The organism is Pseudomonas sp. SAR267 (assembly GCF_052077595.1).
GTDB lineage: Bacteria > Pseudomonadota > Gammaproteobacteria > Pseudomonadales > Pseudomonadaceae > Aquipseudomonas > Aquipseudomonas vlassakiae.
Genome location: NZ_JBQIHU010000001.1, coordinates 5,604,306 through 5,716,756, shown reverse-complemented (window position 1 = coordinate 5,716,756; position 112,451 = coordinate 5,604,306). Strand labels below are relative to the sequence as shown.

Below are 112,451 nucleotides of genomic sequence, written 5' to 3'. Positions count from 1 at the left end.
AAGCCTGCGAGACCGCAAAAGGCGAGATCGTCGGCTTCACCTGGCTGACCCATCAGCTGGACCCGGATGACTACCCGGCCAGCCTGCGCATTACCTGGGTATTCGAGCGTGAGGCCGATAAAGCAGCGGCGCTGGCGGGTAAGGCCAAGGCGCGCATGCTGGCGCTGACAGCCCAGGCACTCGATGCAGCCGGTGTGAAGCTGGACCACGTTGCCTGGCATGTGCGATTCGACAGTGAAGAGGCCTGTAATCGCAATCATGCCGGAGACTGGAACAGGCGCTTGCAGCAACGCTAAGGCTGGACGGGCCTTGTGTTGCCTGGGCCGGCCTCTTCGCGGGCAAGCCCGCTCCCACAGGGTTGGCGCAGCTCTCAAGACTTGCGCGATACCTGGACTGCCCCCTAAAAGTTGGACAGTTCTATGCTGCAGCCTGAGCCCTGTACTCAACAGGGCTCAGGCCATTGAGCTTCAGTTTGATGCGGTCATGGTTGTAGTAGCGGATGTACTCGTCCAGGCCCGCTTTCAACTCATCGACACTCTCAAAGCGCTTCAGGTAGAAAAATTCAGACTTGAGCGTACCGAAGAAGCTTTCCATGGCCGCGTTGTCCAGGCAATTGCCCTTGCGCGACATGCTCTGTTTCACGCCCCGCCCACGGAGTTTGTGACGATACTGAGCCTGCTGGTAATGCCATCCCTGATCTGAATGCAGCACAAGCTTCGGCTTCTCTCCCAAGCAGTCGAGGGCCTTGTCGAGCATGTTCCCAACCAGGCTGTAGCAAGGACGTTTGGCCGTTTCGTACGCCACGATTTCACCGTTGTACAAATCCATCACCGGCGAGAGATAGAGCTTCTGTTGCGCCACCTTGAATTCAGTCACGTCGGTCACCCACTTCTGATTAGGTCGTTGGGCAACAAAATTTCGCTCTAGCAAATTCGCCGCCACCTTGCCGACAACACCACGATAGGAACGGTATTTCTTAGGCCGTACCACTGACTTCAACCCTTGCTCAGCCATCAGTCGTTCAACGACCTTCTTGTTCACCAGCTTGTCCTTTCTTATCACGAGCGCAACGCGGCGATAGCCGTACAGCCCTTTGTGCTCGTGATAGACACGATGTACCAGTTCTTTGAGCGCCGCATGCCTGTCCGGCTTCTGCTGAGCCTTGAGCTGATAGTAGAAGGTGCTGCGCGCCAGCCCGACTACCCGCAGTAGGTCAGGCAAAGGAAATCTGCGCTTGAGTTTGGCGACGATTAAGACTTTTTCGTCCGTGTTCGCTCCTGTTCCTCCCGCATGGCCTTGAGCTCCTTTAGGACAGCGTTCTCCATGCGCAGGTACTCAAGCTCAGCCATCAGCTGCTCTCGAGGCTTTTGCGCATCGTCGGTATTGGTGGGCTTGGCTGGCTTGATTTTCTTCGACACGTTGATTGGCTTTCTTTGCTTGATGACAGTAGGCGAGACAGGACTGCCACTGTAGTACTGCCGCTGCCAAATGCCTATCTGAGATGATTGTCCCAGGTCAAAGTGCGCAGCAGTTTGGCGCAGGGAAAGGCGATGCTCATGCATGTAACTCAGCACCTGCCGCTTGAAGTCCTCGGTATAGCGCCGTGCATGCGAGCCTGGGCTGATGCTGCGTCTCAACTGGTAGCTGGCAACCCAGCGTCGCAGCAGGCTGAAATCGATGCCAAAGTTTCGAGCTACCGTACGGAAACCGTTGCTGCCATCCAAAGGCAGTGATTGCTGTGAGCTTGAACTGCTCAGTGTACTTAGCCATGAATCCCCCAAGGGTTGGATTGGTGTCCAACTTCTTGGGGGCAGTCCATACCTGTGGGAGCGGGCGCGCCCGCGAAGAGGCCGGTCCAGACAATCGAAACGTTCAGATAGTGGCCAATTCGTGACTGGCCGTTCCCGATCCGCAAGGTTTGTATTATCGTGGCGTGGTGCGCATATAACAGCAGCCCGAGCGATCGGGCACTTGCAAGACAATCGAGGGTGTCATGAGTAACGAAAGCATTAACTGGGACAAGCTGGGTTTCGACTACATCAAGACCGACAAGCGCTACCTGTCCGTGTGGCGCAATGGTGAGTGGGACAAAGGCACCCTGACCGAAGACAACGTGCTGCACATCAGTGAAGGCTCCACCGCCCTGCACTATGGCCAGCAGTGCTTCGAAGGCCTCAAGGCCTACCGTTGCAAGGACGGCTCGATCAACCTGTTCCGCCCAGACCAGAACGCAGCCCGCATGCAGCGTAGCTGCGCGCGCCTGCTGATGCCGCAGGTGCCGACCGATGTGTTCATCGAGGCGTGCAAGCAAGTGGTCAAGGCCAACGAGAAGTTCGTCCCGCCACACGGCAAAGGCGCCCTGTACCTGCGCCCGTTCGTGATCGGTACCGGCGACAACATCGGCGTGCGCACCGCCCCCGAGTTCATCTTCTCGGTCTTCGCCATCCCGGTTGGCTCGTACTTCAAGGGCGGCATGAAGCCGCACAACTTCCAGATTTCCAGCTTCGACCGTGCCGCCCCTCAGGGCACTGGCGCAGCCAAGGTCGGTGGCAACTACGCCGCCAGCCTGCAACCAGGCGCTGAAGCCAAGAAGGCCAACTTCGCCGACGCCATCTACCTCGATCCGCTGACCCATACCAAGATCGAGGAAGTCGGTTCGGCCAACTTCTTCGGCATCACCGCCAACAACGAATTCGTCACCCCGAAATCGGCCTCGGTACTGCCAGGCATCACCCGCCTGTCGCTGATGGAACTGGCACAAGCGCGCCTGGGCCTGACCGTGATCGAAGGCGACGTCGAGATCAACAAGCTCGACCGCTTCGTCGAAGCCGGCGCTTGCGGTACCGCTGCGGTGATCACCCCGATCGGTGGTATCGAGTACAACGGCAAGCTGCACGTGTTCCACGACCTGGAAAAAGTCGGCCCGGTCACCCAGAAGCTCTACAACGAGCTGACCGGTATCCAGAGCGGCGACGTCGAAGCGCCAGCCGGCTGGATCGTCAAGGTCGCCTGAGACGCTGCACCGCGCTGAGCGACGGGGCATGCCAGACACTGGCATGCCCCGTTTTGTTTTACCCGGCGTAGATGAATTTTTCTTAAATCGCCGTTTGGCTATTCTTTGGCACAATCAAGTCTCCAATAGACGCCCAGGAACGAGCATGCCACGCGTACTGACCATCGAAGACGACGCCGTCACCGGCCAGGAAATCGTCGCCGAACTCTCCAGCCACGGCCTGGAAGTGGATTGGGCCGACAACGGCCGCGAGGGCCTGGCCAAGGCGATCGCCGGCGGTTACGACCTGATCACCGTAGACCGGATGCTGCCCGAGGTCGATGGCCTGACGATCGTCACCACCCTGCGCAACCTGAAAATCACCACGCCGATCCTGATGATCAGCGCCCTGTCCGACGTGGATGAGCGCGTGCGCGGCCTGCGCGCCGGCGGCGACGACTACCTGACCAAGCCGTTCGCCTCCGACGAAATGGCGGCACGGGTCGAAGTACTGTTGCGCCGCAACAGTGTACCGATGACCCAGACCCGCCTGCAGGTCGCCGACCTGCAGCTGGACCTGATCAGCCACGAAGCCCGCCGCGGCGAGCAGACCCTCAACCTGCTACCCACCGAGTACAAACTGCTGGAATACCTGATGCGCCACAGCGGCCAGGTGATCACGCGGATGATGATCTTCGAGGAAGTCTGGGGTTACCACTTCGACCCGGGCACCAACTTGATCGACGTGCACATCGGGCGCCTGCGCAAGAAAATCGACTCCCCGGGCCAGTCGCCGCTGATCCGTACGGTACGGGGCTCGGGCTATGCCATTGCTGAACCCGTCTAAGGGCTGGAGCTCGTCCACCAGCCGCCTGCTGGCGCTGTACAGTTTCCTTTTCGTGGCCTGGAGCAGCATCCTCATGGGGGTGCTGTATTTCGAGGTGTCCAGCTACCTGAACAAGCTGACCCGCCACTCGATGCTGCAGCGCCAGCACCTGTTCGCACACATGAGCGGCAAGCAGCTCGACGATGCCCTGGTCGCCAGCCAGGCGTTCGAGGAACGCAGTTTCGATGCCTATGGCCTGTTCGATGCCCAGTTCAACCCGGTGGGCGGGCGGATTCGCGCGATCCCCCCGGACCTGGGCCTGGACGGCAAGGTGCACGAACTCAAGCGCTGCCTGGATGCCGATGACCCGCACATGCCACGTGACAGCTGCGATGCGGTGGCGATCAGGGTGCAAGATGGCCGTTGGCTGGTACTGTTCCGCGACAATGGCTCGTTGTTCGTGGTGACCCGCATCATCCTGCATGCCTTGCTGTGGGGCATCTCGCTGACCCTGATTCCGGGGTTCGCCGGCTGGTACCTGCTACGCCGCCGCCCGCTCAAGCGCATTCGTGCCATTCAGGCCCAGGCAGAGCTGATCGTTGCCGGCGACCTCACCCACCGCTTACCACTGTCAGCGCGCCGCGATGAGCTGGACATGCTGGCCGATATCGTCAACGCCATGCTCGACCGCATCGAGCGGCTGATGCATGAAGTCAAAGGCGTATGCGACAACATCGCCCACGACTTGCGCACTCCCCTGACCCGCTTGCGGGCCCAGCTTTACCGTATTCGTCAGCAAAGCGCGCACGATTCACCACAAGCCGAAGCGCTGGACCAGGCGATTGGTGAGACCGATACGTTGATGGCCCGCTTCCGTGGCCTGCTGCGCATCAGCGAGCTGGAAGACCGCCAGCGCCGCGCCGGCTTCGTTCAGCTTGATCCGCACGACTTGCTGGTGGAACTGCACGACTTCTACCTGCCGCTGGCCGAAGATGGCGGCATTCGCCTCAACCTGGAACAGCCGGCCCAGTTACCGGCGCTGCACGGTGATCGCGAGTTGCTGTTCGAAGCACTGGCCAACCTGGTGGGCAATGCCATCAAGTTCACGCCTGAAGACGGCCGGGTTGCCATCGAGGCGACTCAGGATGAGCTGGGCGTGCACATTGCCATCGAAGACAGCGGGCCGGGGATTCCCGAAGAGGAGCGCGCTGCGGTGCTGAAGCGGTTCTATCGCAGCGAGGAAGGCCACCGCCATTCCGGGTTCGGGCTGGGGTTGTCGATCGTTGCGGCGATCGTCGACCTGCACGGGTTCGGGCTGGAGATTGGCGAGAGCGAGCTGGGTGGGGCCAGGCTGGTATTGCACTGCCCATTGGCCGGTTTGGCCAAATAAAGCTGGGGCTGCTTTGCAGCCCTTTCGCGACACAAGGCCGCTCCTACAGGAGATCGTGTTCCCCTGTAGGAGCGGCCTTGTGTCGCGAAAGGGCCGCAAAGCGGCCCCAGTTGCGCCGATCAGTCAGCCAGGCGCCAGGTGGTGGCACCCTTGCTGTCTTCCAGCACCACACCCATGGCCGTGATCTGGTCACGGATACGGTCGGACTCAGCCCAGTTCTTGTCCGCACGCGCCTGCAGACGCGCCTGGATCAAGGCTTCCACCTCCGCCGCATCGACCTTGCCTTCGGCGCCGGCACGCAGGAAGTCATCGGCCTCCAGTTGCAGCACACCCAGCACATCGCCCAGCTCACGCAGGCGACCGGCCAGGCCCGCCGCCGCATCGACATCGCTGTCACGCAGGCGGTTGATCTCGCGCACCAGGTCAAACAGCACGGCGCAAGCTTCCGGGGTGCCGAAGTCGTCGTTCATCGCCACGCTGAAGCGCTCGACGAACGCCTCGCCACCCTTGGCGGCAACCCGCGGCAGGCCACGCAGCGCGTGGTAGAAGCGCTCCAGGGCGCCCTTGGCATCGCGCAGGCTGTCTTCGGAGTAGTTGATGGCGCTGCGGTAGTGGCTGGCCACCAGCAGGTAGCGCACCACCTCCGGGTGATACTTCTCGAGCACGTCGCGAATGGTGAAGAAGTTGTTCAACGACTTGGACATCTTCTCGCCATTGATACGGATCATGCCGCAGTGCATCCAGCTGTTGGCGTACTGCTTGCCAGTGGCTGCCTCGCTCTGCGCGATCTCGTTCTCGTGGTGCGGGAACTCCAGGTCGCTGCCACCGCCGTGGATGTCGAAGCTCTCACCCAGGCAGCAGGTGGACATCACCGAGCACTCGATGTGCCAGCCCGGACGGCCCGGGCCCCACGGCGAATCCCAGTACGGCTCGCCTGGCTTGACGCCTTTCCACAGGACAAAGTCCAGTGGGTCCTGCTTGGCCTCGTCGACCTCGATGCGGGCACCGATGCGCAGGTCTTCGATCTTCTTGCGCGACAGCTTGCCGTAGCCGGCGAACTTGCCGACCCGGTAGTACACGTCGCCGTTGCCGGGCGCGTAAGCGTAGCCCTTGTCGATCAAGGTCTGGATCATCGCGTGCATGCCGGCGATGTGGTCGGTGGCACGCGGCTCCAGGTCCGGCTTGAGGATGTTCAGGCGGCGCTCGTCTTCGTGCATCGCGTCGATCATGCGCGCGGTCAGGGCATCGAACGCCTCGCCGTTTTCGTTGGCGCGGTTGATGATCTTGTCGTCAATGTCGGTGATGTTGCGCACATAGGTCAGGTCGTAGCCGCTTTTACGCAGCCAGCGGGTCACCAGGTCGAACGCCACCATGCTGCGGCCATGGCCAAGGTGGCAGTAGTCGTACACGGTCATGCCGCACACGTACATGCGCACCTTGTTGCCATCGAGCGGCTTGAAGGCTTCCTTGGTCTTGCTCAGCGTGTTGTAGATGGTAAGCACGGCGGTTCCTTAGCTGCCCCAGGAGTCACGCAGGGTGACGGTGCGGTTGAACACCGGACGCCCCGGCTGGCTGTCCTTGAGGTCGGCGCAGAAGTAGCCTTCGCGCTCGAACTGGAAGCGGTCCTCAGGCTGCGCCTGGCCCAGCGATGGCTCGGCGCGGCAGCCCGTCAGCACTTGCAGCGAATCCGGGTTGATGTTGTCGAGGAAGCTGCCGCCGTCTTCGGTCTTTTCCGGGTTGGCGGAGCGGAACAGGCGGTCGTACAGGCGCACTTCGCACTCGACACTGCCTTCGGCCGGTACCCAATGGATCACGCCCTTGACCTTGCGGCCTTCCGGGTTCTTGCCCAGGGTGTCCGGGTCGTACGAGCAGCGCAGCTCGACGATGTTGCCGTCGGCATCCTTGATCGCCTCGTCGGCGCGGATCACGTAGCTGCCGCGCAGGCGCACTTCACCGGCGGGCTCCAGGCGCTTGTAGCCCTTCGGCGGCTCTTCCATGAAGTCGTCGCGGTCGATGTACAGCTCGCGGGCGAACGGCAGCACGCGCACGCCCATGTCTTCCTTCGGGTGGCGCGGCAGTTCAAGCTGCTCGACCTGGCCTTGCGGATAGTTGGTGATGACCACCTTCAGCGGGCGCAGCACACACATGGCGCGTGGCGCGGTGCGGTCGAGGTCGTCACGGATGCTGAATTCGAGCATCGACATGTCGACCACGCCGTCGGAACGGTTGGTACCGATCATTTCGCAGAAGTTGCGGATCGACGCCGGGGTGTAGCCGCGGCGGCGGAAGCCCGACAGGGTCGACATGCGCGGGTCGTCCCAGGCACTGACGTGCTTTTCGTCCACTAGTTGCTTGAGCTTGCGCTTGGAAGTGATGGTGTAGTTCAGGTTCAGGCGGCTGAACTCGTACTGGCGCGGGTGCGCCGGGACCGGCAGGTTGTCGAGGAACCAGTCGTACAGCGGGCGGTGGCCTTCGAACTCGAGGGTGCAGATCGAGTGGGTGATGCCTTCGATGGCGTCCGACTGCCCGTGGGTGAAGTCGTAGTTCGGGTAGATGCACCACTTGTCACCGGTCTGGTGGTGGTGGGCATGGCGGATGCGGTAGAGGATCGGGTCGCGCAGGTTCATGTTCGGCGAAGCCATGTCGATCTTGGCACGCAGCACGCGCTCGCCGTCCTTGAACTCGCCGGCCTTCATGCGTGCGAACAGGTCGAGGTTTTCCTCGACGCCGCGCTCGCGGAACGGGCTGTTCTTGCCGGGTTCGGTCAGGCTGCCACGGTATTCCTTGGCCTGATCAGGGGTCAGGTCGCAGACATAGGCCTTGCCACGCTTGATCAGTTCAACGGCCCAGTCGTGCAGCTGGTCGAAGTAGTCGGAGGCATAGCGCACCTCGCCGGCCCAGTCGAAGCCCAGCCATTTCACGTCGCGCTGGATGGCGTCGATGTATTCCTGGTCTTCCTTGGCCGGGTTGGTGTCGTCGAAGCGCAGGTGGCAGACGCCGCCGAACTCCTTGGCCAGGCCGAAGTTGACACAGATCGACTTGGCGTGGCCGATGTGCAGGTAGCCATTGGGCTCCGGCGGGAAGCGGGTGACGATGCTGCTGTGCTTGCCCGAGTCCAGGTCGGCCTGGATGATCGGCCGCAGGAAGTTCGCAGGGACAGCGGGGGCGCCTTTGGCAGCGGCGTTGGGCGCGTTGTCGGCAGTGGGCTTGCTCATAGGATCCTTGAATGCACGTGTCCGGCCTGGGTAGGCCGATTGAATCAAAGGGCCTATCATAGCCGAAGCAGTCAAGCTGCTGACAGCCGGGCACCGACAAACTGGCGCGATTTATCGCGATCCGTGCAAAATGGCCGCTGCGCGCCATGAACCATCAACATGTGTCGCGGTTGCCCGATCCTGCGTCAGGTGACTAAACGCGCCCTGCGCACCCTATTCCCGTATGCCTTGAAAGAGCGAATTTCAGCATGTCCAAAGTCAAACTGACCACCAACCACGGCGACATCGTTCTGCAACTGAACGCCGAAAAAGCGCCGCTGACCACCGAAAACTTCGTTCAGTACGTCAAGGACGGCCATTACAACGGCACCGTGTTCCACCGTGTGATCAAGGGCTTCATGATTCAGGGCGGCGGTTTCGAAGCCGGTATGAATCAGAAGAAGACCCGTGCCAGCATCCAGAACGAAGCCGACAACGGCCTGAAGAACACCAAGTACAGCATTGCCATGGCCCGCACCATGGAGCCGCACTCCGCCTCGGCGCAGTTCTTCATCAACGCCGCCGACAACGACTTCCTCAACCACAGCGGCAAGAACGTACAGGGTTGGGGCTACGCCGTGTTCGGCGAAGTGACCGAAGGCCGTGAAATCGTCGATGCGATCGAAAAAGTTGCCACCGGCTCCAAGGCTGGCCACCAGGACGTGCCGAAGGACGACGTGATCATCGAGAAAGCAGAGATCATTGAGTGATCCTGCTGATCTCCGATCTGCACCTGCAAGAAGAACGCCCGGACATCACCCGGGCGTTTCTTGATCTGCTCGACGGCCGCGCCCGTCACGCCAAGGCGTTGTACATCCTCGGTGATTTTTTTGAAGCGTGGATCGGCGACGACGCCATGACAGCGTTCCAGCAGTCGATCTGCCAGGCCTTGCGCCAGCTCAGCGACAGCGGCACGGCGATCTACCTGATGCATGGCAACCGTGACTTTCTGATTGGCCAGGACTTCTGCACGGCCGCTGGCTGCACACTGCTGGCCGACCCAAGCGTGATCGAGCTGGGCGGTGAACAGGTGCTGCTGATGCATGGCGACACCCTGTGCACCCGCGACCTGGGCTACATGAAGATGCGCCGTTACCTGCGCAACCCGGTGAGCCTGTGGATCCTTCGGCACCTGCCGCTGGCCACCCGCCAGAAACTGGCGCGCAAGCTACGCAGCGAAAGCCGTGCACAGGTGCGCATGAAGGCCACCGAGATCGTCGACGTCACGCCAGAAGAAGTGCCGAAAGTGATGGCCGCGCATGGCGTACGCACGCTGGTGCATGGCCACACCCACCGGCCGGCGATTCACAAGCTGGTGGTCGAAGGTGAACCGGCCCGGCGCATCGTGCTGGGGGATTGGGACCGTCGGGGCTGGACCTTGCAGGTCGATGGGCAAGGCTTCGCCCTGGAGCCATTCGAGTTCTCCTGAAAGTCCAATTCGCCCTTTTCGCGGGCTCGCCCGCTCCCACAGGGAAACCACTGGACTCAGGCCTGTGGAGTTTCCCGTGGAAGCGGGCGAGCCCGCGAACAGGCCGTTACAGGCCAAAGGCTCAAGGCCGGCTGGCCACCGCGGCTTTGTCCCGTTCACTGATCACATACTGACGATACTCCGGGTCCGCCTTGATCTGCGCCTCGGTAAACGGTATCGCTGCCAGCTGCTTGGCGGCAAACGCCTGGGTCTGGTCGCTGAAGTGCGCCGAGCCAGCTTCGCTGGATTGCGAAAAGGCCAGCAGCCCACGTGCCTGTGGCCCGTGCTCAGTGAAACTGACAAGCTGCAGATAGCTGGTACCGCTGACCACAAGGCGCTTGCCCGGCCCATGCGGCACGCTGAACATCGCGTTATAAACCCCAAGCTGCTGCGGGCCGCCCGGCACCGGCGTGCCATCGGCAGCCTGCTGGATCTGCCCCCATCGGCTACCCTCCTCGACTCCGGCGTCGGCCACTTGCTGCAGCGAACCCAAGGCCGCTTCACGCAACAGCTTGCGCACCAGCGCCTGCTCCACCGCCAGGCCCCGCGGGGTGTGCTGAGGGTCTGCCGGGTCGAAAGCCACGCGCCAACTTTGCGGATGCCTGGCCATGGCCTCGACCATGTTCTGGAAATGCACCAGGCCAACACCACTGTCCACACCGGCCTTGCCATCCCAGGCAGCGAGGCTGACACACACGGCCTGCACCTCGGCCTCAGCCATTTTGCACCACTGCAGCAGGTCGGGCAGTACCAGGCTGGCCAGGTAAACCTCGTCATCCAGCACCATGCGCTGCAAGTCGTCGACACCCAGCTTGGCGTTGCCTTGCAGGCGCTCAAGGGCAAAACGCCCGCGCATGCCCAGCGGCTGGTCACTGCGGCTGATCAATGGCGAGAAGCCGGTCAACGGCTGGGCCGGGTTGGCCATCCAGGCCGGGTCGTTGGAATTCTGCACAAAGTCGTTGCGCTCCAGGCTCGGCAGCATTCGCGCCGGGAAGATACCAGGCTGCGCGGCCTGGGCATCGACCTTCCACTGGCAGGCACTGCGCGACCCGTCCAGTACCACCAGAGGGCCTTGCGCCGCCGGATCGCTGCAGGCGCTGAGCAGTTGCTGATCGACAAAAGGCACTACCGACTGGTTCAGGTACAGCGCCTTGCCTGCGGCATCGACGGCGAGGGTGTTGACCCACGGGATGCCCTGCAACTGCTCGATGGAACCCTTGAGGGCCTCCAGGCTGTCGGCACGATTGATGCGGTACCACTGCTGCAGCACGCGCGTGTTGTCCAGGTTGGCATCGCGCAGGCTGTAGGCTGCCTGGGTGTCCCAGTCCAGTCGCCCCGGCCACTGCACAATCGGCCCGAAACGGGAGCTGTAGACCTGGCGCTCGATCTGGCTGAGGGTGCCATCGTCGGCCTTGACCCTGACGCTCACGGTTTGCCGTGTCATCGGGATGGACTTGCCATCCTGCAGGTAATGGGTCGGATCCTTGGGGTCCAACTGCAAGCGATACAGGGTGAAGTGCTTTGAGGTATCCACCGTGTGGGTCCAGGCCAGGTGGCGGTTGAAGCCGATGTTCACCACTGGCAGGCCAGGCAAAGCGGCCCCCATCACATCCAGCTTGCCTGGGATGGTCAGCTGCATCTGGTAAAAACGCATGCCACCCATCCACGGGAAGTGCGGGTTGGCCAGCAACAGGCCGCGGCCATTGGCCGAGCGTTGCGCCCCCACAGCCACCGCGTTGCTGCCGCGCTCGGAGGCGAAGCGCTGCTGCCGGGCCAGCGCCACGTCAAAGGCCGGGGTTGTTCGCTGGGCTGCCAGCCTGGGGGGCTGGGCACCCGCCAGCGCTTCGGCGAACTGGCCCACGCCCCCTTCAGCCAGCAGGCGACGGGTCAGTTTGACCAAGTCCTGGCTGGTGATCTGGCGTACCCACTGGCCGTCGCCGCATTGCGCAGGCAGGCCTTGCTTGCGCCGCTCGGCCAAGGCGCGGTTGAAGCCGCTGGCATAACCCTCCAGCAATTCGCGCACCTGTGCTGGCTGGGCCTGCATGAACCCAGTGACTGCCGCCGGCGTGTTGAGCCAGGTGTAGAACAGGTCACTGGCGAGGTTGTCGCGTTGTTCGAGGGTCTTGGCCTGAGCGCCGAAATAGCGCGAGCGCTCACCGTTGACCGTCAGCACTTCATTGGCCAGCAGGCACAGGTTGTCCTGGGCATAGGCATAGCCAATGCCATACCCCAGGCCGTGCTCATCCTTGGCGACGATATGCGGCACGCCAAAACTGGTGCGACGGATCTGCGCACTGGCATCAGCGCCGGTTTGCCGCGCCTGCACGGCTACGCTGGAGGCGACCAGGGCAGCCGCCAGGCTGGCAAAGGTCAAGGGACGCGAAATTGACAACACGGGCATTCCTCGGATTCAGGGATCATTCCCGATCAAACGAACGGCTGGATGAAAATTTTACGCGCAGTGGCGCCGCGAACCGTCTTCAAGAAACACCGGCAGAAAATTTTGCAGGCAGACGCTGCAGATTTGCCGTTCTCATTCGTCCTAATCAGTGAGCCAACCATATTTCGGGACAGTCCACGAAAAGGAGCATTCACATGTACGACCCGCAACCCTCATTGCAGACCGGGTGCATTCCGGGAAAGGCGGCCAACGGCGCGGCCGCCTGCGTGGATGAGCGTACCGGCAACGAGCAGATTCGCGAACTGCTGCGCAATTACGGCCTGCGCACCAGCCTCATTCGCCTGAAGGTGATCGATGCGCTGTACCACGCAGATCGCACCGGGCGCAGCATCGGCGTGCGCGGCGTGCATGCGCAACTGGAGCAACTGGACATCCCGTTGTCGTTTCTGAGCGTGCGCGAGGTGCTCAAACGGCTGTGCACAGAGGGTGTGATCAGCCTTGGCAGCGACAAGTGCTACAGCCTCAAGCCCGAAGCACGCGCCGTACTCGAACAGCCCTTGCCGCGCTGACTGCAGGCCGCCTGACGCTGCCGCCGGGCAGGCGTCAGGGCTTGACCTTGCGCCGCAGAATCCCGTTGATCACGACCACCACAACGGCAATCGCGATAGCCAGCATCTGGAAGGTCTGTTCACTGATCGTGCCTTGCTTCTGCAGATGCGACAGGCCCAGCATGAGGCCCAGCACCACCAGGATGATCAGAAGCGAATATTTGAGGCGCTGCACGTGGGTCATCGAAAAATCCTTCAACTTCGGGGGTATTTGCTCACAACGAGCGACGACAATGATACAACGTCAACGCCTTGCAGCGCTGTATTTCCTGCTTAGCATGGCAGGGCATGCCTGAAAGCATTGGGCTTCCTCAATCCACGCTGGAGGCACCATGCGCAGGTTCGCGCTGTTCATCATACTGCTCGCACCATCACTTCCCATTCAGGCCCTCGACACCGGCCAGGCACCGCCTGAGCAATTGCTCAAGCTAGGTAACCAACTGGCTGCGCATGCTGGCAGCAGCCAGTGGCAACAACTGTGGCAGAGAACCCGTGCAGCCGGGCACCTGCAAGCAAGGCCCGGCCACCCCTACTTCACCATCGCGCACCCATTGCTGCCCGGACTCGCTCGCCAGGCGCTGGCACAGGCGGATCAAGTCGAGCCCCAGGGCAAAACCGTCGCCCGCTATCGGCGGACTTTTCCCGACAGGGTCATCGGCATGCTCGATGACCAGCCATTGAACAGCCTCTGCCTGGACATCGACTGGCGCACCTTGCCCCGCGAGCAGTCAGGTAACGCCCACGCCTATCTTTCAGGTGCAAGCCTGCTGAACAGTTATCCGTGTGAATAAGGGTTCGGGCACTCACTAGCGCGATGGTAATGCAACCCAACGAATAATCGGGCCTGCAAAGCAGCGTCGACGTAACGTCCTACATCACGCGACATCGTTGCCTGCAAGCCCTGCTCACCAAAACTACAACTGCCAGCCCACTTGGCGCCTAGCGGCAACATTCGGCGCTCACCGAGAATTCCTCAATGCCAACGACGGCATCGCGCCCAATCCACCGCGAGGAAGTCTCCTATGGAACTGCCAGATCTCACATCCATCGACATCGGCCAGTTACCGCATTCGTTGCAGGCCTTGATCGAATGCATCGGCCTTGAAAACGCCTACCACTTGACCTGCGCCTACGGCGGCAGGCCCAAGTACATTCCCAAGCACCGAACGCGCACCAAACTCGCCGACGTGCTTCCGGCAGACGCACTCGAGGCCCTGATCAAGCGATTTGCCGGCGTGGCGCTGGAAATACCCAAGGCAGATCATTTCCTGCGGCAATTGCGCAATCTGCAAATCCAGAAAGAGAGCGCCGAAGGTTTGTCTCGCAGCCTGCTCGCCAACAAGTATGGGCTGAGCCTGCGACAGATTGGCAACATCCGGCGCCAGGAGCACTGCTCCCGCTGACTGTACCTATCGCGGCCTGAACGTGGCCGCCCCCTCAACCCTGATAAAAAGAGAAAACCCACATGTCTATCGATAACAGCCTCATCGGTTCTGTCATCAATGCCTTGCCCATGGACCGCATGATCGCTGCACCATTGCAAGCCATGGTGCAAGCGCAGGTCACCGCCAGCAAATCCTATGCAGACTTCCTCATGCAGGTCTGCGTACAAGATGGCAAAGCGGTTGCCATCCAGTTCGACTATGACGAAACCATCGTTGACGAGCAAGGCGAGTACAAAGGCGTCGTCAGCAAATCCATGAAGGTGCCGCTGCTGGCGGCCATCACCCACCCGAACATCACCATCGAAGAAGGTAACGTCGAGTTCGAACTGACCATCAGCCAGATGGCCGAGGACTTCAGTGAATCCAACAAAAGTGGCGAAGTGGCGGCCTCGCTGGGTTGGGGGCCTTTCAAACTGGACGTCAAAGGCAGTATCAGCAGCAAGTCGACGCAAACCCGCAAGACCGATACCCGTGCACGCTATGCATTCAATACCTCACTGCGGCGCCAGGATCCACCGGAGGCCATGATGCGGGTGATCGACTTCCTCACCGAAGCCGCCACCAAGCCGACAGTGACCCAGAATTCAACCCTGGAGAGCCAGGAGGAGATCTCGCAGGCCGATACCTTGAAAGACCCAACGCCTCCAGGCGCAGGTCCCAATAACGCGTGATGGTCACTCGCTGTTTGATCGGTTGCCCCGCGCCTGGCGGCGGGGCCTCTTCCACCCTCAGGAGCCAACCCTTTGGACACCCCCCCAGTGCCCATGACTGCAATCGACCTGCGGGATATCACCCGCGGTCTTCAAGAGGCCGCTGCGGCCACCAATAGCCTTATAGCCCAGCAGTACATCAACCTGTTCGACCAGTTCTTTGACTGTGACAGCCAGGCCTTGGGCAGCCCGATGAAAGCGAAGATGGTCGAAATCGCCATGGACGATCGACACATCATGCGCGTGCCTCTGTTCGCCCTGGTGGCACCCAAGGGCCTGAGCCTGGAGCGCATGCAGGTGGATCTGTCGGTGCGGGTCAACGCAACCGAAGGCCTGGGCGCCCTAAGCGAAGAATGCGCACAGGCCAGTGCCGCCAGTTTCAAGGTGACGATCGGCGCCCAGGGGCGCCAGGGTGAAACACGGGACCCTGACGAAGTGCAGATCCGCATGCAGTTTCATGCCAGCGAACCACCCGAGGCACTTAACCGCCTGATTGAGGAGTACACCAAGCTGATCACCCCCATACGCAAGCCCGACACGCCTGCACCCGCCGAAACCAACGAATTCATCGAGGCCGCCACCGTTCGCTGACGTTCTTCAGAAGTCTCGCTTGTAGAAGATATCCAGGGAGCTCGCCAGCCCGCTGGCAGCCTCCAGGTATACCTTCTTGCTCAACTTGTAACGCAGCGCAATGGTATTGGCCGGCTCGAACACCCCGACCCCGTAGCGCAAGCTCAGCTTCTCGGTCAGGTTGCCACTGGCCACTACGCTGGTGCTGTTACCGGAGCCTTCGGTATCCAACTGGAAGTCATCGATCCCGAGGCCCGAGGCCAGGCTGCCGGTAATCCCGGCACTGCCCGCCAGGCCCAGGCCCAATGCCGCTTCGGCAAGCATGTTGTTATCCTCGCCAGAAGTCCCAAGCGGACGCCCCAGCACCAGGTACGACAACGCCTGCTCCTGGCTCATGGCCGGTTCCGAGAACACCGTGGTGGTCGGCTGCTCGGCGCTGCCATTCAGGCGGATACCGGCAATCACATCGTCGACCTTGCGGATGGCCTCGATATCCAGATAAGGCTGGTCGATCGGCCCGGCAAAAAGCAACCGTGCGCGGCGAATGGTCAGGCGCTGGCCGTAGGCACGGTAGCGACCATCGGCCAGGCTCAGTTCGCCACGGGTGTCCATGTTGTCGCCAATATGCACGTGGCCAAGCAGGTTGGCAGTCAGGCCAAAGCCGCTGAATGACAGCGTGTCCTGCCCCACGACCACATCGATATCCATGGCCATCGCCATGGGCGGCTTGCCCTCTTCGGTCTGGTGGCCGACGATGACCGTGTCGTCCGAGACCTTGACAGTAGAAGGTGGCAACTCGCGCATAATGATCTTGCCCTTGGGCACCAGCACCTTGCCGGTCACCGCCAGCTTGTCATCGACCAGCCGCAGGTTCAGGTCCGGGGCAACTTCCAGTGTCGCGTAGGGCTCGACGGTCACGGGCAGTTGCTGGCCCTGCAGACGCAGGTCCATGCCCAGGGCCTGGCCCCAGGTCAGCTGGCCGTTGAGTTGGCCGCGCCCGGCATCGCCGCTGCGCCAGCCGCCGTTGATCTGCACCTGCTCGCCAGCGATCAGGGCCTGCAGCGACAGGTCCTGCAGGCTGACCGGCAGCTCGGCACCACTGACCTCGCCCCCGGTGAGCACCAGGTTGCCGTTGATTTGTGGTGCCAGCAAGGTGCCGGTCAAGCGGCCGCTGCCATTCAACTGCCCGGCCAGGCGTTCGACCATCGGCACGAACGGACGGGCAATCGACACATCCAGCCCGGTGAGACGGAAGTCACCAGACAGCGGCTTGTTCTTGCCCAGCGGATCGAGGCGCGTGTTCAGGCTCAGCTCACCCAGGCGCTCACCGCGAAAATCCAGGCGCGTATCGACCCGGCGTGGCGCCAGGGTGCTGTCCAGCCGCAGGGCCTGGTAAGGGAAGTCGATCCAGCGGCCGTTGTCGCGAACGCGCAACGTACCGCCACTGGCATCGACACGGATGTTGCCCTTCGGGCCGCTGGTGGGAATGTCCAGGTTCACGTCGGCATTGAGCATGCCTTGCCAGGCGAAGTCCTTCGGCAGCCATTGCGCCAGGCTATCCAGCGGGAACTGCTTGAGGTGGTAGCGTAGACGCGGCTCGGGCGCCAGCCGTTGGTCCTCGCCGCACAGGCTGGCCTGGCCTGAACGCCAGCAATGGGCGCCGAAATTCAATTGGCCACTGGCCAGCCGCTGCAGGCGCGCCGGTGACTGCAGCTGCCAGTCCTGGCCACCGGCCTGGATCCTGCCGCTGGCCAGGCGACCACGCCAGTCACCGTTGCTCAGCTGGCCATCCAGGCCCAGGTCGAGCTTGAGTTGCGGACCGTCCAGGGCCAGGGTCAGCGCCTGCTGGCGGATATCACCCTTGCCGTTGGCTTGCAAGGTGCCCAGTACGGTGTCCCCCAGGCGGATGCCGCTGGCCTTGAGGTCGATCACGCCCCGTTGGGCGCTGTCCAGACGCCCCTCCAGCTCGAGCCGCTGGAGGTGGTTTTCTTCCTGCGCCAGTTGCTGGCCCTGCAGGGTCAGGTTGCCTTGCGGTGTGTTCAGCGTGCCGCTGACGTCCAGGCGCCCTTTAACCCGCCCTTGCAACCTCGGCCATAGCTGGCCAAGCCGTGGCAGATCGAGGTCGACACGCCCGGCCATGCGCTGCTGCAGGCTACCGCTGCCGTTGATACGGTTATCGCCCAGTTGCACAGCCAGTGCGCCGAGCGTCCAGCTCTGCCCGGCCCCTTGGGCCTCGACCTTGAGCACCGCCGGCTGCCCGCGCAGGCGCCCCTTGAGGTCGAGCTGGGCATCCAGGCTGAGTTGTTCGCCCTTCATCTCACCCTTGCTGCGCAAAGGCCCGGCCAGGGTGCCCGGCAACTCGGCGAGCCAGTACGCGGGGTCCAGCGCTGACAATTGCAGGTCGACGTCCCAGGCCAGCATATCGGCAAAGCGCACGGCGACGCTGCCCGCCGCCTTGCCCTGCCCGGCGGTCAGCGCCAGCTGCGGCAGGCGCACCTGGCCCAGGTCACCTTGGAACGGGCTGGCCAGGGTAAATGCGCCTGCCGGGCCGTCGAGATCACCGTTGAAGGTGCCCTGGTAGTTGCCATCCTGGTATTGAACCTGGGCACTGAAACGCTTGAGGGTAACCTGCGGCGGCGTTTCCAGCGGGTATAGACGCAACCACGGAAAGTCCTGCCAATCCAGTTGAGCGTCGGCCTTCAGCGCCTGCTGCCAGTCAGCGCTGGCCTGCAGCTTGACGCGCTGGGTGTCGCTGGCTGTCAGGTCCAGGGCATCCAGCTTGGCACCCTTGGCGTCCACCTTGCCGGCCAGCGCCAGTGCGATCGGGGCCTGTTCGGCCGGCAAGCTGGCGCTACCAGACAGTTGATAGCCCTTGAGGAGGTCGCCCTGGGCATCCAGCACAAGCTGGTTGAATTGCAGCGTGTCGGGCAACGAGCCCATTGGTTTGAATGCGTCGGCGCGTATCTGCAGCTTCGCCGGCAAGTGTTCGGCCAGGGCCTGTAGCGTCCCGTTCAGGCGGGCATCCAGGTAGCCGCTGCTGGTGGCGTCGAGGGTAAGGGTTTTCTGCAATTCACCCTTGGCGGTCACGGCCAGTTGCCAGGCCTTGCCCTCCACCGCTGGCAACTGCACCTGGCCTTGAAGTTGTACCGGCCAATTTCCCTCAGGCTGCACATCGCCCTGCACGTGCACCCGCAAACCGTCACGTTGCAACTGCAGGCTGTCGATGCGCAGGCCACTCGCGGTCCAGTGCGCCGCCAGGTGCAGATCGCCAAGCAGATCACTGCCATCCAGGCGCAACTGCCCCACCTTCACCTCACCGACCTCGATCGCCAGCGGCAAGCGCAGGGCGGGTAACTGCAGCGGAGCACTTTCGGCCGTTTGATCGCCTGGCGCGAAGGCCATGTCGACCCGCTGAGCCTGTAGCTGGTCGATACACAGCGTGGCGCGCATGAGGCAAGCGGGAGACCAGCTCAGTAGCGGCGCTTGCAGCTGCACCGTGTTGCCGCCGTCGACCCAGCGCAACTGGCTGGCCTGCCAGGTGCCTGCCAAGCGGCCCTGGAATGCTTCGATCGTCAGCCCTGGCACTCTGCCGAGAACCCAGCGGCTGCCGCCTTCGGTACCCAGCAACAGCCCCAGGGCCAAGGCCACCAGCAGCACACTGCCGAGCACGCCCGGCAGAACGAATTTCAACACACGCATCACAGCTCGGGCCCCATGGAGAAGTGCAGGCGAATACCGCCGTCGTCATCGAGCGCCTTGGCCAGGTCCAGGCGCAGCGGCCCTACCGGCGAAACCCAGCGCACACCAAAACCTACCCCGGTCTTGAGGCTGGGCAGTTCCAGCGTATTGAACGCGTTGCCCTGATCGATGAAGGTTGCCACCCGCCATTTTTCGGCCAGCGAATACTGGTACTCGACGCTCCCCGCGACCAGGTAGCGCCCGCCAATGCGGTCACCGTCGCTGTTCTTCGGCGAGAGCGTCTGGTAGTCGTAGCCGCGCACGCTCTGGTCACCACCGGCGAAAAAGCGCAGCGACGGCGGAATGTTGTTCTTGTAGCCGTTGGTGGCACTGCCACCGAACTGCACCCGGCCGAGGAAACGGTGATTGTGGCCGAGCGTAGTCAGGCCTTTGAGCAGGACATTGCCGTGCAACAGGTTGGTGTCGGACACCAGCCCCTCCTTGGCCACCTGGGTATCGAACTGCAAGCGGTAGCCGTTGTGCGGGTCGATGCGGTTGTCACTGCGCAGGTAGGAAAAACTCACACCGGGCATCAGCAGGTTGCTAAGCCCCGAGTCATCGCCCAGACGATACTCTTCGCGCTGGTACTTGAGCGAGACCACCCGCTGCCAGCCGCTGGCCAGTTTGCTGTGCCACTCCGGGCCGACGGTCAGCAACTTGCTGAGGGTGTCGGTGCCGGCGATTTCCTCGTTCTGGTAACCACCTGCGAAGCGCAGCTTGTCGGTCAAGGGTGGATCGAGCGGCACGTCGTACCACAAGCCCACGTTCTGCCGCGGAGCCGAAAGCTCGGTTTCCCAGCCATAACTATGGCCTTGCGGATTGACCCAGTGCCGTGTCCAGTTGGCCTTGCCACGCGGCCCCACGTCAGTCGAGAAGCCCAGGCCCAGGCCCATGGTGCGCGGTTTGCGGGTATCGAGGCGCACCTCTACCGGGATGTCCTCGCCCACTGCCGCAGTGGGCGCGGCATCGACCCGCACGCCTTCGAAATAGCCACTCGATTGCAGGTCGTTGTTGAGTTGGGCAATCAGTTCGGAGTCGTAAGGCGTGCCGGGCTTGAACGAGACCATGCGCTGCAGCAGGTCTTCATCGAGCGGCGTGTCACCAGTGAATTTCACGGCGCCGAGGCGATAACGCGGACCACTCTGGTAAACCAGTTCGATATCGGCCACACCGGCCTGAGGGTCGACCGCCAGGCGCTGGCGCGTGAAGTGGCCACTGAAGAAGCCATAGCGCGAAGCCTGGTTCTGGATCAACCGCTTGGCATCTTCGTACACGCCATGGTTGAGCTGTTCACCCTCCCGCAGGGCCTTGCTGTCGGGTACGCGAAAACCTTTCATCTCGCTGGCCGGCCCTTCGATGCGCACCGTCACGTTGCGCAGGCGCACCGGCTCGCCGGGGGCGATCTCGATGATCAGTTGTGGGTGCTGGTCGGCCTTGGCTGGCGGCTTGACCTCGGTGTCGATCTGCGCCTGATAGTAGCCAAGGGCCTGCGCGGCCTTGCGCGCCTGCTCCTGGGCCCCGCGACTGAAACGCAGCAGCGCTTGCTCATCGCGGTCTCCGAGGCTACCGATATAGCCTTCGACATTGGCCTTGAGTTCCTTGTTGGCGGGCTTGACCTTCACCAGCAACTCGCTCTGGCCCCATGCAGCAACACTGGCAGCCCAGAAAACCAGGCCCCAGGTAAGTCTTCCTGAATACGTCATGCGGCGCATGCTACCAGAGCCAGGCGCTCAAGGGAGGCGCCTGGCGGCACAGTTCAAGCAATTGATGACATGGATGAGACTGGGTTGGGATGAAAGAACACCCTTTCCCGGACTGGCCCTACAGCTACCTCCCCTATCTCTTCATAGCCCTGGCGCGCGTAAAAGGCCAGGTAATGCTCGTTGCCAGAGTCCAGCACCACGCCTTGGGTGTTTGGGTCTTCCGCGCACCAATCGTGAACAGCTTGTAACAATTGCTCGCCATAGTGACAGCCTCGAAATTGCGGATGCACCCCCAGCAGCGGCAGCATGTGCACCTGCCCGCTCGGCAGGCAGCTGGCCAGCGCGGCCTGGTAATCCATGTAGCGTCGGGTACAGCGCTGGCCGGTGCCCAGCAGCATGCGCAAGCGCCAGGCCCAGCTGTCGGCCACACCCAGGCGACGTTGCGGCGGCACGATCAGGGCCATGGCGATCAGGCGGTCTTCCAGCAGCAGGCCGATGGCCGGCAGCTGCAGATAAAAATGTTGACGTACCCACTCGCGCACCATCACCCGCAACCGGCGCTCGTAGCCTGGGCGCTGGGCTTCGAAGATATAGGCAAAAGTCGGTTCGTGGCGGTAGGCGTTGTACAACAGCGAGCGTGCCTCACGGCTGTAGCCGTCATCGAGGGTGCAGATACGCGCCTGGGCGGCAGCTGTTTCGAGCATGGCGGGTCGTCCTCCTGGAAAGGGCATGTCAGTGCCTTGGAGGTGCTCCACTGCGCATCGTTCACCTCACCCAGCACGTTAGCAGTGCCAGGGCCTGGCCGCCATGCTGGTGATCATCGCCGATGTCGGCTAGCATCCGGCCTTTTACCAGGATTGTCTTTCCAATGAAGATCGTCTGTTTCAACATCAACGGCCTGCGGGCCCGCCCGCACCAGCTGGCGGCGCTGATCGAAAAGCACCAGCCGGACGTGATCGGCCTGCAGGAAACCAAGGTCAGCGACGATCAGTTCCCCCTGGCCGATGTCCAGGCGCTGGGCTACCACGTGCACTACCACGGCCAGAAGGGCCACTACGGGGTCGCCCTGCTCTCGCGCCAGGCGCCGCTGAGCCTGTCCAAGGGCTTTGCCACGGATGAAGAAGATGCGCAGCGCCGCTTCATCTGGGGCACCTTCGCCGATGCCGACGGTAACCCGATCACTGTCATGAACGGCTACTTCCCGCAAGGTGAAAGCCGTGATCACCCCACCAAGTTCCCGGCCAAGCAGCGCTTCTACAGCGATCTGCAAGCGTTGCTCGAAGCGCAGTTCAAGAACGACCAGCCGGTCTTGGTGATGGGCGACATGAACATCTCGCCCCAGGACTGCGACATCGGCATCGGCCCGGACAACGCCAAGCGCTGGCTGAAGACCGGCAAGTGCAGCTTCCTGCCGGAAGAGCGCGAGTGGATGGAACGCCTCAAGGGCTGGGGCCTGGTGGACAGCTTCCGCCACCTGCACCCGGACGTAGCCGACCGCTTCAGCTGGTTCGACTACCGCAGCCGCGGCTTCGAGGACGAACCCAAGCGCGGCCTGCGCATCGACCTGATCATGGCCTCCCAGGCCCTGGTGCCGCGGATCAAGGCGGCCGGCGTGGACTATGAGCTGCGCGGGATGGAAAAGCCTTCCGACCATGCGCCGATCTGGCTCGAATTGAGCTGACCTGATCCGACGCATTCGCGGGCACGCCCGCTCCCACAGGGAACCCACAACGCTCGAGCTTGTGGTAATCCTGTGGGAGCGGGCGTGCCCGCGAAGAGACACACACGATACCCGCTAGAGCCCCAGGCGCAACGCCTCCCCAACCCCTGCCCCACGCCCATCGTCCGCCGCGCTGACCAGGGCAAAGTTGTACGCCCCATGCGACCAGTATCGCGCCTCCAGTTGCCCATCGACCCGCTGCCCCTGCGGCATGCGTTCATAGCGGTCGCCCGGCGAGCGCAGGAACAGGCTGATGCGCTGGCCGTTACGATCCTGGAATACCAACAGCGCTGCCGGCCCCTGCTCGTTGCTGAGCAAGCGCGCGCCGACCGGCTCGAAGCCGTAACCCGCCAGGTCAGGGAGCTGGCCCACGCGGTTGAAATGCCGGCCCAGCCAGTCGCGCAATTGCGCCGGGTCACTGGCCTGGATATCCAGTGCCTCACTGCCGGCGAACAACCGATGGGCCTGCACCGCATCGGCCATCGGCAATACATGGCTGGCCAAGGTCACCTGGCGTGCCTGCCAGCCACCCAACCCGCCGACCCCCATGGCCAGCAACAGCACCGCCGCCGAAGCCAGCCGCCGCTGGCGACGCTGGCGCACCCGCTGCTGCACCTGACGCAGGTCGAGCGTGGCCGCCCCAGGCTGCTCGGCAAACCCTGCCAAGGCCGCACGCAGGCGCCGGGCATCGTTGCGCCAGGCCTCGACCCGCGCCGCTTCCTGCGGGTTGGCCGCCAGCCAGGCCTGCACCTCGGCACGGCGGGTGGGCTCCAGGCGGTCATCGATATAGGCGTGCAGTTCGTCTTCACCAGGAATCAGGCGTGTCATTTGAGTCTCCGCAAGGCCGGCGGCTGGGGGTTGCCTTCGGTCAGTTCACGCAAGGCAGCACGGGCACGCGACAGGCGCGACATCACCGTGCCAATAGGGATTTCCAGGGCTGCCGCCGCTTCCTTGTAACTGAGCCCCTCGATGCTCACCAGCAACAGCAAGGCCCGCTGTTCGGTCGAGAGCTGGGCGAAGGCCTGCAAGTCGGCCTGGGCCAGGACGATGTCCTCGGTGTTATCGCCGAGTGCTTCATGCTCCACCGCGCTGCGGCCGAACCATGACAGCCAGCGGGCATGCAAGCGCTCGCGGCGCTTGGCATCGAGAAACAGCCGATAAAGAATGGTAAACAGCCAGGCGCGCAGCGCCTCGGCTTCGCGTTGCTGGTCTCGGCGGCTCAAGGCGCGTTCGATGGTGGCCTGGACCAGATCATCGGCACTGCCGGGCTCACGGGTCAGCCACAGGGCAAAGCGGCGCAAGCGCTGCAACAGCTCACGCCATTGCTGTTCGTCCAGATCGTGCATGGTCAGGTACCGGGCGCTGGGGTTGTCAGTGTAGGGGCAGACGCCCGGCAAGAAAATTTATTCCCGCCCAGGGAATAAGTTTTTCCCCAGGCCGTCGTACCGCCACCTTCACTGAACCGGATGACCACCATGAACTCACCCTTGCAAGGCCCTGCCAAGGCGCTGCGCCTGGCCGGCATCGGCACCGTGCTGCTGGCGCTGGGCGCCGGCTTCGCCTATGCCGCAGGCTGGATAGGCGGGCCGCAGCTGACGCCACAACGCATCATCGATACCTTCGAAGCCCAGGCCGGGCACTACCCGGGGTATCGCAAGAACCACGCCAAGGGCCTGTGCGTCAGCGGCTACTTCGAGCCCAGTGGCCAGGCCGCGAGCTTGTCGACTGCACGGGCTTTCAGCCAGGCGCGAGTGCCGGTGATCGGCCGCTTCGCCATCGGCGGTGCCAACCCGTTCGCCCCGGACACCGGCATACCGGTGCGCAGCCTGGCAATCCAGTTGAGTACCGATGACGGCCAAGTCTGGCGTACCGGCATGAACAACCCGCCCGTGCTGGCGGTCAGCACACCGCAAGGCTTCTACGACCAGGTGCTGGCCGGCGCGCCAGATCCGGCCACTGGCAAGCCAGACCCGGCAAAGCTGCAGGCATTTTTCGCCGCCCACCCGGAGAGCGCGGCATTTCGCCAGTGGGCGGCAAGCTACAAACCCAGCGACAGCTTCGCCAGCACCCAGTACCACAGCATCAATGCCTTCCGCCTGATCGACGCCCACGGCACCGCGCACCCGGTACGCTGGCAGCTGGAACCGCAAACGCCATTCACCGCCCTGCCCGGCCAGGTCGACGACAAACAGTTCCTCCAGCACGACCTGCAACAGCGCCTGGCTCAAGGGCCATTGCGCTGGACCCTGCGCCTGGTGCTGGCAGACCAGGGCGATGCGGTGGACGACCCGGCTCGTCCCTGGCCGGCCGAACGCCGTCGCGTCGATGCCGGCAGCCTGGTGATCGAACAGGTCGACGCCCCCGAACAAGGCGCTTGCCGTGACCTGAACTTCGACCCATTGATCCTGCCCGGTGGCATCGAACCGTCCGCCGACCCAATCCTCGCCGCCCGTTCGGCGGCCTATTCGGAATCATTCAACCGCCGCAGCCGCGAGTCCCTCGGCGCAGGAGCAAAGCGATGAAACCTGAAGTCTTCCACCCGATGGCGCGCCTGGTGCACTGGCTGATGGCGATCCTGATCATCAGCATGCTGTTCATTGGCGTGAGCATGGTCGGCGACCTGTCACCGCGCCACCCGCTGCTGGTCGAATTGCACAAGGCCACAGGCCTGGCACTGCTGGTACTGGTGATCGTGCGCATCGGCCTGCGCCTGACCTTGCCACATCCGCCCTTGCCCACCGACCTGCCTGCCTTGCAACGTGTTGCCGCGGGCGCCTCGCACTTGCTGCTCTACGCCCTGATGCTGGCCATGCCGCTGCTGGGCTGGGCGATGCTGTCGGCGGGCGGCTACCCACGCCCCCTGCAACTGCCGGCGATCGCCCCGCACGACCTGCAGCTGTATGCCTTGCTGCGCCAGGCCCATGGCTGGGCAGGCTACCTGCTGTTCGCCACTGTACTGGTGCATCTGGGCGCGGCGCTGATGCATGCGTTGGTGCGTCGGGACGGCGTGTTGCGTAGCATGTGGCCAGGCCACGTGCGGCGCAGCGAATGACAGGCTGACGCCAGGCGGGCTCACGATGACTACTCTCACTCATCTCGACAGCTAGCTTGTCGACCTGCTCTGGACTGCCCGATGAACACCGCAAAGGACCCTGCCCTGCTTGCCCCTGCCAACGCCCTGGACATGCGCCCGCTGCTGCTGGCCAACATGGCCTGCACCATGTCGATGATGGCCTTCGTCGCGCTGATCGGGCCGATCTCGCGCTTGCTGGGCATGGCCACCTGGCAGGCCGGCGCGGCGGTGACGGTGGCCGGCGTGGTCTGGGTGCTGCTCGCGCGCCCTTGGGGGCGATTGTCCGACCGCCTGGGGCGTCGCCGCATCCTGCTGATGGGCAGCGCTGGCTTCACCCTGGCCTACTGGCTACTGTGCCTGTTCGTCGAAGGTGCGCTGCGCTGGTTGCCAGGGGCAAGCCTGGCCTTCGTCGGGCTGATGCTGGCGCGCGGTTGCATCGGCGCTTTCTACGCTGCCATACCGGTGGGCTGCAATGCACTGATCGCCGACCATGTCGAACCGCAGCGCCGGGCGCGGGCCATGGCTTCACTGGGCGCGGCGAATGCCGTCGGCCTGGTGGTGGGGCCGGCGCTGGCAGCCGTGCTGGCCCAGCACAGCCTCAGCCTGCCCTTTCACATCATGTCGTTGCTGCCGGCCAGCGCCTTCTTGGTGGTGTTGTTCAAGCTCAAACCACAGCCCCTTGCCCAAACCTATGCGCCCAGCCCGGTTCGGCTCAGCGACGCCCGCTTGCGCCGGCCACTGCTGGTGGCGTTCAGCGCCATGCTCAGCGTCACGGTTTCGCAGATCGTCGTCGGCTTCTTCGCCCTCGACCGCCTGCAACTGGCGCCGACCGATGCCGCACAGGCTGCCGGTGTCGCCCTGACCACCGTCGGGGTGGCGCTGATCCTGTCGCAGGTGCTGCTGCGCCAGCTGGAGTGGCCACCGTTGAAGATGATCCGGGTCGGTGCCAGCGTGTCGGGGCTGGGTTTCGCCGCTGGCGCGCTGGCCACCACGGCGCCCTGGCTGTGGAGCTGCTATTTTGTCGCTGCAGCCGGTATGGGCTTTGTATTCCCGGCGTTTTCCGCGCTGGCAGCCAATGCCATGCAGGCCTCGGAACAAGGTGCCACCGCCGGCTCGATTGGCGCAGCCCAAGGCATGGGGGCGGTGATCGGCCCGTTGGCCGGAACCCTGGTCTACGCCTTGGACCCACGCCTGCCGTTCCTGGCGGTGGCACTGCTGTTGCTACTGGTCGGGCTGTGGCCGCTGCCGCGTGACCAACGCGCCTGAAAGCACAGCGCGCAAGCGTGCAGAGTATGTTTTAATGCGTCGCTAATTATTTTAAACACCTCTGATTACAAGGCGGCTATGGACACGGGGACGCGACTCAAACTGGTGCGTGAACGCAACAATCTCTCCCAACGGGAACTGGCCCGCCGCAGCGGGTTGACCAATTCGACGATCTCGCAGATCGAACAGAACCGTGTCAGCCCGTCGGTCAGCTCCCTGAAAAAACTCCTCGAAGGGATCCCCATGACCCTGGCCGAGTTCTTCAGTTTCGACGAGCCGGTGCGCGAAGAGCGCTTCGTGTTCCGCGCCAGCGAGCAGCCGGACCTGGGCCGCAATGGCCTGCGCATGCTGCTGGTCGGTGCCAGCGTCGAGGCCCGCCAGATGCGCATGCTGCGTGAACTGTATGCCCCCGGCGCCGACTCCGGCGAGCCGATCGTGCATGCCGAAGGCGAAGAATGTGGCCTGGTTACCCGTGGCACCGTGGAGCTGTGGGTCGATGGCCAAGTGAGCATCCTCAACTCGGGCGATGGCTACTACATCCCTACTACCCTGCCGCACAGCTTCAAGAACATCGGCCCGGACGAGGCGGAAATCATCAGCGCCAACACCCCGGCGAATTTCTGAGCCCGCGATGGCCTCACCCATGGAGAGGCCATCCAGCCTCAACGGCTCAGCGCTTCTTCGACGAAATCCAGGCGATCCTGGCCGAAGAACATTTGCCCATCGACAAAGCAGGTCGGCGCACCAAACACACCCCGCGCAACCGCCTCCTCGGTCACCCGCTTGAGTTCGGCCTTTACCTCGCCATCGGCCGCCAGAGCATGAAACGCCTCAGGGTCGAAGCCAGACTGGTGCAGCGTTTCATTCAGTACCTGACCATCGCTCAAGTTGCGCTGATGCTGCCAAAGCCCCTTGAACAGCACGGCCAACAACGCGTCGAACTGCGCGGGCGCACGAAGCTGCATGCCGAGGGTGCCGCGCATCAGGGTCAGGGTGTTCACCGGGAACCCCGGCGGCAGCCCGAACGGCACGTCATAACGGCGGGCGTAACGGCCAAGATCGATGAACATGTAGCGGCCCTTGGCAGGGATCATCGCCGGTGATGCGTTGCCGGTGGCCTGGAACACCCCGCCCAGCAGCATGGGCCGGTAGATCAGGGTCGCGCCATGCCGGGCGCACAGCGCAGGCAGCTGGGTCCAGGCCAGATAACTGGCCGGGCTGCCCAGGTCGAAGTAGAACTCCACGGTCTTGCTCATAGGTCACGCTCCTTGCTCAGGCAGGCTTACCAGCGCTCCATCCACGGGCGCAGGTCCAGTTCGAAGGTCCAGGCATCCCGGGGCTGGGCATGCAGGAACCAGTAGCTGTCGGCGATGTGCGCCGGGTCGAGGATACCGTCCTGATCCTTCAGCGCGTAGCGTTCGGGGAACGTGTCACGAATGAACGCGGTGTCGATGGCCCCATCCACCACCACATGGGCCACGTGGATGTTGCGCGGGCCAAGCTCGCGCGCCATGCTCTGGGCCAAGGCACGCAGGCCATGCTTGGCCCCGGCGAAGGCGGCGAAACCGGCAGCGCCGCGAGTGCCTGCGGTGGCGCCGGTGAAGAGGATCGTGCCACGCTCACGGGTGACCATGCGCCGGGCCACGGCCTGGCCGGTGAGGAAGCCGGCGAAGCAGGCCATTTCCCAGATCTTGAAGTATTTGCGCGGGGTCTCCTCAAGGATGCTGCACGGCACATTGGCGCCGATATTGAAGACAAAAGCTTCAATCGGGCCAATATCACGTTCGATGGTTTCGATCAGCTCGGCAACTTCCTGCTCTTTGCGCGCATCCGAGCCGAAACCATGGGCTTGGCCCCCTTCAGCGCGGATCTCATCGATCAACGGCTGCAACTTATCGGCCTGGCGACGGGTAACACAGGCGACATAGCCCTCACGGGCAAAGCGCTTGGCGATTGCGCCACCGGTGGCGTCCCCGGCCCCGATCACCAGCACCACTTTTTGTTGTTCTAGCATGCCGGACTCCATTGGTGAATGATCGTTTAGTAAACGAACGCTATGTTATGATCGCCCCCATCGTCAAGCAGCGCGAAGAGGTCGTGCATGCGCTACTCCACCGAACACAAGCAGCAGACTCGCGACAAGCTGCTGGCCAGCAGCGGCGCGCTGGCCAAGCGTGGCGGCTTTTCCAGCACCGGCGTGGCCGGGTTGATGAAGGCCATCGGCCTGACCGGCGGTGCCTTCTACAACCATTTCCCGTCCAAGGACGACCTGTTCACCGAGGTGGTCCGCCAAGAGCTGTGCAACAGCCCGCTGGCCCGCCTGGCCAATCAGGGGGCCAGCCGCGAACGCCTGGCCCGTTGCCTGCAGCAGTACCTGAGCCTGGCCCACCTGCACAATGCCGAGGGCGGCTGCCCGCTGCCACCGCTGGGGGTGGAAATCGCCCGCGCCGAACGGCCTGTGCGCGAAGAGGCCGAGCACTGGCTGGTAGGTTTGCATGGGGCGTGGAGCGAAACCCTGGAAGACGCGGCGCTGGCCTGGGTGCTGATCAGCCAGTGTGTCGGCGCCCTGGTGGTTGGGCGCATGCTGGCCAGCGAGGAGGTGCAACAGCAGTTGCTCGATGCCAGCAAAGGCTTTGTCGACATGGCATTGAATGAAGGCCATTAACCTGCTGTTGGGGCTACTGCTGGCAGCGCCCGCCCTGGCCGAACAGGCCTGCCCGGCCGGGCAGTACCAGGTGTGCCTGATGGGCTGTTTCTGCGCGCCGATCGACCCTGGCCAGGCCGGGCAGATACTGCACGATGTCGAGGCCGTAGCGTCGAGCAGCCTGGCGTTTGCCTTGCAGCAGGCACGCGACGAGGCCACCGCCAGCGGCAGTCAACCGATCCCATTGCACATCCGCGCACAACTGGAGCCCTGGTATGATTTTGCCGTGCTCGATGCAGCGCGCTACCGGGTCGGTGATGAGCAGCAAGTCACGGCGGCCAACGCCATGCTGCAGAACCCGGACGTGAACGCGGTAACCCTGGTCGATACCATCATCTTCCGGCACGCCAGCGATGCCGAGGACAACGTGGCATTGTGGGCACACGAGCTGAAGCATGTGCAGCAGTACCAGCAGCTAGGCGTGAATGAGTTTGCCCGGCGCTACACACGCAACTATGAAGAGCTGGAAGGCCCGGCCTACAAGATCGAGGCCGAAGTCGGGAAGGCATTGCGCGAGCGCAGTGCCGGGCAAGCGAGATAGCCTGTTCCGGCCTCTTGGCGGGTGAACCCGCTCCCACAGATTCTGCACTGCTCTCAAGACTGGTACACATCCTGTGGGAGCGGGTTTACCCGCGAAGAGGCCAGTACAAGCATCATCTGGCGATCAGGACGAAGCGGTAGCCCCCTCACCCACCTGCTCCCGACTGGCATAGCGCTGTGCCAGTACCGCACACACCATCAACTGAATCTGGTGGAACAGCATCAGCGGCAGAATCATCGCGCCGATGCCGCTCCCCACGAACAGCACCTGGGCCATTGGCACCCCGGTGGCCAGGCTCTTCTTGGACCCGGCAAACAGGATGGTGATGCGGTCTTCCAGGTTGAAGCCCAGCAGCTTGCCCAGCATGCGCGTACCGAACAGCACCACCGCCAGCAGGATGCCGCAGACGGCGAACAGCCCGGCCAGGTGCTGCGGCGACACGGTGTTCCACAGGCCGGTGACCACGGCCTCGCTGAACGCGGTGTACACCACCAGCAGGATCGAACCCTGGTCGACGCTCTTCAGCCAGCGGGCATTCTTCTTGACCCACGCCCCGATCCAGCGGCGTGCAATCTGCCCGGCCACGAAAGGCACCAGCAACTGCAGCGTGATCTTCAACACGGCGTCCAGCCCCGAACCCGTATCGCCACTGGCGCCCAGCAGCATCATTACCAGCAGCGGGGTCAGGAAGATGCCGATCAGGCTGGACGCCGCCGCGCTGCAGATGGCAGCCGGCACGTTGCCGCGGGCCAGCGAGGTGAACGCGATCGCCGACTGCACGGTGGCTGGCAGCGCGCACAGGTACAGCACGCCCAGGTACAGTTCGTTGCCTACCAGCGGCACGAACAGCGGCTTGAACGCCAGGCCCAGCAGCGGGAACATCACGAAGGTACAGGAGAACACCAGCAGGTGCAGGCGCCAATGGCCAGCACCCGCGATGATTGCTTCGCGCGACAACTTCGCACCGTGCAGGAAGAACAGCAGGCCGATCGCCAGGTTGGTCAGCCAGCCGAAATACACCGCGCCTTCGCCCGAGCAAGGCAGCACGGTGGCGATCAGTACCACCCCGAGCAGGCACAGCGTGAAGTTGTCGAACAACATGCGCAAATACTTCATAACAGTTTCCATCTTGTCGTTGTGCAGGGCCTGACGATAAGGTCTTGGGTTTTTTCCCGCTAACGCCGGAACCCCCATTGGTGTCGCTCAACGGACACATCCACGAAAAGGACCCCTTTGCATGCCACGCGTACGTCTAGCTCCACTGCTGATGCTGTTCGGCCTTGCCTCGGCACACGCGGCCGAGCCGCTGCAGGCCCAGGTGGACGAGGTCATCCGGCCGCTGATGAAACAACAGGACATCGCCGGCATGGCCGTGGCGGTTTATGACAACGGCCAGGCCCACTACTTCAGCTATGGTGTGGCCAGCAAGGCCGACGGCAAGCCGGTGAGCGCCGACACCCTGTTCGAAATCGGGTCACTGAGCAAGACCTACACCGCCACCCTCGTGGCGCTGGCCAGTGCCGAAGGCAAGCTCGACCTGGACGCCCCTGCCCGGCGCTACGAGCCGGCCCTGACCGGTGCGCCGTTGGGCGAGGCCAGTGTGCTGGAGCTGGGTGCCTACAGCGCCGACTGCCTGCCACTGCAATTTCCCGATGAGGTGCAGACTGCAGAACAGGCACTGGCATTCCTGCGCAACTGGAAGGCCCGCAGCGAACCTGGCACTCAGCGCTGCTATTCCAACCCGAGCCTGGGGCTGTTCGGCGACCTCGCGGCACGCGCGCAACACACGCCATTCGCAGCCGTCATGACCCAGCACCTGCTACCGCAGATGGGCCTGCAGCACACCTACCTGCAGGTGCCAGAAGCGGCAAAGGCCTTGTATGCGCAGGGCTACGACGCGCAAAACCACCCGGTGCGCGTCAGCCCTGGTCCCTATGCCGACGAAGCCTATGGCATCAAGACCAGCGCCAGCGACCTGCTGCGCTACGTGCGCCTGCACATGCAGCCTGCGCAACTGCCGTCGGCGCTGCGCAACGCCATCGGCATCACCCAGGCGGGCTACTTCAGGGTTGGCAGCATGACCCAGGGCCTGGGCTGGGAGCGCTACCCTTACCCGGTCGCGCTGGACACGCTGGTCGATGGCAACAGCCCGCGCCTGATTCGTGAACCCCAGGCCACCCAGCGCCTGCAGCCGGCGCTTCCGGGCCTGCCTGCCGCCTGGTACAACAAGACCGGCTCCACCAACGGGTTCGGCGCCTACGCTGCCTTCATCCCGTCCCAAGGCAGGGCCATTGTCCTGCTTGCCAACCGCAACTACCCCAACGAAGCCCGAGTTCGGGCGGCCTTCCAGATCCTTTCCGGGCTCGACCGCTGAGTCACCGCCGAACTGATTGCCAGACAATATGACAAGAATGTAGTGAATAAAAATATTCACTACAAAACCATTGACGACGTTCGTCGGCCTTGTGCATGATGAGGCCGTCTCCCTGATCGGGAGCGGTGGCAAGGGTGTTCCAGACGGCTTGCGCGGTAACGCAGGCCGTCCGTGGAGAGGGAATCTGTCCAAAAGGCAGCGTGAGAAAGCCCCTGTTGCGATGCTGCTGTAGCAGCCTTGGTAGTGCGCTACAACCTGTGGCGCCAACTGTGACAATCAACAACAAATAGGTGATGGGGGCTTTATGATGAACTTGAACGACAATCCGACTATCGACCAACTGGCCCAGCTGTTCGCGGTACGCAAGGACAGCCTCGACGACCACCTGCTGTGGGTCAGCCAGACCGGCGAGGTGCGCATCGACCGCCTGCCGCCGAACACGGTCGAAGATGAATTCGAAGCGCACCTGCCCAGCATGCGCGCCCGCTTCAAGGTCTACCGCCGTGGCCAGGGCTACGTCGGCAAGAAGGCCGCCGCCGACACCGAGTTCGTCGGCCGCGTGCTACAGACCCTGCAACAAGAATGGCCCGCCGCCCGTGAGCGGCAGGCAGTCAAGGTGATCGATCCGCTGAACTGAGGGTTGGCCACCACTTAGCGAGCCCGGCCTGCATAGGCCGGGCTTTTTCATGCCCGCTGTCGGCGCTGCGGCATCGGTAACGCACCGATCGCCAGCGCCCGAGCCCGGTTAACCCCCCACACCAGCGCGCGGGTCATGGTTTCGCCGGGCCGCGCCGGGTAGTATTCCTCCAGCAGTGCCCTGCCGTCCTGCCCATAAAGCCCAAGGAACAGTTGTGTCGCGCCGAGCCGCGACAGGCGCACCTGGATATCCAGCGAAGTGCCGTCGCTGAGCACTTCGTCATGGCAGCGGCTATGCAGCTGCGCATCGGCCCACTGCCAATAGGTTTCGTCCCTGACTCGCATGGAAAATCAATCCTCCCTTTCCTGGATGCCGCGCCAGAAGACCACACCTGCGCCGCCGCCGCGAGAGCAACCCGCGGTTACCATGAGCGGGATCAAGCAACATCAACAAAAACCCCGCCGTTGGGCGGGGATCTGTGAGCAGGTTCACCTTTTGACTGGCCTATTTCCTGGCCGGCACCCGGGGTGTGAAGCGGCCCTTCTTGATGCGCTGCAGGTAGGCAGGCTTGAGGTCTTCCGACTCCTCCAGGGTCATGTGGATGAAGCCGAGGCGAAACGCCGCCTGGCCGCAACGCACCTGGCTATTGATCGGAAATGCATCGTTGCTGTCTTCGAAAAAGGACTCGCTCATGCCCCTATCTCCATTCAGTGGCGACCGCGTCAGCCAGCAATGGGCTGACCTGAAAAACGCGACCTGTGCCAGTGAGACTAGCCGGTCACAAGCGGACCGCTCGGACGAAACCTGCGGACCCGACCAGTGGCATTTAGCTACTTCAGCCGCACGGCAGTACCGGTGGCGAACACCACGACCATGCCGCCTTGCACCGACGGCATGCTGATCTCGAAGTCCACGCCTACCACCGCATCGGCTTGCAACTGCCGTGCCCGCGCCATGAGTTCTTCGGTGGCTTGCGCGCGGGCCTCACGCAGGGCGCTTTCCAGGGTCTGGGAACGGCCGCCGAAGACGTCGCGAACACGTGTGAAGAAATCGCGCACGAAGTTGATGCCCTGCACCGATTCGGAGCTGACCACGCCAAGGTACTCGGCGATCGGGCGGCCCTCGAGCTGGCTGGTGGTGGAGATGATCATGTTGCGCTCCTTGGCCTTGCAAAAAAGGCCAAGTCTAACAAAAGCGCCGGTGGCTTCCGCTATTGCGCACTGGCTGCCCGCAAACGCTGCCCCAGCCTGGGTCCGAACACATTGACCAGCAAACCAAGCATCACCAGCAATGCGCCCCAGCCCTGGGTGGCCGTCAGCCGCTCACCCAGCAACCAGGCTGACGAACTCAGGCCGATTACCGGCACCAGCAGCGAAAACGGCGCCACCTTGCCCGCAGGGTGGCGCGACAGCAGCTTGCCCCACAGGCTGTAACCGATCATGGTGGCGACGAAGGCCAGGTACGCCAGCGCCAGTACCGAGCTCCAGCCGATATTGGCCAGTGCATGACCAATCCGCTCCGGCCCTTCCAGCCACCACGACAACGCCAGGAACGGCAGCGGTGGAATCAGCCCGCCCCAGATCACCAGCGCCACCAGGTCGACCGAGCCAAAGCGGCGGGTAATGATGTTGCCCATGCCCCACATGGCCCCGCCACACAAGGTCAGCAGCAGCGCCACCAGCGGTACATGGCCGCTGTCCTCGCTACCGATCAGCGCCAGGCCGCTGGCCGCTACCAGCAACCCCAGCACACTCGCCAGGCGCAGCCGCTCCCCCAGGAACAGCGCGGCAAAACCGAGGGTGAAGAACGCCTGCGACTGCAGCACCAGCGACGCCAGGCCCGGTGGCATGCCGCTGTACATGGCCTGGAACAGGAAGGCGAACTGGCCCAGGGAGATGGTCGCGCCATAGGCGATCAGCCAGCCCCAAGGCAGCTTCGGCCGCTTGACCAGCAGCACAGCCGGAAACGCCACCAGCAGAAAACGCAATGCCCCGAGCAGCATCGGCGGCAAGCCATCGAGGCCGACCTTGATGACCACGAAATTGACTCCCCAGGCGACAATCACCACCAGGGCGATCAGTAGGTCCTTGAGCGGCATTGCAGCTTCCTTCTTCGGGCGTTCTAGACATATTTCGTAACAGCATAAGGCCATTTTCCGCCCACGGACCAGCACAGTTATGGCCAACCCTTGCGCTACAGATTGGCTGTTATGCCCAGCAGTCTTCACTTGACCCTACTTGTATAGACATGATGATATCGGGCAGACGCCATCCGCGCAGCGCGCCGACGATGGCCCTCCCCTGACACAAGAACAATGAAGTGGAGCCCTCAATGTCCCGCAAATCCGTGCTCGAACGGCGCTCTATCGACTACATCCCGGAAGCCGAGCGCCATGGCAAGCTGTACAGTCAGTTCACCCTCTGGCTCGGCGCCAACCTGCAAATCACCGCCATCGTCACCGGCGCCCTGGCCGTGGTGCTCGGCGGCGACGTGTTCTGGTCGCTGATCGGTCTGCTGCTGGGCCAGTTGATCGGCGGCGCGGTCATGGCCTTGCATGCCGCCCAGGGCCCGCGCCTTGGCCTGCCGCAGATGATCTCCAGCCGCGTGCAGTTCGGCGTGTATGGCGCGGCCATCCCGATGGTGCTGGTGTGCCTGATGTACCTGGGCTTCACCGCCACCGGCACGGTGCTGTCCGGGCAAGCCATTGGCCAGTTGCTGAGCGTCAGCGACAGCACCGGCATCCTCATCTTCGCCTCGGTGATCGTGCTCGCCACCCTGGCCGGCTACCGGGTAATCCACTGGATCGGCCGGGTCGCCAGCGTGCTGGGCGTCATTGCCTTCGTCTACCTGTTCAGCCGCATCCTGATGCTCGCCGACATCGGCCAGTTGCTGGAAAACCGTCACTTCAGCTGGGCCAGCTTCCTGCTCTCGGTGTCGCTGGCGGCCTCCTGGCAGATCGCCTTCGGCCCCTATGTGGCAGACTACTCGCGCTACCTGCCGAGCAGCACCTCGCCGGTGAAGACCTTCCTCGCCGCCGGCCTGGGTTCGGTCGTCGGCGCGCAGGCGTCGATGATTCTCGGCGTGTTTGCTGCGGCCATCGCCGGCGGGCAGTTCTCCGGGCGTGAAGTGGCCTACATCGTCGGCCTCGGCGGCGCCGGTACCACTGCGGCGTTGCTGTACTTCAGCATCGCCTTCGGCAAGGTGACCATCTCGACACTGAACTCCTATGGCAGCTTCATGTGCATCGCCACCATCATCAGCGGCTTCCGTGGCCACCTGGCGATCAGCCGCGTGCAACGCCTTGTGTTCGTGCTGGCCATTGTCGGTGCCGCCACGCTGGTCGCCCTGCTCGGCCAGCACTCGTTCCTTAGTGCGTTCAAATCGTTCATCCTGTTCCTGCTGACCTTCTTCGTGCCCTGGAGCGCGGTCAACCTGGTGGACTACTACTTCATCACCAAGGAGCGCTACGACATCCCGGCCCTGGCCGACCCGCAAGGCCGCTATGGCCGCTGGAACTGGCCTGGCATCAGTGTCTATACCCTTGGCGTGCTGGTGCAGATGCCGTTCATCGACACCAAGCTGTACACCGGCCCCATGGTCGCGCACCTGGGGGGTGTGGATGTGTCGTGGCTGATCGGGCTGGTAGTGCCGAGCGTGCTGTACTACTGCGTGGCGCGCCGACGAGCCGCCGAAGCCCCCGCCAGCATGATCGTGCCGCAGGCGCGCTGATGGCCGTGTCCTGAGTTTTCCTGCACCGGCCTCTTCGCGGCGGTTCGACGCGAAGAGGCCGGCCAGTCAGTCGCGATAGTCTGGAGCAATGCGCTCCAGCATCCGCAATAAAGCCGCCCACGCCAGCTGCAGCGCATCCGGGTCATTCAGCTCGCCCTGCCTCAACCCGCGCATCGGCTCATTGAACTGCCGCTCGGTATGCGCACACACCGCCTCCGGCGGCAACACCAGTTGCCCGGCACTCTGCGCCGCCAGCTGAATGTCGCACGCCTTCTCCAGGTAATACATGCGCAAGAACGCCTCGGCCACCGAGCGCCCGGTAGTCAGCAAGCCATGGTTGCGCAGGATCATCACCGGCTTGTCACCCAGGTCCGCCACCAGCCGTTGCTGCTCGTCCAGGTCGAGCGCGATACCTTCGTAGGTGTGGTAGGCGACCTTGCCATGGAACTCCATCGACATCTGGTTGACCGGCAGCAAGCCGCACTCCAGCGCCGCCACCGCGCAACCGGCGCGGGTATGGGTGTGCAGCACGCACTGGGCGTCTTCACGGGCGGCATGGATGGCACTGTGGATGACGAAGCCGGCCGGGTTGACCGGGTATTCGGTAGGCTCCACCGGCCGGCCTTGCAGGTCGATCTTCACCAGGCTCGAGGCGGTGATCTCGTCGAACAGCAGGCCGTAGGGGTTGATCAGGAAATGGTGTTCGGGGCCCGGCAAGCGCAGGGAGATATGGGTGAAAATCAGGTCCGACATGCGGAAATGGGCAATCAGGCGATAGCAGGCGGCCAGTTGCTGGCGCAGGGTATGTTCCGTGGCGGTCATTGTTGTTCTTCCTGTTGGAATCTGGGGCTGCAAAGCAGCCCCGATAAACTACGTCATTTGCTCGCCCAGGCATTGAAGCGTTGCTCCAGCTCCTCGCCGTGATCGACCCAGAACTCCACATTCATCGCCAAGGCGCCCTGCAGGTTCTCCGGCGAGGTCGGCACCCAACTGGCCAGCGCCGGGTCAAGCTTGGCCGCCGCCTTGGTATTGGTCGGCCCGTAGGGGATCTGCTCGACGTAACGCACCTGGGTATCCGGCTGGTTGGCATAGCTGATCAGGCGCTTGGCCTGGTCGACGTGCTTCGAGCCCTTGATGATCGCCCAGTAGTCCATGCCATACAGGCTGCCAGGCCAGACCACCGCCAGCGGGCTGCCGTGCTGGGCGGCCACGGCGATGCGGCCGCTGTAGGTCGAGGTCATCACCACATCACCCGCCGTCAGCCACTGCGCCGGTTGCGCGCCGGCCTCCCACCACTGGATGTACGGTTTGAGCTCGGTGAGCTTGGCAAAGGCACGCTCGACACCCGCCGGGGTCGACAGCACCTTGTACACGTCATCGACCTTGACCCCGTCGGCCAGCAAGGCGAACTCAAGGTTGTACACCGCGCGCTTGCGCAGGCCGCGTTTGCCCGGGTACTTCTGCACGTTCCAGAAATCGGCCCACGAGGTCGGTGCCTGGGCCAGCTTGTCGCGGTCGTAGGCGATTGCCACGCTCCACACCAGCGCCGCCGAGCCGCAGTCCTGGGCCGCCGCGGGGATCAGTTCGGCGGCATGCCCCAGGCGCTGCCAGTCGAGGTGCTCGTAGATGCCCTCGTCGCAGCCGCGCATCAGGTCTGGCCCCTCGATCTGCACCACGTCCCAGTCGACATTGCCGGTATCGGCCATCACCTGGATGCGCGCCATCTCGCCGTTGTATTCGCTCTGGATCAACTTACTGCCGTCCTGGGCGCTGAAAGGCTGGAAGATCGCCACATCCTGGGCTTTCTGACCGGCGCCGCCATAGCCGACCACGACCATCTGCGGCGCCGCTTGCGCACTGCCCAGGCCGAAGGCCAGGAGCGCTGCGCAAAGGCCGGTACTGCGAGGAAATGCCTGCATCGAGTTGCCTCCTGTCGGTGCCGTCCAGCGTTTAGCTCGAAGGCCCGTTTCTTGTTGTAGTGAGGTCACGCGCCACTGCCGTGGCTGGGAAAAAGCTAGTCGGGCACTAGTAAAAAAACAAGTTGATTTTTTACTGACGCTACACTTTCATGAGAAAAACAAGAACGACACCGCACCGGAGCCGCCCGCATGACGACCGCCTTCGCCCACCTGTTCGAACCCCTGCAGATCCGCGGCAAACGCCTGAAGAACCGCATCATGTCGACCGGCCACGACACTTGCCTGCCCACCGACAACCTGGTCAACGACAAGCTCATCGCCTACCAGCGCGCCCGTGCCGCCGGCGGGGTCGGCCTGATCGTGCTGCAGGTGGCCGGGGTGCATGACAGTGCCCGCTACACCTCGCACGTGCTGATGGCCACCGACGACGCCTGCATCGACGGCTACCGGCGCCTGGCCGAGGCCTGCCATGCCCACGGCACGGTGGTGCTGTCGCAACTGTTTCACCCGGGTCGGGAGATCATGGAGTCGGCGGATGGCCTGCTGGCAGTGGCCTATTCGGCCTCGTCGGTGCCCAACGAGCGCTTCCGGGTCATGCCGCGGGCGCTGGACCAGGCGATGATCGACGAAATCGTCCAGGGCTATGCCAGCGCCGCCCGGCGCCTGCACCAGGCCGGCCTGGACGGTGTCGAGGTAGTGGCTAGCCATGGCTACCTGCCGGCGCAGTTCCTCAACCCGCGGGTCAACCAGCGCACCGACGGCTACAACGGCGACCTGGAACAGCGCCTGCGCTTTCTGCGCGAGGTGCTGGCAGCGGTCAGGGCGGCCACCGACGAGCAGTTCATCGTCGGCCTGCGCATCAGCGCCGACGAACGCGACAGCGAAGGCCTCAGCGAGGACGAATCGCTCGCTGCCGCCCAGGCCCTGCAAGACCAGGTCGACTACCTGCACATCGTCGCCGGTACCTCGGCGTCGCTGGGCGGTGCCGTGCATATCGTGCCGCCCATGGCCATCGCCCCGGCCTACCTGGCGCGCGAGGCCGGCACCTTCAAGCAGCACCTGGACATCCCACTGTTCGTCACCGGGCGCATCAACCAGCCGCAGGAAGCCGAACTGATCCTGGCCCGTGGCCAGGCCGACGTGTGTGGCATGACCCGCGCCCTGATCTGCGACCCGCAGATGCCGGCCAAGACCGAGCGCGGCCAGGTCGAGGACGTGCGCGCCTGCATTGCCTGCAACCAGGCCTGCATCGGCCACTTCCACCGCGGCCTGCCGATCTCCTGTATCCAGCACCCGGAAACCGGGCGCGAGTTGCAGTACGAACACCCAGCCCCCGCTACTGCGCGCAAGCGCATCCTGGTAGCGGGCGGCGGCCCCGCTGGCATGAAAGCCGCAGCCGTGGCTGCGGCCCGCGGGCATGACGTCACGCTGTACGAAGCCAGTACACAACTCGGCGGCCAGATACAGCTTGCCCAGCTGCTGCCCCGGCGCAGCGAGTTCGGCGGCGCCAGCACCAACCTGCAGCGCGAGATGGAACTGGCTGAGGTTCGCGTAGTACGTAATACACGTGTTGATCGCGCATTGGTCGAACGTGAACGTCCCGACCTGGTGATTGCCGCTACCGGCGCCACGCCCTACTGGCCCTCGTTCGAACGTAGCGGCGAGCTGCAGGTGGTGGATGCCTGGCAGGTTCTGCGCAATGAAGTCGCTCTTGGCCCCTCGGTGCTGGTGATCGATTGGCGCTGCGACTGGATCGGCCCCGGCATCGCCGAGCGCCTGACTCGAGATGGCCACCAGGTGCAGCTGGCGGTGAACGGCACCCACTGCGGCGAAACCCTGCCGCTGTACGTGCGCGACCAGATGGCCGGCGAGCTGCACCGCCTGGGCATCCCGATCACACCTTATGCCCGCCTGTACGGGTGCGACGACAACACCGTCTACCTGCAGCACACCGCCAGCGGCCAACCAATGATCTTCGAAGGTATCGACACCCTGGTACTGTGCCTCGGCCACCAACCTCAGGACACCCTGGCAGCAGAACTGGCCGGCCTGGTGGAGGTGCGGCGCATCGGCGACTGCCTGGCCCCACGCACGGTCGAGGAGGCGATCCATGAAGGCCTGACAGTTGCCTGGGCGCTCTGAGCCTGTCCATACTGCGGCTTTCCCGATGGACCGAAGCGCATGAGCCAGCAACCCCAGTTTCCGCCCGCCGCCGAAGACGGCGGCAGCGCGCCGCAGTTCCTCGGTGGCCGCATCCGCGGCCTGCGCAAGCGCCGCGGCATGACCCTGGCGGAGCTGGCGGCGCACAGCGAGCTGACCGCCGGCTACATCAGCCAGCTGGAACGCAACCTGTCGTACCCGTCGATCCCGGCGCTGTTCAACATCGCCCGCAGCCTCGGGGTGACCATCCAGTGGTTCTTCGCCAGCGAAGCCACCACCGCCCCCGAAGACCAAGGTTACGTGGTGCGGCGCAACAGCCGGCTGAGCGTGCATTACGAGGACGGCATCGTCGACCAGCTGCTCACGCCGCAACCCAACCGCCAGCTGGAGATGCTGCACTCGCGTTTTCCACCAGGCACCTACAGCCAGCAGAGCTACAGCCATGAAGGTGACGAAGCGGGTTACGTGCTCTCGGGCAGTTTCGAGGTGTGGGTTGGCGAGCGTCACTTCCTGCTGGGCGAAGGCGACAGCTTCAGCTTCTCCAGTCAGGAGCCGCACCGCTATGGCAACCCTGGCGAGGTGGATGCCGTGATCATCTGGGTGATCACTCCGCCAACATTCTGAATCCGAGGACGCCATCACCACCAGGCGACGCCCGATACGATGACCGAGCCCAATCAGCAACTCGACCCACCGCTGCTCCCCGTCGACCACCCAAGGGTGCTGGTCTTCGTCGCCTATCCGCAGATGGGCCTGCTCGACCTCAGTGGCGCGCAGACCGTGTTCTGGGCCGCGACCAAGGCCATGGCCGAGCGCGGCCTGCCAGGCTACCGGCTGCACACCGCCAGCCTGGAAGGTGGCCTGCAGCAAACGGCCGAAGGCCTGGTTGTCGCCAGCGAGCGGCTGGACGATGTCATGACGCAAACCGTCGACACGCTGATCGTGCCCGGCGCCCCCGACATCATCCGCAGCCTCCCCGATCACGGCCCGCTGATCACCTGGTTGCGCCGTGCCAGCCACCACGCCAGGCGCACCGCTTCGGTCTGCAGCGGTACCTTCCTGCTGGCCAGTGCCGGCCTGCTCGATGGCCGGCGCGCCGCCACCCACTGGGCCATGTGCGAGGTATTGCGCCGCGACTTCCCGGCCGCGGAAGTGGACCCTGAATCGATCTTCGTCCAGCAGGGCAGCGTCTGGACCTCTGCCGGTGTGAGCGCGGGTATCGACATGGCCCTGGCCCTGGTCGAACTGGACTGCGGCCGCGACGTGGCGATGCAGGTGGCGCGCGAGCTGGTGGTGTTCCTCAAGCGCCCCGGCGGCCAGGCCCAGTTCAGCGAACTGCTCAAGTCCCAGGGCCAGGACGCGGGGGCGTTCGAGGCGCTGCACCTATGGCTCAACCAGCATCTGCACGACCCACGACTCAGCGTCGAGCACCTGGCCGAACAGGCGCACATGAGCCTGCGCAACTTCACCCGGGTATACAAGCAGAAAACCGGCCGCACCCCGGCCAAGGCCATCGAGGTGTTCCGCCTCGAAGCGGCGCGGCGGCTGCTGGAGAACAGTGACGGCCACATCGAGCAAGTTGCCCGCCAGTGCGGTTTCGGCAGCGAAGAGCGCATGCGCCTGGCCTTCCAGCGCCACCTGGCGGTGACCCCTCGCGACTACCGGGCGCGCTTTGCCCGCACGGTACCTTTGGCCGAAATTCAGGGTTCTCTGGCCTAGGGTGCGGCACCTGGCCGGTCGTAACATCGTTGACCGCAATGACGGTCTGTCTTGTCTACCGGTCTTTCCTCATGGACTACCCAGGAGCATAACGATGAAGAATATCCTGATCATTGGCGCCGGCTTTGCAGGCCTGTGGAGCGCCCTGAGCGCCATCCGGCAACTGGACCTGCACGGCCGCCGGGATGTCCAGGTGACACTGCTCGCCCCCCAGGCCGAACTGCATGTGCGCCCGCGCTTCTACGAACCTGAAGTGCATACCATGGCGGCACCGCTGCAGGAACTGTTCGATGCGGTGAACGTGCGCTTCGTCCACGGCACGGCCTTCGATGTCGATGAAGCCGAGCAGCGCGTACGCTACCGCACGTCATCCGGCACCGAATGCAACCTGCCCTACGACCGCCTGATCATGGCCTGCGGCAGCGTGCTCAATCGCCCGGACATGGTGGGTATCGAGCACGTCTTCGATGTCGACAGGATCGACAGCGCCGCGCGCCTCGAAACCCACCTCAAGTCCCTGGCCGACCTGCCCGAGAGCCCCGCACGCAACACCGTGGTGGTGGCCGGCGGCGGCTTTACCGGTATCGAGACCGCCACGGAACTGCCGACGCGCCTGCGCGCCATTCTCGGTGAGGACGCCAGGCTACGGGTGGTTGTGGTCGACCGCGGGGCGAAGATCGGCGCCGCGCTGGGTGACGGCATCCGCCCGGCCATCGAACAGGCCTGCGAGGCGCTGGGCATCGAGTGGATCTGCGGCACCACTGTCGCCTCGGTGGACCGTGACGGGGTGCTGCTGGACGACGGCCAGCGCATCGACGCCGCCACGGTCATCTGGACCGTGGGCTTCAAGGCCAACCCGCTGACCGAACAGATCAGCGGCGAGCGCGACCGCCAAGGCCGGCTGCATGTCGACGGCAACCTCAAGGTCATCGGCAATGACGCGGTCTACGCGGCCGGGGACGTGGCCTATGCCGCCTGCGACAACCAGGGCAACTTCGCGCTGATGTCGTGCCAGCATGCCATTCCGCTGGGGCGCTATGCCGGCAACAACGCAGCGGCCGAGCTGATCGGCGTGGCACCGATGACCTACAGCCAGCCCAAGTACGTGACCTGCCTCGACCTTGGCGCCTGGGGCGCGGTGTATACCGAGGGCTGGGAGCGCACCGTCTCGCCACCGACCGACAAGGCCGAGGCCAAGCTGCTGAAAGCGCAGATCAACTCGATCTGGATCTATCCGCCGATGGCGGACCGTACGGCGGCCCTGGCGGCGGCGGACCCGACCATTCCCGTAGCCTGACCCTGCGCATTCGCGGGTACGCCCCGCGAATGCCCCCACCCATTCCCCATGCAGCCCGTGCCCGCGCCCAATGCATTTGCGCTTTTCTCCGAACCCGTGGCATAGATGCAGGTCAACGTCTTTGGCTGACTGCATTCGCGACTTCCCAGGAGAACCCTGCATGAGCAAGCACCCTTACGTCCCGCCCAAGGTCTGGCGCAACGACGCGGCCTCCGGCGGCCAGTTCGCCAGCATCAACCGGCCGATCGCCGGGCCGACCCATGACAAGGACCTGCCTGTCGGCAAGCACCCGCTGCAGCTGTACTCCCTGGCCACCCCCAACGGTGTCAAGGTCACCATCCTGCTCGAAGAACTACTGGCCCTCGGCCACAGCGGCGCCGAATACGACGCCTGGCTGATCCGCATCGGCGACGGTGACCAGTTTTCCAGCGGCTTCGTCGAGGTCAACCCCAACTCGAAGATTCCCGCCCTGCTCGACCGCAGCGCTGAACCGCCGGTGCGGGTGTTCGAGTCCGGTTCGATCCTGCTGCACCTGGCGGAAAAGTTCGGCGCCTTCCTGCCCAAGGCACCCGCCGCACGCACCGAAACCCTCAACTGGCTGTTCTGGCAGATGGGCGCCGCGCCTTACCTGGGCGGCGGCTTCGGCCACTTCTATGTGTACGCGCCGGACAAGATCGAGTACGCGATCAACCGCTTCACCATGGAAGCCAAGCGCCAGCTCGACGTGCTGGAGCGCCGCCTGGCGGTAAGCCGCTACCTCGGCGGCGACGAATACAGCATCGCCGACATCGCCGTGTGGCCATGGTACGGCCAGCTGGTGCGCGGCAACCTGTATGGCGCGGCGGAATTCCTGGCGGTGGATGAATACCCACAGGTCAAGCGCTGGGCCGAGGAAATCGCCCAGCGCCCGGCCGTGCAGCGTGGCACCCGGGTCAACCGTACCTGGGGCGATGAAGCCAGCCAGGTGCCCGAGCGGCACTCGGCGGCCGACCTTGACTGAAGCTGTCGGGGGCCGCTGGGCGGCCCCGACAATGCCCCGTTGCAAAAAACCATTTCTGCCGCGCAAACCTCCCAGCCCTGATCCCTTCTTGTACACTCCTCGCACTAGCCCCAACCTGCACAAATTTTGGTGAAAGCATGATCGAGGTAACCGAGGTTTCCATTGCCGAGCTGCGCGACGCACTCGAAACGGGCCGCACGACGGCGGTCGAGCTGGTCAAGGCCTACCTGGCGCGCATCGACGCCTACGATGGAGCCGACACCGCCACCGCGTTGAACGCCGTGGTCGTACGCAACCCTGATGCGCTCAAGGAAGCCGAGGCCTCCGACGCCCGCCGCGCCAAGGGCCAGACCCTGAGCCCGCTGGACGGCATCCCCTACACCGCCAAGGACAGCTACCTGGTCAAGGGCCTGACCGCTGCCTCCGGCAGCCCCGCGTTCAAGGACCTGGTCGCCCAGCGCGACGCTTTCACCATCGAACGCCTGCGCGCCGCCGGTGCCGTGTGCCTGGGCAAGACCAACATGCCACCGATGGCCAATGCCGGCATGCAGCGTGGCGTCTACGGCCGCGCCGAAAGCCCGTACAACGCCAAGTACCTGACCGCACCGTTCGCCTCCGGCTCGTCGAACGGCGCCGGTACCGCCACCGCCGCCAGCTTCAGCGCCTTCGGCCTGGCCGAAGAAACCTGGTCGAGCGGCCGCGGCCCTGCCTCGAACAATGGCCTGTGCGCCTACACCCCGTCGCGTGGCGTGATCTCGGTACGTGGCAACTGGCCGCTGACTCCGACCATGGACGTGGTGGTGCCGTATGCCCGAACCATGGCCGACCTGCTGGAAATCCTCGACGTGGTGGTTGCCGACGATGCCGACAAACGCGGCGACCTGTGGCGCCTGCAGCCATGGGTACCGATCCCGGCTGCCTCTTCGGTGCGCCCGGCGTCCTACCTGGACCTGGCTGTCGATGCCAGCTCGCTCAAGGGTAAACGTTTTGGCGTACCGCGCATGTACATCAATGCCGACGCTGAAGCCGGCACCTCGGAGAAGCCGGGCATCGGTGGCCCGACCGGCCAGCGCATCGTCACCCGCGACAGCGTCATCGCCCTGTGGCAACAGGCTCGCCAGGCCCTGGAAGCGGCTGGCGCCGAAGTGCTGGAAGTGGACTTCCCGCTGGTGTCCAACTGCGAAGGCGACCGCCCGGGGGCGCCGACCGTCTACAACCGCGGCATCGTCAGCAAGGAATTCCTCCATGACGAGCTGTGGGAGCTGTCGGGCTGGGCCTTCGACGACTTCCTGCGGGCCAACGATGACCCCAAGCTCAACCGCCTGGCCGATGTCGACGGCCCGCAGATCTTCCCCCACGACCCGGGCACCCTGCCCAACCGTGAGGACGACCTGGCCGCGGGCATGGACGAATACGTCAACATGGCCAAGCGCGGCCTGAAGACCTGGGACCAGATCGAGACCCTGCCCGATGGCCTGCGCGGGCTGGAAAAGACCCGCAAGCTTGACCTCGAAGACTGGATGGACGCGCAGGGCCTGGACGCCGTGCTGTTCCCGACCGTGGCCGATGTCGGCCCGGCCGATGCCGACGTCAACCCGGCCTCGGCCGACATCGCCTGGAGCAACGGCATCTGGGTGGCCAACGGCAACCTGGCGATCCGCCACCTGGGCGTGCCGACCGTGACCGTGCCGATGGGTGTGATGGCTGATATCGGCATGCCGGTGGGCCTGACCTTTGCAGGCAAGGCCTATAGCGACAATGCGCTGCTGAGCTTTGCTGCGGCCTTTGAATCGACCGGTTCGCGCCGGATGGTACCGCCGCGTACCCCGCCGCTGGGCTGATCATCCTGGCCCCAGCGTCGCCTTGCCGATGCTGGGGCCAGCTGGTATGACAGGCTTCCTTTGTATTGCGCAGACCAGAAGGCTCACATGTCCCTGCATATCCAGACGCCCCTCCTTGAATCCCGCCCTCTGTCGCTTGCCGCCGGCCGCTCGGTCTGGCTGAAAATCGACGCCCTGCAGCCCTGTGGCTCGTTCAAGCTGCGCGGTGTCGGCCATGCCTGCGAGGTGCATCATGCCCGTGGCGCGCGCCATTTCGTCTCCTCGTCGGGCGGCAATGCCGGGCTGGCGGTGGCCTATGCCGGGCGCAAGCTGGGGGTGCCGGTGACCGTGGTGGTGCCCGAGTCCACCACCGAACGGGCCAAGGAGCTGCTGCGCCTGGAAGACGCCAAGGTGGTGGTGCATGGCAGCTCGTGGCAAGAAGCCAATGAACTGGCACTGACCCTGGTCGGTGCCGGCGATGCCTTCATCCACCCGTTCGACGACCCGCTGCTATGGGCCGGGCATGCCAGCCTGGTCGACGAAGTGGCGGCGGGCGGCTTGAAACCGGATGCGGTGGTCCTGTCGGTGGGCGGCGGCGGCCTGCTCAGTGGCGTGGTCGAAGGCTTGCAGCGTAACGGCTGGGGCGATGTGCCGGTGCTGGCGGTGGAAACCACCGGGGCCGCTTCGCTGCATGCGGCCATGCAGGCCGGGCACACAGTGGAACTGCCGGGCATCGCCTCGGTGGCCAGCTCGCTGGGCGCCAAGCGCGTGGCCGAACAGGCACTGTCCTGTACCCGGCAGCATCCGGTGCACTGTCATCTGGTCAGCGACCGGGCAGCACTGGAAGCCTGCGAGCGCTTCCTGCTGGACCATCGGGTACTGGTGGAGCCCGCGTGTGGCGCGGCATTGGCACTGGCTTACTCGGCAGAGGCGTTGGCTGGCTACCAGCATGTGCTGGTGGTGGTTTGTGGGGGAGCTACTGCAACGCTGGAGCAGATTCAGGCGTGGTTGAAGCAGGCGCAATGAACGGCGGTATGGCCGCCAGGTGCTCGCCGAGGCCTTTTCGGCGCCTGAGGGACCTAGCACCGCCCGCGATGCGCCGCTCGAGCGGCGCTCGGTCCCTCAGGCGCAAAAATGCCATGGCGAACACATGCCATCGGTCACGCTGTCATCAGGATGTTCATTTCCCCCTGTATTACTGAACCCGCCGCTGCCGAATCATTTCACCTGCAACAACCGCCACGCAGACGAAATACACCATCCGCCCTTTCGATCTGCGGCAAGTGAAGGCACAATGCGGATCTTTTTTTTGGCCGGCCTGGCCGGGGGCCTTTAAATGATCAAGACGCCGTACTACCTCATCGACAAAACCAAGCTCCTGCGCAACATGGAGAAGATCGCCTACGTGCGTGAAAACTCCGGTGCCAAGGCGCTGCTCGCCCTCAAGTGCTTCGCCACCTGGTCGGTGTTCGACCTGATGCAGCAGTACATGGATGGCACCACGTCGTCCTCGCTGTTCGAGCTCAAGCTCGGCCGCCAGAAGTTCGCCGGCGAAACCCACGCCTACAGCGTGGCCTGGGCCGATGACGAAATCGAGGAAATGCTCGAGAACTGCGACAAGATCATCTTCAACTCGATCGGCCAGCTGCAGCGTTTCGCCGAACAGTCCGAAGGCAAGGTCCGCGGCCTGCGCGTCAACCCGCAGGTGAGCAGCTCCGACTACCTGCTGGCCGACCCGGCCCGCCCGTTCAGCCGCCTCGGCGAGTGGGACCCGGTGAAGATCGAACAGGTGATCGAACAGATCTCCGGCTTCATGTTCCACAACAACTGCGAGAACGGTGACTTCGGCCTGTTCGACCAGATGCTGACACACATCGAAGAGCGCTTCGGCCACCTGCTGCACAAGGTCGAGTGGGTCAGCCTGGGTGGCGGCATCCATTTCACCGGTGAGGGGTATGCCCTGGATGCCTTCTGTGCACGCCTGAAAGCCTTCTCCGAGCGGTACGGCGTGCAGGTGTACCTGGAGCCGGGCGAAGCGGCCATCACCAACAGCGCCTCGCTGGAAGTGACCGTGCTCGACACCCTGTACAACGGCAAGAATCTGGCCGTGGTCGACAGCTCGATCGAAGCGCACCTGCTCGACCTGCTGATCTACCGCCTCAACGCCAAGATGGCCCCCAACGACGGCGAGCACACCTACATGGTCTGCGGCAAGTCGTGCCTGGCCGGTGACATCTTCGGCGAATACCAATTCGATCGTCCGCTGGCCATCGGCGACCGTCTGTCGTTCATCGACACCGCCGGCTACACCATGGTCAAGAAAAACTGGTTCAACGGCCTGAAGATGCCATCGATCGTGGTCAAGCAGCTCGACGGCAGCGTCGAGGTGGTGCGCGATTTCGGTTTCGAAGACTACGTTTCCAGCCTGTCGTAAGACCGGCTACCCAAGTAAGGAGCAACAGGTAAATTGAAGAAGAACGTTCTTATCATTGGTGCAGGAGGTGTCGCCAAGGTGGTGGCCCACAAGTGCGCGCAGCATAACGACGAACTGGGTCGTATCGCTATCGCGTCACGGAACATCTCCAAATGCCAGGCCATCATCGACAGCGTCAAGGCCAAGGGTAGCCTCAAGGTGCCCGCCGACATCCAGGCCTTCTCGCTCAACGCCCTCGATGTCGAGGCGACCAAGGCACTGATCCGCGAGACCGAATCGCAGATCGTGATCAACGTCGGTTCCGCCTTCCTCAACATGTCGGTGCTGCGTGCCTGCATCGATACCGGTGTCGCCTACCTGGACACCGCCATCCACGAAGAGCCGGGCAAGATCTGCGAGACCCCGCCGTGGTACGGCAACTACGAGTGGAAACACCTCGAAGAGTGCCAACAAAAGAACATTACCGCCATTCTCGGCGTCGGTTTCGACCCGGGTGTGGTGAACAGCTACGCAAAACTTGCGCAACAGCAATACTTCGACAGCATTGATTCGATCGACATTCTCGACGTCAACGCCGGTTCGCACGGCAAGTACTTTGCCACCAACTTCGACCCGGAAATCAACTTCCGCGAGTTTACCGGGCAAGTATGGAGCTGGCAGAACAGCCAGTGGACCAGCAACACCATGTTCGAAGTCAAGCGTACCGACGACCTGCCGGTGGTCGGTTCGCAGAACCTGTACCTGACCGGTCACGACGAAGTTCATTCGATCTCGAAGAACCTCAACGTACCGAACGTGCGTTTCTGGATGAGCTTCGGCGAGCACTACATCAATGTGTTCACCGTGCTGAAGAACCTCGGCCTGCTCTCCGAACAACCGGTGAAGACGGCCGAGGGCCTGGAAGTGGTCCCGCTGAAAGTGGTCAAGGCCGTACTGCCTGACCCGGCCTCGCTGGCCCCGGGCTACACCGGCAAGACCTGCATCGGTGACCTGGTGAAGGGCACCAAGGACGGTAAGCCGCGTGAAGTGTTCATCTACAACGTGGCCGACCACGAAGAAGCCTACGCCGAGACCGACAGCCAGGGTATCTCCTATACCGCCGGTGTACCGCCGGTGGCTGCGGCCCTGCTGGTCGCCCGTGGTGAGTGGGACGCCAAGCGCATGGTCAACGTCGAAGAGTTGCCAGCCGAGCCGTTCCTCAAGGCGCTGGACGTGATGGGCCTGCCGACCCGCGTGAAAGATGAAAATGGCGATCGTCCGTGGGACGCTGAAGCCTGAGCCGTAAACCAGAAGGGGCGCCAACATGGCGCCCCTTCTGCATTTGCAGGCCCGGCCTCTTCGCGGGCTCGCCCGCTCCCGCAGGTACTGCGCAGGCCTCGAATACTGCGCAGTACCTGTGGGAGCGGGCAAGCCCGCGAAGAGGCCGGCACAGGATTACATCTATTTCCTGGCCTCCAGAATCAGGTTGAACGGTGTCTGCGTAGCCCGCCGGAACTGCCTGAACCCTGCCTCCTCGAACACTGCCCGCAACCGCGCCTCCCCAGCCTGAGCCCCCAACCCCAGCCCCACTTCCTGGGACAACGAGTTAGGCGTGCAGATGAACGTCGACGCCGCATAGAACAACCGCCCGACCGGCGTCAGGTTGCCCTCCAGCGAGTCTTCGGCGTAGGGCTCCACCAGCATCACCGTGCCATCTGCCTTCAACGCCCGGTAGGCATGCTTCGCCGCGCCCACAGGGTCGCCCATGTCATGCAGGCAGTCGAAGAAGCACACCAGGTCGTGGTCATGCCCCGGGTAGTCCTTGGCCGATGCCTGCTGGAAGCTCACACGCTGCGCCAGCCCGGCCTCGCGCGCACGCTCGCTGGCCGTGGCAATGGAGGGGGCGTGATAGTCATAGCCCGTGAAGCTGGACGCCGGAAACGCCTGCGCCAGGACCAGGGTCGAAGCGCCATGGCCACAACCGACATCCGCCACCTTGGCCCCGGCCTGCAGCTTGGCCACCACGCCTTCAAGCGCCGGCAGCCAGTCCGCCACCAGAAAGGTGCGATAACCAGGCCTGAAGAAGCGTTCGGTGCCACTGAACATGCACGGGTGGTGGTCACCCCAGGCCAACCCGCCGTCGCCGCGCATGGCCGCCACCAGCTTGTCCTTGTCATGGAACAGTGCCGCGATCACCGCCGCGCCGCCAGCCATGTAGGCCGGCGAGTCTTCCAGGGCCAAGGCCATGGCCTGCTCTTCAGGCAGAACGAACGTGCCCTTGTCATGCACCATGTAGCCGGAGGCCGCCTGGGCGTTGAGCCATTCGCGCACCAGCCGTGGGTGGCAGCCGGTCTTTGCCGCCAGTGCCTCGGGGCTGGTCGGCTGGCTGTCGGCCATGGCCCGGTACAGCCCGAGTTCATCGCCGAGGATCACATTGGCCAGGGTCGCCGCAGCGCCCATGTCACCGACCAGCTTGCCCATGAATTCGTGAAGCCTTGCCTCATCCATGACCTGCCCTCCTCTAGAAGAAGGCCATCGCCTGCGAGGGACATCCGCTCCGGGAGGCGGTGGTCGGTTGAATGGTGTCGGCTCGCAACATCTAACCCAATCGCTGGAGAGCCGCCAAATAAGTCTAGAAGCAAAAGCCCGCAACTGGTTGAGCACCTGCGGGCCTCCGTTCAAGTAACAATTCCTAAACAACAATGTGACATTTTTTTTCAGCTTTCTAGCCAAGGATATGACGGGATCCCCCCGACATCTCCTGAAGCGTTGGTTCTGCCAGTCCAGATACAAACCATGGAGCTGTTGAATGAAGGTTACGGTTTTCGGTACCGGCTATGTCGGCCTCACCCAGGCGGTATGCCTGGCCCAGGTGGGGCACTCGGTACTATGCATGGATATCAACGCCGAGCGGGTGGCGGCGCTCAGCGAGGGACATTGCCCGATCTTCGAGCCCGGCCTTGCGCCTCTGCTGGAGAAGAACCTGGCCTGCGGCCGCCTGCGCTTCACCACCGATGCCGCTGAAGCGGCGCAGTACGCCAGGTTGCAGTTCATTGCCGTCGGTACCCCGCCCCAGGCCGATGGCAGCGCCGACATGCGCCATGTGTTCAGCGTCATCGACAGCATTCTCGAACATGCCGACGGCCCCAAGGTGATCGTCAACAAGTCCACCTCGCCGGTCGGCACGGTAGACCGTATCAAGGCGCGGATCAGCCAGGCGGTGGCCGACGCTGAACGCTACCAGGTGATCAGCAACCCCGAGTTTCTCAAGGAGGGCTCGGCGGTGGATGATTGCATGCGCCCGGACCGCATCATCATCGGCGGCGCCGAACCGGCCGAGGTCGAGTTGCTGCGCGAGCTGTATCAGCCATTCAGCCGCAACCGCGAGAAAATCATGCTCATGGACGCGCGCAGCGCCGAGCTGACCAAGTACGCTGCCAACTGCATGCTGGCGACCAAGATTTCCTTCATCAATGAAATGGCCAACCTGGCCGAGCACCTGGGTGCCGACATCGAAATGGTCCGCCGCGGTATCGGCTCGGACCCGCGCATCGGCTACGATTTCATCTACCCCGGCTGCGGCTTCGGCGGCTCGTGCTTCCCCAAGGACCTGCAGGCGCTGCGCAGGACTGCCGAGGCCGAGGGCTTCGACCCGCTGTTGCTCGGCGCAGTGGAGGCCGTCAACCAGCGACAGAAGAGCCGACTGTTCAGCAAGATCCAGCGCCACTACCCCGACGGCCTGCACGGCAAGGTCTTCGCCATGTGGGGGCTATCGTTCAAACCCAACACCGATGACATCCGCGAAGCCTCCAGCCTGGTGCTGCTCGAAGCCCTGTGGGCCGCCGGCGCCCGCGTGCAAGCCCACGACCCACAAGCCATGGAAGAGATCCAGCGGCTCTACGGCGCTCGCCCCGACCTGAAACTGGTGCCGTGCAAGGACGACGCCCTGCTGGGGGCCGATGCCCTGGTGATCGTCACCGAGTGGCAGGATTACCGGGTATTGAACCTGGACAAGGTCCCGCAGCAACTGGCTGACCGCGTGGTGTTCGACGGCCGCAACCTGTTCGAACCCGAGCACATGGCCGCCGCCGGCCTCACGTATTACGCTATTGGCCGTGGCCAGGTGAAACAAGCATGCCCGTACTGATCACCGGCGCCGCTGGATTCATTGGTTTCCACCTGGCTCGCCGCCTGTGCGAAGCCGGCATCGACGTGGTGGGCATCGATAACCTCAACGCCTACTACAGCGTCGAGCTCAAGCTGGCGCGCCTGCAACAGCTGCTCGCCTATTCCAGTTTCCGCTTCCAGACGGTCGACATCGCCAACGCCGCCGACATGCAGCAGCTGTTCGCCGGGCAGCCATTCAGCGAAGTGATCCACCTGGCGGCGCAGGCGGGCGTGCGCTACTCACTGGACAACCCGGCGGTGTATGGGCAATCCAACCTGACCGGTTTTCTCAACCTGCTCGAAGCCTGCCGCCAGCACCCGCCGCGCCACCTGATCTATGCCTCCAGCAGTTCGGTGTATGGCGCCAACACCAAACAGCCGTTCAGCGTCGAAGACCCGGTCGAGCAGCCGGTTTCGCTGTATGCCGCGAGCAAGCGCGCCAATGAGCTGATGGCCCACAGTTATGCGCACCTGTACCAGCTGCCGATCACCGGCCTGCGCTTTTTCACCGTCTATGGCCCGTGGGGCCGCCCCGACATGGCGCTGTTCAAGTTCACCCGGGCGATGCTCCAAGGCCAGCCGATCGAGATCTACAACCATGGCCAGATGGCGCGCGACTTCACCTACATCGACGACATCGTCGAAAGCATCCTGCGCCTGCGCCAGAAACCGCCTCAGCCTGATGCCGGGCAACCGCCCTGCCAACTGTTCAACATCGGCCGTGGCCAGCCGGTACGTCTGCTGGCGTTCGTCGAGTGCCTGGAGGACGCACTGGGCATCAAGGCCCGGCGCGAATACCTGCCGTTGCAGGCCGGTGACGTGCTGGAGACCTGGGCGGATGTGGACTCACTGACGCGCTGGATCGATTTTTCGCCGAGCACCCCACTGGAGCACGGCGTTGCCGCTTTCGTTGGGTGGTACCGGGACTTCTACCGGGTTTGACCACGCAATCCATGCAAGCACACAGGTAGCCTCGATGACTGATCCTCTTGACCTCTCGGTACTGATCCCCGCCAAGAATGAGGTCGACAACCTGCCGGCGCTGCTGGCGGAAATCCGCACGGCGCTGGCCGCCGAAAACTATGAAGTGCTGGTGGTCGACGACGGCAGCACTGACCAGACGCTCAACAGGCTGAAGCAGCTCAAGCAGCAAGGCTTTCCCCAGTTGCGCATCCTGCGCCACGACCGCTCGCTGGGCCAGAGCACCTCGATCTGGCACGCCGCCCAGGCTGCCCGCGGCCGCTGGCTGGCCACCCTGGACGGCGACGGGCAGAACGACCCGGCCGACATCCCCGGCATGCTCGCCCTGGTGCGCGGCAACCAAGACCTCGGCGGCGGCATCCAGCTGGTCGCCGGGCACCGCGTCAACCGCCGCGATACCGCCAGCAAGCGCTGGGCCTCGCGCTTCGCCAACGGCCTGCGCAGCCGCCTGCTCAAGGACGCCACGCCAGACACCGGCTGCGGCCTGAAACTGATCGACCGCGAAGCCTTCCTGCGCCTGCCCTATTTCGACCACATGCACCGCTACATCCCGGCGCTGATCCTGCGCCACAAGGGCCGCATGCTGGTGCACCCGGTGCACCATCGCCCGCGCCATGCCGGCGTGTCCAAGTACGGCAACCTGGACCGCGCCCTGGTCGGCATTCTCGACCTGGTCGGGGTCTGGTGGCTGATCCGCCGCACACGCCTCGACAGCCAACCCCAGGAGCTCGAAGGATGACCCGCGAAACCCTCTGGCTGATCGTCGGCTTCGCCGGCCAGGTCGTGTTCACCGGCCGCTTCGTGCTGCAGTGGCTGTACAGCGAATTCAAGAAACGCAGCGTGATCCCGGTGGGCTTCTGGTACCTGAGCATGCTCGGCAGCGCCCTGCTGCTGGTCTACGCCATCTACCGCGAGGACCCGGTATTCATCATCGGCCAGTCGTTCGGCCTGGTGGTCTACCTGCGCAACCTGCAGTTGATTGCCCGCCACAAAGAGCGGAAGGAATAGCCCTTGCCAAGGTTCCAGACACTGGGGGCCGAACGCCTGGCCCTGGTTGTACTCGCCGTGCTGCTGGTCGGTGCCGGTATTGGCTGGCGCCAGCCGATGAACGTCGATGAAGAGCGCTTCCTCGGCGTCGCCCTGGAAATGCTCCAGAGCGGCAACTGGTTCATCCCTCACCGCGCTGCGGAAATCTATGGCGACAAACCCCCGTTGTTCATGTGGACGGTAGCCCTGTTCAGTTACCTGACCGGCTCGCCCAAGGTCGCCCTCTACCTGCCAGGGCTGATGTCCGCGGTGACCATCACCCTGGTGCTGCATGACCTGGGCAGACGCCTGTGGACCCGGCGCATCGGCGTGATCGCCGCGCTGCTGTTCCTGGCGACCTACCAGAGCTACAGCATCCTGCGCACCGGGCAGATCGACAGCTACCTGTGCCTGTGGGTGGCGCTGGGCCTGTACGGCATGGTCCGCCATCTGTTGCTCGGGCCTGCCTGGGGCTGGTTCTACATGGCCTGTGCGGCCATGGGCCTGGGCATCATCAGCAAGGGCGTGGGGTTCGTACCCGCACTGATGCTGCTGCCTTATGCCTGGGCCGTGCGCAAAGGCTGGCGCGGCGTGGTGGCGTATCCCGGCCAGGGTTGGCGCTGGAGCCTGGGTTTCGTCTGGCTGCTGGCAGGCTGCGCGGTGTGGCTGCTACCGCTGCTGATATCGATCGCCCACGGCGGCGGTGCCGCGGAACTGGCCTACCTGAAGGAGATTCTCCTGCGCCAGACCGCTAACCGTTACGCCAATGCCTGGGACCATCGCGAGCCGTTCTGGTACTTCTTCGTCAAGGTCATCCCGCAATACTGGCTGCCCCTGATCCTGGCCTTGCCGTGGCTGGTCCCGGCCTGGCGCAGGCAGCTGCAAAAACGTGATGGGCGCTTCCTGCTGCTGCTCGGCTGGGTGGCCCTGGTGCTGCTGTTCTTCAGCCTGAGCAGCGGCAAGCGCAAGCTCTACATCTTCCCGGCCCTGCCCGGCCTGGTACTGGCCATCGCCCCGCTGGTGCCGTGGCTGCTCAAGCGCTGGTTGCAGCGCCGCCCCGGCTGGCGCAAGGCGTTCACGGCCATTGCCCTGGCGTGGTTCTGCCTGTGGTTCGCCCGCGGCTTCGTCGAGCCGCTCAAGGAGGGCCGCAACCCGCACGAAACCTTGATGGCCGACGCCGCCCGCGCCACCGGTGGCGCCGAACTGGTGCTGGTCAACTGGCGTGAAGGGCATTGGCTGTTCGCCCGGCAACCCCTGGTTCATTTCGGTTTCGCCAACCAGTCCAAGCCGGAAACCGCGGTGTATTGGTTACGCCAGAACCCCACGGCCTTCGCCCTGGTTCCGCAAACCGAACTGGGCCGCTGCTTCAACGCTGACAAGGCTCAACGGTTGGGCGACACCTCGCGCGCCGAGTGGTACGTGGTCGGTGCCGATGCCGACAACGGCCAATGCCAGCCAAACGTACCTGAACAGGTCTACCACTTCGCCTGGGCCAACACGCCCGCACACCTGCAAACAGCAGCACAGGGGGCCGGACAATGACGACTCAAACCCTGACAGCACCGCGCCGGCATGTGTGGCGACGTTTGAACCGCTGGGGCCAGATCGGCGCGGTCGGCGTCTTGGTGGCCATGGCACTGGTGGGCATCGAGGCCGCCCGCTCGTTCTGGCCTCTGCAACTCTACGCGCACCTGAGCAACCGCTTGACGGGCGACACCGCACCCGGCAAGAACGTCTGGCTGCCGGACTTCAAGGTCACGATCGACGCCAAAGTGGTGGACCCGAACCTGACCAACCTGTCCGGCCTCACCTTCGACTACGACCGCGACCGGCTACTGGCGATCACCAATGGTGTGCCCACGGAATTGCTGGAGTTGAGCAAGACCGGCGTCATCGTGGCGCGCTATCCCCTGGTGGACTTCGAAGACACCGAAGGCCTGGCCTACCTGGGCAATGGCCGCCTGGCCATCAGCGACGAGCAGAAGCAACGCCTGGACGTGATCACCCTGCCCGACCACCCGCAGCCGATCCACGCCAGCGAGGCTCAGTGGATCACCCTCGACATCAACCCGACCCTGCGCAACAAGGGCTTCGAGGGGGTGACCTACGACCGCCAGCATGACCGCCTCTTCGCCATCAAGGAGCGCGACCCACGACAGCTGTTCACAGTCACCGGCATGCTCGGCGCACTCAGCGGCGGGCCCTTGCAACTGACAGTCAGTGACCGCCGCGACTGGGTCAAGCGCAGCGTGTTCGCCACCGACCTGTCCGATGGCTACTACGACCCACGTACCGGCCACCTGCTGGTACTCAGCGACCAGTCGAAGAACATCACCGAGCTCGATGGAGATGGCCGCTTCGTCAGTATCCGTTCACTGCGTGCCTGGCTTGGCGGGCTGCACCGTGACGCGCCGCAGCCCGAAGGCATGACCATGGACAGCGCCGGCAACCTCTACGTCGTCAGCGAGCCCAACTTGTTCTACATGCTCAGCAAGCCCTGAAGCCGGCGCTGGCCCTTGCAAATGTACCGGTCTCGAAATACTGTATGAATATTCAGTATTTCGAGACATCCCCATGCAACTCATTGCCAAACTCGGCATTCTCGCCGATGCCGCCAAGTACGATGCCTCATGCGCCAGCAGCGGCGCGCCGAAACGCAGCTCGCGGGGCAGCGTCGGCATGGGCGCGACCGATGGCATGGGTATCTGCCACAGCTACACCCCCGATGGCCGCTGCGTATCGCTGCTCAAGGTGCTGCTGACCAACTTCTGCCTGTATGACTGCCAGTATTGCGTCAACCGCCGCTCCAGCAACGTCCCGCGGGCGCGCTTCAGCCCCGAGGAAGTGGTGCGCCTGACCCTGGATTTCTACCGGCGCAACTGCATCAGCGGCCTGTTCCTCAGCTCGGGCATCATCCGCTCGGCCGACTACACCATGGAACAGCTGATCCGTGTGGCGCGCCTGCTGCGCGAGGAACACCACTTCCGTGGCTACATTCACCTGAAGACCATCCCCGACGCCGACCCGCTGCTGATCGAAGAAGCCGGGCGCCTGGCCGACCGCCTCAGCGTCAACATTGAACTGCCTACCGACGCCAGCCTCAAGCGCCTGGCCCCGGAAAAGCAGGCACATACCATACGCCAGGCCATGGGCGTGATCCATCAGGGCCAGCAGGCCGTGGCCGGTGAACCGAAGGCACCCCGCTTCACCCCGGCCGGGCAGAGCACCCAGGTCATCGTCGGCGCCGACGCCACCGACGACAGCACCCTGTTGCGCAACGCCGAATCGCTGTATCAGGGCTACGGCCTCAAGCGCGTGTACTACTCGGCCTTCAGCCCGATCCCCGACAGCCCTGGCAGTGTGCCGCTGGCCGCCCCGCCACTGCTGCGCGAACACCGCCTGTACCAGGCCGACTTCCTGCTGCGCGGCTACGGTTACAAAGCCGGTGAGCTGCTCGGCCAGGCTGGCAACCTGGCGCTGGACATCGACCCCAAGCTGGCCTGGGCGCTGGCCAACCGCGAGCTGTTCCCGCTGGATGTGAACCGTGCCGAGCCTGCGCTGCTGGCGCGCATTCCCGGCATCGGCCTGCGCAGCGTGCAACGGCTGGTGGCGCTGCGTCGCGAGCGGCGCGTGCGCTACGACGACCTGATCCAGCTGCGCTGCGTGCTGGACAAGGCGCGGCCGTTCATCGTCACCAGCGATTACCGCCCCGCCGATGGCGAGCTGCGCAGTGGCTTGCTCAGGGCACGCCTGCGCGAACCCCAGGCGCCGCAGCAGATGGGGTTGTGGGGGTGATTGCGCTCGATTGCGATGACCTGTTCGCCACGTGGCGCAACCAGGCGCGTACCCTGCTGGGGCATGGCATCGACCCCGCCGACGTGACTTGGGCACAAGGCCCGATCCAGGACCTGCTGGCGCAGCCCACTCCCCTGCCCGAAGGCCCCGGCCCATTTCGTGCCAAGGTGCCGGCCGCATTGCTGACGCAACTCGAGCAGGCTGCCCGCTACCGCGGCGAACAACGCTGGAACCTGTTGTACGAGGTGCTCTGGCGCGTGGCCCATGGCGACCGTACCGCAATGCTGGCGGGTGACCGCCTGGGCAGTGAGTTGCAGCGGCGCATCAAGCAGGTCAGCCGCGAGGCGCACCACCTCCACGCATTCGTGCGTTTCGTGCCACTGCCCCAGATGCTGGCCGAGCGGTTGCAGCTGGACCTGGTGGCCTACCACGAACCCGCTCACGACATCCTGGAAAGCGCCAGCGCGCACTTCGCTGACCGCCTCGGGCGCCAGCGCTGGCTGATCGCAACCCAGCAGGATGGCATTCGCTTCGATGGTCAGGTATTCGATTATCGACGCCGCTGCCCGGACGATTGGCGGCAATGGGCGCACAATGCCGACGACCCCGGCGCTGAACTGTGGCGTACCTATTACCGGCATACTTTCAATCCTGCCCGGCTCAACCCTGACGCGCTGCGCCTGCACATGCCGGGTCGGTTCTGGCGGCACCTGCCGGAAGGCATGCTGATTCCGCAGCTGGAAGGCCTGGCACGACAAGGCAAGCAGCGCGACGGGCAGGCAATCGAAGTGGCCGGCCAGCGTGGCAAGAAGATCACCCGCAGCGGGTGATTTGTGAAAATTTTGTAATGGATCTGGCATACCACCTTCCCAAGGTGCGACACATCCTGACAAACTGACTGCTAATCATTCTCATAATTAGTTACGTTAGCCATACGCCAGGAGCCCATCCGTCATGCTTTCACCCCTCGCGCACACGCGCCCCCTCGCCGCCCGCAACCTGCTCGCCATGGCCGTATGCATGGCCACGGCCACGCCCACCCTGGCCGAAGACGCTCCGACCACGCTGGAGCTGGGCGCGACTGAAATCAGCTCGGACAGGCTAGGCAGCACCACCGAGGGCTCGGGCTCCTACACGACCGGCTCCATGTCTACCGCCACCAAGCTGCCGCTGAGCATGCGCGAAACGCCCCAGGCAGTAACCGTGATCACCCGCCAGCGCATGGACGACCAGGCCATGACCAGCATCAACGATGTGGTCAAGGCCACGCCTGGCCTGTTCCTCGACTACTCCAGCGGCCCGGGCCGGCAGAGCTACTCGGCACGCGGTTTCAACATCGATAACCTGATGTACGACGGCATCCCCAGTGGCTATACCGGCTGGGTCGTCGGGGCCCAGCCGAACCTGGCAATGTTCGACCGGGTCGAGGTGGTGCGCGGCGCCACCGGCCTGGTCACCGGTGCTGGCAACCCGTCGGCGGCGGTCAACCTGGTGCGCAAGCGCCCGCTGGCCGAGCAGAAGGTCACCCTGACCGGCGCCGCCGGCAGCTGGGACGACTACCGCGGCGAGGTCGATGCCTCCAGCCCGCTCAATGACAGCGGTACCCTGCGCGGGCGCGTGGTGGCGTCCTACCGTGACGCCAACAGCTACATCGATGATGTCGAAGAAGACCACGGCCTGTTCTATGCGGTGACCGAGGCAGACCTGTCCGATGACACCAGCCTGATGCTTGGTTTCTCGCACCAGACGGACAAGACCAATAATTTCTGGGGCGCCATGCCCACTGCGGTCGATGGTCACCACCTGGACTTCTCACGTTCCTACAACCCCGGCAGCGACTGGGAGAACAAGGACCAGCAGATCGATACCCTGTTCGCCGAACTGCGCCACTTACTGGCCAACGACTGGAAGCTGCAGGTCAATGCCAATTATGCGCAGCAGCAAGCTACCTTCACCGGGTCCTACCAGTCGCGCTGGGGCGGGCTGCAGGCGCCGATTGCGCGCACGGTCTACCAGTCCAGGCACCAGGAAAACCAGGCAGGCCTGGACGGCTTCGTCAGCGGCCCGTTCGAACTGCTTGACCGCAGCCATGAACTGGTGGTCGGCGCCAGCAAGCGCATCTACGACATGGACACCCGCAACTACAGCCCGTACGACACCAAATGGCCACTCAACGGCAGCAAGCCAAACTTCGTGCACACCGGAAACCAGCGCGAAGTGACCACCCAGGACGGCGTGTACATCACCACCCGCCTGAACCTGGCCGACCCGCTCAAGCTGATCCTCGGCGGGCGCCTGGACTGGTACGACTACGACAACCGCGATGGCGACGGCGACTACAAGGTCACCCGCAACGTCACCAAGTATGCAGGCCTGATCTACGACCTCGACGACCATCACTCGGTGTATGTCAGCTACAGCGACATCTTCACCCCGCAAAGCTCGAAGGACACTTCCGGTACCCCGGTAAAACCGATCGTAGGCAGGAACTACGAGGTCGGCATCAAGGGCGAATACTTCGGCGGCGCGCTCAATGCCAGCGTCGCGCTGTTCCGCATCGACCAGGAGAACCGTGCCACCCAGGTATACGTCGCGAACTGCCCGCAAACCTCCTGCTACGAGGCCTCGGGCGAGGTCCGCAGCCAGGGTATCGACATGGAGCTGCAAGGGGCGCTGACGCCTGACTGGCAGATCGGCGCGGGCTATACCTATGCGCGGGCGCACACCATCAAGGACGCGGCCAACCCTGCCAACGTCAACCAGCGTTTCGACACCGATACCCCGGAGCACATGTTCAAGCTGAACACCGTATACCACTTCCAGGGCCCGCTGGAGAAACTGCGCGTGGGTGGCAACATCTCGTGGCAGAGCCGTATCTACAACGATTTCACCGTGGCCGATGGCAGCGAGTACCGGCTGGTCCAGGGCGCCTATGCCGTCACCGACCTGATGGCGGGCTACCGGGTCAACCAGCACCTCGACCTGCAGCTCAATGCCAACAATGTGTTCGACCGCAAGTACTACTCGGCCGTTGCCAGTTCGGTGGACTACGCCGGCGACACCTGGGGCGCGCCGCGAAACCTGATGATGACGGCCAAGTACAGTTTCTAGCATTCAAGGCCGGGGCGCTGGCTTGTGGGCAGTCACTGCCTCTGCTCACGCTCAGCCAGCTTCTCCAGAAGCACCTTGGCCAGTGCTTTATCAGAGAACGGGTTCTGACCGGTGATCAGTTCTCGATCAACCTGAACATGCGGCTGCCAGGCCTGGGCATAGCTCATGGCACCACCCGCCCCGGCCATGGCCTTGGCCGGATAGAACTGCAAACGCTGCGGCGCGAGCGAGCGCTCGAAAACCTGCTCCTCAGGGTCAGAGAAAATCGTCATCCGATACCCCTGATACACCCAGTCACGGGCCGCAGGCTGATCGCCACGTGCCAAGGCAGCCTGGTAGCTGGCCGGGTCCTGTTGCGCGGCCAACAAGGCGATAGGCCCGTGGCAGATGGCTGCGGTCGGTTTGCCAGCCGCGTGGAAATGGCGCAGCAAGGTGCCTACGTCGGGGTCGTTGGCCAGGTCAATCAACGGCGCATGGCCACCGGGGATGAACAGACCGGCATAGCGCTCCAGCCCGCCTGCCAGCAGTTCCTTCACTGACAAGGTGTCGTCGATGCCTGGCAGGCCCTTCACGACTTGCTCGATGCGCCGCATTTCCGTTGCATCGCCAGCAAAGTACTGCGGATCGACCGAGCGCACATCGACGCTTGGCGCATTGCCTTTGGGGGTCACCAGCACCAGTTTGTAACCGGCCTTGAGCAATTGGTCGGCAGGTACGCCGAACTCGTTCAGGTAATAACCGGTGGGGTACTGCTTGCCGTCTTGCAACGGCAACTGGTGTTCACTGGATAACAGCACCACGATCTCGCCCTTGGGTGCGGCATAGCCAGTACTGGCGAGCAGAGCACCGGTCATTGCCAGCGCCAGGGTATTGAGCTTGTTCATCGGTTTCACCTGAATAGATATGGGAACTGGGCCCATCGTAATCAGGCCGCTAAAATTCGATAATTCGAAAGCTCTTATTTCTGTGATCCATAAAATGAATATCGCCAGCAAGGACCTCAACCTGCTGTACCTGTTCCACGTGCTCTACCAGGAACGCAACGCCACCCTCGCCGCGTCGCGCATGGCCCTGAGCCAACCGGCGCTCAGCCATAAGCTGAACAAGCTGCGGCACCAGTTTGGCGACCCGCTGTTCGTGCGTGCCCCCCGTGGCCTCGCCGCCACCCCGCGGGCGCATGAGCTGGCCCCCGAAGTACAGCGGTTGGTCGAAAGCCTGGCCGCGTTCTATGAACGGTGTGACGGCCAGGACTTTCTCGCCCGCCCGGCGCGCCTGCACCTGTACAGCACCGACTTCATGGAACAGACCCTGCTGCCAAGGTTGCTGCCGATCCTGCGCCGCCAGGCGCCGAACCTGGTGCTGATCACCCACAACACCGCTGGCCAGTTGCCGCGCGAGGCGCTGGAAAAAGGCACCTGCGACCTGGCCATCGCGGGCTTCTTCACCGACCTGCCAGATACCTTCCATCAGCAACGCCTGCTCAGTGAGGACTTCGTGGTGCTGGCGTCGCGCAACAACCCGCGCCTGCATGCAGGGCTCGATCTTGAGGCGTTTCTGGCCTGCGATCACCTGTTGACGACCCTCACCGGCGACCTTGACGGCCTGGTGGACCGTGCCCTGCGAGCGGCCGGGCGCAGCCGGCGAATCGTAGCTGGCTTGTCCAGTTTCATCGCCCCAACGCGACTGATACCGGGCACCGACCTGCTGCTCACCTGCCTGCGCTCGGTCGCCGAAGAGGCCGCCAAGCGGGAACCGGACCTGTGCCTGCACCCTTTGCCCCTGAACGTGCCGAAGATCGAACTCATGCAAATCTGGCATGAACGGACCCATGCCGACCCGCTGCGACAATGGTTTCGTCAACAACTGTGGGCCGTGGCGCAGCAATGACCGGCCTCAAGCCGAACGATCCGCCCACGATGCCGTCATAACCTTGGCCGGTGCCGCCACGCAAAGAGGACGCGAAATGACCCAGCCCGACCCGTCATACCTCCAATGGCTCGAAGACCGCTCGATGCTCAAGGCCTCGCAGGAGCGGGCCCGCCTGTACTCCGGCCAGTCACGCCTGTGGCAGAACCCCTACGCCGAAGCCCAGCCACGCCGCGCCACGGAAATCGCCTCGGTATGGCTGACCGTCTACCCCGACGCGATCATCGCCCCCGAAGGCTGCTCGGTGCTCGCCGCCCTCGGCCATGAAGCGCTGTGGAAACGCCTGTCGGAGATCGGCGTGCAAGGCATCCACACCGGCCCGATCAAGCAGTCTGGCGGGGTGCGCGGGCGTGACTTCACCCCGAGCATCGACGGTAACTTCGACCGCATCAGCTTTGACATCGACCCGCTCTACGGCACCGAGCAGGAGCTGGTGCAGATGAGCCGCCTGGCCGCCGCGCACAATGCCGTGACCATCGACGACCTGATCCCCTCGCACACCGGCAAGGGCGCGGACTTTCGCCTGGCCGAGCTGGCCCACGGTGCCTACCCCGGGCTCTACCACATGGTCGAGATCCGTGAGGAGGACTGGCCGCTGCTGCCCGAGGTGCCTGAGGGCCGCGATGCCGTGAACCTGTCGCCGGCGGTGTGCGACGAGCTCAAGGCGCGCCACTACATCGTCGGTCAGCTGCAGCGGGTGATCTTCTTCGAACCCGGTGTCAAGGAAACCGACTGGAGCGCCACCGCGCCCATCACCGGGGTCGACGGCAAGACCCGGCGCTGGGTGTACCTACATTACTTCAAGGAAGGCCAGCCATCCCTGAACTGGCTCGACCCCAGCTTCGCCGCCCAGCAGATGATCATCGGCGACGCCCTGCACGCGCTGGACTGCCTGGGTGCCCGCGGCCTGCGCCTGGATGCCAACGGCTTTCTCGGCGTGGAAACCCGCCCCAGCGGCAGTGCCTGGTCCGAGAGCCACCCGTTGTCGATCGTCGGCAACCAGCTGATCGGCGGCATGATCCGCAAGGCCGGCGGTTTCAGCTTCCAGGAGCTCAACCTGACCCTGGACGACATCGCGCAGATGTCCAAGGGCGGTGCCGACCTGTCCTACGACTTCATCACCCGCCCGGCCTACCAGCACGCCTTGCTGACCGGCGACACCGAATTCCTGCGCCTGATGCTCAAGGAAATGCACGCCTTCGGCATCGATCCGGCGTCGCTGATCCACGCCTTGCAGAACCACGACGAACTGACCGTCGAGCTGGTGCACTTCTGGACCCTGCATGCCCACGACATGTACCTGTACAAGGGCCAGACGCTGCCTGGCAGCATCCTGCGCGAGCACATCCGCGAGGAACTCTACGAACGCCTGTCCGGTGAGCATGCACCGTACAACCTGCGATTCGTCACCAACGGCATCGCCTGCACCACCGCCAGCCTGATCACTGCAGCATTGGGCATGCGCGACCTCGACCAGATCAGCCCGGCGGACATCGCACTGATCCAGAAGGTGCACCTGCTGCTGGTGATGTACAACGCCATGCAACCGGGCGTGGTCGCGCTGTCCGGCTGGGACATGGTCGGCGCCCTGCCGCTGCCGGCCGAGGCGGTGGCCGAGCGCATGGCCGACGGCGATACCCGCTGGATCCACCGTGGCGGCTACGACCTGGCCGGGCTCGCCCCGCAGGCAGAGACATCGGTGCGCGGCATGCCGCGCGCACGCTCGCTGTATGGCAGCCTCGACAGCCAGCTGGACGACCCCGCGTCGTTCGCCAGCCAGGTGAAGAAACTGCTGGCCGTGCGTCAGGCCTATGGCATCGCCACCAGCCGCCAGGTGCTGGTGCCCGAGGTCAGCAGCCCGGGGCTGCTGGTGATGGTGCATGAGCTGCCGGCCGGGCGTGGCATCCAGATCAGCGCGTTGAACTTCGGCCAGGCGGTGATTGCCGAGGAGCTGCAATTGACCGGCTTCACCCCGGGGCCGGTGGTGGACATGATCAACGAGACGGTCGAAGGCGACCTGACCGAGGATGGGCGGCTGACTGTCAACCTGGACCCTTATGAAGCGCTGTGCCTGAGGATCGTGAACAGCAGCGGGCATGTCTGAAGCCTGTACTGGCCTCTTCGCGGGTAAACCCGCTCCCACAGGATCGCCACAGTCTTCAAGCTTTGTGCAATACCTGTGGGAGCGGGTCTACCCGCGAAGAGGCCGGCACAGGCAGCTTGCATTTGCGGCGCCACGGGCATAGCTTCCTGATGTTTTCCCACTCTGTGCCCAGGAGCAACTTCATGTACACCGGCATCGTCCAGGCCGTCCGCCCTCTGCTTGATGTGACCACCTACCCGGGCCACAACCAGTTCACCATCGACCTTACCCCGGAACTGCTCGACGAGCTGAAGATCGGCGCCAGCGTCAGTGTCGAAGGTACCTGCCTGTCGGTCACCGAAATCGACGGCACCCAGGTCAAGTTCGACGCCATGACCGCCACGCTCGAACGCACCAACCTGCGCTGCTTCAAGGCTGGCCAGGGTGTCAATATCGAGCGCTCGGCGAAAATGAACGCCGAAGTGGGTGGCCACCTGATGGCCGGCCACATTGCCACCACCGCCGAGGTCGTCGAGCTGTCGATCAAGGAAACCGGCGCTTTCATCACCTTCCGCATGCCACCGCAGTGGGGCAAGTACGTTTTCCCGCGTGGCTTCATCGGGGTCAACGGTTGCAGCCTGACCGTCGCCGATGTCGAGGACAACGTGGTGACCATCAACCTGATCCCCGAGACCCTGCGCCAGACCACCTTCGCCCGCTACCAGGCCGGCGAGCTGCTGAATATCGAGGTGGACCACCAGACCATGGTGCTGGTGGATGTGGTGGAGCGCACCATCAAGAGCACCCTCGCCCGCGAATTGCCGCACTGAAGCCCGCACATGCTGCCCAACGCCCTCCCCGCGCGCACGGCCAGGCGCCTGCGCCTGCAGGTCCTGCGTGGCCGCGTCGGCCTTGGCCTGGTGGCCGGGTTATCGGTGCTGGCCGGCATGACGGATGCCATCGGCCTGCTGGCATTGGGCGATTTCGTCTCGTTCATGAGCGGCAACACCACGCGCCTGGCCGTGGCCATCAGTGACGCGGACCAGGCCATGGTGCTGCGCCTGAGCGGCGCCGTGCTGGGCTTCGTGGCCGGCAACGCGCTGGGTGTCATGCTGGCCCGTGGCTTCCGACGCCGAGCCTGGCCAGTGTTGCTGGTGGTCGCCACACTGCTTGCCTGCGCCGCAGCATGGCCGTTTGCGGCGACGTTCCCGGCGCTGCTGGCGGCCACCTTGGCCATGGGCATGATCAATGCGGTAGTGGAACAGGTGAATGGCCTGCCCATCGGCCTGACCTACGTCACCGGCGCACTGTCGCGCTTCGGCCGCGGCCTGGGCCGCTGGCTGCTGGGCGAGCGGCATAACGGCTGGCGGGTGCAGCTGGTGCCCTGGGCCGGCATGCTGCTCGGCGCTGCCCTGGGTGCCTGGTTGCAGCAGCGCCTGGGCCTGCAGGCGATGGCCGGCAGCGCCGCGCTGGCCTGCCTGCTGGCGCTGGTGTCGCGCTTCATTCCCCGCACCTGGCAGCGCGGCTACATGCCGCGCTGAGCCTCAGTCGATACGCGGGTGCTGCTGCGCCAGCACCTGGCGCTTGGCCTCCAGCTCGGCGATCTGCGCGTCGATATCTTCGATCTTCTGCTCGATGTTGTCGTGATGCTCCTGCAACAGTTCGCGCGCTTCTTCGATGTCCGACGCCGCAGGTGCTGCGCCACGCAGCGGCTTGTTGGCGGTTTCCTTCATGGTCACGCCGGTGACCAGGCCGACCACGGCGATCACCATCAGATAGTACGCCGGCATATACAGGTTGCCGCTGGTTTCCACCAACCAGGCGGCGAGGGTCGGGGTCAAGCCGGCGATCAGCACCGAGATGTTGAAGGCACTGGCCAGGGCGCTGTAGCGGATGTGCGTGGGGAACATCGCCGGCAAGGTCGAGGCCATCACGCCAATGAAGAAGTTCAGCAGCACGGCGATGATCAGCAGGCCGGAGAAGATCAGCCCCAGCGCGCCGCTGTTGATCAGCATGAACGCCGGGATGGCCAGGGCGAACAGCCCGACGCTGCCGACCACGATGAACGGGCGACGGCCATACTTGTCGCTCAGCAGGCCGATGATCGGCTGCACGAACAGCATGCCGACCATGATCGCGATGATGATCAGCACACCGTGGTCTTCGCTGTAGTGCAAGTTGTGCGACAAGTAGCTGGGCATGTAGGTGAGCAGCATGTAATAGGTGACGTTGGTGGCGATCACGACGCCGATGCAGGTAATCAGACTGCGCCAGTGCTTGGTGGCAACCTCCTTGAACGACACCTTCGGCCCCGAGGCCAGGCCTTCGCGGTCACCCTGCTCGAGTTTGTCCACGTGTTGCTGGAACGCCGGGGTTTCTTCCAGGGCGTGGCGCAGGTAGAGGCCGATGATGCCCAGCGGCAAGGCCAGGAAGAACGGCAGACGCCAGCCCCATTCGAGGAACTTCTCTTCGCCGAGCACAGTGGAGATCAGCACGACCACCCCCGCCCCGAGGACAAAGCCGGCAATCGAGCCAAAGTCCAGCCAGCTGCCGAGGAAGCCGCGCTTGCGGTCCGGGGCGTACTCGGCGACGAAAATCGATGCCCCGGTGTACTCCCCGCCCACCGAGAAGCCTTGGGCCATCTTCGCCAGCAACAACAAGATCGGCGCCCAGATGCCGATCGAGGCATAGGAAGGAATCAAGCCGATGGCAAAGGTGCTCAGCGACATGATCACGATGGTTGCGGCGAGGATCTTCTGTCGCCCGAAGCGGTCGCCCAGGGCGCCGAAGAACAGCCCGCCCAGCGGGCGAATCAGAAATGGCACCGAGAACGTGGCCAGTGCCGCGATCATCTGCACGCTGGGGTCGGCATTGGGGAAAAACACTTTGCCCAGTGCATAGGCGACGAAGCCGTAAACACCAAAGTCGAACCATTCCATGGCGTTGCCCAGCGCGGCGGCGGTGATGGCCTTGCGCATCTTGGCGTCGTCGACGATGGTGATGTCTTTCAAACCGATCGGCTTGACACTTTTCTTGCGAGATTTCATGCCCGTTTCCCTGTTGCTGATAGCTCTATGGGATCTGATCCAACGGGACACTAAATAATTCAGCGCTTACTGCTTTTTTCCTGCGCCAGCGCATTGCGCGCACTGCAAGCGCCGCTCGGAAGCGGCGCTTGCTGACGGTCAGATCCCGTCGCGAGCGAGGTCCATGGCGAAATAGGTCAGGATCAGGTCGGCACCGGCGCGCTTGATCGCACCGAGGCTTTCACGCACCACCCGGCCTTCGTCGATGGCACCGGCCAGGCCGCCGAACTTGATCATCGCGTATTCGCCGCTTACCTGGTAGGCCGCCAGCGGCAGGCGCGACGCAGCGCGGATATCGGCGATCACGTCGAGGTAGGCGCCGGCCGGCTTGACCATCAGCACATCGGCCCCTTCCTGCTCGTCGAGCAGCGACTCACGCACCGCCTCGCGGCGGTTCATCGGGTTCATCTGGTAGCTCTTGCGGTCGCCCTTGAGCGCGGTGCCGCCCGCTTCACGGAACGGCCCATACAGCGACGAAGCGAATTTGGTGGAATAGGCCATGATCGCGGTGTCGTGGAAACCGGCACCGTCCAGGGCGCTACGAATGGCCTGCACCTGGCCATCCATCGCCGCCGACGGGGCGATGAAGTCGGCACCGGCAGCGGCGGCGATGACCGCTTGCTTGCCCAGGTTGGCCAAGGTGGCGTCGTTGTCCACGCCATGGTCGTGCAGCACGCCGCAGTGGCCATGGCTGGTGTATTCGCAGAAGCAGGTGTCGGACATCACCACCATCTCCGGCACGGTGTCCTTGCAGATGCGCGACATGCGCGCAACCAGGCCGTTTTCGTTCCAGGTGTCGCTGCCGGTGGCGTCCAGGTTGTGCGACACGCCGAAGGTCATCACCGACTTGATGCCGGCGCGGGCATAGCGCTCGATTTCCTGGGCCAGGCGTTTTTCCGGGATGCGGTTGACACCCGGCATGCTGGTGATTGGCACGAAGTCATCGATGCCTTCTTCGACGAAGATCGGCAGGATCAGGTCTTCCAGGCGGAATTCGGTTTCCTGGAAGATCGTGCGCAGGGATTCGTTCTGGCGCAGGCGACGGGGACGAACGGACGGGAAACGGTTGGACATGACAGCTCCAGGGCATTTTTAACGGCGTATACCTTATGCCTGTCCGGCGCCAGTGAAAAGGCCGGATGACGAGATACTGCCTTGCGTCAATGGCAACAGCCGATTTTTGCCTGTGCGGCGAGGAAACGGCGGCACTAGTGTTGAAGCGCGTCTTGGCGCAACAAACGTGTACCGCCTTCGGTTTGAACTGCAATTTTTATCCGCTGCCCGTGCTCAGGCTGCTACAGCAATGGTTGACTCCCAGCGCTGATTGGGGCCCTCGGCAAGCAGGTGGGAAGAGCGAAATGCCTGGCAGCGCAGGAACGGTCAGACCCTTACTGCATCCACGGCGGTGTCGGCTCTTCAGCCTTGGCCGGCCCATGTTCGGCCTCATCCCGCGCCGCACGGCGGCGGGCTTCATCGCGCAGGGTGGCGTCGATCTCGCGCATCACTCCGGCCACGTCGGCGGCATGGTCGTCTTCCTCGAACTGCCCGCTCAGCGGGCTGTCCGGGCGCAATTCACCGGCTTCGTACAGCGCCCACATCTCATCGGCGTAGCGGGTGGCCTTGAGTTCCGGGGCAAAGCGCCCGAAGTAATGCGCCATGTTCGCCACGTCCCGCTGCAGCATGCTGAACGCATGGTTGTTGCCCGCCGCGTCCACCGCCTGTGGCAGGTCGATGATCACAGGGCCATCAGGGCCGAGCAGCACGTTGAATTCAGACAGGTCGCCATGCACCAGCCCGGCGCAGAGCATCAGCACGATCTGGCGGATGACGAAGGCATGATGCTCACGGGCCTCTTCGGCCTCCAGGTGCACGTCGTTCAAGCGGGGCGCGGCGTCGCCGTCGGCGTCGGTGACCAGTTCCATCAGCAGCACGCCGTCCTGGAAGTCGTACGGCTTGGGCACCCGAACGCCGGCATTGGCCAGGCGGAACAGCGCCGCCACCTCGGCGTTCTGCCAGGCGTCTTCGGCTTCTTTGCGGCCGTACTTGCTGCCCTTGGCCATGGCCCGGGCCTGGCGGCTGTTGCGGACCTTGCGGCCCTCCTGGTATTCGGCGGCCTGGCGGAAGCTGCGCTTGTTGGCCTCTTTGTAGACCTTGGCGCAGCGCACCTGGGCACCGCAGCGCACCACGTAGACGGCCGCTTCCTTGCCGCTCATCAAGGGCCGCAGTACTTCGTCGACCAGGCCGTCTTCGATCAGTGGTTCGATTCGTTTTGGTGTCTTCATCAGGCTGCGTTCGGGGGTCCTGGCTTGGAGGTTGGACATCCTCTCACAGGCAGTGATTGTCGTCAGCCCTGGTGTTTGTCGTTAGCCCTGGTGTTTGTCGTTAGCCCTGGTGTTTGTCCTTAGCCCTAGTGCCTGCCTTGAGAGGTTTGGCGCCTGGGAGATCGAGCGCCGCCCGCGCGGCGCATCGCGGGCAAGCCCGCTCCCACATCTGTTTCGGGCCAGTTACTCCTGTCCCGCCAACAGGATCCGCCTTGGTGCATGACTGAAGATCTGTGAAAAGCAGTTGCGCCAACCTCGATATCGGAAGGAACAAACAGGGCGGTCCCTGTTGGCTTCACAGGAGTGACTGGCCCGAAACAGATGTGGGAGCGGGCTTGCCCGCGATGCGCCGCGCGGGCGGCGCTCGATCTCCCAGGCGCCAAACCTCTCAAGGCAGACACCAGAAGCAACCACCACCTATCGGCTTATCCCCTCGCGGCTGTACACACCATCCACCAACCGCAACAAACCAAGCGGATTGCCATCCTGCAACGCCGCCGGCAACAAGCCATCCGGATAGTTCTGATAACACACCGGCCGCAAGAAACGATCAATGGCCAATGTCCCCACCGAGGTCCCCCGCGCATCGGACGTGGCCGGATACGGCCCGCCATGCACCATCGCATCGCTCACCTCGACCCCGGTCGGGTAACCGTTGACCAGCAGGCGGCCAGCCTTGCGTTCAAGCAACGGCACCAGTGCTGCGTACCGCTGCAGGTCCTGAGGTTCGGCAATCAGTGTGGCCCTCAGCTGGCCATGCAAGGCGCCCAGCGCACGGCGCAGTTCGTCTTCGTCGGCCACTTCGACCACCACCGTGGTCGGGCCGAAGACCTCTTCCTGCAACAGCTCATCACCGCTCAGCAGCAAGCTGACATCTGCCTGGAACAGCTGCGCCTGGGCCTGTTCACCGCCCTGCCCGGCCCCAGCCAGGTGGCGTACGCCCGGATGCTGGTGCAAGCGCGCTACACCGCTGGCATAGCTGCGCAGCGTGCCAGCATTGAGCATGGTCTGCCCTGGCTGATCGGCCATGCGTGCAGCCAGTGCAGCCACGAATGCCGAGAACGCTGGCCCCGCCATGCCGATAACCAGGCCCGGATTGGTGCAGAACTGCCCGCAACCCAGTACCACCGAAGCCGCCAGCTCGGCCGCCACCTGCTCGCCCCTGGCCTGTAACGCCGCCGGCAGTACCAGCACCGGGTTGATGCTGCTCATCTCGGCAAACACCGGGATCGGCTGCGGACGCGCTGCAGCCAGGTCGCACAAGGCCCGGCCCCCCTTGAGCGAGCCGGTGAAGCCCACCGCCTGGATCGCCGGGTGGCGCACCAGCGCTTCGCCTACGCCGGCGCCGTAGATCATGTTGAACACCCCGGCTGGCATGCCAGTAGCCTCGGCGGCCCGCTGGATCGCCTCGGCGACATACTCGGCAGTGGCCATGTGGCCACTGTGGGCCTTGACCACCACCGGGCAACCGGCAGCCAGCGCGGCAGCGGTATCGCCGCCTGCCGTGGAGAACGCCAGCGGGAAGTTGCTGGCGCCGAATACCGCCACCGGGCCGACACCGGTGCGGTACTGGCGCAGGTCAGGGCGCGGCAGCGGCTGGCGCTGGGGCTGGGCGCGGTCGATGCGGGCGCCCAGGTAGTCGCCACGGCGCAGCACCTGGGCGAACAGGCGCATCTGGTTGCTGGTGCGGCTGCGCTCGCCCTGGATGCGTGCGGCGGGCAAGGCGGTTTCGCGGCAGACCGTGTCGATGAAGGCCTCGCCAAGCGCATCCAGCTCCCCGGCAATGGCATCCAGAAACTGCGCACGGCGCTCTGGCGCCAAGCCGTTGTATTCGGCAAAAGCCTGCTCGGCGGCGCAGGCGGCGGCATCCACCTCGTCAGGCGTGGCCTGGGTGAAGACGACCGGCAGGGCCTCGCCCGTGCGGGCATCCAAACTCAGCAGGCGCACGCTGCCTGCGGCGCTGCGGGCGCCGCCGATGAAGTTGCTTCCTGACATGCTTGACTCCTGTGACAACGATTGAAGGCTCAAAGGCTTTTCACCAGGCCTGGGCGCACCGCGTGTTCAGAGGCAACGATGCCATTGCGCAGTGGCTCGCCGAAGGCGTCCAGGCTGACCTCGAAAGTGTCCCCCGGCCGGGCCTGGATACCGTCGGCGAACGACAGCGTGGCGGTGCCAAAATAATGCACATGGACATCGCCCGGGCGCAGGAACTGGCGGTACTTGAAGTGGTGGAACTCCAGGTTTTCGAAGCTGTGGCACATGTTCTGCTCACCGGACAGGAACGGCTTGCTCCACAGCTCCCGGCCGTCGCGCAAGATGCGGCTGCGGCCTTCCAGGTGCGCCGGCAGCGCGCCCAGGCGCAGTTCCGGGCCGAAGCTGCAGGCGCGCAACTTGGAATGCGCCAGGTACAGGTAGTTGCGCCGCTCCATTACGTGGTCGGACAACTCGTTGCCCAGCGCGTAACCCAGGCGGAACGGGGTGCCGCACTCGCCGATCACATACAGCCCGACCAGCTCCGGCTCCTCGCCGGCATCTTCGGCAAAGGCCGGCAGCGGCAAGTCGGCACCGGGGCGCACGACCATGGTGCCATCGCCCTTGTAGAACCACTCCGGTTGCACGCCCTGCTCGCCTGCGGGCGGCCGCCCGCTTTCAAGGCCCCACTGGAACATGCGCATGCTGTCGGTGACGGCACCCTCGGCCTGCTGCTGGTGCATCTTGTCGCGGGTGGCGGCGCTGCCCAGGTGAGTCAGGCCGGTGCCGGTGACCAGGCAGTGCGCCGGGTCTTCGTGGTCCAGAGGTGGCAGCACTCGGCCTTCGGCCAGGAGCGCCAGGTAGTCATGGCCCTCGCCCAGGCCCGCGGTTCGTACCTGGCTGACCAGGTCGCGGCCTGCCGCTATGGCCTGCAGCGCCAGTTGGCGGGTGCTGCTCACGCCGCTGATTTCCAGGGCGCGCTTGCCTTCCACCACGCCGACCCGGCGCTGGCCGGCGGCAGTTTCGAATTGGATCAGTCGCATGCTTGTGCTCGCTTGTCGGTTGCAATGTTCACGGATGCCTGGCGCTGGCGGCGCTCGAGGCGGTTATAGACGACACCGGTCAGCACCAGCCCGAACAGCATCATCACGGCCAGGAAGTACAGGCCCGAGGACAGCTGGCCGGTGTGTTCCTTGAGCGCGCCGATGCCGAACGGGCCGAGGTAGCCGCCGAGGTTGCCGATCGAGTTGATCAGGGCGATGCCGGCCGCCGCGCTGGCGCCGGAAAAGAAACGTCCAGGCAAGGTCCAGAAAATCGCCGTGCAAGAGAACAGCGCGAAAGCCACCAGGCACAACGCGGCCAGCTGCATCGCCGGCACGGTCAGCCAGGCGCTGAGAAACAGCCCCGTTGCGCCCAAGGCATACAGCAAGCCCAGGTGGCCATAGCGGTCGTTGAGACGGTCGGAGCTGCGCGGGATGATCAACAGGCCGATGATGCCGAACAGGTACGGCACTGCCGAAACGAAGCCAGTCACCAGGTCACTGCCACCGAACTGGTGGATCAGCGTCGGCAGCCACAGGCCCAAGCCATAGATGCTCAAGGTCACTGGCAGGTAGAACAGCGCCAGCAGCAGCACCCGGCCATCCTTCAGGGCGTGCAGCGGGTTGCCGTGGCGGGTCTGGCCGAACGCACGCTGGTCTTCGGCCAACTGCTCCTTGAGCCAGCTGCGCTGCGCATCATCCAGCCAGCGCACCTTGTCCGGGCCGTCCGGCAGCAGGCGCAGGGTCGGCCAGGCCAACAACACGGCGGGTGCGCCGATGCAGACGAACAGCCACTGCCAGCCATGCAGGCCCAGGTTGCCATCCAGGCCCAGCAAGGCGCCCGACAGTGGCCCGGTGATCAGCATCGCCAGCGGTTGCGACAGGATGAAGAAGCCAAGGATCTTGCCGCGATGGCGCACCGGGTACCAATGGGTGATGTAGTACAGCACGCCAGGGAAGAACCCTGCCTCCGCCGCGCCGAGCAGAAAGCGCATCACGTAGAAGCCGCTGGGCCCGGTGACGAACGCCATGCCGACGGTGATCGCACCCCAGGTCAGCAGGATGCGGGCAAACCAGCGCCGTGCGCCGAAGCGATCGAGCAGCAGGTTGCTGGGGACTTCGAACAGAAAATAGCCGATGAAGAACAGCCCGGCGCCCAGGCCGTAGGCCGCATCACCGAGGCCGATGTCGGCACCCATGTGCAGCTTGGCAAAGCCCACCGCCGAACGATCGACGTAGGCCACCAGGTAAAGCAGGACCAGAAAAGGGATGAGTTTCAGGGTGATCAGGCGGACGAGCCGCTGCTCCTGGATCATGGCGAGGTCTCCGATTGTTCTTGTAATGGGGACAGCACATGGCCGGGGTTTCATGGGCAGACCTCCGGCGCGGTGATATGAGCATATAGTATTACTATTTAAATCAACAAGCCTTCAAAATGATGATTTTTAGCGATAGAGTCGAAGCATAACGACAAATAGTAATACCAATAAGGTGTCCGTCATGTCTGATAGCAAACGCCCCCTGCGCTCCGCCCAATGGTTCGGCACCGCCGACAAGAACGGCTTCATGTACCGCAGCTGGATGAAGAACCAGGGCATTCCCGACCATGAGTTTCAGGGCAAGCCGATCATCGGCATCTGCAACACCTGGTCCGAGCTGACCCCGTGCAACGCGCACTTTCGCAAGATTGCCGAGCATGTGAAGAAAGGCGTGCTGGAGGCCGGCGGCTTCCCGGTGGAGTTCCCGGTGTTCTCCAGCGGCGAGTCCAACCTGCGCCCCACCGCGATGCTCACCCGCAACCTGGCGAGCATGGACGTGGAAGAAGCCATTCGTGGCAACCCGGTAGACGCCGTGGTGCTGCTGACTGGCTGCGACAAGACCACCCCGGCCCTGCTGATGGGCGCCGCCAGCTGCGACGTGCCGGCGATCGTGGTCACCGGCGGGCCGATGCTCAACGGCAAGCACAAGGGCCGCGACATCGGCGCCGGCACCATCGTCTGGCAAATGCACGAGGCCTACAAAGCCGGGCAGATCGACCTCAACGAGTTCCTTTCGGCCGAAGCTGGCATGTCGCGTTCGGCAGGCACCTGCAACACCATGGGCACCGCTTCGACCATGGCCTGCATGGCCGAGGCCCTGGGGACCTCGCTGCCGCACAATGCGGCGATCCCGGCGGTGGACTCGCGCCGTTACGTGCTCGCTCACCTGTCGGGCATGCGCATCGTCGAGATGGTCAACGAAGACCTGCGCCTGTCGAAGATTCTTACCCGCGAAGCCTTCGAGAATGCCATCCGCGTCAACGCCGCCATTGGTGGCTCGACCAATGCGGTGATCCACTTGAAAGCCATCGCCGGGCGCATCGGCGTCGACCTGCAACTGGAAGACTGGACCCGCGTCGGCCGCGGCACGCCGACCCTGGTCGATCTGCAGCCGTCCGGGCGCTTCCTGATGGAAGAGTTCTACTATGCCGGTGGCCTGCCTGCCGTGATCCGTCGCCTGGGCGAGCACAACCTGCTGCCCCACCCCAGCGCGCTGACCGCCAATGGCAAGAGCCTGTGGCACAACTGCCAGAGCGCACCGCTGTATGACGAAGCGGTCATCCGGCCGATCGACAAGCCGCTGGTGGCCGACGGCGGCATCTGCATCCTGCGCGGCAACCTCGCCCCCAAAGGCGCGGTGCTCAAGCCCTCGGCGGCAACCCCCGAACTGATGCGCCACCGTGGCCGTGCGGTGGTGTTCGAGAACTTCGAAGACTACAAGGCGCGCATCAACGACCCGGCGCTGGAGGTCGACGCCAGCTCGGTGCTGGTGATGAAGCATTGCGGCCCGAAGGGTTACCCGGGCATGGCCGAAGTCGGCAACATGGGCTTGCCAGCCAAGCTGCTGGCCCAGGGCGTGACCGACATGGTGCGCATCTCCGACGCGCGCATGAGCGGCACGGCGTATGGCACCGTGGTCCTGCATGTGGCGCCTGAAGCTGCGGCGGGTGGGCCGTTGGCGGCGGTACGCGAAGGTGACTGGATCGAGCTGGACTGTCATGAGGGCCGCCTGCACCTGGATATTTCCGAGGCGGAACTGGCCGGCCGCCTGGCAGATCTGCAGGTGCCGCAGCCGTTGATCAGCGGAGGCTATGCGAAGTTGTACATCGACCATGTGATGCAGGCCGATGAAGGTTGTGACTTCGACTTTCTGGTGGGCTGCCGAGGCTCTGCTGTGCCCAAGCACTCCCACTGAGCCTGCACTGGCACTGTGCGGGAGCGGGCATGCCCGCGAAGCAAGCAGCGCGGTGCGTGGCACCGGCTTTGCCGGTGTTCGCGGGCCTGCCCGCTGCCACAGGGGCCGGTACAGCTTGACTGATGCTATGATGCCCACCCCGCTCCGATGGACCGCCAGCACCCCACATGAACTACCGCCAGCCCACCACGCGCAAGAGCATGCACGCCACCCTGGTCCAGGACCTCGGCCTGCAGATCGTATCCGGCCAGCTCCAGCCGGGGCAGAAACTGCCCGCCGAAGCCAGCCTGTGCGAGGCCTATGCGATCAGCCGGCCGGTGTTCCGTGAAGCGATGCGCGCCCTCACCGCCAAGGGCCTGATCGAAGCCCGCCCCCGTGTCGGCACCTTGGTGCGCCCGCGCCACGCCTGGCACATGCTCGACCCCGACGTGCTGCACTGGCTGATGCAGGCTACGCCGCAGCAAGAGTTTTTCAACACCCTGTCCAGCGTGCGTTGGGTCATCGAACCTGCCGCCGCCGCACTGGCCGCGACCAATGCCAGCGCCGAGGATGTCGCCTCGATCAGCGAGGCCTATCAGCGCATGGAAGCCGCACGCACCCACGAAGAGCGCCTGCAGCCGGACCTGGACTTCCACGCGCGTATCGCCGACGCCACCCACAACGACCTGCTCGCCTACCTGTGCAACATGCTCTCGCTGGCCCTTCGCGAGTCGGTGCGCTACTCCAACCAGCGCCCCAACTTCGACGAACTGGCCCTGCCGCGGCACAAGGCGATCCTCACGGCTATCCAGAACGGTGACGCCCTCGGCGCCCGGCATGCTTCGCTGGTGCAACTGGAAGATGCCCGGGTTGCGTTGAGCAAGGTGCTCGGCCAGGACCCGATCGGCTAGGCCTCACCGCCGCTGCAAGCAAGCACTTCTGAGACCTCAGGCCACGGCTCGGCGCTGCATGATGAAGTACCGGGCCCGGTCGAACGCCCAGTTGTACACCACGGTGTAGGGCAAGATGATCACGAAGAAGCCCAGCTCGACCATGAACGCCTGCAGCAGCGAGATCTCCAGCATCCAGGCCGCCACCGGCAGGCACCAGACCACCAGGCCCGCCTCGAAGCCCAGACCATGGACGAGGCGCGCCGGGGCTTTCCACTGAATGCGAGGCGTCGCCACGAAGCGGTCGACGAGCGCGTTGTAGACCATGTTCCAGGCCATTGCGATCAGCGACAGCGTGACCGCCAGGGTACCGGCCGTGGCCAGCGACTTGCCCATGATCCACGAGAGCAAGGGCGCACACAGCAGCACGGCGAAGATTTCATAGCCGACGGCATGGACCATGCGTTCGGTGAAAGAGACTTTGTTCATGGCAGATTCCAACATGTGGTTACGTGGCCCCATTTTCTTTGATGGAACAGATGCTTGCGATATAGCTCCCATCAGTTTTATCAATACCAAAGCGCGCTGAGGGACCCGTAAGTGCAATGGCGTCGCCGCACCGCCCCCAAAGTTGTACAGCCTCAGGCACAGAAGCCCACAAAGACCTCGATATGGCTTTTTTGTCACCCGATTTGGCTGATACACCGCCTTACGTACGAAAAATAATTGTACAAACAGCTTTCCTTGTACAAGTATTGGGGCAATACTTCGTCTCAGGGAGCGTGCAAGCACCTCCAGGACATCGGCACGGAGCCATACCACCGCCCCACACGAGGTGCCAGCTTGTCTACAGAACTCATACCCGTCACGGCTCAGCGGCCCCACGGTTGCCGCAACTGCAAGGACAATCGCGGCTTTGATGTCGATTTCACCATGGCCTTTCAACCGATTGTAAATACCTTCAACAACACTGTATTCGGCTATGAATCTCTGGTGCGCGGCACAGACGGAGCGGGTGCCAAATCCATTTTGGACAAGGTCAATGAGTCTAATCGATACCGCTTCGATCAAGCATGCCGAGTCAAAGCCGTTGAATTAGCCGCAAAAGCCAGCGTTCAAAATTTTTTAAGCATCAATTTTTTACCCAACGCGGTCTATCAAGCAGACGCCTGCATACGCACCACACTGGAGGCCGCCGAGACATTCGGATTCCCGATTGATCGAATCATCTTCGAAGTCACTGAAGGCGAGAGCATCCGTGACAAATCTCATATCAAGAACATCATGAGCTCTTACAGGAAGCAGGGTTTCAAAACGGCTATCGATGATTTCGGCGCCGGCTACTCTGGACTCAACTTACTTGCCGATTTTCAGCCGGACATCATAAAAATCGACATGGATCTCATCCGAGGGATTCAGCACAGCAAAGCCAAAAGAGTGATAACCCATGGAATCGTAACGATATCCAAGGGGCTCGGCATCGAGGTCATCGCCGAAGGCGTAGAAACCTTGGAAGAATTGACGACACTGCAAGACATTGGCGTCAACTTATTTCAAGGGTACTTTTTCGCCAAGCCCGCGATCGAAACCCTCCCCCGTATTAGTTGGCCTTAGCCACGACATCGATGACACAGAAGCACCGAGCCCAAAATCAAAGCAGCACTAGGAAAGCTTATGTTTAATACTCGATTAAAGCTCGAACTTGAACATGCCTCATCGGCGTTAAGGTACACGGAGGCAAGAACGCGCGCCATCGACCTGTCCAACCTGGTGATGGCGCTTACACCGAACGGCACCATCATCAGCGCCAACCAGAACTTGCTACATGCGCTGGATTACCGTCAAGACGAACTGATTGGAAAGCATCACACCCTGCTCGCCCCGAAGGATGACACCCCTACAGGTATAAATAGCGACCTTTGGACAAAATTGCGCAGAGGTGAGTATGTTCGCGATCGGTTTGCGCTCTGTAATAAAGCGGGAACGAAAGTATGGATGGAAGCGAGCTACAATCCGATTCTCCGCTCAGATGGCGGCGTAGAAGAGATCCTGATGCTCGCGACCGTTGTAACAGACCGGGTAAAGATTGAGCAAGAGCAAAGGGGTGTAATAGACGCCATCCATCGCGCCATGGCCATTGTCTCGTTCGACCTGAACGGGCACCTCATTGAAGCCAATCAAAACTTTCTGCGCACATTCAAATATGAAGTAAAAGATATCCAGGGCAAGCATCACCGACTGTTTTGCACGCCGCAGGAAGCGGACTCGGCTGAATACCAACAATTCTGGAAACGGCTGAACGCAGGTGAGTTTTTCTCTGGCCGCTTCCAGCGAGTTGACCGGCACGGCAATACCGTCTGGCTGAGCGCGACTTACAACCCGGTCTTCGATACCGAGAACAGGCTGTACAAAATTGTCAAATTTGCTCGCGACATAACACCTCAAGTCAACCACCAACACGCTGAATCAGCGGCTGCCGCGCTGGCTTATGAAATCGCCCACAACACCGACCGCAGCGCTCACGAGGGCGCACTTATCGTTCGGCAAACCATCGCCACGGTGCGAGAAATTGCCGATGAGCTTTCCAAAGCCGGGGAGCAGATTCAGGCAGTCAACAGGCAATCCGAAGCCATCACCCGCATCATTCAAACCATACGCGAGGTTGCCGAGCAAACAAACCTCTTGGCCCTGAATGCAGCGATTGAAGCGGCCCGAGCGGGAGAGCACGGCAGGGGTTTTTCCGTGGTAGCAGACGAAGTTCGCAAGTTGGCAGTGCGTACCGCCCAAGCAACAACGGAGATCAAGGATGTGGTAAAGCGAAACCATGATCTCTCCCTCGTCGCTGTTCAGGGCATGCAGAAAAGTCTTGGTAAAGCCGACCTCGGCGTCGAAATGGTTGGCCAGGCGGGACAGGTGATCGAGGACATTCAAAGCGGAGCGCGCCAAGTCGTGGAGGCCGTCAAGCTGTTCAGCAACGCTGTGGAACACTCATGACAGCCCACGTCATAGCAACCCGGGGAAGGCAGCATCCAGCAGCCCTGGCTCCTTCAGGATCGCGGCACTGCTGACGATATCCGGGGCCAGCCATCGGTCCTGGACATAGGCCGGCACCCGCTCGCGCAGCAAGCGCCAGGCAACCTCCGTCCCTGCCCCAAAACGCTGCTCCTTGAGGAACTCGAATGCCTGGGCCGCCAACAGGTACTCGATGGCAAGGATCTGCGTGCAGTTCTCCAAGGCGCGGTGCAGCTTCAACCCGGCATTGGTGCCCATGCTCAAGTGATCCTCCTGCAGCCCGGAGGTGACGTAGTTGTCGATGACAGCCGGTTGCGCCAACTGGCGGTTTTCCGCACACAGGGAAGCGGCCACGTACTGGACAATCATCATGCCCGAATTCACCCCGGGCTGGCTGACCAGGAACGCCGGCAAGCCACTGACCAACGGGTTGATCAGGCGGTCGAGCCGGCGCTCGGCAATCGCCCCGATCTCGGCTACCGCGATGGCCAGCAAGTCAGCCGCCATGGCCACCGACTGGCCGTGCGGGTTCGCCTGGGAAACCACTCGATAGGACTCGGGCGTACCCAGCAACATCGGGTTATCGGTCGTGGAATTGAGTTCGGTTTCAATCTGCCGCGCAGCGTGGGCCAACTGATCGCGGGCGGCGCCATGAACCTGCGGGATCGAACGAATGCTCAAGGCATCCTGGGTGCGGATGCCATGGCTGCTGGCAATGACTTCGCTGCCGTCAAGCAGGCGGCGCAAGTTGCTGCCCACACGCTGCATGCCGGGGTGCGGTTTGAGCGCGATGACTTGCGCGTCGAACGCATCGAGTTGGCCACGCAGGGCTTCGAAGCTCATTGCACCGATCACGTCCGCCCATTGGCTCAACCGCGTGGCGTCATCCAGAGACAGGCAGCTCAGGCCGGTCATGCACGGGGTGCCGTTGACCAGGCACAGGCCATCCTTGGCGCCCAGCCTGACCGGCGCCAGGCCAACCTCGGCCAAGGCTTGCTGCGCAGGTACGATCTGACCGCGATAGCTGACCTGGCCGACGCCCAGCAAGCTGATGCTGATATGGGCCATGTGGGTCAGATATCCCACCGACCCCTGCTTCGGAACCTGTGGGGTAATGTGCTGATTGAGCAGTGTCAGCAGCGCCTCGACCACCTTGCGTTGCAGGCCGGAACGGCCCTGGCTGAAATTGATGACCGCCGCGCACATGATCGCCCGGGTCTGTTCATCCGACAGCGCTGCCCCCACGCCGCAGGCATGGCTGAGCAGGGTATTGCGCGACAACTGGCTGAGCTGTTCGTCTTGCAATGAGACATTGCACAAGGCGCCAAGCCCGGTGTTGACACCATAGGCGCGTTCACCGCTGGCAACGATGCGCTGGACAATCGCCTGGGCGTTGTCGATCCGCGCCCAGGCCGAGGGCGCCAGCTCGAGCCTGGCGCCATGCCGCGCCACGGCCACCACGTCCTGCCAGTGAACAGGCGCATCGGCGATGATGATTTTTTTGGCAAACGACATACACGCAATTCCTTAAAGCGAAGCTACGCGGCGCTGCACGAAACGATCGACGTATTCGTCCGCAGGCTGATAGAGGATTTCCTTCGGCGTGCCGACCTGGATCAGGCGACCGTCTTTGAGAATGGCAATCCGGTTGCCGATACGCACCGCTTCATCGAGGTCGTGAGTGATGAAGACGATGGTCTTGTGCAGGGTCTTCTGCAGCTCCAGCAGCTGGTCCTGCATTTCGGCGCGAATCAGCGGGTCGAGCGCACTGAAGGCTTCGTCCATGAGGATGATGTCAGTGTCGGCGGCCAAGGCACGGGCCAGGCCGACGCGCTGGCGCATCCCGCCCGACAACTGGTGCGGGTACGATTTTTCATACCCCTTCAAGCCCACGGTGTTGATCCAGTTCAGGGCTCGCTCAGTGCACGTGGCCTTGTTCTCGCCACGGACTTTCAGGCCATAGGCGACGTTGTCCAGCACGCTGCGGTGCGGCAGCAGGCCGAAGCTCTGGAACACCATGCTGATCTTGTGTCGGCGGAATTCCCGCAGGGCCGGCAGGTCGTATTGCAGGATGTCCTCGCCATCGACCAGGATCTGGCCACTGGTGGGGTCGATCAGGCGGTTGAAGTGGCGCACCAGGGTTGATTTGCCCGAGCCCGACAGCCCCATGATCACGAAGATCTCACCGCTGCCGATGGACAACGAAAGGTCGTTGACGCCAACCACACAGCCGGTTTCGGCCAGCACCTGGTCCTTGGCCTTCTTCTGGCGGATCAGTGCCAGGGCCTCCTCGGCGCGCGCCCCGAAAATCTTGAAGACGTTCTTCACTTCGATCTTGTTCATCATCTGCTTGGCGCTCATTTGCCCACCCCATGCCGTGGCCGGCCATAAGCCTGGGTAATACGGTCGATCACGACCGCCAGAATCACAATGGCCAGGCCCGCTTCCAGGCCACGGCCGACGTTGAGGGTCTGAATGCCGACCAGGACGTCTTCACCCAGGCCACGGGCCCCGATCATCGACGCGATGACCACCATCGACAGGGCCATCATGGTGGTCTGGTTGATACCTGCCATGATGCTCGGCAACGCCAGGGGCAGTTGCACGCCGAACAGCTGCTGCAGGCGATTGGCGCCGAAGGCATTGATTGCCTCCATCACTTCGCCATCCACCTGGCGAATCCCCAGATCGGTCAAGCGGATCAGTGGCGGGGCGGCATAGATGACGGTGGCAAAGATCGCTGGCACCTTGCCCAGGCCGAACAGCATCAGCACCGGGATCAGGTACACGAAGCTGGGCATGGTCTGCATGATGTCGAGCAGCGGCATCAACACCGCCCGCAGGCGGTCGTTGCGCGCCGACAGGATCCCCAGCGGAATGCCCACCAGCACCGAGATCAGCGTGGCCACCAGCATCAGCGCCAGGGTCTGCATCAGCTTGTCCCAGAGGCCTACCGCACCGACCAGGAACAGCAAGCCGACGATCACGGCGGTGGCCGCGACCTTGCGGGTGGCGTGCCAGGCAATACCCGCGACGATGGCCAGCACCAGCCACCAAGGGGTCGCGCGCAGCAGGCCTTCGAGGTTGACGATGGCCCACAACAGGGTGTCGGAGACGTGCCGGAACACATCGCCGTAGTTGCTTACCAGCGCATCGACCCAGCCATTGACCCAGTCGGCAATGGAGAACGTGAAGTTTTTGGGAAACATGGAATTGTCTCGAGCAAGTGCATGGAGCGGACCGACGTGGGTTTATCCGGCAAGCGCCGGACGCCCCCCGCTTTCAGAGTGCCGCATCGACCTTCTTGGCTGCGTCTTCGCTGACCCAGCTGTGCCAGACTTCGGGGTGTTCCTTGAGGAACAACCTGGCCAGCTCCGGCGACTCGATACGGTCTTTGCTCATGCGCGCCAGGTTCTGGTTCAGCAGGTCGATCGGCAGATTGACCTTTTCCAGTACCGCCACCAGTTCCGGCGCCTGCTCGTGGAAGGCCTTGGACACCCCCACCTTGATGGTCACGGATTTGTCCACGCCGGGCTTCTCGTCCAGCTTGACCAGGTCGGCCTGGCCCATCAACGGCGTCGGTGACCAGTAGTAGAACAGGATCGGCTCACCACGCTTGTAGCTCGACAGCACGGCGGCATCCAGCGCCGGGCCGGTGCCCGGGCGGAAGTTGGTATAGGTGTTCTCCAGGCCGTATTGCTTGAGCATTTCGCTGTTGTCCAGCTCACAGGTCCAGCCGGCCGGGCAATTGTAGAAGCGCCCCTTGTCCGGTTCTTCCGGGTCCTGGAAGACCTGAGCGTATTGCCCCAGGTCGGCGATGCGCTTGAGGTTGGGTGCCTTGGCTTCGAGTTTGCGCCTGGCATCGCCTTCGATCACATAACGCGGCACGTACCAGCCCTCGACCGCGCCTACCACCGGGGCGCCGACGCCGACGACCTTGCCGGCAGCCGCAGCCTTGTTCCATACCTCGCTGCGCCCTACCCATTCTTCGGCGAACACCTGGATATCGTTGCTGCTCAGGGCGTTCTCCATGGAGATGGAGTTACCCGGCAGGCTATCGGTATCGCAGCCGTAACCGTTTTTCAGCACGAACTGCATCACGTCGGTGAGCAGCATCCCGCTTTCCCAGTTCAAACCGGCGAATTTGACCGGTTTGCCAGACTCGCACCAGTTGGCGGCCTGGCTGCCGCCAGCGCACGCCAGCAACCCGAGAGAGAGTGTCGTGGTCAGCAGAGCCTTTGTAATTGTCATTGTGACGCTCCCAAACAAGAACATTGATTGCAGTATTCGAGGGCATCCGGCCCAAAGAGGGACGCCAGCCTGGCTGGCGTGCCGTCCTTGGTGAGCACTGCGCAGGAGAAATATTTCACAATGTAAAAAAAGGATAAAATAATAAGTGCTGATGCATCACAAAGGAAAAACCTATGAAGTTCACACTGCGCCAACTGCGCTATGCGCTCGCAGCGGCCAAGCATGGAAACCTGACGGCTGCGGCCATGGAACTGCATGTTTCACAACCCTCCATCTCGGCCGCCATCACCGAGCTGGAGGAGGTGCTGGGGCAATCGATCTTCATCCGCCAACGGGGCCTGGGCATATCGCTGACACCCTTCGGTCGCACAGTCATGGTCCAGGCCCGTCGCGTGCTGGCAGAGGCGCAGACCTTTGCCGAAATCAATGCCAATGCAGGTGAGTGCGTCGGCGAACTGGTGGTCGGCTGTTTCGAAGACCTGGCGCCCTATTGCCTGCCGCAAATCGTGCGGCGGATGCAGGAGTCCTGCCCAAGGGTCACGGTCGACATGCGCGATGGCAGCTTCGATTTCGTGGGCAAGCGGCTCAGTGAAGGGGCGATAGAACTGGCGATCACCTACGACCTGGGTTTGCCGCCGAACACCCACTGCACTCAGCTGTGTGAGCTGACCGCTCAGGTACTGCTGGCGGCCGATCACCCTTTGGCCAGGCAGCCGCGCGTCAGCCTCAAGGCATTGGCGCAATACACCCTGGTGGTCACCGATCAGGCGCAAAGTTGGCAGCATGTGCTGGACCTGTTCAGCTTCTACGACCTGTCACCGGCCGTTGTGCACCGTGTGCGCACCTTCGAGCTGCAGCGTAGCCTCGTCGCCAATGGCTTTGGCGTGGCGCTGATCTATACCCGGCCTTTTGGTGACCGCAGCTACGATGGGCAAGCGCTGGTCTGCCGGCCGACCGAGGAGAAGCTGCCCACCCACAGCATCGTTCTGGCGCATGACCAGCGCTATCCGCTGACGCCTTCGGCCGAGGCGTTCAAGGCGCTGGCGGTGGCCTGGTTCGCCGAGCGGCCGTCGTTTGCATCGGAGTGAATGCCAGGGAGCCGGGCCGCTCAGAAATCGCACAACAGTTCGGTAATCGCACAAATTCCTCTCCACCCTCTCTACTGTTTCACGCTATTGCGGCACGCTATGGGCAGTCAGCACACAACGCCAACGCGCTGCATGGCCCCACCGCGTCAACGCGGCAGGTCGACAATTCATACTCCAGGAAGAACCAGGAGCTCGCTGTGATCAATAAAACGTTTGAGTCCATCGCCAGCGCGGTGGAAGGGATTACCGACGGTTCGACCATCATGGTCGGTGGCTTCGGCACCGCCGGGATGCCGTCCGAACTCATTGATGGCCTGATCGCCACCGGTGCCCGCGACCTGACCATCATCAGCAACAACGCCGGCAACGGCGAGATCGGCCTGGCCGCTCTGCTGATGGCCGGCAGCGTGCGCAAGGTAATCTGCTCCTTCCCGCGCCAGTCCGACTCCTACGTGTTCGACGAACTGTACCGTGCCGGCAAGATCGAACTGGAAGTGGTGCCACAAGGCAACCTGGCGGAGCGCATCCGCGCCGCGGGTTCGGGCATCGGGGCGTTTTTCTCGCCGACCGGCTATGGCACCCTGCTCGCCGAAGGCAAGGAAACCCGTGAAATCGACGGCCGCATGTACGTGCTGGAAATGCCACTGCACGCCGACTTTGCACTGATCAAGGCGCACAAGGGTGACCGCTGGGGCAACCTGGTCTACCGCAAGGCCGCGCGCAACTTCGGCCCGATCATGGCCATGGCGGCCAAGACCGCCATCGCCCAGGTCGACCAGGTCGTCGAGCTCGGTGAACTGGACCCGGAGCACATCATCACCCCGGGTATTTTCGTCCAGCGCGTGGTCGCCGTTTCCGGCGCTGCCGCTTCTTCGATCGCCAACGCTGTCTGAGGCCTGCCATGACCATCACCAAAAAGCTCTCCCGAACCGAGATGGCCCAGCGCGTGGCCGCAGACATCCAGGAAGGCGCCTACGTCAACCTGGGCATCGGCGCACCGACCCTGGTGGCCAACTACCTGGGCGACAAGGAAGTGTTCCTGCACAGCGAGAACGGCCTGCTGGGCATGGGCCCGAGCCCTGCGCCAGGTGAAGAAGACGACGACCTGATCAACGCCGGCAAGCAACACGTGACCCTGCTCACCGGCGGTGCTTTCTTCCACCACGCCGACTCGTTCTCGATGATGCGTGGCGGCCACCTGGACATCGCCGTACTCGGCGCCTTCCAGGTGTCGGTCAAGGGCGACCTGGCCAACTGGCACACCGGCGCCGAAGGTTCGATCCCCGCCGTGGGCGGCGCGATGGACCTGGCCACGGGCGCCCGCCAGGTGTTCGTGATGATGGACCACCTGACCAAGACCGGCGAAAGCAAGCTGGTGCCCGAGTGCACCTACCCGCTGACCGGCATCGGTTGCGTCAGCCGTATCTACACCGACCTGGCCGTGCTGGAAGTGACTGCCGATGGCCTGAAAGTGGTAGAGATCTGCGCGGACATCGACTTCGACGAGCTGCAGAAGCTCAGTGGCGTGCCGCTGATTCAGTGATCTGCTGAACCTGACCGAACGGCTACAGCGGTCATTGCGCTAGTAGCCGCCCCGCGTCCAGCTGGCGATGTTTACTTCCCGGCTGCCGGCAAGCCATCTGCGGCCTTGCAGCCAAGGCTGCGCATCAGGTCACGGGTAGCGTCGAAGAAGATGTCGTTGAAGGCTTCGGCACACTCCGGGGTGAGCCGGCTGGATGGGCCGGAAAGGACCAGTGCGCCGACCAGCTCGTCGCCAGCGCCGTACACGGGAAAGGCGACCGATGCGGCATGCGGGTCTGTGGCTCCCATCGAGTAAAACGGCTTTTGCATGGCGATACCGCTGGCGAACGGCGCGCGCAACGCCTGGGCCCCAGCGGCGTCGTCCATCGGCCGCATGTCGCCGGGCTGGACGTGCATGCGCAGTCGATGGGGCGAATTGACGCGGTACTGACACATCCGGTACGCGCCGTGTCGCACGTAGAACGAGGCCGTCTCAGGCTGAAGCAACCGCCACTGCAAGCGCCAAGCAAGCCTGAGCCTCGGCGCTTTGATGCCTGCCTTGCGCAGGGAACGTGGGCATCGTCTTTTCGATCCTCAGGCAGGCATCCATCGCCCCACGGATTACAGCAAGCTCAGCGGGTACTCCACGATCAGCCGCACTTCATCCAGGTCGTTATCGAATGAAGTGGAACGGTGGGTGGCCTGGCGCAGGCGGAACGAGAGGTCCTTGGCCATGCCGGCCTGGATGACATAGCGGGCTTCCATATCCCGTTCCCAGTGCTTCTGGTCATCTCCCGCCCATCCCGCGAACGGGCCGTTCGGGTCCACCCGGGTACCGTCGATCTGATCGCCCTTCACATACCTGGCCATGAGCGTCAGCCCCGGTACACCGAAGGCCACCAGGTTCAGGTCGTATCTCAACTGCCAGGAGCGCTCGTTGGGGGCGTTGAAGTCCGAGTACTGGACCGAGTTGGCCAGCCAGATCGAATCACCACCGATGTAGTCGAAAAAGTCGTCGCCGCTGATCTTCTGGTACGCCACGCTGAGCTTGTGCGGACCCTGGCTGTAAGCACCCTTGAGCGAATATGCCGTATTGTCCAGTTGCCCAGCCAACGCAGCGCCCTGATCGCGGGTGTTGTAAGCGACCAGGTCGAAGCTCACGGACTGGGTTTCAGCCAGGGGCAGTGTGTAGTAGACGTTGGCGAAATACTGGCGCCAGAGCTCTTCGGCTTGGCTGGCGTAGGCCGCCAGGCTGAGCCTGTCGGTGACGTGGTAGGTGGCACCGATGAAATCAACGCTGCGCGCTTCCACACCTGCGTATTCGGTGGTCAGAGCGCCATCGGCGTTGCTCGAGTCACGTCGGTTGATCGAAGTGAAGTGCCCTCCTTCAACGGACAGCTTCTCGTACTCCTGGCTGGCCAGGTGAACGCCGGTCGCGGTCTCCGGCAGCAGACGCGAATCGCTGGTGGCAAACACCGGGGCGGTGGTGCGTTGCTCGCCATATTTCAAGGTAGTGGACGACACCCGCAGCTTCACCGCACCGCCCAATTCGCCGGTACTGTGTTCTATACGCCCCTCACTATCCACCGGCAGGATTCCGTTGCCGACGCTTCCGCGTCCACCATCAAGCTTGATGCCGCCATATGCATGCACATCGAAACCCAAGCCCAGCATGCCCGGGGTAAAACCCGACACATAGTGCGCCTGGATCCCCTGGTCCCATTCATTCCGGGTGTTGCGCCTGGCATTGCGATAGTCGCGGTGCATCCAGAAGTTGCGGTTGAGCAGGTTCAGCGTGCTGTCTTCGATCAAGCCTTTCGAGGCCTGCTGTTCGCCAGCACCTGCCCACTGGGCGTGAGTAGAGGCGAGGGCCACTGCGATCAGGGTCGCTTTCACGGTATTCATTGCTTGCTCCATTGTTCTTGTTATGGGGGTACGTGGCGGCTTGCACCGCCAGTCAGGACAGGCGCATCGGCCCTATGCCAATTGCTCCAGTGAAAATTCGGGTGGGCACGTCCCTTTGCTGATGACCGCCTCCAGGCACAGGGTGGTCGCCGACTCTGCCCAGCAAACGAAATAGCCCTTGGCTTTGGATTGCTTGAGCTTGAACAGCCACTTCAACTCTGCATCGTCGTGCAGGCTCTCCATGCTCGCTGGCAACTGGATGATCGAATAGAAGCCAGCCTTGGTTTGCGTCCGCTCCAGAACCTGGAACGCCGGCTGGGCGATGGCGAAGGCTTTCGGGCTTTGCGGTTGCAGCAATTTTTCCAGGGCGAACGCTTCCAACCTGCTGATTTTCATACAGGACTCTTGTGTGGGTTGACGGAGGGTCGATGCTGCGCCAGGCCAAGCGCGGCCAGGTTCAACTTACAGCGGTTGCAACCCGACGACCTTGGCCAGTACCTGCGCCACTTCGGCCCGGGTTACCGGGGCTCGTGGGTTGAAGCGGCCTTGCTCGGCCTGCAACCAGCCCTCACCCACGGTGAGGGTGGCCGCATCGGCATAGGCTTTGGCCAGGCCACCGATGTCCGACAACGCCGCAGTTCTGCTCAGGCGGATGCCCTGATAACGCTCTACCAGCGCCCGGCAGGCCAGCGCCCATTCCTTGCGGCTGACGAGCTGGTTGACAGAGAAGGGTTCGCTGCTGCTCATCCACCCGTTGGACAGCACCACGTCGAGTTGATCACGCAGCGGGTGTTCGGCGCCGACATCGGTCAACGCGGGCAACCGGTCCCGCCTGGGCTCCGCGGCCAGCGTCATCTGCAGGGCATTGGCCAGTTCCAGACGGGTGATGGGCCGCCCTGGTTCGAAGGCGTTGCCGGCGTTCAAGGTCATCAGTCCCCTGAAACTGACGGCGCGAATCGCATCGCCGCTGCTCCCCGAGCCGGCGTCGGTCGGCGCGCTGGTTGCGGGCTCGCCGAGGGTGGCATTGACCGGGCGGATATCCAGGCGCACGCCACCCACGCTGTACTGGGTCAGCGCATCGTGCACCTGGCTATAGGCGCTGAAGTCAGGCGTCTTGCTAAACTCGAAACGGTAGCCGTAGTGGTAGCCGTTGAGCGGGTTGTAGCGGGTCATCAGGCCCAGCTGCCGCGAGGCGGTATTATCCGCCAGACCATAGATCACCGCCCGGTCGATCGCCGAAACGCCCGAAAGGTCTGTAATCAGCTGATTGCCCGACAGGTATTCGCTACCGGCCTGAATGACTGCCTTGCCTGGGGCGGGCTGCACCTTGCCGCTGGCAAGGTCATAGCGATCGCCATGGCTGAGCATGGCCAAGCGCACATTGCTAAGCCGTGTGCCATACAGGCCGAAGGATTTCTCTGCCTGGCGGGTGTCCATCACGGTCAGATAGCCCTCGCCCAGCACCTGTACCTGCCCTTGAGGGTTGACCCACATCGCGGTGTTGGTGTCCAGGCCGAACCCGCGGTTGAGCGTGCCCCCGGTGAGGTAGGCTGCCATGCGCGCGACACGCCCGGTGCTGGTTTCCTCGATCTGATCGAGGTGCTGATCGATCACACCACCTTTGAACAGGCCGGCACCCTTGAGCAACGCCGTGCCGCGCTGGTCAGCTTTGCTGGCCACGCCGAAGTCCAGGGTATCCATCACGACGCCGAAGGCGGTTGGCATCCGTCCCCCCAGAACGCTGGCACCGGCGCTGGTGCCGCCGACCACGCCACCGCGGTCATAGACGCTGCGCACAGCCTGCATCAGCAGCGACGGGGAGCCATCGGCGTTGAACAGGGCGCGGGCGATCCGGGCCTGGTCGCCACCGACAAACCACACGCCGCTGGCACCGCGCAGCGGTTCGACCACTGCGGCATCGTTCATGGTTCGCTGGTAGTTGAGCTTGTCGACCCCCACGATACTGATGCGCTTCGCGGCAACCCCGAGGGCAACCAGTTCCGCCATGAAGCGATTGCTCGAGCTCAGGCTGCCGCTGGCCGTTGGGACGATGACGATGCGGGCGTCCTGACGACCACCGGCGAGTTCGATGAACTTGTCATAGACCGGAAGGTTGCTGGCACGCAGCATACCGCCCACGGCCAGCAAGTTGCCTTCAGCCAGGGCGGCCGGACTGGCACAGGAAAGCATCAGGGCGGCGATCATTGCCCCCGCGTTCAACGGTGTGTTCATGGATTGTCGCTCTTGTTATGGAAATTCGTGCGAGCCGGCTGGCAGCGCGCCATGGAACTATATTTTCCAGATTCTATTTTTTGAAAATTTATATATCAGCGCAGGCATGTCTTCAAGCGTTGCGCGCTGGCGTGCCCCCGACGCGTGCCAGGACAAAAACGTGAGAACGACCGGCAAGGCACGCGCTAGAGGCTTCTCGACCTGAAGAGGCAATAGAGAGGTAGATAATTTATTTTCACGAATGTAGATTTCTGAAAAAAATAATGTCATAAATCTGCACACCAACGGCCCAGGTAACGCCATCGCCCAGGCAACCTGCGCGCACACCCAATCCGCCCCAGCTAGGAGTCAACAAGATGAACAAGATCGTACTTCTCGGCGCGCTGGCACTCAGCGCCGTCAGTGGCATCACCGCCGCCAGCGACGATACCCTGCGCATCGGTATCGAAGCGGCCTATCCGCCCTTCGCCTTCAAGACCCCGGAAGGCAAGATCAGCGGTTTCGACTATGACATCGGCAATGCCCTGTGCGCAGAAATGAAGGTCAGATGCGAGTGGGTCGAGCAAGAGTTCGACGGGCTGATCCCTTCGCTGAAGGTGCGCAAGATCGATGCGGTACTGTCATCGATGTCGATTACCGAGGACCGTTTGAAGTCGGTGGACTTCAGCAAGAAGTACTATCAGACGCCTGGCAAGCTGGCGATGAAGGCCGGCAGCGTGGTGAACGATCCGTTGGTGGACCTCAAGGGCAAGAAGGTGGGCGTACAGCGCGCATCGACCTACGACCGATTCGCCTCTGACCAGTTCGAACCCGCCGGCATCGAGGTGGTGCGCTACGCCTCGCAGAACGAAGCCTTCCTCGACCTGGCCGCGGGCCGACTGGACGCGACACTGGCAGACATCGTGAACACCAGCGAAGGCTTCATCAAGACCCCCATCAGCAAAGGCTTCGCTTTGGTCGGCCCAGACTTCAACGACCCACGTTACTTCGGCAAGGGGGCAGGCATTGCCGTGCGCAAGGGTGACAGCGACCACGCCGCCCGCCTCAACGCAGCCATTGACGCGGTTCGCGCCAACGGCACCTATCAGCAGGTACAGGCGAAGTACTTTGCGTTCGACATCTACGGCAAGTAAGAGGCCCGACCATGCTCCACGGCTACGGCCCGACCATTCTCCAGGGGGCTTGGCTGACTCTGAGTCTGGCCCTGATTTCCATGACAGTGGCGATCGCCCTCGGCTTGCTGGGCGCGACATGCCGCCTGTCGCCCTTGAAGTGGCTGGCCGTGCTTGGCGAAAGCTACGCCACGGTCATCCGCGGCATACCTGACCTGGTACTGATCCTGCTGATCTTCTACGGCGGCCAGGACCTGATCAATCGTGTCGCGCCGCTGCTCGGTCATCCTCGCTACATCGATATCAACCCGTTCATCGCAGGGGTCTGCACGATGGGCTTCATCTTCGGTGCCTATCTTTCGGAAACGTTCCGCGGTGCTTTCATGGCCATCCCCAGAGGGCAGGCCGAAGCCGGCGCGGCCTATGGGATGACAGGCATGCAGGTCTTCAGGCGAGTGCTGCTGCCGCAGATGGTCCGCTTCGCCCTGCCCGGCTTCACCAACAATTGGCTGGTGCTGACCAAGGCCACGGCACTGATATCGCTGATTGGCCTGCAGGACATGATGTTCAAGGCCAAGAGCGCGGCCGACGCTACCCATGAACCATTCACCTTCTTCCTGACCGTTGCCGCGTTGTACCTGACGCTCACCAGCGTATCGCTGCTCATCCTGCGCCTGGTGGAAAAGCGCTACAGCGTCGGCACCCGTCTGGCCGAACTTTGAGGACGCTCCATGCTGGACTTCAAGCTGATCGCCGACAGCCTGCCGCTCTTTGCAGGCGGTGTGCTAGTGACCTTCAAACTGCTGCTGATTGCCCTCGCCGCAGGCCTGGCGCTGGCCATCCCGCTGGCGCTGTTGCGCGTATCGCGCCAGCCATGGCTCAGCGCCCCGGCATGGCTGTATACCTACGTCATTCGTGGCACCCCCATGCTGGTGCAGCTGTTTCTCATCTACTACGGCCTGGCGCAGTTCGAGGCAGTGCGCACCAGCGTGCTGTGGCCATACCTTTCCAGCGCCACCTTCTGCGCCTGCCTGGCGTTCGCCATCAACACCAGTGCCTACAGTGCCGAGATTCTCGCCGGCAGCCTGAGGGCCACACCGCCTGGCGAGATCGAAGCGGCCCATGCCATGGGCATGCCACGCATTACCCTGTACCGCCGGATCCTGCTGCCGTCTTCGCTGCGCCGTGCACTGCCGCAGTACAGCAATGAAGTCGTCATGATGTTGCACACAACCTCGCTCGCCTCGATCGTCACCTTGGTCGACATCACCGGTGTGGCCAGGACCGTCAGCTCGCGTTACTACATGCCGTTCGAGGCCTTCGTCACTGCCGGGCTGTTCTACCTGTGCCTGACCTTGATCCTGGTGCGCCTTTTCAAACTGGCAGAAGGCCGCTGGCTGGCCCACCTGGCCCCGCGCAAGAACTGAGAGATCTACATGGAACATATTCAACACACCCTGCCCTGGAGCAGCGCTGGCATGGAACGTCGGGTCTCGGTGTTCCGCTTTGGCAGTGGCTCGCGCAAGGCTTACATTCAGGCAGCCCTGCATGCCGATGAACTTCCCGGCATGCGCGTCGCAGCGGAGCTCAAGCAGCGCCTGCTCGAACTGGAACGCCAAGGCCGCCTGGCTGGCGTGATCGAGCTGGTGCCGGTAGCCAACCCGATCGGCCTGGGGCAGGTTTTTCAGGCCACTCACCAGGGGCGCTTCGACCTGGCCAGCGGGCACAACTTCAACCGCGACTTTCCTGCTTTGGCAGCACTGATCGCACCACAGCTCGAAGGCCGTCTGGGTAACGATGCGCGGCACAACATCGCGTTGGTTCGCCGCCTGATGCGTGAGGCCATCAGCGCGATGCCGCCCGCGGCCTCGGCACTCGAAGGCCTGCGCCGGATACTGCTGCTACAGGCCTGCGACGCAGACGTGGTGCTCGACCTGCATTGCGACTTTGAGTCGGTCGTGCTGCTGTACGCTCTGCCCCAGCTCTGGCCAGCCCTGAAACCGCTGGCTGCGCGCCTGGACGCGGGCGCGGTGTTGCTGGCCGAGGACAGCGGCGGCAGCTCGTTCGATGAAGCCTGTGCCCTGCCCTGGCTGCGCCTGGCAGAACAGTTCGGGCACGCCCGCATCCCACTGGCCTGTGTCGCCACCACGGTCGAACTGCGCGGCATGGCCGATACCGACCGCCCCCAGGTGCAGCACAGTGCCGAAGCCATATTGGGCTTTCTGGCCGATCAGGGTCTGCTCAGCGGCGATTGGCCCGCCGCGCCTTCGACATGCTGTGACGCCACCCCGTTCTCCGGCGCGCAGTACGCCTGTGCGCCGCACCCGGGCGTGGTGAGTTTCCTGCAGCCCCTGGGCAAGCGGGTCGCTGCAGGCGATCCCTTGTTCGAGGTGATCGACCCTATCAGCGACCAGCACTCCGTGGTACACGCCACCACCGCCGGAATCCTCTACGCCCGCGAGCGCTTGCGCTACGCCCAGCCCGGGCTGTGGCTGGCCAAGGTCGCCGGCGCACACCCGTTGCGCCATGGCCGCCTGCTTACCGACTGACAACAAGAGAGCCCCTGCCATGTACACCTTGCAAATCGAAGACCTGCATAAACGCTACGGTACCCACGACGTGCTCAAGGGCGTTTCCCTGAAAGCCAAGGCCGGTGATGTCACCAGCATCATCGGCTCCAGCGGCTCGGGCAAGAGCACCTTCCTGCGCTGCATCAACCTGCTGGAAGAACCACACGGCGGGCGCATCCTGCTCAACAACGAGGAGTTGCAACTGGCGCGGCACAGGTCCCGTGGTACTCTCAGCGCCACGGACAGCAGGCAGCTGCAACGCATGCGCTCACGCCTGTCGATGGTCTTCCAGCATTTCAATTTGTGGTCACATATGACAGCGCTGGAAAACGTCATGGAAGCGCCGGTGCACGTGCTGGGTGTGGGCAGGAAAGAAGCCCGCGAACGGGCCGAGCACTATCTGGCGAAAGTCGGCGTTGGCCATCGCCAAGCCGCCTACCCTGGCCACATGAGCGGTGGAGAGCAACAGCGTGTGGCGATCGCCCGCGCCCTGGCCATGGAGCCGGAGGTCATGCTGTTCGACGAACCGACGTCGGCGCTGGACCCGGAGCTGGTGGGCGAGGTGCTCAAGGTCATGCGCGACCTTGCCCGGGAAGGTCGCACCATGGTGGTGGTGACCCACGAGATGGGCTTTGCCCGGGAAGTGTCCAACCAGCTGCTGTTCCTTCACCAGGGCCGCGTGGAGGAAAGCGGCTGCCCGCGTGAACTGTTGGCCCGGCCCAGCTCCGAGCGCCTGCAGCAGTTTCTGGCCGGCAGCCTGAAGTAGGTTGTGGCATGCCGCCCTGCAGGGCGCTACATTCGCGCCCTCCTTGGGATACACTGCGGTCTTTGCCATGACCGCCTCGACCAGGCGCGTACGCCCATTCCTCCAACGTGCCGACCCCAATGCCGACATCTGCCAAGAACCTGACCATCTACGCTGCGCCGGTGATGCGCAAGCTGGCGGAGGCCGCCCCCCACCTGCAACCTTCGCTGCGCAAGGTGGCAGACTTCATCCTGCGTCATCCTTTGAAAGCGGCGACGCTGACCATCGAGGAGATGGCCGTTGAAACCTGCACCTCGGCGGCCGCCGTCAACCGCCTGGCCAAAGCCATCGACATGGGCGGCTATACCGGGCTGAAAGCCGAGCTGGTGAGCACCCTGCAACAGATGGTGTCGCCGGTGGACAAGCTGCGCAATGAACTGGCACAACGCCCGGACGGCACCTTTGGCCTGCACGAGCAGGTACAGATCGCCACCGGCAACCTGCACACCACCGGCAGCAACAACACCGCCGACACCTTCGAAGCGTTTGTCCGTTGCCTGACCCAAGCCCGCAAGATCTACATACTCGGCTTTGGCAACAGCGCATACATGGCCGGCCTCGCCGCAGCCAACCTGGTGCCATTCTGCGCCGATGCCACGGCGGTGAGCATGGAAGGTGGCAACGAGAACGCCGCTTACCGCCTGGCGTCCATCACCAGACAGGATGTATTGCTGTCGATTTCCCTGCCGCGCTACTCGCTCGACACGTTGCAGCTGTCGCGCTTTGCCAGCGAACGCGGGGCAACCGTGCTGGCGATAACCGATTCGCCCGCCTCGCCCTTGGCCAGCATCGCCGAGCATGTGCTGTTTGCCCCGGCCGACCACCCTGTGCTGATCAGTTCCAACGGCGCCGTACTGGCCCTTATCGAAGCACTGGTCGCCGGGGTGATGGCCCGCAACACTGAAGCGGTGCAATTGGCGTCCGAATTGACCGAAAGCGTAATGTCCTATCTGCACATGCCAGGCAAAGACAAACCCGTACGAAAACCGGCCAAAGGACGCAGCTGAGGGCAGCATCGCTGTACGATCGATTGCAGATCATGGGCGGCTGCGTCAGTCAGCGGTGAATGCTTGCGCAAGCCGATGCGGATCCAAGTCACCCAGGGCGCCGCACAGCTGCCTCGGCGCATGCTTGCCTTGCACATTGACAGGATCGATACTCATGGCCCTGCGTCCATAGCATTTATCGATATCCATGCGCTACTCACCTGAAGCCCTCGTCGCCTTCGTCGAGGCCGCCGCCCTTGGTTCGTTCTCCGCCGCTGCGCGCAAACTGCGCAAAAGCCAGTCGACCATCAGCATCGCCATCGCCAACTTCGAAGCCGACATCGGTTGCCCGCTGTTCGACCGCGCCGGCCGCCACCCCACGCTCAATGCCGCCGGCCATCAGGTACTGAAGCACGTCGAGGCGATCCTCGATGCCAGCGCCAAACTGGATGCCTTGGCCGTGCGCCTGGCTGACCAGGTCGAACCGCTGGTGTCAGTGGTGATGTCCGACAGTTACAGCGTCACCTTCCAGGGCGCGGCGATGGGCCGCTTCGCCGAGCATTACCCGCACACCGAACTGCGCTGCGGCCCCTCAGAAGACGCTGACGTGATCGACCTGGTGCAGCAAGGCCTGGCGCATATCGGCATCCTCGCCGCACAGGACCGTTACCCGGCCGATGTCAGCGTGGCACGCCTGCCCGAGCAGGCGGAATTCTGCTTGTATGCCAGCAGCGAACACCCGCTGGCGAAGCTGCCGGCGCTACAGCCAGAGCACCTGGAAAACGCGCGCCAGCTGTACATCAAGACCTACGCCGCAAGCCTGCCCCATGGCCACGGCCAGGCCTGGTCGGCACCGGACTACCTGACCTTGCTGGAGTTCGCCGTGCGCGGCTTCGGCTGGGCCGAACTGCCCAAGGCGCTGGTAGCGCGCTTCGGCAGTGGCCTGGTGGAGCTGCCCATGGCCGGCTACCCGCGGCGGGTGGCCATGGATGTGGCCTGGTCGCGCCAGCGGGCGCTGGGGCCCGCCGGGCAGTGGTTGGTGGGGCAACTGCTGGGGCGCTAGGCGCTCTCCCCGAAGACCAGGGCGCTGTTTCACGCTAGCTGGTATCAGTATTCGCGGTACTGATCTGCGGCGCGAGCCGTCAGGCAAGCCGTTCGACCTGCACCGGCGTGCGGCGCATCAATACCTTGCCGTTGCGCACCGACACCAGCGCATGGCCCTGGCTACGAACCATCTCGTAGTCATCCGGCGCCGACAGCAGCAGCAGGTTGGCCGGCCTCCCGACCTCGATGCCATAGCGCTCGCCGAGGTTGAGGGTGCGGGCGCTGTTGTCGGTGATCAGGTCCAGGCTGCGTTGCAGGTCTTCGTAGCCAAGCATGTGGCAGATGTGCAGCCCGGCTTCGAGAATGCGCAGGATATTGCCGTTGCCCAGCGGGTACCACGGGTCGACGATGGAGTCCTGGCCAAAGCACACGTTCATCCCGGCCCGGTCGATCTCGGCCACGCGGGTCAACCCGCGGCGCTTGGGGTAGCCGTCGAAGCGCCCTTGCAGGTGGATGCTTTCGGTGGGGCACGAGACGAAGTTGATCCCCGACATCTTCAGCAGGCGGAACAGCTTGTAGCAGTAGGCGTTGTCGTAGGAGCCCATGGCCACGGTGTGGCTGGCCGTGACCCGCGCGCCCATGCCGCGCACCCGTGCTTCTTCGGCCAGCACTTCGAGGAAGCGCGACTGCGGGTCGTCGGTCTCATCGCAATGCACGTCCACCAGGCAGCCGGTGCGCTCGGCCAGGTCCATGAGGAACTTGATCGACGCCACGCCTTGGTCGCGGGTGTTCTCGAAATGCGGAATGCCGCCAACCACATCGGCGCCCATGGCCACCGCTTCGGTCATCAGCGCCCGGCCATTGGCGTATGACTCGATGCCCTCCTGAGGGAACGCGACGATCTGCAGGTCGACCAGGTCGCGCACCTCGTCGCGCACCTCGACCATGGCCTTGAGTGCGGTCAGCTTGGGGTCGGTGACGTCGACATGGGTGCGCACGTGCTGGATGCCATGGTCCACCAGCATGCCGATGGTCTTCTTGGCGCGGGTCTTGATGTCGTCGTGGGTGGTGATTTCCTTGCGCTCGGCCCAGCGTTCGATGCCTTCGAACAAGGTGCCACTCATGTTCCACTTCGGCTCGCCCGCCGTGAGGGTGGCGTCGAGGTGGATGTGCGGCTCGACGAAGGGCGCCACTACCAGGTTCTGCCGAGCGTCCAGGTCAGCCGCGCTGGCCAGTACGGCCACGTCAGCCTGCGGCGCGATGGCGGCGATGCGCTCGCCGTCCAGCTCGATGCGGAACAGGCCGGGCTTGCCACGCAGGCGGGCATTGATGATGTTCATGGCGTTACTCCTTACCTTGGGCTTCGTTCAGGCGCCATACCAGCATGGCAACAGAAGCGTTCATCCGAAACAGCGGGTCGTCAAGGGACTGCCCGCTCAGTTGTTCGATGCGTTGAATACGTTGGTTGATGGTATTGCGATGCAGGCCCAGGCGCTGGGCGGCCTTGAGCCCGTTGCCGTTTTCCTTGAGCAGGGCGTCGAGGGTGTGCACCAGCACATGCGGCTGCTTGCGTGCAGGGGCGATCAGCGGGCCCAGGGTCTGGGCAACGAAGTCATCGATCAGCGACCGGTCGAAGATACCTTGCAGCAGGCGCAGCACGCCAAGCTCGCCGAAGTCGCAGAAGCCGTTGGCCGGGTGCAGCTGCTGCGCCACCTCCAGGGCCTGGCGCGCCTCGCTGAGCGCCTGCCGGTAGTGGGCGCAGTCGGCAGCCAGGCGCGACAGGCCCATATACAGTGCCAGTTCCCCCACCACCGCGGCCAGCTGCCGGTGCAGCGCGGCCAACGTCAACGGCAGGTCGGCGGCATCTGCCAGCAACAGCACCTGCAGGTCGCCCGGCAATTGTGCGGTGACGGTTCCCGGTCGCTCGCGGCACCAGGCTTCGAGCTGGTCTGCCAGAGCCTGACGGGTAGCCTGCCAGAGGCGCTCGCCCTGGGCCAGGCCATGGCGCTCGAACAGCTGCTCGACGTGTAGCAAGCGCAGCGCCACCACGCGACGCGGCTCATCCAGTGCCAGTTCAAGGTGCGCCGCACGCTGGCGGGCAATGGCCAGGCTCGGGTAGTCACCACTGAGCAACTGGCCGAGGATATCGTTGCGCGAGCGGCGCACCTGGTTCATCTGCACAAGGGCCGTGCCGATCAGGTGGGTGACGATCACCATCTTCAGGGCATAGGGTTGCTCGATCAACGGCAGGCCCAGTTGCTCGGCACGGGTAATCACTGCCGGCGGAATGGTCTGGATGAAGGTGCCGCCCGTGAGGATCACCATCCCGGCAATGCCCACCGCCTCGCCATCCTCGACCAGGCTCAGCAGATTGGCCTCGCCACGCGGGTGATTGATGCCGGTGACGAACACCAGTTCGCCGCCCATCACCCACTCGGCGATGCCTTCGTTCTCGGCCACGTAGGGCCAGCGCACCCGCCGCTGCAGGTTGCGCGCACCGGCACGCACGGTCATCTCCTGCAGGCCCGGCAGGTGCAGGATCTCGTTCAGCGCCAGGCTCACGGCTCGACGCCCGCCTGGCCCAGCGCCCGGCGCCGGCCGCTGACCTCAAGCAGGACGATGTAGCACAGGGCCGAGGCGCCAATGCCTACCAGCGGCGCGACCCAGGGCGAGGCGTAGGCCAGCAGCGCACCCAGCGCATAGGCCCCCAGGCCCAGGAGGTTGTAGCGCGGCAGCTGCACCGAGGCCAGCGCCGGGTACTTGCCGCGGTGGCGGTACCAGAAATCGGCCATGATCACCCCGCCCACGGGCGGAATGATCGAACCCAGCAACACCAGGAACGGGATCAGCATTTCATACATGCCACCGATCGCCAGCACGATGCCCACCGCCGCCGCCGCCAGCGTGGCGGAGCGTCGGCGCTCGCTGCGCAGCAGGTGACAGGCCGCTGCCGAGACGTTGTAGATGGTCGGCCCCTGGATGGTCCACAGGTTCAGGCAGAGCATCACCACGGCTGCGAACGACAGGCCTTGCAGCATCATCACTTCGACGATGTCGGCCTGCTGGTAGACCATCGCGCACCAGGCCCCGGCCACCACCATCAGGCCGTTGCCGAGCAGGAAGGCGACGATGCTGGCCACCACCGCCACCCGCCCGCTGCGCGACAGCCGGGTCCAGTTGGTGGCCTGGGTGGCCCCGCTGGCGAAGGTGCCGAAGACCATGGTCACCGCTGCCGAGAAGGTCATGGTTTCATGGGGCACCACCGCGGCCAGGCCGGCAAAGCCCCCGGCATCGGCGGTGGCGATGTACATCGACACCAGCAGCAGCGCGAACATCAGCGGTACCGACACCCGCGACAGCAGGTCCAGGCCCTTGAAGCCGATGATCGCGGTAATGCTGAAGCCCAGGCCGAACAGCACCATCAACGGTACGGTGAAGCCACCCGCCAGGCCCAGCAGCTTGACCAGCACGATCGCCACGGTCGCAGTGCCCCAGGCGTACCAGCCAAGCTCCGCAAAGCCCAGGAGGAAGTCGGAAAGCCGGCTGCCCGCCTCACCGAAACAGAAGCGCCCCATCAGCACGGTATTCAAGCCGCTGCGTGAGGCGATGAAGGCCAGGGCTGCGGCATACAGCGCCAGCAGCGTGTTGCCGATGGCGGCGACCCACAGCATGTCGACGAAATTGAAGGCCATGCCCAGCTTGCCACCGGCGAACATGGTGCCGGTGAAGAAGGTGAAGCTGAACAACACCATGGCAATGGGCAGCAGCCCCTTGCGCGAGGATGGCGGGGCTTCGCATAGCGGGAATTCGGTAGGTGAGCTCATGGCACGGTGCTCCGGGTTGTCGTTGCGACCAGGGGAGCAATATGCGGGCCGCTTTTGCCTTGCGCGAAAAACCGGAAATTTGCGGGCAATCGGCACAACCTTACCGGTGCACCCTGCACACTTTTTGCCTGATTGCTTGATCCAACCTGTGCGATCAGACCTGTATTGAGGCAGGCGCGCACCAAAGCGGAACAGCACCGGGTAGTTTTCACCCAGCCTGGCGCAGTGCGCGCACTGCCGTTCATTCGCTGGCGTTGACGTCTACCTCTTTCCAGCTGTCATCCGGGTCGAAGCGCTTCATGGCTTTGGCGATCTTGTCGCCCTGCGGCCCCAGGTCCTTCTCGAACACCTGGCCGTCGTGGCTGATCATGAAGCTCATGACACCGCTGTCGTTGTACTTCGCCGGCCAGGCGACCAGGGCGAAGCCGCGGCTCATCTGTTCGCTGGCCTGTTCGATAAGTTCATGTTGCGCTCCTGCTGGCAGGCACAGCGCCACGGCAGTGTTTTTCCAGCGTAGCGCAACGGCGCAAAGGCTCAACTAACCAATCATTATCAACCACCATTTGACATTCACTTTGCATCTACCTGCGGGGCCTCCCTTGCCGGATGAATCAACATGAGGATTGCGCGGCAGTGAAGGGTCATCGGTAGCGGTCCGCATCAGCGATGCGGTTATCGATTTGGTCAGGTTGAATCAGCGGTTGCAGCAAAAGGCAAATATCCAGACGGAAGTTCCTGCAGTGTTTTAGGAAGCGCTCAACCTTTCTGAGAATTGATTCCTCGTTAGTTCAGGCTCATCTTATGGTTAGGGCCGCTCTACGACCCATCGCCGCGGCAAGCCAGTTCCCTCGTACTTTTCGCAAGCTTCGGCATTCAAGAAACCAGTGGGACAGCATCCAGACGGAGGACTTGCAGCAACCTCAATAGTCACTATCGACAACACCAATTTCTACCCATCGCCATCAATCAATAACCTAGCCCCATCGATTCCCACCGCCCGAATCATGGAGCTTCCCCCGATGAACACCACGGCCCGCCTGCTGCTCGCTACCCTCTGCGCCACCGCTATCGCCGTGCTCACCGGTTGCGCCAGCCACCCGGAACTGCGCCCTTATACCGCCGAGGAAACCCGCCAGTTGCAACTCGAATCCATCCAGCGCCAAGGCCTGTCGCTGGACGAATACGAACTGCGCAAGCGTGTCATCGAGCGCTCCGCGAGCCAGCAAGTGGTCACCGATGTCGCCCAAACCCAGCCTGCAATCAAAGGCTGAGTTGAAAGAGCGGCTAACCGCACTATCATGGCCCTGCCCGGACTGATCGCCTTCAGTCCCTGTCACCGAGGCTGGCCAATGATCGATCACCTGGACCACCTGGTCCTCACCACCACCGATGTCCAAGCCTGCACCGATTTCTACACGCGGGTGCTGGGCATGCAGCTGGAAACCTTCGGCGATAAGCGCCTGGCACTGCGCTACGGCAACCAGAAAATCAATATCCATGTCCGCGGCCATGAGTTCGAGCCCAAGGCGCATCTGCCGGTACCCGGTGCGCTGGACCTGTGCTTCATCAGCAAGGTCAGCCTGGAACAGGTGATCGCTCACCTGCAGCAGATGCAATGGCCCATCATCGAAGGCCCCGTTGCACGCACTGGCGCAACCGGCCCGATCCGCTCGGTGTACGTCCGTGACCCTGACCTGAACCTGATCGAGATCGCCGAACCACTCGTGGTTTGAACGGCCCTTGACCAATGGTCGAGTAAAGGCCACCGCCGGTAGCCTCCTGGCGGCTGACGCAGGTATCCTCGACCGCTCAAGAGCAAGCCTTCCAGGACGGTGACCATGACCAGGCCCCTTCTCTTGCTGACTGTTGCCCTTCTCTCGAGCCCGGCACTGCACGCGCAACAGATTCAGCGTCAATTGGGCGATTTCGACTTCAAGCTCGGCACCACGCCCTCGCGCAGCATGGCCCAGGGGCTGATCTCGCCGAGCGCGGTGGGCGCCTTCCACGGCGGCCTCGACCTCAGCCACCCCAGCGGTTGGTATATCGGCCAGTACGCGCCGAGCATGGGCGTGACGCCCGACTCCACCCTGCGCCTGGACAGCTACACCGGCTACAAGCATCACTTCGACAGCACCCTGGGCTATGAAATGGGCCTGATCCACTACAGCCAGCCGAACATCGCAGGCCCCGACAGCTACGCCCTGTACGGCGGCATCTCGGTGCTGGGCAGCCGCTTTGGCGGCGCCTGGCGCGACAATCCGGACAACCGCACCGGCACGCTGTTCGCCGACTTCGGCCAGTTACCGCTGTTCGATGTCGACCTCACCGTCAAGCTCGCCCACCACCGCCTGGGCACGCCTTTCACGATTGGCGACGGCAGCCAGATCAGCGGGTTTTCCGACTGGTCGCTAGAGCTGTCGCGGCCATGGCTGGGCATCGACCTGAACCTGATCTACAGCAACTCCGACCTCAGCGGCAGCGGCTGCGACGCCTATGCCGGCATCAACACCTACTGCCAAAGCATGGTCACCCTGAAAGCCCAGCGCAGCTTCTTCTAACGCGGCCTTAGCGCTGGCCAGAGCCAGGATTTGTTACCTTGACCGGCGATGGCGGTAGTGCGGGCACTGATGGTGTTGACACGTCTGAGATAGAAATTCGTGTTTGTGAGTGTTTGAGAGGCTTTATCGAGATCTCACAACAGCTGATCATAGGTGAGTACCTGTTCCGGCCTTTCAACATCAGGAAAACCGCCATGCTTCCGGACCGCCTGAACGCCGACCTGGCGTTGCCCGCCGTCATGCACGGTGCCGACCTGCCGTGGCTGGCCAGCCCCCTGCCCGGCGTCGAGCGGCGCCCGCTGTTTCGCATCGGTGGCGAGAAGGCCCGTGCCACCAGCCTGGTGCGCTATGCCCCCGGCAGTCATTTCAACGCTCACCAGCATCCTGGCGGCGAGGAATTTGTGGTGCTGGAAGGTGTGTTTGAAGATGAGCGCGGCCAGTACCCTGCGGGCAGCTATGTGCGCAACCCGCCTGGTAGTGCTCACGCGCCACGGTCTGGAGAGGGCTGCACGATCTTTGTTCGCCTGCAGCAGTTTCATCGTGAAGATGGCCAACAGCTGGTCGCAACGTTATCGGCGCTGGGCGATCAACTGCTGTTCTCGAACGCCCATGAACAGGTGTATCTGAAGCACGTGCAACCCGGCGCCGCTGTCCATCTGAACAACCCGCGTGGGCTGGAATGTCTGCTTCTGCAAGGCAACCTGGACGGCGCGGACTTCAGCCTTCAGCCGCTGAGCTGGATGCGCCTGCCGGCAGGCACGCCCTTGCAGGCAAGCGCCGGCGCTCAGGGTGCTCGTTTCTGGATCAAGGACGCAGCACTCACCCTGGGCCTCTGATCTTGCGCTGTACGCCTCGCCCCCCTGCTCTTGCTCTTACTCTTGCTCTTGCTCTTGCTCTTGCTCTTGCTCTTGCTCTTGCTCTGCTTTTGCTTTGGCTTCTAAGCGCGCGATAGTTCAGGCGACGCAAATTGCGACTTCAGGAGGCCGAACGCAGGTCTTGCGGAGGGAGGTGACGGGCATGGATGCCCGTCAAGCGCTGGGCCCCAGGATGGGGCCTGCAGCGCGGTCCTCCCGGGAGCAAGGCCGGAGTGAGGGGACCCCGGAGCGTAGCGCAGGGGCCGGATGATGGGAGCGGGCGGCTTTGGTTACTTTGGCCAAGACCAAAGTAACCCGCCGTAAGGGCGGAAAGGTGACTGTGCGCCACCATCGCAAATGAATGCGCACCTGATCTGAAAGCCAAAAGCCAAAAGCAAAAAACCAAAAGCCAAAAGCCAAAAGCCAAAGCTCGACTGCGACGGTTTTGAATATTCCGAATCCATTCATTTGCGATGGCGACGCACAGTCACCTTTCCGCCCTTACGGCGGGTCACTTTTTGTCAAACGCGACAAAAAGTAACCAAAAAACGCTGGCTCCTATCATCCGGCCCCTGCGCTGCGCTCCGGGGTTCCCTCGCTCCGGCCTTGCTCCCGGGAGGACCGCGCTGAACGGCCCATCCTGGGCCGCAGCGCTTGACGGGCATCCATGCCCGTCACCTCCCTCCGCAAGGCCTGCGCTCGGCCTCCTGAAGTCGCAATCTGCGTCGCTTGAACTACCGCGCGCTTAGAAGCCAAAGCAAAAACAGAGCAAGAGCAAGAGCAAGAGCAAGGGCAAGAGCAAGAGCAAGAAGCGGCTAGCGCCGCTGACATCAGGCTTCTGGCATCAACGTCGCAATCAACGCTCGCACCGTCCCCGGCAGCGCATCCAGCTCCCGCACCAGGATGCTCCGCTCGCGCACCGCCCACGGCTCATCCAGGCTGATGGTCACCAGTTCCATGGTCTGGCTGTGCCGCAGCGCCGCCGACTCAGGGATGATGCCGATGCCCACCCCCGCCTCTACCAGCCGGCAGATCGCCTCGAAACTCGACAGCTGGATACGCAACGACAGGTTCAACCCCATGCGCTCCACATGGTCGCGCAGGAAGCTCAGCAAGGTACTGCCGTCGTGCAGACCGATGTGCTGGAAGTCCAGGGTCTGCTTCAGGGTCACCCGCTTGCGACCTGCCAGTTCATGACCCGCCGGGACGATCAGCACCAGGCGGTCGGTGCTGAAATGCATCACCTGCAAGCCGCTCGCCTCCACGGGCCCGGCGATGATACCCATGTCGCTGCTGCCATCGAGCACACCGCGCACGATATCCCGCGACAGGCGCTCCTGCAGGTCTACCGTCACGCCAGGGCGCTTGGCCAAGAAGCCGGCCAGCACTTCGGGCAAGAACTCGGTGACCGCAGTGGTGTTGGCGAAGATGCGAATATGCCCGGCAAGGTCGGTGCCGAACTGGGTGAACTCGGCTTTCAGGTAGTCGACCTGGCGCATGATCAGGCGGGCATGCATCAGCAGCTTGTGCCCCGCCGGGGTCAACTCGACACCACGACTGTCGCGGTACAGCAGACGTGTATCGAGCTGCGCCTCCAGCGCCTTGATCCGTGCGCTGGCGGCGGCCGGCGAGAGAAACGCCCGGCGTGCGCCCTGGGTCAGGCTCGGCGATTCGCCGATGTGGATGAAAAGCCGCAAGTCTGCCAGGTCGAAATGCATGGGGAGCTCCGGTCGAGGCGAAGGCGTTCAGCATACATGAACGCTGCCTTACACAAATGCAAATTCACAGAATGCCAAGCGCCTCGCATGATCGGCCCATAACAACAAATGCAGAGGCCCCTGGTTATGACTGCTCTCCACCCGCCCATCGACTACAGTGCCTGGATAGGCCGCACGGAAGAAGCCGTCGATGAGTTCAGCCGCAACCTGATCAAGCGCATCGCCGCCACCTTCGGCGAAACCGCCCCCGCCGTCGGCCAACCGCTGCCACCGCTGTGGATGTGGTGCTTCTTCCAGGAGCCAGTGGCCGAATCACAACTGGGCACAGACGGCCACCCGCTACGCGGCGGTTTCCTGCCCCCGGCCGATAACCGTAACCGCATGTGGGCCGGGGGCCGGGTCGAGTTCATCGCCCCGCTCACCGTCGGAGCCGAAGCCCATCGCCTGTCGACCATCCTGCACATCGAGGAGAAGCACGGCCGCACTGGCGCCCTGCTGTTCGTCACCGTGCGCCACGACTACTCGCAACACGGCCAGCTGTGCGTGCGCGAGGAACAGGACATCGTCTACCGCGAAGCCAACCCGCCCAAGCTTGAAAGCGCAGCAGCCGAGATGCCAGCCGACTGGAGCGAGGCGGTCACACCAACGCCGACCCTGCTGTTTCGCTATTCCGCCGTGACCTTCAACGGCCATCGCATCCACTACGACTTCCCCTACGTCAGCGCAACCGAAGGCTACGCCGGCCTGGTCGTACACGGGCCGATGATCGCCACCTTGAACCTGCGCGCCTTCATCCGCGCCAACCCTGGCAAACATGTGCGCCGCTTCGCCTACCGCGGCGTGCGCCCGCTGACCGTGCCGACCTCGTTCGAAGTGGCCGGGCGCATCAGCGCACCCGGCCAGGCTCAGCTGTGGGCCGGCAATGCCAACGGCGTGGCGCAGAGCGCCGACGTGCTTTTCGACTGAGACCAGACAGGGACCACCCCAATGCAGACGTACGACAGCGATGACCTCAACGCCATCCGGGAAGGCGTGCGCGCCCTGTGCGCCGAGTTCGACGCCAGCTACTGGCGCACGATCGATGAACACAAGGGCTTCCCCGAAGCCTTCGTCAAAGCCATGACCGACGCCGGCTGGCTGTCGGCCATGATCCCCGAAGCGTACGGCGGCTCGGGCCTGGGCCTGGCCGAAGCGTCGGTGATCCTCGAAGAGGTGAACGCGTGCGGTGGCAACTCCGGCACCGTGCACGGGCAGATGTACAACATGTTCACCCTGCTGCGCCACGGTAGCGAAGAACAGAAGCGCCACTACCTGCCCAAGCTCGCCAGCGGCGAACTGCGCCTGCAGTCGATGGGCGTGACCGAACCCACCACCGGTACCGACACCACCAAGATCAAGACCACTGCCGTGCGCCAGGGCGACAAGTACGTGATCAATGGCCAGAAGGTGTGGATATCGCGCATCCAGCATTCGGACCTGATGATCCTGCTGGCGCGTACCACGGCCTTGCCCCAGGTGCAGAAAAAGTCCGAGGGCATGTCGATCTTCCTCGTCGACCTGCGCGAGGCCATCGGTAACGGCCTGACCGTGCAACCGATCGCCAACATGGTCAACCACGAGACCAACGAGCTGTTCTTCGACAACCTCGAACTGCCGGCCAGCAGCCTGATCGGCGAGGAAGGCAAGGGTTTCCGCTACATCCTCGACGGCCTCAATGCCGAGCGCACCCTTATCGCCGCCGAGTGCATCGGCGATGGCCGCTGGTTCATCGAGAAGGCCAGCGCCTACGCCCGTGACCGCGTGGTGTTCGGCCGCCCGATCGGGCAGAACCAGGGCGTGCAATTCCCTATCGCCGAAGCCCATATCGAGATCGAGGCCGCCGACCTGATGCGCTGGCGCGCCTGCGCCGAGTACGACAGCGGGCAGAACGCCGGAGCCAGCGCCAACATGGCCAAGTACCTGGCGGCCAAAGCCTCGTGGGAGGCAGCCAATGCCTGCCTGCAGACCCACGGCGGCTTCGGCTTTGCCTGCGAATACGACGTCGAGCGCAAGTTCCGCGAAACCCGCCTGTACCAGGTGGCGCCGATCTCAACCAACCTGATCCTGTCCTACGTGGCCGAGCACCTGCTCGAGCTGCCACGCAGCTTCTGAGGGCACGCGCATGCAAGCTACCCAAGCCCTGGCGGGTTTCCTCGCCGACCTGCAGTACGCGCACATCCCCGGCCATGTGCTGGAGCGCACTGAAGACCTGTTTCTCGACTGGCTCGGCTCGGCCCTGGCCAGCCAGGGTGCGCACCCGATCCCGCTGTTCGAGCGTTACGCCGAGCTCATGGGCCCTACCCAAGGCAGCGCCCGCGTGCTGACCAGCGGGCGCAGTTCATCGCCCTACTTCGCCGCGCTGGTCAACGGCGCTGCCTCACACCTGGTAGAGCAGGACGACTTGCACAACCGTTCGGTGCTGCACCCGGCCACCGTGGTGTTCTCCGCCGTGCTGGCAGCGGCCCAGGACCTCGGCAAGTCGGGCCAGGAACTGCTGCTGGCCAGCGTCGCCGGCTATGAGGCGGGCATCCGCATCGGTGAGTTCCTCGGCCGTTCGCACTATCGCATTTTCCACACCACGGCCACCGTCGGCACCCTGGCCGCCGCCGTGGGCGTGGGCAAGCTGCTGGGCTTCGACAAGGCACAGTTCATCAACCTGCTCGGCAGCGCCGGCACCCAGGCGGCCGGGCTGTGGGAGTTCCTCCGCGATGCGGCCGACTCCAAGCAGCTGCACACCGCCAAGGCCGCCGCCGATGGCCTGCTCGCCGCCTACCTGACCGCCGATGGCCTGACCGGCGCGCGCAATATTCTCGAAGGTGACCAGGGCCTGGCTGCCGGGATGTCCAGTGACGCCGACCCGGCGCGCCTGAACGACCGCCTGGGCACGCGCTGGGCGCTGGCGGAAACCTCGTTCAAGTTCCACGCCTCGTGCCGTCATACCCACCCCGCCGCCGATGCGCTGCTGCTGTTGATGCAACGCGAGGGCTTGACCCATGAGCAGATCGCCACGGTGGTCACCCGTGTGCACCAAGGCGCCATCGATGTGCTCGGCCGGGTCGTCACACCCACTACCGTGCACCAGGCCAAGTTTTCCATGGGCACCGTGCTAGGCCTGATAGCCGTGCACGGCAGCGCGCAGCTCATCGAGTTCCGCGACCTGGCGCTGGGCGACCCTCAGGTCGCGCGCTTTCGCGAAAAAGTGCAGATGCAGCTGGACCCTGAAGTGGATGCCGCCTACCCGGCCCGCTGGCTGGGCCGGGTCGAGGTCACCTGCACCGATGGCCGCAGCTTCAGCGCCAGCATCGACGAGCCCAAGGGCGACCCCGGCAACACCCTTTCACGCCCGGAGCTGGAAGCCAAGTTCCTGCGCCTGCTGGCCTATTCAGGCGCCCGCAGCCCGGCCCAGGGCCAGGCCCTGATCGAGCAGGTCTGGCAACTGCGCGATGCGCGCTCGCTGGCCGCACTGCACTGATGACGAACAGGTGACCCCATGACCCAAACTGCACCCCGCCCGCTGGACGGCATCACCGTCGTCAGCCTGGAACATGCCATCGCCGCGCCCTTCTGCACTCGCCAGCTGGCCGACCTGGGCGCCCGCGTGATCAAGGTCGAACGCCCTGGCAGCGGCGACTTTGCCCGTGGCTACGACCAACGCGTCGACGGCCTGGCCTCGCACTTCGTGTGGACCAACCGCTCCAAGCAAAGCCTGACCCTCGACCTCAAGCAGCAAGCCGCCGACGGCATCCTCGATGCCCTGCTGGCCAAGGCCGACGTACTCGTGCAAAACCTCGCACCCGGCGCCGCCGCCCGCATGGGCCTGTCGTTCGACGCCTTGCACCCGCGCT

103 protein-coding genes and 4 pseudogenes (2 of these 107 cut by a window edge) are annotated in these 112,451 nt (G+C 63.6%); 66 read left to right on the top strand and 41 right to left on the bottom strand.

Annotated features, from left to right (window positions below):
- Positions 1 to 296, top strand: partial view of a hypothetical protein gene (locus ACTORR_RS27100; RefSeq protein ID WP_441344084.1) — the 3' portion only. It extends 64 nt beyond the left edge of the window; only the last 296 of its 360 coding nucleotides appear in the window; its start codon lies beyond the left edge, outside the window; the stop codon is at positions 294 to 296.
- A gap of 121 nt (positions 297 to 417) precedes the next feature.
- Here ACTORR_RS27100 and ACTORR_RS27095 read toward each other — a convergent pair.
- A pseudogene (locus ACTORR_RS27095) lies at positions 418 to 1,770 on the bottom strand (IS3 family transposase).
- 223 nt (positions 1,771 to 1,993) lie between these two features.
- On the opposite strand from ACTORR_RS27095, the gene ACTORR_RS27090 reads away from it, so the two are divergent.
- The 3 genes from ACTORR_RS27090 to ACTORR_RS27080 all read left to right on the top strand — a co-directional run bounded on the left by ACTORR_RS27090 (position 1,994) and on the right by ACTORR_RS27080 (position 5,208).
- The gene (locus ACTORR_RS27090) at positions 1,994 to 3,013 is read left to right on the top strand and encodes a branched-chain amino acid aminotransferase (protein ID WP_054887311.1); all 1,020 of its coding nucleotides are present in this window, start codon (positions 1,994 to 1,996) and stop codon (positions 3,011 to 3,013) included.
- 145 nt (positions 3,014 to 3,158) lie between these two features.
- The gene (locus tag ACTORR_RS27085) at positions 3,159 to 3,839 is read left to right on the top strand and encodes a response regulator transcription factor (RefSeq protein WP_054887312.1); all 681 of its coding nucleotides are present in this window, start codon (positions 3,159 to 3,161) and stop codon (positions 3,837 to 3,839) included.
- Positions 3,817 to 5,208, top strand: coding sequence for a sensor histidine kinase (locus ACTORR_RS27080; protein WP_313365953.1), 1,392 nt, complete (start codon positions 3,817 to 3,819; stop codon positions 5,206 to 5,208). Before ACTORR_RS27085 ends, ACTORR_RS27080 begins: the two co-directional genes overlap by 23 nt.
- A 119-nt stretch (positions 5,209 to 5,327) precedes the next feature.
- On the opposite strand, the gene cysS is transcribed toward ACTORR_RS27080, so the two are convergent.
- Both cysS and ACTORR_RS27070 read right to left on the bottom strand, forming a co-directional pair.
- A complete protein-coding gene (cysS, locus tag ACTORR_RS27075) occupies positions 5,328 to 6,710 on the bottom strand; it encodes a cysteine--tRNA ligase (RefSeq protein ID WP_054887314.1) in 1,383 nt (460 codons plus the stop codon).
- A gap of 9 nt (positions 6,711 to 6,719) precedes the next feature.
- Positions 6,720 to 8,423 (bottom strand): glutamine--tRNA ligase/YqeY domain fusion protein, encoded by a 1,704-nt coding sequence (locus ACTORR_RS27070; protein ID WP_054887315.1) that lies wholly within the window; start codon positions 8,421 to 8,423, stop codon positions 6,720 to 6,722.
- A gap of 248 nt (positions 8,424 to 8,671) precedes the next feature.
- Between ACTORR_RS27070 and ACTORR_RS27065 the strand changes: the two genes are divergently transcribed.
- On the top strand, positions 8,672 to 9,172 hold the full coding sequence (locus ACTORR_RS27065; protein ID WP_054887316.1) for a peptidylprolyl isomerase: 501 nt from the start codon (positions 8,672 to 8,674) through the stop codon (positions 9,170 to 9,172).
- Positions 9,169 to 9,891 (top strand): UDP-2,3-diacylglucosamine diphosphatase, encoded by a 723-nt coding sequence (lpxH, locus tag ACTORR_RS27060; RefSeq protein ID WP_054887317.1) that lies wholly within the window; start codon positions 9,169 to 9,171, stop codon positions 9,889 to 9,891. The genes ACTORR_RS27065 and lpxH overlap by 4 nt, the downstream gene beginning before the upstream one ends.
- Positions 9,892 to 10,012: 121 nt before the next feature.
- Here lpxH and pvdQ read toward each other — a convergent pair whose 3' ends face one another.
- Positions 10,013 to 12,331, bottom strand: coding sequence for a bifunctional acylase PvdQ (gene pvdQ, locus ACTORR_RS27055; RefSeq protein WP_313365496.1), 2,319 nt, complete (start codon positions 12,329 to 12,331; stop codon positions 10,013 to 10,015).
- A 194-nt stretch (positions 12,332 to 12,525) separates the two neighbouring features.
- Between pvdQ and ACTORR_RS27050 the strand changes: the two genes are divergently transcribed.
- Complete coding sequence (locus ACTORR_RS27050) at positions 12,526 to 12,900, top strand: hypothetical protein (RefSeq protein ID WP_054887319.1); 375 nt, start codon at positions 12,526 to 12,528, stop codon at positions 12,898 to 12,900.
- Between the two features lie 34 nt (positions 12,901 to 12,934).
- On the opposite strand, the gene ACTORR_RS27045 is transcribed toward ACTORR_RS27050, so the two are convergent.
- Positions 12,935 to 13,123 (bottom strand): hypothetical protein, encoded by a 189-nt coding sequence (locus tag ACTORR_RS27045; protein ID WP_003248064.1) that lies wholly within the window; start codon positions 13,121 to 13,123, stop codon positions 12,935 to 12,937.
- Positions 13,124 to 13,271: 148 nt separating this feature from the next.
- Here ACTORR_RS27045 and ACTORR_RS27040 point away from each other — a divergent pair, with 148 nt between their 5' ends.
- From ACTORR_RS27040 to ACTORR_RS27025, 4 genes are all read left to right on the top strand, one after another.
- On the top strand, positions 13,272 to 13,730 hold the full coding sequence (locus ACTORR_RS27040; RefSeq protein WP_054887320.1) for a hypothetical protein: 459 nt from the start codon (positions 13,272 to 13,274) through the stop codon (positions 13,728 to 13,730).
- A 231-nt stretch (positions 13,731 to 13,961) separates the two neighbouring features.
- Positions 13,962 to 14,342 carry a Mor transcription activator family protein gene (locus ACTORR_RS27035; RefSeq protein WP_054887321.1) on the top strand — a complete coding sequence of 127 codons (381 nt, stop codon included), beginning with the start codon at positions 13,962 to 13,964 and terminating at the stop codon, positions 14,340 to 14,342.
- 62 nt (positions 14,343 to 14,404) lie between these two features.
- The gene (locus ACTORR_RS27030; protein WP_313365497.1) at positions 14,405 to 15,055 is read left to right on the top strand and encodes a DUF2589 domain-containing protein; all 651 of its coding nucleotides are present in this window, start codon (positions 14,405 to 14,407) and stop codon (positions 15,053 to 15,055) included.
- Between the two features lie 72 nt (positions 15,056 to 15,127).
- Positions 15,128 to 15,685: a DUF2589 domain-containing protein gene (locus ACTORR_RS27025; protein ID WP_256218727.1), complete on the top strand. Its 558-nt coding sequence runs from the start codon at positions 15,128 to 15,130 to the stop codon at positions 15,683 to 15,685.
- Between the two features lie 6 nt (positions 15,686 to 15,691).
- Here ACTORR_RS27025 and ACTORR_RS27020 read toward each other — a convergent pair whose 3' ends face one another.
- From ACTORR_RS27020 to ACTORR_RS27010, 3 genes are read right to left on the bottom strand one after another with little or no spacing between them, the layout of a single operon-like run.
- Positions 15,692 to 19,366, bottom strand: a complete 3,675-nt coding sequence (locus ACTORR_RS27020; protein ID WP_441344083.1) for a translocation/assembly module TamB domain-containing protein — start codon at positions 19,364 to 19,366, stop codon at positions 15,692 to 15,694.
- The gene (locus ACTORR_RS27015; RefSeq protein WP_262110071.1) at positions 19,363 to 21,105 is read right to left on the bottom strand and encodes an autotransporter assembly complex protein TamA; all 1,743 of its coding nucleotides are present in this window, start codon (positions 21,103 to 21,105) and stop codon (positions 19,363 to 19,365) included. Before ACTORR_RS27015 ends, ACTORR_RS27020 begins: the two co-directional genes overlap by 4 nt.
- Before the next feature lie 53 nt (positions 21,106 to 21,158).
- The gene (locus ACTORR_RS27010; protein WP_054887325.1) at positions 21,159 to 21,809 is read right to left on the bottom strand and encodes a GNAT family N-acetyltransferase; all 651 of its coding nucleotides are present in this window, start codon (positions 21,807 to 21,809) and stop codon (positions 21,159 to 21,161) included.
- A 164-nt stretch (positions 21,810 to 21,973) separates the two neighbouring features.
- On the opposite strand from ACTORR_RS27010, the gene xthA reads away from it, so the two are divergent.
- The gene (gene xthA / locus ACTORR_RS27005; protein WP_099813948.1) at positions 21,974 to 22,786 is read left to right on the top strand and encodes an exodeoxyribonuclease III; all 813 of its coding nucleotides are present in this window, start codon (positions 21,974 to 21,976) and stop codon (positions 22,784 to 22,786) included.
- A 114-nt stretch (positions 22,787 to 22,900) separates the two neighbouring features.
- Here the strand turns inward: xthA and ACTORR_RS27000 are convergent, their stop codons facing one another.
- Both ACTORR_RS27000 and ACTORR_RS26995 read right to left on the bottom strand, forming a co-directional pair.
- On the bottom strand, positions 22,901 to 23,653 hold the full coding sequence (locus ACTORR_RS27000; RefSeq protein ID WP_099813947.1) for an anti-sigma factor family protein: 753 nt from the start codon (positions 23,651 to 23,653) through the stop codon (positions 22,901 to 22,903).
- Positions 23,650 to 24,171 (bottom strand): sigma-70 family RNA polymerase sigma factor, encoded by a 522-nt coding sequence (locus tag ACTORR_RS26995; protein ID WP_099813946.1) that lies wholly within the window; start codon positions 24,169 to 24,171, stop codon positions 23,650 to 23,652. Before ACTORR_RS26995 ends, ACTORR_RS27000 begins: the two co-directional genes overlap by 4 nt.
- A 129-nt stretch (positions 24,172 to 24,300) precedes the next feature.
- On the opposite strand from ACTORR_RS26995, the gene ACTORR_RS26990 reads away from it, so the two are divergent.
- From ACTORR_RS26990 to ACTORR_RS26975, 4 genes are all read left to right on the top strand, one after another.
- Positions 24,301 to 25,347 carry a catalase family peroxidase gene (locus ACTORR_RS26990; RefSeq protein ID WP_054887419.1) on the top strand — a complete coding sequence of 349 codons (1,047 nt, stop codon included), beginning with the start codon at positions 24,301 to 24,303 and terminating at the stop codon, positions 25,345 to 25,347.
- A complete protein-coding gene (locus tag ACTORR_RS26985; RefSeq protein WP_313365848.1) occupies positions 25,344 to 25,877 on the top strand; it encodes a cytochrome b in 534 nt (177 codons plus the stop codon). Before ACTORR_RS26990 ends, ACTORR_RS26985 begins: the two co-directional genes overlap by 4 nt.
- An 81-nt stretch (positions 25,878 to 25,958) precedes the next feature.
- Positions 25,959 to 27,164: an MFS transporter gene (locus tag ACTORR_RS26980; protein WP_054887329.1), complete on the top strand. Its 1,206-nt coding sequence runs from the start codon at positions 25,959 to 25,961 to the stop codon at positions 27,162 to 27,164.
- 78 nt (positions 27,165 to 27,242) lie between these two features.
- Entirely contained in the window at positions 27,243 to 27,788 is a 546-nt protein-coding gene (locus tag ACTORR_RS26975) for a cupin domain-containing protein (protein WP_054887330.1), read from the top strand.
- A 38-nt stretch (positions 27,789 to 27,826) separates the two neighbouring features.
- Here the strand turns inward: ACTORR_RS26975 and ACTORR_RS26970 are convergent, their stop codons facing one another.
- A complete protein-coding gene (locus tag ACTORR_RS26970) occupies positions 27,827 to 28,420 on the bottom strand; it encodes a 2-hydroxychromene-2-carboxylate isomerase (protein WP_441344082.1) in 594 nt (197 codons plus the stop codon).
- Between the two features lie 26 nt (positions 28,421 to 28,446).
- Positions 28,447 to 29,178 (bottom strand): SDR family oxidoreductase, encoded by a 732-nt coding sequence (locus tag ACTORR_RS26965; protein WP_313365633.1) that lies wholly within the window; start codon positions 29,176 to 29,178, stop codon positions 28,447 to 28,449.
- A gap of 87 nt (positions 29,179 to 29,265) precedes the next feature.
- Here ACTORR_RS26965 and ACTORR_RS26960 point away from each other — a divergent pair, with 87 nt between their 5' ends.
- Together ACTORR_RS26960 and ACTORR_RS26955 are read left to right on the top strand one after the other, a co-directional pair.
- Positions 29,266 to 29,829 (top strand): TetR/AcrR family transcriptional regulator, encoded by a 564-nt coding sequence (locus tag ACTORR_RS26960; protein WP_313365634.1) that lies wholly within the window; start codon positions 29,266 to 29,268, stop codon positions 29,827 to 29,829.
- Entirely contained in the window at positions 29,816 to 30,409 is a 594-nt protein-coding gene (locus ACTORR_RS26955) for an eCIS core domain-containing protein (RefSeq protein WP_313365635.1), read from the top strand. Before ACTORR_RS26960 ends, ACTORR_RS26955 begins: the two co-directional genes overlap by 14 nt.
- Before the next feature lie 123 nt (positions 30,410 to 30,532).
- Here ACTORR_RS26955 and ACTORR_RS26950 read toward each other — a convergent pair whose 3' ends face one another.
- The gene (locus ACTORR_RS26950) at positions 30,533 to 31,525 is read right to left on the bottom strand and encodes a bile acid:sodium symporter family protein (protein WP_409521039.1); all 993 of its coding nucleotides are present in this window, start codon (positions 31,523 to 31,525) and stop codon (positions 30,533 to 30,535) included.
- A gap of 121 nt (positions 31,526 to 31,646) precedes the next feature.
- Here ACTORR_RS26950 and ampC point away from each other — a divergent pair, with 121 nt between their 5' ends.
- Positions 31,647 to 32,783: a class C beta-lactamase gene (gene ampC, locus ACTORR_RS26945; RefSeq protein ID WP_313365637.1), complete on the top strand. Its 1,137-nt coding sequence runs from the start codon at positions 31,647 to 31,649 to the stop codon at positions 32,781 to 32,783.
- A 304-nt stretch (positions 32,784 to 33,087) separates the two neighbouring features.
- Complete coding sequence (locus ACTORR_RS26940) at positions 33,088 to 33,420, top strand: hypothetical protein (protein WP_054887337.1); 333 nt, start codon at positions 33,088 to 33,090, stop codon at positions 33,418 to 33,420.
- 47 nt (positions 33,421 to 33,467) lie between these two features.
- Here ACTORR_RS26940 and ACTORR_RS26935 read toward each other — a convergent pair whose 3' ends face one another.
- The 4 genes from ACTORR_RS26935 to ACTORR_RS26920 form a co-directional block, all read right to left on the bottom strand.
- A complete protein-coding gene (locus tag ACTORR_RS26935; RefSeq protein WP_099813939.1) occupies positions 33,468 to 33,764 on the bottom strand; it encodes a hypothetical protein in 297 nt (98 codons plus the stop codon).
- Positions 33,765 to 33,924: 160 nt separating this feature from the next.
- Complete coding sequence (locus ACTORR_RS26930) at positions 33,925 to 34,113, bottom strand: hypothetical protein (RefSeq protein ID WP_054887339.1); 189 nt, start codon at positions 34,111 to 34,113, stop codon at positions 33,925 to 33,927.
- Between the two features lie 137 nt (positions 34,114 to 34,250).
- Positions 34,251 to 34,571: a YbjQ family protein gene (locus ACTORR_RS26925; protein WP_054887340.1), complete on the bottom strand. Its 321-nt coding sequence runs from the start codon at positions 34,569 to 34,571 to the stop codon at positions 34,251 to 34,253.
- A 59-nt stretch (positions 34,572 to 34,630) separates the two neighbouring features.
- Positions 34,631 to 35,518: an EamA family transporter gene (locus ACTORR_RS26920; protein ID WP_054887341.1), complete on the bottom strand. Its 888-nt coding sequence runs from the start codon at positions 35,516 to 35,518 to the stop codon at positions 34,631 to 34,633.
- A 233-nt stretch (positions 35,519 to 35,751) separates the two neighbouring features.
- Between ACTORR_RS26920 and ACTORR_RS26915 the strand changes: the two genes are divergently transcribed.
- Positions 35,752 to 37,149, top strand: coding sequence for a purine-cytosine permease family protein (locus ACTORR_RS26915; protein WP_441344081.1), 1,398 nt, complete (start codon positions 35,752 to 35,754; stop codon positions 37,147 to 37,149).
- A 66-nt stretch (positions 37,150 to 37,215) separates the two neighbouring features.
- Here ACTORR_RS26915 and ACTORR_RS26910 read toward each other — a convergent pair whose 3' ends face one another.
- Both ACTORR_RS26910 and ACTORR_RS26905 read right to left on the bottom strand, forming a co-directional pair.
- On the bottom strand, positions 37,216 to 37,971 hold the full coding sequence (locus ACTORR_RS26910; RefSeq protein WP_262110085.1) for a class II aldolase/adducin family protein: 756 nt from the start codon (positions 37,969 to 37,971) through the stop codon (positions 37,216 to 37,218).
- 53 nt (positions 37,972 to 38,024) lie between these two features.
- On the bottom strand, positions 38,025 to 39,068 hold the full coding sequence (locus ACTORR_RS26905) for an ABC transporter substrate-binding protein (RefSeq protein WP_099813937.1): 1,044 nt from the start codon (positions 39,066 to 39,068) through the stop codon (positions 38,025 to 38,027).
- 189 nt (positions 39,069 to 39,257) lie between these two features.
- Between ACTORR_RS26905 and ACTORR_RS26900 the strand changes: the two genes are divergently transcribed.
- The 9 genes from ACTORR_RS26900 (at position 39,258) to ACTORR_RS26860 (ending at position 50,776) form a co-directional block, all read left to right on the top strand.
- Entirely contained in the window at positions 39,258 to 41,210 is a 1,953-nt protein-coding gene (locus ACTORR_RS26900; protein WP_313365412.1) for an oxidoreductase, read from the top strand.
- 39 nt (positions 41,211 to 41,249) lie between these two features.
- A complete protein-coding gene (locus ACTORR_RS26895) occupies positions 41,250 to 41,852 on the top strand; it encodes a helix-turn-helix domain-containing protein (RefSeq protein ID WP_054887346.1) in 603 nt (200 codons plus the stop codon).
- A gap of 39 nt (positions 41,853 to 41,891) precedes the next feature.
- Complete coding sequence (locus ACTORR_RS26890; RefSeq protein ID WP_313365413.1) at positions 41,892 to 42,947, top strand: GlxA family transcriptional regulator; 1,056 nt, start codon at positions 41,892 to 41,894, stop codon at positions 42,945 to 42,947.
- Between the two features lie 94 nt (positions 42,948 to 43,041).
- Positions 43,042 to 44,244, top strand: coding sequence for an NAD(P)/FAD-dependent oxidoreductase (locus ACTORR_RS26885; RefSeq protein ID WP_313365414.1), 1,203 nt, complete (start codon positions 43,042 to 43,044; stop codon positions 44,242 to 44,244).
- 160 nt (positions 44,245 to 44,404) lie between these two features.
- Positions 44,405 to 45,244: a glutathione-dependent disulfide-bond oxidoreductase gene (gene yghU, locus ACTORR_RS26880; protein ID WP_054887349.1), complete on the top strand. Its 840-nt coding sequence runs from the start codon at positions 44,405 to 44,407 to the stop codon at positions 45,242 to 45,244.
- 137 nt (positions 45,245 to 45,381) lie between these two features.
- A complete protein-coding gene (locus tag ACTORR_RS26875; protein WP_441344080.1) occupies positions 45,382 to 47,085 on the top strand; it encodes an amidase in 1,704 nt (567 codons plus the stop codon).
- Positions 47,086 to 47,172: 87 nt separating this feature from the next.
- Entirely contained in the window at positions 47,173 to 48,090 is a 918-nt protein-coding gene (locus ACTORR_RS26870) for a pyridoxal-phosphate dependent enzyme (protein ID WP_313365416.1), read from the top strand.
- Positions 48,091 to 48,400: 310 nt separating this feature from the next.
- Positions 48,401 to 49,498 carry a carboxynorspermidine decarboxylase gene (locus ACTORR_RS26865; RefSeq protein WP_441344079.1) on the top strand — a complete coding sequence of 366 codons (1,098 nt, stop codon included), beginning with the start codon at positions 48,401 to 48,403 and terminating at the stop codon, positions 49,496 to 49,498.
- A gap of 33 nt (positions 49,499 to 49,531) precedes the next feature.
- Positions 49,532 to 50,776 (top strand): saccharopine dehydrogenase family protein, encoded by a 1,245-nt coding sequence (locus ACTORR_RS26860; protein ID WP_054887353.1) that lies wholly within the window; start codon positions 49,532 to 49,534, stop codon positions 50,774 to 50,776.
- Between the two features lie 162 nt (positions 50,777 to 50,938).
- Here the strand turns inward: ACTORR_RS26860 and ACTORR_RS26855 are convergent, their stop codons facing one another.
- The gene (locus ACTORR_RS26855) at positions 50,939 to 51,985 is read right to left on the bottom strand and encodes a class I SAM-dependent methyltransferase (protein WP_313365035.1); all 1,047 of its coding nucleotides are present in this window, start codon (positions 51,983 to 51,985) and stop codon (positions 50,939 to 50,941) included.
- 301 nt (positions 51,986 to 52,286) lie between these two features.
- Between ACTORR_RS26855 and ACTORR_RS26850 the strand changes: the two genes are divergently transcribed.
- The 9 genes from ACTORR_RS26850 (at position 52,287) to ACTORR_RS26810 (ending at position 62,557) form a co-directional block, all read left to right on the top strand.
- Positions 52,287 to 53,624: a UDP-glucose dehydrogenase family protein gene (locus ACTORR_RS26850; protein ID WP_313365034.1), complete on the top strand. Its 1,338-nt coding sequence runs from the start codon at positions 52,287 to 52,289 to the stop codon at positions 53,622 to 53,624.
- Positions 53,612 to 54,586 (top strand): NAD-dependent epimerase, encoded by a 975-nt coding sequence (locus ACTORR_RS26845; protein WP_313365033.1) that lies wholly within the window; start codon positions 53,612 to 53,614, stop codon positions 54,584 to 54,586. The genes ACTORR_RS26850 and ACTORR_RS26845 overlap by 13 nt, the downstream gene beginning before the upstream one ends.
- Positions 54,587 to 54,620: 34 nt before the next feature.
- The gene (locus ACTORR_RS26840; protein ID WP_313365032.1) at positions 54,621 to 55,364 is read left to right on the top strand and encodes a glycosyltransferase family 2 protein; all 744 of its coding nucleotides are present in this window, start codon (positions 54,621 to 54,623) and stop codon (positions 55,362 to 55,364) included.
- Entirely contained in the window at positions 55,361 to 55,633 is a 273-nt protein-coding gene (locus tag ACTORR_RS26835; protein ID WP_313365031.1) for a lipid-A-disaccharide synthase N-terminal domain-containing protein, read from the top strand. The genes ACTORR_RS26840 and ACTORR_RS26835 overlap by 4 nt, the downstream gene beginning before the upstream one ends.
- A gap of 3 nt (positions 55,634 to 55,636) precedes the next feature.
- Positions 55,637 to 57,193: an ArnT family glycosyltransferase gene (locus ACTORR_RS26830; protein ID WP_313365030.1), complete on the top strand. Its 1,557-nt coding sequence runs from the start codon at positions 55,637 to 55,639 to the stop codon at positions 57,191 to 57,193.
- An 89-nt stretch (positions 57,194 to 57,282) separates the two neighbouring features.
- On the top strand, positions 57,283 to 58,152 hold the full coding sequence (locus ACTORR_RS26825; protein WP_409521025.1) for an SdiA-regulated domain-containing protein: 870 nt from the start codon (positions 57,283 to 57,285) through the stop codon (positions 58,150 to 58,152).
- Between the two features lie 73 nt (positions 58,153 to 58,225).
- Positions 58,226 to 59,446 carry a putative DNA modification/repair radical SAM protein gene (locus ACTORR_RS26820; protein ID WP_262110371.1) on the top strand — a complete coding sequence of 407 codons (1,221 nt, stop codon included), beginning with the start codon at positions 58,226 to 58,228 and terminating at the stop codon, positions 59,444 to 59,446.
- The gene (locus ACTORR_RS26815; protein ID WP_313365028.1) at positions 59,437 to 60,276 is read left to right on the top strand and encodes a TIGR03915 family putative DNA repair protein; all 840 of its coding nucleotides are present in this window, start codon (positions 59,437 to 59,439) and stop codon (positions 60,274 to 60,276) included. Before ACTORR_RS26820 ends, ACTORR_RS26815 begins: the two co-directional genes overlap by 10 nt.
- A 124-nt stretch (positions 60,277 to 60,400) precedes the next feature.
- Entirely contained in the window at positions 60,401 to 62,557 is a 2,157-nt protein-coding gene (locus ACTORR_RS26810) for a TonB-dependent siderophore receptor (RefSeq protein WP_441344078.1), read from the top strand.
- Between the two features lie 32 nt (positions 62,558 to 62,589).
- Here the strand turns inward: ACTORR_RS26810 and ACTORR_RS26805 are convergent, their stop codons facing one another.
- Positions 62,590 to 63,441 carry a type 1 glutamine amidotransferase domain-containing protein gene (locus ACTORR_RS26805; RefSeq protein ID WP_313365026.1) on the bottom strand — a complete coding sequence of 284 codons (852 nt, stop codon included), beginning with the start codon at positions 63,439 to 63,441 and terminating at the stop codon, positions 62,590 to 62,592.
- Between the two features lie 94 nt (positions 63,442 to 63,535).
- Between ACTORR_RS26805 and ACTORR_RS26800 the strand changes: the two genes are divergently transcribed.
- The 4 genes from ACTORR_RS26800 (at position 63,536) to ACTORR_RS26785 (ending at position 68,107) form a co-directional block, all read left to right on the top strand.
- Entirely contained in the window at positions 63,536 to 64,444 is a 909-nt protein-coding gene (locus ACTORR_RS26800) for a LysR family transcriptional regulator (RefSeq protein WP_313365025.1), read from the top strand.
- Between the two features lie 76 nt (positions 64,445 to 64,520).
- A complete protein-coding gene (treS, locus tag ACTORR_RS26795; protein ID WP_313365024.1) occupies positions 64,521 to 66,587 on the top strand; it encodes a maltose alpha-D-glucosyltransferase in 2,067 nt (688 codons plus the stop codon).
- A gap of 182 nt (positions 66,588 to 66,769) precedes the next feature.
- The gene (locus ACTORR_RS26790) at positions 66,770 to 67,396 is read left to right on the top strand and encodes a riboflavin synthase (RefSeq protein WP_054887367.1); all 627 of its coding nucleotides are present in this window, start codon (positions 66,770 to 66,772) and stop codon (positions 67,394 to 67,396) included.
- Positions 67,397 to 67,405: 9 nt separating this feature from the next.
- A complete protein-coding gene (locus ACTORR_RS26785) occupies positions 67,406 to 68,107 on the top strand; it encodes a YoaK family protein (protein ID WP_099815735.1) in 702 nt (233 codons plus the stop codon).
- A gap of 3 nt (positions 68,108 to 68,110) precedes the next feature.
- Here ACTORR_RS26785 and proP read toward each other — a convergent pair whose 3' ends face one another.
- The 6 genes from proP to ACTORR_RS26755 all read right to left on the bottom strand — a co-directional run bounded on the left by proP (position 68,111) and on the right by ACTORR_RS26755 (position 76,300).
- Positions 68,111 to 69,613 (bottom strand): glycine betaine/L-proline transporter ProP, encoded by a 1,503-nt coding sequence (gene proP / locus ACTORR_RS26780; RefSeq protein WP_418055977.1) that lies wholly within the window; start codon positions 69,611 to 69,613, stop codon positions 68,111 to 68,113.
- A 138-nt stretch (positions 69,614 to 69,751) separates the two neighbouring features.
- Positions 69,752 to 70,726: a porphobilinogen synthase gene (gene hemB / locus ACTORR_RS26775; protein WP_054887370.1), complete on the bottom strand. Its 975-nt coding sequence runs from the start codon at positions 70,724 to 70,726 to the stop codon at positions 69,752 to 69,754.
- 314 nt (positions 70,727 to 71,040) lie between these two features.
- The gene (locus tag ACTORR_RS26770; protein ID WP_099815733.1) at positions 71,041 to 71,934 is read right to left on the bottom strand and encodes a PA4780 family RIO1-like protein kinase; all 894 of its coding nucleotides are present in this window, start codon (positions 71,932 to 71,934) and stop codon (positions 71,041 to 71,043) included.
- Positions 71,935 to 72,390: 456 nt separating this feature from the next.
- Positions 72,391 to 73,968, bottom strand: coding sequence for an aldehyde dehydrogenase (NADP(+)) (locus tag ACTORR_RS26765; protein ID WP_313365573.1), 1,578 nt, complete (start codon positions 73,966 to 73,968; stop codon positions 72,391 to 72,393).
- A gap of 29 nt (positions 73,969 to 73,997) precedes the next feature.
- Entirely contained in the window at positions 73,998 to 74,987 is a 990-nt protein-coding gene (araD1, locus tag ACTORR_RS26760) for an AraD1 family protein (RefSeq protein WP_313365572.1), read from the bottom strand.
- A complete protein-coding gene (locus ACTORR_RS26755) occupies positions 74,978 to 76,300 on the bottom strand; it encodes an MFS transporter (protein WP_313365571.1) in 1,323 nt (440 codons plus the stop codon). The genes araD1 and ACTORR_RS26755 overlap by 10 nt, the downstream gene beginning before the upstream one ends.
- A gap of 184 nt (positions 76,301 to 76,484) precedes the next feature.
- On the opposite strand from ACTORR_RS26755, the gene ACTORR_RS26750 reads away from it, so the two are divergent.
- A complete protein-coding gene (locus ACTORR_RS26750; RefSeq protein WP_054887375.1) occupies positions 76,485 to 78,218 on the top strand; it encodes an IlvD/Edd family dehydratase in 1,734 nt (577 codons plus the stop codon).
- A gap of 167 nt (positions 78,219 to 78,385) precedes the next feature.
- Positions 78,386 to 79,108, top strand: coding sequence for a FadR/GntR family transcriptional regulator (locus ACTORR_RS26745; protein ID WP_054887376.1), 723 nt, complete (start codon positions 78,386 to 78,388; stop codon positions 79,106 to 79,108).
- A gap of 36 nt (positions 79,109 to 79,144) precedes the next feature.
- Here ACTORR_RS26745 and ACTORR_RS26740 read toward each other — a convergent pair whose 3' ends face one another.
- Positions 79,145 to 79,576 carry a multidrug/biocide efflux PACE transporter gene (locus ACTORR_RS26740; RefSeq protein ID WP_054887377.1) on the bottom strand — a complete coding sequence of 144 codons (432 nt, stop codon included), beginning with the start codon at positions 79,574 to 79,576 and terminating at the stop codon, positions 79,145 to 79,147.
- A gap of 354 nt (positions 79,577 to 79,930) precedes the next feature.
- Between ACTORR_RS26740 and ACTORR_RS26735 the strand changes: the two genes are divergently transcribed.
- The 3 genes and pseudogenes from ACTORR_RS26735 (at position 79,931) to ACTORR_RS26725 (ending at position 82,081) form a co-directional block, all read left to right on the top strand.
- Positions 79,931 to 80,701, top strand: coding sequence for an EAL domain-containing protein (locus tag ACTORR_RS26735; RefSeq protein WP_262110167.1), 771 nt, complete (start codon positions 79,931 to 79,933; stop codon positions 80,699 to 80,701).
- 60 nt (positions 80,702 to 80,761) lie between these two features.
- Positions 80,762 to 81,532 (top strand): annotated as a pseudogene (locus ACTORR_RS26730) (PAS domain-containing protein); the annotation flags it as partial.
- Positions 81,521 to 82,081: a methyl-accepting chemotaxis protein gene (locus ACTORR_RS26725; RefSeq protein ID WP_409521037.1), complete on the top strand. Its 561-nt coding sequence runs from the start codon at positions 81,521 to 81,523 to the stop codon at positions 82,079 to 82,081. The pseudogene ACTORR_RS26730 and the gene ACTORR_RS26725, both read left to right, overlap by 12 nt.
- A gap of 9 nt (positions 82,082 to 82,090) precedes the next feature.
- Here ACTORR_RS26725 and ACTORR_RS26720 read toward each other — a convergent pair whose 3' ends face one another.
- The 4 genes from ACTORR_RS26720 to ACTORR_RS26705 all read right to left on the bottom strand — a co-directional run bounded on the left by ACTORR_RS26720 (position 82,091) and on the right by ACTORR_RS26705 (position 86,350).
- On the bottom strand, positions 82,091 to 83,614 hold the full coding sequence (locus tag ACTORR_RS26720; RefSeq protein WP_054887380.1) for an HAL/PAL/TAL family ammonia-lyase: 1,524 nt from the start codon (positions 83,612 to 83,614) through the stop codon (positions 82,091 to 82,093).
- 12 nt (positions 83,615 to 83,626) lie between these two features.
- On the bottom strand, positions 83,627 to 84,460 hold the full coding sequence (locus ACTORR_RS26715; RefSeq protein ID WP_313365207.1) for a quaternary amine ABC transporter ATP-binding protein: 834 nt from the start codon (positions 84,458 to 84,460) through the stop codon (positions 83,627 to 83,629).
- Positions 84,457 to 85,308: an ABC transporter permease gene (locus tag ACTORR_RS26710; RefSeq protein ID WP_054887382.1), complete on the bottom strand. Its 852-nt coding sequence runs from the start codon at positions 85,306 to 85,308 to the stop codon at positions 84,457 to 84,459. Before ACTORR_RS26710 ends, ACTORR_RS26715 begins: the two co-directional genes overlap by 4 nt.
- A gap of 73 nt (positions 85,309 to 85,381) precedes the next feature.
- Complete coding sequence (locus ACTORR_RS26705; RefSeq protein ID WP_054887383.1) at positions 85,382 to 86,350, bottom strand: ABC transporter substrate-binding protein; 969 nt, start codon at positions 86,348 to 86,350, stop codon at positions 85,382 to 85,384.
- Between the two features lie 173 nt (positions 86,351 to 86,523).
- On the opposite strand from ACTORR_RS26705, the gene ACTORR_RS26700 reads away from it, so the two are divergent.
- The 3 genes from ACTORR_RS26700 (at position 86,524) to ACTORR_RS26690 (ending at position 88,981) form a co-directional block, all read left to right on the top strand.
- On the top strand, positions 86,524 to 87,438 hold the full coding sequence (locus ACTORR_RS26700; RefSeq protein WP_054887384.1) for a LysR family transcriptional regulator: 915 nt from the start codon (positions 86,524 to 86,526) through the stop codon (positions 87,436 to 87,438).
- A gap of 197 nt (positions 87,439 to 87,635) precedes the next feature.
- Positions 87,636 to 88,331, top strand: coding sequence for a 3-oxoacid CoA-transferase subunit A (locus ACTORR_RS26695; protein ID WP_054887385.1), 696 nt, complete (start codon positions 87,636 to 87,638; stop codon positions 88,329 to 88,331).
- A gap of 8 nt (positions 88,332 to 88,339) precedes the next feature.
- Positions 88,340 to 88,981, top strand: a complete 642-nt coding sequence (locus tag ACTORR_RS26690; RefSeq protein WP_054887386.1) for a 3-oxoacid CoA-transferase subunit B — start codon at positions 88,340 to 88,342, stop codon at positions 88,979 to 88,981.
- 71 nt (positions 88,982 to 89,052) lie between these two features.
- Here ACTORR_RS26690 and ACTORR_RS26685 read toward each other — a convergent pair.
- From ACTORR_RS26685 to ACTORR_RS26670, 4 genes and pseudogenes are all read right to left on the bottom strand, one after another.
- Positions 89,053 to 89,454: pseudogene (locus ACTORR_RS26685) on the bottom strand (IclR family transcriptional regulator); the annotation flags it as partial.
- Between the two features lie 126 nt (positions 89,455 to 89,580).
- Entirely contained in the window at positions 89,581 to 90,864 is a 1,284-nt protein-coding gene (locus ACTORR_RS26680) for an OprD family porin (protein ID WP_313365208.1), read from the bottom strand.
- A 72-nt stretch (positions 90,865 to 90,936) separates the two neighbouring features.
- On the bottom strand, positions 90,937 to 91,260 hold the full coding sequence (locus ACTORR_RS26675; protein WP_054887396.1) for a hypothetical protein: 324 nt from the start codon (positions 91,258 to 91,260) through the stop codon (positions 90,937 to 90,939).
- A 66-nt stretch (positions 91,261 to 91,326) separates the two neighbouring features.
- Positions 91,327 to 93,096 carry a cyanophycinase gene (locus ACTORR_RS26670; protein ID WP_099815721.1) on the bottom strand — a complete coding sequence of 590 codons (1,770 nt, stop codon included), beginning with the start codon at positions 93,094 to 93,096 and terminating at the stop codon, positions 91,327 to 91,329.
- A 356-nt stretch (positions 93,097 to 93,452) separates the two neighbouring features.
- Here ACTORR_RS26670 and ACTORR_RS26665 point away from each other — a divergent pair, with 356 nt between their 5' ends.
- The 7 genes from ACTORR_RS26665 to ACTORR_RS26635 all read left to right on the top strand — a co-directional run bounded on the left by ACTORR_RS26665 (position 93,453) and on the right by ACTORR_RS26635 (position 99,632).
- A complete protein-coding gene (locus ACTORR_RS26665) occupies positions 93,453 to 94,229 on the top strand; it encodes an ABC transporter substrate-binding protein (RefSeq protein WP_099815720.1) in 777 nt (258 codons plus the stop codon).
- An 11-nt stretch (positions 94,230 to 94,240) separates the two neighbouring features.
- Positions 94,241 to 94,930, top strand: coding sequence for an ABC transporter permease (locus tag ACTORR_RS26660; protein WP_054887399.1), 690 nt, complete (start codon positions 94,241 to 94,243; stop codon positions 94,928 to 94,930).
- A 9-nt stretch (positions 94,931 to 94,939) separates the two neighbouring features.
- Positions 94,940 to 95,635 carry an ABC transporter permease gene (locus ACTORR_RS26655; RefSeq protein WP_054887400.1) on the top strand — a complete coding sequence of 232 codons (696 nt, stop codon included), beginning with the start codon at positions 94,940 to 94,942 and terminating at the stop codon, positions 95,633 to 95,635.
- 9 nt (positions 95,636 to 95,644) lie between these two features.
- Complete coding sequence (locus tag ACTORR_RS26650; RefSeq protein ID WP_099815719.1) at positions 95,645 to 96,757, top strand: succinylglutamate desuccinylase/aspartoacylase family protein; 1,113 nt, start codon at positions 95,645 to 95,647, stop codon at positions 96,755 to 96,757.
- Between the two features lie 19 nt (positions 96,758 to 96,776).
- Positions 96,777 to 97,544, top strand: coding sequence for an ABC transporter ATP-binding protein (locus ACTORR_RS26645; RefSeq protein WP_054887402.1), 768 nt, complete (start codon positions 96,777 to 96,779; stop codon positions 97,542 to 97,544).
- A gap of 119 nt (positions 97,545 to 97,663) precedes the next feature.
- Positions 97,664 to 98,590: a MurR/RpiR family transcriptional regulator gene (locus ACTORR_RS26640; RefSeq protein ID WP_054887403.1), complete on the top strand. Its 927-nt coding sequence runs from the start codon at positions 97,664 to 97,666 to the stop codon at positions 98,588 to 98,590.
- A 187-nt stretch (positions 98,591 to 98,777) separates the two neighbouring features.
- The gene (locus ACTORR_RS26635) at positions 98,778 to 99,632 is read left to right on the top strand and encodes a LysR family transcriptional regulator (protein WP_054887404.1); all 855 of its coding nucleotides are present in this window, start codon (positions 98,778 to 98,780) and stop codon (positions 99,630 to 99,632) included.
- Between the two features lie 79 nt (positions 99,633 to 99,711).
- Here ACTORR_RS26635 and codA read toward each other — a convergent pair whose 3' ends face one another.
- The 4 genes and pseudogenes from codA to ACTORR_RS26615 form a co-directional block, all read right to left on the bottom strand.
- Positions 99,712 to 100,953 carry a cytosine deaminase gene (gene codA, locus ACTORR_RS26630; RefSeq protein WP_441344077.1) on the bottom strand — a complete coding sequence of 414 codons (1,242 nt, stop codon included), beginning with the start codon at positions 100,951 to 100,953 and terminating at the stop codon, positions 99,712 to 99,714.
- A 4-nt stretch (positions 100,954 to 100,957) separates the two neighbouring features.
- On the bottom strand, positions 100,958 to 102,175 hold the full coding sequence (locus ACTORR_RS26625; protein ID WP_054887406.1) for a PucR family transcriptional regulator: 1,218 nt from the start codon (positions 102,173 to 102,175) through the stop codon (positions 100,958 to 100,960).
- A complete protein-coding gene (gene codB / locus ACTORR_RS26620) occupies positions 102,172 to 103,437 on the bottom strand; it encodes a cytosine permease (protein ID WP_099815716.1) in 1,266 nt (421 codons plus the stop codon). The genes ACTORR_RS26625 and codB overlap by 4 nt, the downstream gene beginning before the upstream one ends.
- Positions 103,438 to 103,678: 241 nt before the next feature.
- A pseudogene (locus ACTORR_RS26615) lies at positions 103,679 to 103,918 on the bottom strand (DUF2950 family protein); the annotation flags it as partial.
- Between the two features lie 538 nt (positions 103,919 to 104,456).
- Here ACTORR_RS26615 and ACTORR_RS26610 point away from each other — a divergent pair.
- From ACTORR_RS26610 to ACTORR_RS26595, 4 genes are all read left to right on the top strand, one after another.
- Positions 104,457 to 104,708 (top strand): hypothetical protein, encoded by a 252-nt coding sequence (locus tag ACTORR_RS26610; RefSeq protein WP_054887413.1) that lies wholly within the window; start codon positions 104,457 to 104,459, stop codon positions 104,706 to 104,708.
- A gap of 78 nt (positions 104,709 to 104,786) precedes the next feature.
- The gene (locus tag ACTORR_RS26605; protein ID WP_054887414.1) at positions 104,787 to 105,170 is read left to right on the top strand and encodes a VOC family protein; all 384 of its coding nucleotides are present in this window, start codon (positions 104,787 to 104,789) and stop codon (positions 105,168 to 105,170) included.
- A 105-nt stretch (positions 105,171 to 105,275) separates the two neighbouring features.
- A complete protein-coding gene (locus tag ACTORR_RS26600) occupies positions 105,276 to 105,995 on the top strand; it encodes a TorF family putative porin (RefSeq protein ID WP_054887415.1) in 720 nt (239 codons plus the stop codon).
- Positions 105,996 to 106,189: 194 nt separating this feature from the next.
- On the top strand, positions 106,190 to 106,831 hold the full coding sequence (locus ACTORR_RS26595; protein ID WP_418055966.1) for a cupin domain-containing protein: 642 nt from the start codon (positions 106,190 to 106,192) through the stop codon (positions 106,829 to 106,831).
- An 848-nt stretch (positions 106,832 to 107,679) separates the two neighbouring features.
- Here the strand turns inward: ACTORR_RS26595 and ACTORR_RS26590 are convergent.
- Entirely contained in the window at positions 107,680 to 108,567 is an 888-nt protein-coding gene (locus tag ACTORR_RS26590) for a LysR family transcriptional regulator (RefSeq protein ID WP_054887422.1), read from the bottom strand.
- Positions 108,568 to 108,693: 126 nt separating this feature from the next.
- Here ACTORR_RS26590 and ACTORR_RS26585 point away from each other — a divergent pair, with 126 nt between their 5' ends.
- The 4 genes in view from ACTORR_RS26585 to ACTORR_RS26570 are tightly spaced (at most 21 nt apart) and all read left to right on the top strand, a layout consistent with a single transcriptional unit that may run on beyond the window.
- Positions 108,694 to 109,533 (top strand): FAS1-like dehydratase domain-containing protein, encoded by an 840-nt coding sequence (locus ACTORR_RS26585; protein WP_054887423.1) that lies wholly within the window; start codon positions 108,694 to 108,696, stop codon positions 109,531 to 109,533.
- 21 nt (positions 109,534 to 109,554) lie between these two features.
- Positions 109,555 to 110,718 carry an acyl-CoA dehydrogenase family protein gene (locus ACTORR_RS26580; RefSeq protein ID WP_313365544.1) on the top strand — a complete coding sequence of 388 codons (1,164 nt, stop codon included), beginning with the start codon at positions 109,555 to 109,557 and terminating at the stop codon, positions 110,716 to 110,718.
- 10 nt (positions 110,719 to 110,728) lie between these two features.
- Positions 110,729 to 112,078 carry an MmgE/PrpD family protein gene (locus tag ACTORR_RS26575; RefSeq protein ID WP_313365545.1) on the top strand — a complete coding sequence of 450 codons (1,350 nt, stop codon included), beginning with the start codon at positions 110,729 to 110,731 and terminating at the stop codon, positions 112,076 to 112,078.
- 18 nt (positions 112,079 to 112,096) lie between these two features.
- On the top strand, positions 112,097 to 112,451 hold the 5' end (the start) of the coding sequence (locus ACTORR_RS26570; protein WP_262110348.1) for a CaiB/BaiF CoA transferase family protein. It continues 845 nt past the right edge of the window; only the first 355 of its 1,200 coding nucleotides appear in the window; it begins with the start codon at positions 112,097 to 112,099; its stop codon lies beyond the right edge, outside the window.

What these genes read in the sequence shown, in the direction of transcription:
- ACTORR_RS27090 (WP_054887311.1), top strand. Translation starts at nt 1,994, where the DNA reads ATGAGTAACGAAAGCATTAACTGGGACAAGCTGGGTTTCGACTACATC.
- ACTORR_RS27085 (WP_054887312.1), top strand. Translation starts at nt 3,159, where the DNA reads ATGCCACGCGTACTGACCATCGAAGACGACGCCGTCACCGGCCAGGAA.
- ACTORR_RS27080 (WP_313365953.1), top strand. Translation starts at nt 3,817, where the DNA reads ATGCCATTGCTGAACCCGTCTAAGGGCTGGAGCTCGTCCACCAGCCGC.
- ACTORR_RS27070 (WP_054887315.1), bottom strand. Translation starts at nt 8,423, where the DNA reads ATGAGCAAGCCCACTGCCGACAACGCGCCCAACGCCGCTGCCAAAGGC.
- ACTORR_RS27065 (WP_054887316.1), top strand. Translation starts at nt 8,672, where the DNA reads ATGTCCAAAGTCAAACTGACCACCAACCACGGCGACATCGTTCTGCAA.
- pvdQ (WP_313365496.1), bottom strand. Translation starts at nt 12,331, where the DNA reads ATGCCCGTGTTGTCAATTTCGCGTCCCTTGACCTTTGCCAGCCTGGCG.
- ACTORR_RS27050 (WP_054887319.1), top strand. Translation starts at nt 12,526, where the DNA reads ATGTACGACCCGCAACCCTCATTGCAGACCGGGTGCATTCCGGGAAAG.
- ACTORR_RS27045 (WP_003248064.1), bottom strand. Translation starts at nt 13,123, where the DNA reads ATGACCCACGTGCAGCGCCTCAAATATTCGCTTCTGATCATCCTGGTG.
- ACTORR_RS27040 (WP_054887320.1), top strand. Translation starts at nt 13,272, where the DNA reads ATGCGCAGGTTCGCGCTGTTCATCATACTGCTCGCACCATCACTTCCC.
- ACTORR_RS27035 (WP_054887321.1), top strand. Translation starts at nt 13,962, where the DNA reads ATGGAACTGCCAGATCTCACATCCATCGACATCGGCCAGTTACCGCAT.
- ACTORR_RS27030 (WP_313365497.1), top strand. Translation starts at nt 14,405, where the DNA reads ATGTCTATCGATAACAGCCTCATCGGTTCTGTCATCAATGCCTTGCCC.
- ACTORR_RS27015 (WP_262110071.1), bottom strand. Translation starts at nt 21,105, where the DNA reads ATGACGTATTCAGGAAGACTTACCTGGGGCCTGGTTTTCTGGGCTGCC.
- ACTORR_RS27010 (WP_054887325.1), bottom strand. Translation starts at nt 21,809, where the DNA reads ATGCTCGAAACAGCTGCCGCCCAGGCGCGTATCTGCACCCTCGATGAC.
- xthA (WP_099813948.1), top strand. Translation starts at nt 21,974, where the DNA reads ATGAAGATCGTCTGTTTCAACATCAACGGCCTGCGGGCCCGCCCGCAC.
- ACTORR_RS27000 (WP_099813947.1), bottom strand. Translation starts at nt 23,653, where the DNA reads ATGACACGCCTGATTCCTGGTGAAGACGAACTGCACGCCTATATCGAT.
- ACTORR_RS26995 (WP_099813946.1), bottom strand. Translation starts at nt 24,171, where the DNA reads ATGCACGATCTGGACGAACAGCAATGGCGTGAGCTGTTGCAGCGCTTG.
- ACTORR_RS26990 (WP_054887419.1), top strand. Translation starts at nt 24,301, where the DNA reads ATGAACTCACCCTTGCAAGGCCCTGCCAAGGCGCTGCGCCTGGCCGGC.
- ACTORR_RS26985 (WP_313365848.1), top strand. Translation starts at nt 25,344, where the DNA reads ATGAAACCTGAAGTCTTCCACCCGATGGCGCGCCTGGTGCACTGGCTG.
- ACTORR_RS26980 (WP_054887329.1), top strand. Translation starts at nt 25,959, where the DNA reads ATGAACACCGCAAAGGACCCTGCCCTGCTTGCCCCTGCCAACGCCCTG.
- ACTORR_RS26975 (WP_054887330.1), top strand. Translation starts at nt 27,243, where the DNA reads ATGGACACGGGGACGCGACTCAAACTGGTGCGTGAACGCAACAATCTC.
- ACTORR_RS26970 (WP_441344082.1), bottom strand. Translation starts at nt 28,420, where the DNA reads ATGAGCAAGACCGTGGAGTTCTACTTCGACCTGGGCAGCCCGGCCAGT.
- ACTORR_RS26965 (WP_313365633.1), bottom strand. Translation starts at nt 29,178, where the DNA reads ATGCTAGAACAACAAAAAGTGGTGCTGGTGATCGGGGCCGGGGACGCC.
- ACTORR_RS26960 (WP_313365634.1), top strand. Translation starts at nt 29,266, where the DNA reads ATGCGCTACTCCACCGAACACAAGCAGCAGACTCGCGACAAGCTGCTG.
- ACTORR_RS26955 (WP_313365635.1), top strand. Translation starts at nt 29,816, where the DNA reads ATGAAGGCCATTAACCTGCTGTTGGGGCTACTGCTGGCAGCGCCCGCC.
- ACTORR_RS26950 (WP_409521039.1), bottom strand. Translation starts at nt 31,525, where the DNA reads ATGAAGTATTTGCGCATGTTGTTCGACAACTTCACGCTGTGCCTGCTC.
- ampC (WP_313365637.1), top strand. Translation starts at nt 31,647, where the DNA reads ATGCCACGCGTACGTCTAGCTCCACTGCTGATGCTGTTCGGCCTTGCC.
- ACTORR_RS26940 (WP_054887337.1), top strand. Translation starts at nt 33,088, where the DNA reads ATGATGAACTTGAACGACAATCCGACTATCGACCAACTGGCCCAGCTG.
- ACTORR_RS26935 (WP_099813939.1), bottom strand. Translation starts at nt 33,764, where the DNA reads ATGCGAGTCAGGGACGAAACCTATTGGCAGTGGGCCGATGCGCAGCTG.
- ACTORR_RS26930 (WP_054887339.1), bottom strand. Translation starts at nt 34,113, where the DNA reads ATGAGCGAGTCCTTTTTCGAAGACAGCAACGATGCATTTCCGATCAAT.
- ACTORR_RS26925 (WP_054887340.1), bottom strand. Translation starts at nt 34,571, where the DNA reads ATGATCATCTCCACCACCAGCCAGCTCGAGGGCCGCCCGATCGCCGAG.
- ACTORR_RS26920 (WP_054887341.1), bottom strand. Translation starts at nt 35,518, where the DNA reads ATGCCGCTCAAGGACCTACTGATCGCCCTGGTGGTGATTGTCGCCTGG.
- ACTORR_RS26915 (WP_441344081.1), top strand. Translation starts at nt 35,752, where the DNA reads ATGTCCCGCAAATCCGTGCTCGAACGGCGCTCTATCGACTACATCCCG.
- ACTORR_RS26910 (WP_262110085.1), bottom strand. Translation starts at nt 37,971, where the DNA reads ATGACCGCCACGGAACATACCCTGCGCCAGCAACTGGCCGCCTGCTAT.
- ACTORR_RS26905 (WP_099813937.1), bottom strand. Translation starts at nt 39,068, where the DNA reads ATGCAGGCATTTCCTCGCAGTACCGGCCTTTGCGCAGCGCTCCTGGCC.
- ACTORR_RS26900 (WP_313365412.1), top strand. Translation starts at nt 39,258, where the DNA reads ATGACGACCGCCTTCGCCCACCTGTTCGAACCCCTGCAGATCCGCGGC.
- ACTORR_RS26895 (WP_054887346.1), top strand. Translation starts at nt 41,250, where the DNA reads ATGAGCCAGCAACCCCAGTTTCCGCCCGCCGCCGAAGACGGCGGCAGC.
- ACTORR_RS26890 (WP_313365413.1), top strand. Translation starts at nt 41,892, where the DNA reads ATGACCGAGCCCAATCAGCAACTCGACCCACCGCTGCTCCCCGTCGAC.
- ACTORR_RS26885 (WP_313365414.1), top strand. Translation starts at nt 43,042, where the DNA reads ATGAAGAATATCCTGATCATTGGCGCCGGCTTTGCAGGCCTGTGGAGC.
- yghU (WP_054887349.1), top strand. Translation starts at nt 44,405, where the DNA reads ATGAGCAAGCACCCTTACGTCCCGCCCAAGGTCTGGCGCAACGACGCG.
- ACTORR_RS26875 (WP_441344080.1), top strand. Translation starts at nt 45,382, where the DNA reads ATGATCGAGGTAACCGAGGTTTCCATTGCCGAGCTGCGCGACGCACTC.
- ACTORR_RS26870 (WP_313365416.1), top strand. Translation starts at nt 47,173, where the DNA reads ATGTCCCTGCATATCCAGACGCCCCTCCTTGAATCCCGCCCTCTGTCG.
- ACTORR_RS26865 (WP_441344079.1), top strand. Translation starts at nt 48,401, where the DNA reads ATGATCAAGACGCCGTACTACCTCATCGACAAAACCAAGCTCCTGCGC.
- ACTORR_RS26855 (WP_313365035.1), bottom strand. Translation starts at nt 51,985, where the DNA reads ATGGATGAGGCAAGGCTTCACGAATTCATGGGCAAGCTGGTCGGTGAC.
- ACTORR_RS26850 (WP_313365034.1), top strand. Translation starts at nt 52,287, where the DNA reads ATGAAGGTTACGGTTTTCGGTACCGGCTATGTCGGCCTCACCCAGGCG.
- ACTORR_RS26845 (WP_313365033.1), top strand. Translation starts at nt 53,612, where the DNA reads ATGCCCGTACTGATCACCGGCGCCGCTGGATTCATTGGTTTCCACCTG.
- ACTORR_RS26840 (WP_313365032.1), top strand. Translation starts at nt 54,621, where the DNA reads ATGACTGATCCTCTTGACCTCTCGGTACTGATCCCCGCCAAGAATGAG.
- ACTORR_RS26835 (WP_313365031.1), top strand. Translation starts at nt 55,361, where the DNA reads ATGACCCGCGAAACCCTCTGGCTGATCGTCGGCTTCGCCGGCCAGGTC.
- ACTORR_RS26825 (WP_409521025.1), top strand. Translation starts at nt 57,283, where the DNA reads ATGGCACTGGTGGGCATCGAGGCCGCCCGCTCGTTCTGGCCTCTGCAA.
- ACTORR_RS26820 (WP_262110371.1), top strand. Translation starts at nt 58,226, where the DNA reads ATGCAACTCATTGCCAAACTCGGCATTCTCGCCGATGCCGCCAAGTAC.
- ACTORR_RS26810 (WP_441344078.1), top strand. Translation starts at nt 60,401, where the DNA reads ATGCTTTCACCCCTCGCGCACACGCGCCCCCTCGCCGCCCGCAACCTG.
- ACTORR_RS26805 (WP_313365026.1), bottom strand. Translation starts at nt 63,441, where the DNA reads ATGAACAAGCTCAATACCCTGGCGCTGGCAATGACCGGTGCTCTGCTC.
- ACTORR_RS26800 (WP_313365025.1), top strand. Translation starts at nt 63,536, where the DNA reads ATGAATATCGCCAGCAAGGACCTCAACCTGCTGTACCTGTTCCACGTG.
- treS (WP_313365024.1), top strand. Translation starts at nt 64,521, where the DNA reads ATGACCCAGCCCGACCCGTCATACCTCCAATGGCTCGAAGACCGCTCG.
- ACTORR_RS26790 (WP_054887367.1), top strand. Translation starts at nt 66,770, where the DNA reads ATGTACACCGGCATCGTCCAGGCCGTCCGCCCTCTGCTTGATGTGACC.
- ACTORR_RS26785 (WP_099815735.1), top strand. Translation starts at nt 67,406, where the DNA reads ATGCTGCCCAACGCCCTCCCCGCGCGCACGGCCAGGCGCCTGCGCCTG.
- proP (WP_418055977.1), bottom strand. Translation starts at nt 69,613, where the DNA reads ATGAAATCTCGCAAGAAAAGTGTCAAGCCGATCGGTTTGAAAGACATC.
- hemB (WP_054887370.1), bottom strand. Translation starts at nt 70,726, where the DNA reads ATGTCCAACCGTTTCCCGTCCGTTCGTCCCCGTCGCCTGCGCCAGAAC.
- ACTORR_RS26770 (WP_099815733.1), bottom strand. Translation starts at nt 71,934, where the DNA reads ATGAAGACACCAAAACGAATCGAACCACTGATCGAAGACGGCCTGGTC.
- ACTORR_RS26765 (WP_313365573.1), bottom strand. Translation starts at nt 73,968, where the DNA reads ATGTCAGGAAGCAACTTCATCGGCGGCGCCCGCAGCGCCGCAGGCAGC.
- araD1 (WP_313365572.1), bottom strand. Translation starts at nt 74,987, where the DNA reads ATGCGACTGATCCAATTCGAAACTGCCGCCGGCCAGCGCCGGGTCGGC.
- ACTORR_RS26755 (WP_313365571.1), bottom strand. Translation starts at nt 76,300, where the DNA reads ATGATCCAGGAGCAGCGGCTCGTCCGCCTGATCACCCTGAAACTCATC.
- ACTORR_RS26750 (WP_054887375.1), top strand. Translation starts at nt 76,485, where the DNA reads ATGTCTGATAGCAAACGCCCCCTGCGCTCCGCCCAATGGTTCGGCACC.
- ACTORR_RS26745 (WP_054887376.1), top strand. Translation starts at nt 78,386, where the DNA reads ATGAACTACCGCCAGCCCACCACGCGCAAGAGCATGCACGCCACCCTG.
- ACTORR_RS26740 (WP_054887377.1), bottom strand. Translation starts at nt 79,576, where the DNA reads ATGAACAAAGTCTCTTTCACCGAACGCATGGTCCATGCCGTCGGCTAT.
- ACTORR_RS26720 (WP_054887380.1), bottom strand. Translation starts at nt 83,614, where the DNA reads ATGTCGTTTGCCAAAAAAATCATCATCGCCGATGCGCCTGTTCACTGG.
- ACTORR_RS26715 (WP_313365207.1), bottom strand. Translation starts at nt 84,460, where the DNA reads ATGAGCGCCAAGCAGATGATGAACAAGATCGAAGTGAAGAACGTCTTC.
- ACTORR_RS26710 (WP_054887382.1), bottom strand. Translation starts at nt 85,308, where the DNA reads ATGTTTCCCAAAAACTTCACGTTCTCCATTGCCGACTGGGTCAATGGC.
- ACTORR_RS26705 (WP_054887383.1), bottom strand. Translation starts at nt 86,350, where the DNA reads ATGACAATTACAAAGGCTCTGCTGACCACGACACTCTCTCTCGGGTTG.
- ACTORR_RS26700 (WP_054887384.1), top strand. Translation starts at nt 86,524, where the DNA reads ATGAAGTTCACACTGCGCCAACTGCGCTATGCGCTCGCAGCGGCCAAG.
- ACTORR_RS26690 (WP_054887386.1), top strand. Translation starts at nt 88,340, where the DNA reads ATGACCATCACCAAAAAGCTCTCCCGAACCGAGATGGCCCAGCGCGTG.
- ACTORR_RS26680 (WP_313365208.1), bottom strand. Translation starts at nt 90,864, where the DNA reads ATGAATACCGTGAAAGCGACCCTGATCGCAGTGGCCCTCGCCTCTACT.
- ACTORR_RS26675 (WP_054887396.1), bottom strand. Translation starts at nt 91,260, where the DNA reads ATGAAAATCAGCAGGTTGGAAGCGTTCGCCCTGGAAAAATTGCTGCAA.
- ACTORR_RS26670 (WP_099815721.1), bottom strand. Translation starts at nt 93,096, where the DNA reads ATGAACACACCGTTGAACGCGGGGGCAATGATCGCCGCCCTGATGCTT.
- ACTORR_RS26665 (WP_099815720.1), top strand. Translation starts at nt 93,453, where the DNA reads ATGAACAAGATCGTACTTCTCGGCGCGCTGGCACTCAGCGCCGTCAGT.
- ACTORR_RS26660 (WP_054887399.1), top strand. Translation starts at nt 94,241, where the DNA reads ATGCTCCACGGCTACGGCCCGACCATTCTCCAGGGGGCTTGGCTGACT.
- ACTORR_RS26655 (WP_054887400.1), top strand. Translation starts at nt 94,940, where the DNA reads ATGCTGGACTTCAAGCTGATCGCCGACAGCCTGCCGCTCTTTGCAGGC.
- ACTORR_RS26650 (WP_099815719.1), top strand. Translation starts at nt 95,645, where the DNA reads ATGGAACATATTCAACACACCCTGCCCTGGAGCAGCGCTGGCATGGAA.
- ACTORR_RS26645 (WP_054887402.1), top strand. Translation starts at nt 96,777, where the DNA reads ATGTACACCTTGCAAATCGAAGACCTGCATAAACGCTACGGTACCCAC.
- ACTORR_RS26640 (WP_054887403.1), top strand. Translation starts at nt 97,664, where the DNA reads ATGCCGACATCTGCCAAGAACCTGACCATCTACGCTGCGCCGGTGATG.
- ACTORR_RS26635 (WP_054887404.1), top strand. Translation starts at nt 98,778, where the DNA reads ATGCGCTACTCACCTGAAGCCCTCGTCGCCTTCGTCGAGGCCGCCGCC.
- codA (WP_441344077.1), bottom strand. Translation starts at nt 100,953, where the DNA reads ATGAACATCATCAATGCCCGCCTGCGTGGCAAGCCCGGCCTGTTCCGC.
- codB (WP_099815716.1), bottom strand. Translation starts at nt 103,437, where the DNA reads ATGAGCTCACCTACCGAATTCCCGCTATGCGAAGCCCCGCCATCCTCG.
- ACTORR_RS26610 (WP_054887413.1), top strand. Translation starts at nt 104,457, where the DNA reads ATGAACACCACGGCCCGCCTGCTGCTCGCTACCCTCTGCGCCACCGCT.
- ACTORR_RS26605 (WP_054887414.1), top strand. Translation starts at nt 104,787, where the DNA reads ATGATCGATCACCTGGACCACCTGGTCCTCACCACCACCGATGTCCAA.
- ACTORR_RS26600 (WP_054887415.1), top strand. Translation starts at nt 105,276, where the DNA reads ATGACCAGGCCCCTTCTCTTGCTGACTGTTGCCCTTCTCTCGAGCCCG.
- ACTORR_RS26595 (WP_418055966.1), top strand. Translation starts at nt 106,190, where the DNA reads ATGCTTCCGGACCGCCTGAACGCCGACCTGGCGTTGCCCGCCGTCATG.
- ACTORR_RS26590 (WP_054887422.1), bottom strand. Translation starts at nt 108,567, where the DNA reads ATGCATTTCGACCTGGCAGACTTGCGGCTTTTCATCCACATCGGCGAA.
- ACTORR_RS26585 (WP_054887423.1), top strand. Translation starts at nt 108,694, where the DNA reads ATGACTGCTCTCCACCCGCCCATCGACTACAGTGCCTGGATAGGCCGC.
- ACTORR_RS26580 (WP_313365544.1), top strand. Translation starts at nt 109,555, where the DNA reads ATGCAGACGTACGACAGCGATGACCTCAACGCCATCCGGGAAGGCGTG.
- ACTORR_RS26575 (WP_313365545.1), top strand. Translation starts at nt 110,729, where the DNA reads ATGCAAGCTACCCAAGCCCTGGCGGGTTTCCTCGCCGACCTGCAGTAC.